The following is a 104,868-nucleotide window of genomic DNA, read 5'->3' as shown; positions in this document are numbered from 1 at the left end:
ACAACTTGGCAAACACCTCCAGGGCAACCTGGCGCCGGTGTACCTGGTCAGTGGCGATGAACCGCTGCTCTGCCAGGAAGCCTGCGACAGCATCCGCGCCGCCACCCGCCAGCAGGGTTTCACCGAGCGCCAGGTGTTCAACGCCGAAGCCAACTTCGATTGGGGCAACCTGCTGCAGGCCGGAGCCAGCCTCTCGCTGTTCGCCGAAAAACGCCTGCTGGAACTGCGCATCCCCACCGGCAAGCCCGGCGACAAGGGCGCGGCCGCGTTGCTGGAGTACATCGCCCGTCCGCCCGAAGACACGGTGCTGCTGGTCAGCCTGCCGAAGCTCGATGGCAGCACGCAGAAGACCAAGTGGGCCAAGGCCCTGATCGAAGGGCCGCACAGCCAGTTCGTGCAGATCTGGCCGGTGGACGCCGGCCAGTTGCCGCAATGGGTACGCCAGCGCATGGCACAGGCCGGGCTCAACGCGACCCAGGAAGCGGTGGAAATGATCGCGGTGCGCGTGGAAGGCAACCTGCTGGCCGCCGCCCAGGAAATCGAAAAGCTCAAGCTTCTCGCAGATGCCGGGCAGATCGATGCGTCCACCGTCCAGGCCGCCGTGGCGGACAGCGCCCGTTTCGACGTGTTCGGCCTGATCGATGCCGCGCTCAATGGTGAAGCCGCCCATGCCTTGCGCATGCTCGAAGGCCTGCGCGGGGAAGGCGTGGAACCGCCGGTGATCCTCTGGGCCCTCGCCCGCGAGCTGCGTCTGCTGGCCACCATCGCCCAGCAATACGCCCAGGGCGTGCCCCTGGAAAAAGCCTTCAGTTCGGCCCGCCCTCCCGTGTGGGACAAGCGTCGCCCGCTGGTCAGCAAGGCTCTGCAGCGTCACTCGGCCAGTCGCTGGGCCACCCTGCTGCAGGACGCCCAGCGCATCGATGCGCAGATCAAGGGCCAGGCCGCCGGCGATCCCTGGAGCGGCCTGAGCCTGCTGACCCTGGCCATCTGTGGCAAGCGCCTGGGCCTGCCCAGCGAAACCGGTTTCTGATCGCTCGACACCCCGCCCTCTCAGCGCTGGACATTTTTTGACCACAAGCGCATGATCGCCGCGCCCGCGAACCAGCGGGCCATCGACGAGGACCTGCCATGAGCAAGAAAGCCAAGCACCGGCCGAACAAGGCCAAATCCCTGGTTGCCCAACCCCTGTTCCGCTGCCGCCAGGAAACACCCCGAAAAGGCAAAGGCAGCTACCGCCGCGAAGCCTCCCAGCACAACTGGGAGGCTTCTTGCTTTATGGCGGCCTGAAAACCGCGCCACGCCCCGCATCAGAGCTCATCCGTGCTAAGGTAACCGCCTGCAAAACGTGTTGAGATCACCATGCCCAACCTGCTTTTTCGCTGCCTGAGCCACAGTGCTACCGCCTGCTTCTTCGTGCTGTTGACCGCCTGCGCTGATGCCCCCGCGCAATCACTGGCCACCGCACCGAACGTTCCCGCAGCCATCCAGCCGCCACCGCAGACCACCACCGCTCCGGTTGAAACGCTCAGCTTCGACGAGTGGCGCACCCTGCTGCGCAGCGACGCCATCGCCGCCGGTATCGACCCGGCCCTGTTCGACCGCGCCTTTGCCGGCGTCGTACCCAATCCCAAGGTCCTGGCCGCCGACAGCAGCCAGCCCGAGTTCACCCGCCCGGTCTGGGAATACCTGGACGGCGCGGTGTCCTCCACCCGCATCGCCCGTGGCCGCACCCTGATCACCCAGGAGCGCGCCAACCTCACCCGCATCGAACAGCGCTACGGCGTGAACGCGGAAACCCTGGTGGCCATTTGGGGCCTGGAAAGCAACTTCGGCAGCAACATCGGCAACCACAACGTGGTGCGCTCCCTCGCCACCCTGGCCTACGAAGGCCGGCGCCAGGCGTTCTGGCGCAGCCAGCTGCTGGCGGTCCTGCAGATCCTGCAGCACGGCGACATCGCCCCGGAAAGCCTGGTCGGCTCCTGGGCCGGTGCGATGGGCCAGACCCAGTTCATGCCCACCACCTACAACGAACATGCCGTGGATTTCGACGGTGACGGCAAGCGCGACCTGTGGAACTCCTCCACCGACGCCCTGGCCTCGGCCGCCCATTACCTGCAAAGCTCCGGCTGGCAGCAGGGCCAGCCGTGGGGCTTCGAGGTGCGCCTGCCCAATGGGTTCGATTACGCCCTGGCCGATCCCGACAACCGCCTCCCCCTCTCGCAGTGGGAAGCCCTGGGCATTCGCCCGGTGAACAGCAGCACCAACGCCGCCGCCGAGGCCAGCGCGACGCTGCTGTTGCCGGCCGGCCACAAAGGCCCGGCCTTCCTGGTCCTGTCGAACTTCCGCAGCATCCTGCGCTACAACAACTCCACCTCCTACGCCCTGGCCATCGGCCTGCTGTCCGACGCCCTGCGCGGCGGCAGCGGCATCCAGGCCAGTTGGCCACGCGGTGATCGGCAACTGGGCCGCAGCGAGCGCATCGAGCTGCAGGAACTGCTGACGGTGAACGGTTTCGACCCCGGCCCGGCGGACGGCATCATCGGCGCCAACACACGCAAGGCCATCCGTTCACTGCAGCTCCAGTTGAACCAGCCGGCGGACGGCTACCCGACCGAAGACCTGCTGAAGCAGCTGCGCGGGCGCTGAGCCGCCCGCACCGGCCTCTGTACGGGCGATCAACGGTCGATCGCCCTGTCTCGGCAAGGGTGCGAAAACACCTTCTGTGGTACACTGCGCGGCGGCCAAAAGCCCCCTGCCAATGGAGCCTCTACCGGAGCCCAGATTCCCGATGTCCGATACAGCCTCGCCAAAACCCGTTGCCAGCGGTGAAAAATTCCGCACGGTCCAAGGGATCACTGCGATCAAGGACGGCCAGAAGCGCCGGGCCTCCGCCGAACCCCAGGTCTTCGAACCCAAGCCCAGCTGGCTGCGTGTGAAAGCCCCCGGCGGCAGCCGCTTCGAGGCCGTCAAACGCAACGTGGGCGAACACCGCCTGAGCACCGTTTGCCAGGAATCGCACTGCCCGAACATGGGCGAGTGCTGGTCCAACGGCACCGCCACTATCATGCTGATGGGCTCGGTCTGCACCCGCGCCTGCCGCTTCTGCGCGGTGGACACCGGCAACCCGAACGGCTGGCTGGACCTGGAAGAGCCGCAGAACACCGCCAAGTCGGTGGAGCTGATGGCCCTGCGCTACATCGTGCTGACCTCGGTGGACCGCGACGACCTGGACGACGGTGGCGCCAGCCACTATGCGGCCTGCGTACGCGCCATCAAGGAAAATACCCCGCAGGTGGTGGTCGAGGCCCTGACCCCGGACTTCGACGGCGACCTGCACGCCATCGAGCGCGTGGTGGACTCCGGCCTGGAAGTCTTCGCGCAGAACGTCGAGACGGTCAAACGCCTGACCCACGTGGTCCGCGACCCGCGCGCCGGCTACGAGAAGACCCTGAACGTACTGGCCCATGCCAAACGCCATCGTCCGGACATCCTGACCAAGACCAGCCTGATGCTGGGTCTTGGCGAGACCGACGAGGAAGTCCTCGAAGCGATGCGTGACATGCGCGCCATCGGCGTCGACATCCTGACCCTCGGCCAGTACCTGCAGCCGACGCGCAACCACCTGAAGGTGCAGCGCTGGGTCAGCCCGGAAGAGTTCAATCGCTTCCGTGATATCGGCCTGGAAATGGGCTTCATGGAAGTGGCCGCCGGCCCGCTGGTACGTTCCAGCTACCGCGCCGACCGCGTGTTCGAAAAGAACAACCTGGGCCTGGCCGCGCCGGTACCGGTCCCCGGCCAGCAGCTCGACACCAGCCTGATTCCGGCGCTCAACCTGAATTAAGCTCGCGTCGGCAGGCCAATAAAAAAGGTGCGCAATGCGCACCTTTTTTCGTTATGGCAACCCGTTACTGCTCGTATCCCAGGCGCGCCCTCAGCGCTCGCTCGAGTCGCTGCACCACCTCGTCGAAAGCAGGCGGCGCCTCCAGCAGGTCGCGCAACTGCACCATCTTCAGGCCACTGTAGCCACAGGGGTTGATGCGCCCGAAAGGCGACATGTCCATGTCCACGTTCAGCGCCAGACCATGGAACGAACAGCCGTGGCGCACACGCAGCCCCAGCGAGGCGATCTTCTCGCCGTTGACGTACACCCCCGGTGCATCCGCCTTGGGCGCGGCCTCGATGCCGTACGTCGCTATGACATCGACCAGGCTCTGCTCCATCGCCGTCACCAGCTCGCGCACACCCAGCCCCAGGCGGCGCAGGTCCAGCATCAGGTAGGCCACCAACTGGCCTGGACCGTGATAGGTGACCTGGCCACCGCGCTCGACCTGAATCACCGGGATGTCCCCCGGCGCCAACAGGTGCTCGGGCTTACCAGCCTGGCCTTGGGTAAACACCTTGGGATGCTGCAGCAGCCAGATTTCGTCGGGAGTCTGTTGATCGCGCTCGGCGGTGAGCTGGCGCATCGCCTCCAGGGTTGGCAGGTATTCCACCACCCCGAGGTGACGCACGATGAGTTCGGCTGCAGCCACTACAGCACCATGTGCACGCGGCCGGTCGCACGCAGGTCCACGTGAATGGCCTGCAGCTGCTCCACGCTGGTGGCGGTGATCAGCACCTGAACCGACAGGTAACGGCCATTGCGGCTGTCACGTGCCACCAGGGTGCCCGCATCGAGGTCAGGGGCGTGGCGCTGGATGATCTCGATCACCAGGTCGGAGAAGCCGTCACCGGCGTCGCCGATCACCTTGATCGGATATCGCTCGCAGGGGAACTCGATTTTTGGCGCTTGAATGTCTGTATCGGTCATGGTCTCAGCGGGCTCCTGGCCCGTCCAACGAGTCGCGGAGGCGCCGCCACGCCGGGCCGGGAAACCCGCCTAGGCTGGGGCGCACGCGCACGGTACGTCGCGACTGCAAAAAAGAATGCCCCTGAACAGGGGCATCCGTGCTGGATCAGTTGAACAATCCGTAGAAGAACAGGCGGATGCTATCCCACAGCTGGCGGAAGAAGCCACCCTCCTCCACCGCATTGAGCGCGATCAGGTCGGCGCTGTGCACCACCTCGTCACCCAGCTTGACCTCCACCTTGCCGATGACATCGCCCTGGGCGATCGGAGCGGTCAGTTGCGGGTTGAGGGTCATGCCGGCCTGCAGTTTGTCCAGCTGGCCCTTCGGCAGGGTCAGGGTCAGGTCATTGGCCAGGCCGGCCTTGACCTGCGAGGTCGCGCCTTTCCAGACCTGGGCCTGGGTCAGCTCGGCACCCTTCTGGTAGAAGGTGCGGGTTTCGAAGAAGCGGAAGCCGTAGGTCATCAGCTTCTGGGTCTCGGCCGCACGGGCCTGCTCGCTGACGGTACCGAATACCGAGGTGATCATCCGGGCGCCATCACGCACGGCGGAAGCCACCAGGCAGAAGCCCGCTTCTTCGGTATGGCCAGTCTTCAGACCGTCGACGGTCTTGTCACGCCACAGCAGCAGGTTGCGGTTGGGCTGCTTGATGTTGTTCCAGAAGAACTCCTTCTGCGAGTAGATCGCATAGTGCTCCGGGTCTTCCTCGATGATCGCGCGGGCCAGGATCGCCATGTCGTGGGCACTGGAGTAGTGCTCCGGGTGCGGCAGGCCGGTGGCGTTCATGAAGTGGCTGTTGGTCATGCCCAGGCGCTCGGCCGTAGCGTTCATCATGTCGGCGAAGGCTTCCTCGCTACCGGCGATGTGCTCGGCGATGGCCACGCTGGCGTCGTTGCCGGACTGGATGATGATGCCGTGCAGCAGGTCATTGACGCTGACCTGGGTGTTGACCTGGATGAACATGCGCGAACCGCCGGTGCGCCAGGCTTTCTCGCTGATGGTGACCATGTCCTGCTCGCCGATCTGGCCCTTGCGGATTTCCAGGGTGGCGATGTACGCGGTCATCAGCTTGGTCAGGCTGGCGGGCGGCAGGCGCTGGTCGCCGTTGTTCTCGACGAGCACCTTGCCGCTGGCTGCATCCAGCAGGACATAGGATTTGGCAGCGAGCTGCGGCGCTGCGGGGATCACTTGCTGATTGGCCCAGGCAGTCGAGGCACTGAGCAGGAAAAGTGACAGGAAAATGCGCTGCGCGAAGCTGGTGATATTCATCCGTCTCTCGAGGTTGCTGGTGGTGATACAGGCCCCGGCGGGGCAACTGGTGAAGTGGCCACCGCCGGCGAAGGCGGTGGCACTGTGTGCTTAGTCAGACGCGGCCGCGATAAGTTGCCGCGTCAGTCTGCCTTGACCAGCGTGGGCTGGCCCAGGTTGGCCAGGCGCACGCTGTCGCGCACCTGTTCAGCCTCGCCCTGGCTGCTGATCGGTCCCAGACGTACGCGGTGCAGAATCTGCTGGTTGCGCACCACTGAGCTGATGAACACCGGTGCACTGACCGTCTCGCTCAGCTTGGCCTTGAGCAGTTCCGCAGCGTCCGGGTTGGCGAAGGCTCCGACTTGGAGAAACAGGCCAGACGCTCCGACTGAATCGTTTTTTTTTGCGTCGATCTGCACGGGCAGCACGGCGGCCGCGTGCTGCTGCGGCGGTGGCGAATACTGCTCGACCTGCTGCGCCACCGGCTGGGGCGAGGCCTTGACCGGCTGCGGCGACGCCAGGACCATCGGCACCGGCTGGCCCTGCTGGGCCCACCATTCGTGAGGGTCGATGCCTTCGACCTTGACCCGGGCGGTGCCGCTTTCGGCGTAGCCCAGCTTCTTCGCCGCGGCGAAGGACAGGTCGATGATGCGGTCGGAATAGAACGGCCCGCGGTCGTTGACGCGCAGGACCACGGTCTTGCCGTTTTCCAGGTTGGTCACTTTCACGTAGCTGGGCAGCGGCAGGGTCTTGTGCGCTGCGGTCATGCCGTACAGGTCATAGGTCTCGCCATTGGCGGTGGCCTGACCATGGAACTTGGTGCCGTACCAGGAGGCCGGGCCGACCGCCTGATAGCGGCGGGCGTCCTGGATCGGGTAGTACTGCTTGCCGAACACCACGTAGGGGCTGGCCTTGACCGGCCCGTAGTGCGGCATGGGAATCGCGTCCGGGATGCGCGAGACGTCGACATCCCACCAGGGCGCGCCATCCTTGTGCGGCGGGCTGTAGTTGCCCGGACCGGAAATCCCGCCACCGCTCGGTTGCGGCTGTACCGCCGGCTGCGGTGCGCGGTTGGACGAGCAGCTGGCCAGAACCAGGGCCAGTGACGCGCAGGCTGCCAGCTTGAACGGTAATCCCGGCATCAACGCGCTCCTCGTGCTTCAACCAGCAGCTCGGCCAGTTGGTTGACCGCCATCGCATACATCACGCTGCGGTTGTAGCGCGTGATGACATAGAAATTGGGGAGACCCAACCAGTACTCGGCACCCTGCGCGCCTTCCAGGCGGAACGCGGTCACCGGCATCTCCGGGTCGAGCGCATCGCCACTGGTCCAGCCCAGCGCCTGCAGCTCGCCGACATTCTTCATCGGGTCGAGGCCCTGGGTCAGGCCCTGGTCGACCTGGTCGCCTTGCACAGTGACCGCACTGACCACTGGTTCGCCCGGCAACCAGCCGTGGCGCTTGAAGTAGCTGGCGACACTGCCGATGGCGTCCACCGGGTTGGTCCAGATATTGATATGGCCGTCGCCGTCGAAGTCCACGGCGTAGGCGCGGAAGCTGCTCGGCATGAACTGCGGCAAGCCCATGGCACCGGCGTAGGAGCCCTTGAGGCCCAGCGGGTCGACCTGCTCTTCACGGGTCAGCATGAGGAACTCGCGCAATTCCTTGCGGAAGAACGGCGCACGCGGCGGGTAGTCGAAGGCCAGGGTCGACAGCGCATCGACCACGCGGTAGCTGCCGGTGTTGCCACCGTAGAAGGTTTCGACGCCGATGATCGAGACGATCACCTGGGCCGGAACGCCGTATTCCTGCTCGGCGCGGGTCAGGGCTTCTTCGTGCTCGCGCCAGAAGTCCACACCGCGGGCGATGCGCGAGTCGGTGATGAAGATCGGGCGGTAATCCTTCCAGGGTTTGACCTTCTCGGCCGGACGCGAAATGGCGTCGAGGATCGCCTGCTTGCGCTCTACCTGGCTGAACAGGCTGACCAGTTGTTCGCTGGCGAAGCCGTAGTCGCGGGTCATCTCGGTGATGAACTCGTTCACCAGCGGTGCATTGTCGTAGTCAGCGGCGAGCGCCTGCTGAGACAGCCCCAACGCGCCGGTCAACGCCAGCCAATGTGCATGCCGTACAGCCCAGCCACGCAAAATATGCATTGATCTCTTAACCCCAATCAAACCTGAGTGATCCACTTACGGTGTGTGTGGATCGACATCAAAATCCCAAAACCGGCCAGCAGTGTAATTAATGAGGTGCCGCCATAACTGATGAATGGCAACGGCACGCCGACCACGGGTAACAAACCACTTACCATCCCGATGTTGATGAACACATAGACGAAGAACGTCATGGTCAATGCCCCGGCGAGCAGCTTACCGAACAGCGTCTGCGCTTGCACGGTAATCACCAGGCCACGGGCGATCAGCAGCAGGTACAGCAACAACAGGAGGCAAACCCCCACCAGACCGAACTCTTCCGCGAGCACGGCAATGATAAAGTCCGTGTGGCTTTCCGGCAAAAAATCCAGGTGCGACTGGGTCCCCAGCAGCCACCCCTTGCCCAGCACGCCCCCCGAACCGATCGCCGCCTTCGACTGGATGATGTTCCAGCCGCTGCCCAGCGGATCGCTTTCCGGGTTGAGGAACGTCAGCACGCGCTGCTTCTGGTAGTCGTGCATGACGAAGAACCACATCCCTACCGCAATCGGCACCACCGCCGCCACCGCGCCCAGGATCCAGCGCCATTGCAGGCCGGCGATGAACAGCACGAAACCGCCCGAGGCGATGATCAGCAGCGAGGTCCCCAGGTCCGGTTGCACCAGGATCAGCCCGAACGGCACGAAGATCAGCGCCAGGCTGACGGCGATGTGCTTGAAGCGCGGCGGCAGGCTGCGCTTGGACAGGTACCAGGCAATCGTCGCCGGCATGATGATCTTCATGAACTCGGACGGTTGGAAGCGTATCACCCCGGGGATTTGAATCCAGCGGGTAGCACCCATGGCGTTGTAACCCATGATGTCCACAGCCAGCAGCAGCCCGACCCCGGCGATGTAGGCAAGCGGCACCCAGCGCGCCATGAAGCGCGGCTCGAACTGGGCGATGATCAGCATGCCGACCAGGCCGATACCGAACGAACTGGCCTGCTTCATCAGCAGGTCGATGTTTTTGCCGCTGGCCGAATACAGGATGAACAGGCTGGCGGAGGCCAGGATCAGCAGCAACAGCAACAGGATGCCGTCGATGTGCAGGCGCTGCAGCAGGCTGGCGCGGCGGCGCAGGACGTCCTCGTTGGACAGGGTACGGTCGAAACTGCTGTTCATTGACGAGTGACCTCTGCCGACAGGGGCGGCGCATACTCGGCCTTCAACTGACCGTTCTCATCGAGCAGCCAGGCATCCATCACCGCCTTGGCCACGGGCGCGGCGACGCCGGAACCGGATTCGCCGTTCTCGACCATCACCGAGACCGCGATCTGCGGGTTGTCCGCCGGCGCGTAGGCGACGAACAGGGCGTGGTCGCGGTGACGTTCCTGCACCTTGTTGCGGTCGTACTTCTCGCCCTGCTTGATCGCCACCACCTGGGCGGTACCACTCTTGCCGGCGATCCGGTACACCGAGGCATCGCCCACTTTGCGCGCCGTACCGCGCGTACCATGCATCACCTGCTCCATGCCGGAGCGGGCGAAATCCCAGAGTTTGGGGTCGCGCAGCACGATGTCCGGCAGCGGCCGCGTATCGACCGGAGGCAGGCCGTCCAGGCTCTTGGCCAGGTGCGGACGAATCCATTTGCCGCGCGTGGCCATCAGCACCGTGGCCTGGGCCAGCTGCATGGGCGTGGCCTGCATGTAGCCCTGGCCGATCCCGAGGATCAGGGTCTCGCCCGGGTACCAGGGCTGGCGATAACGAGCACGCTTCCAGTCCCGCGACGGCATCAGGCCGGCGGTTTCCTCGAACATGTCCAGCGCCACCCGCTGGCCCAGGCCGAAGCGGGTCATGTAGTCGTGCATGCGGTCGATGCCCATCTTGTGGGCCAGGTCGTAGAAGTAGGTGTCGTTGGAACGGGCGATCGCCAGTTCCATGTCCACCCAACCATCGCCGCTGCGGTTCCAGTTACGGTATTTGTGGCTGTGGTTGGGCAACTGGTAGAAGCCGGGATCGAACACCCGCGAGCTCGGCGTCACCACGCCGGCGTCCAGACCCGCCACCGCCACCATGGGCTTGATGGTCGAACCGGGCGGGTACAGGCCCCGCAATACGCGGTTGTACAGTGGACGGTCGATGGAGTCGCGCAGGTCGGCGTACGCCTTGAAGCTGATGCCGGTCACGAAGGGGTTGGGATCGAAGCTGGGCTGGCTGACCATAGCCAGCACCTCGCCGGTGGCCGGCTGGATCGCCACGATCGCCCCGCGCCGACCGGCCAGGGCCAGCTCGGCCGCTTCCTGCAGGCGCGCGTCCAGGGTCAGGATGATGTCCTTGCCGGGCAAGGGGTCGGTGCGGTTGAGCACCCGCAGCACGCGCCCGCGCGCATTGGTCTCGACCTCTTCGTAACCGACTTCGCCGTGCAGTTGTTCTTCGTAGAAGCGCTCGATACCGGTCTTGCCGATGTGGTGCGTACCGCTGTAGGCCACCGGATCGAGGTTTTTCAGTTCCTTTTCGTTGATGCGTCCGACATAGCCCACCGAATGGGCGAAGTGCTCGCCCTGGGGGTAATGCCGCACCAGCTGCGCCGCCACCTCGACGCCCGGCAGGCGGAACTGGTTGATGGCGATGCGCGCGATCTGCTCTTCGGACAGCTCGAACAGCACCGGCACCGGCTCGAACGGACGCCGCCCCTGGCGCACGCGCCGCTCGAACAGGGCTCGCTCGTCTTCGCTCAGGCCCAGCACTTCGACGATGGTGTCCAGCACCTTTTCCCAGTCACCGGCCCGCTCCCGGGTCAGGGTCAGGCTGAAGCTCGGCCGGTTGTCGGCAATGATTACCCCGTTGCGGTCGAAGATCAGCCCGCGGTTCGGCGGAATCGGCTGGACATGTACGCGGTTGTTTTCCGACAGGGTCGAGTGGTACTCGTACTGCACCACCTGCAGGTAGTACATCCGCGAAATCAGGATCGCCACCAACGCCAGTATCAGCCCGGCACCGACCATTGCACGCTTGCGAATGAGGCGGGCGTCTTTTTCGTGGTCCTTGAGGCGAATCGGCTGTGGCATCGGTGACTGCTGGTTACTTGTGGTAGGGATGGCCGGACAACACCGTCCAGGCACGGTACATCTGCTCGCCGATCAGAATCCGCACCAGCGGGTGCGGCAGGGTCAGCGGCGACAGGGACCAGCGTTGTTCACTGCGCGCCTGCACCTCCGGGGCCAGGCCTTCCGGACCACCCACCATGAGGTTGACGGTGCGGGCATCCAGCCGCCACTTGTCCAGTTCCACCGCCAGTTGCTCGGTGCTCCAGGGTCGCCCTTCGACTTCCAGGGTGACGATCCGTTCCCCAGGCTGGACCTTGGCCAGCATGGCTTCGCCTTCCTGGCGGATCATGCGGGCCACGTCGGCGTTCTTGCCGCGGGTGGTCAGGGGAATTTCCACCAGCTCGAGGGACAGCTCGGAGGGCATGCGCTTGGCATACTCCTGCCAGCCGTCCTCCACCCAGCGTGGCATCCGCGAACCCACGGCGATCAGTTTGATACGCACCGCTGGCGGTCCTTACTCCTGGCCCGACTCGGGCGCATGCTGCGCACGGCTCTGCTCGGCACCCTGCCAGAGACGCTCGAGGTCGTAGAACTGACGGGCGGTCGGCAGCATGACGTGCACGACGATGTCGCCCAGGTCGAGCAGGGCCCATTCGCCGCTGTCCAGGCCTTCGCTGCCCAGGGGGCGCACGCCCTGTTCCTTGACCTTCTCCAGCACATTGTCGACCAGCGACTTGACGTGACGGCTGGAGGTACCGCTGGCGATCACCATGTAGTCGGTGATGCTGGTCTTCTCACGCACGTCGATGGTGGTGATGTCTTGTGCCTTGAGGCCCTCAAGGGCTGCGATCGCCACCTTGACCAGGTCGTCGCTGAGCATTGCTTGGTTTTTCATAAGTAACTCGTTTGCCTCGTGTTCAAATCACCGCACGGTACAGCCCGTGCGTTTGGATGTAGGTCAGTACCGCGTCGGGTACCAGAAAACGTATCGATTGCCCGCCGGCCAGCAGGCCGCGGATCTGGGTGGCAGACACCGCCAGTGGCGTCTGCCAGATGAACGATATCTGCCCGCCGGCTCCTTGCATGGCCAGCGGATCACTCACACTGCGCGCTGCCAGCAGGTTGCGCAGCGCTTCCGGCGCCTCGCTGTCGGCATCCGGGCGTTGCAGCACCAGGATATGGCAGTGCAACAACAGCGATTCCCAGCGGTGCCAGCTTGGCAATCCGCAGAAAGCGTCCCAGCCCAGCAGCAGGAACAACTGGTCATCGGGTGCCAGTTCGCCACGCAACGACTCCAGCGTGTCGATGCTGTAGGAGGGCATGTCGCGTTGCAGCTCGCGATCGTCCACCTGCAGCGGCGGTATGCCGGCTACCGCCAGCTCGACCATCGCCAGGCGGTCGGGCGCCGACACCTGCGGCGTGTCGCGGTGCGGCGGCCGGGCGCTGGGCACCAGGCGCAGCTCGTCCAGGGCCATGAACTCCGCCACTTCCAGCGCACTGCGCAGGTGGCCGATGTGCACCGGATCGAAGGTGCCGCCGAAAATACCGACGCGTTTACTCATCAAGTACGCACATGCCCGTCGCCGAACACCACGTACTTCTCGCTGGTCAGGCCTTCCAGCCCGACCGGCCCGCGCGCGTGCAGCTTGTCGGTGGAGATGCCGATCTCCGCGCCCAGGCCGTACTCGAAGCCATCGGCGAAGCGCGTGGAGGCGTTGATCATCACCGAGGCGGAATCGACCTCGGTCAGGAAGCGCCGCGCATCGCTGAAGTTCTCGCTGACGATGGCATCGGTGTGGTGCGAACCGTATTCGTTGATGTGCTCGATGGCCTGTTCCAGGCCGTCGACGATGCGGATCGACAGGATCGGCGCCGTGTACTCGGTACGCCAGTCTTCTTCGGTCGCTTCCAGCACCCGGTCGCCGAGCAGCGCGCGGGTATGCGGGCAACCCCGCAGTTCAACGCTCTTTTCCCAGTAGATCGCGGCCAATGGCGGCAATACGCGCTCGGCGATACCTGCATGCACCAGCAGGGTTTCCATGGTGTTGCACGGTGCGTAGCGCTGGGTCTTGGCGTTGTCGGCGATGCGGATGGCCTTGTCCAGGTCCGCCGCCACGTCGATGAACACGTGGCAGATGCCGTCCAGGTGCTTGATCACCGGCACCTTGGCGTCCCGGCTGATGCGCTCGATCAGGCTCTTGCCGCCGCGCGGCACGATGACGTCGACGAACTCCGGCATGCTGATCAACGCGCCCACGGCCGCCCGGTCGGTGGTTTCCACCACCTGCACCGCCGCAGCCGGCAGACCGGCCTCGGCCAGGCCGCGCTGGATGCAGGCGGCAATGGCGCGGTTGGAGTGGATGGCCTCGGAACCGCCGCGCAGGATCGTCGCGTTGCCGGACTTCAGGCACAGGCTCGCCGCGTCGATGGTCACGTTGGGGCGCGATTCGTAGATGATACCGATGACGCCGAGCGGCACGCGCATCTTGCCGACCTGGATGCCCGAGGGCAGGTAGCGCATGTCACGGATCTCGCCGATCGGGTCCGGCAGCGTGGCGACCTGGCGCAACCCTTCGATCATCTCGTCGATACGCGCCGGGCTCAGGGCCAGGCGGTCGAGCAGTGCGGGTTCCAGGCCATTGGCACGGCCAGCGGCCAGGTCCTGCTCGTTGGCGGCGGTCAGCTCGCTGCGCGCGGCGTCCAGGGCGGCCGCAGCGGCCTCCAGGGCACGGTTCTTCTGCGCCGTCGAGGCGCGGGCAACCACGCGCGAGGCGTCGCGGGCGGCCTGCCCCAGGCGATTCATGTAGTCGAGCACGGACTCAGTCATGGGCTGCGGTCGTCTGGCAGTTGGAAAAAGTTGCTGATTATAGCCGCGCCGCCGCCTCACGCCCAGCAGCGCCGGGCGGATGGTCAACACCGGGTGTTTCAGGCGCAACACGCCCCTCTCATACCCGCCGGGCGGATGCCGGATTCGTTCAGGCACAGTTAAGACTCTGTTGCTATGATCGCGCCCAGTTCATGTCGAGCCCCATACCGCATGCCCTCCGAGTCCGCTCCCTACCTGCCCTGGCCCCAGGCCAAGCCGCTTCCCGACAGTTTTTTCGACCGTGACGCCCGCCAGGTCGCCCGCGAGCTGCTGGGCAAGGTAATCCGCCATCGCCAGGGCGATCTGTGGCTGGCGGCACGCATCATCGAAACCGAGGCCTACTACCTGAGCGACAAGGGCAGCCACGCCTCCCTGGGCTACACCGAGAAACGCCGGGCGCTGTTCCTCGACGGCGGCCACATCTATATGTACTACGCCCGGGGCGGTGACTCGCTGAACTTCAGCGCCCATGGCCCGGGCAATGCCGTGCTGATCAAGTCCGCCTACCCCTGGGTCGATGCGCACTCCAGCGCCGCCAGCCTGGCACGCATGCAGGCCAACAACCCCGATGCCCTGGGTGGTCCCCGCCCCGTGGAAAAGCTCTGCGCCGGGCAGACCCTGCTGTGCAAGGCGCTCGGGCTCAAGGTCCGGGACTGGGACGCACAACGCTTCGACACCCGCCGGCTGTTCGTCGATGACGTTGGCGAACAGCCGGCCCAGGTGATCCAGACCGTGCGCCTGGGCATTCCCCACGGTCGCGACGAACACCTGCCCTACCGTTTCATCGACGCTGCCTTTGCCCGTCATTGCACACGCAACCCATTGCGCAGAGGGCAGGTCGAAGACACTCACTATTACCGGCTCCACCCCGAGGACACCCACCGATGAGCGAATGGCTCGACAGCCTGACCACCTGGCTCGCCGCCAACCCCGAATGGCTGGGCCTGGCGATCTTCCTGATCGCCTGTATCGAATGCCTGGCGATTGCCGGGATCATCGTGCCCGGCACCATCCTGATGTTCACCGTGGCGGTGCTGGCCGGCAACGGCGCCCTGACGCTGTGGCAGACCCTGCTGCTGGCCTACTGCGGCGGCCTGCTGGGAGATGCCCTGTCCTACGGCATCGGTCGCTACTTCCACCAGGATATCCGGCGCCTGCCCGGCCTGCGTCACCACCCGGAGTGGCTGGCCGGTGCCGAGGTCTATTTCCAGCGCTACGGCGTCGCCAGCCTGCTGGTCGGCCGCTACATCGGCCCGCTGCGCCCGATGCTGCCGATGGTGGCCGGGATGCTCAACATGCCCCTGGGGCGCTTCATCGCGGTGAGCATGCTGGCCGCGGCCGGCTGGTCGGTGGCCTACCTGCTGCCGGGCTGGGCGACCGGGGCAGCGCTGCGCCTGCCGCTGCCCGAAGGCTTCTGGCCGCAGGCGGCCGCAGTGGCCGGCGGTATCGCCGTGGTGCTGCTGGTCAGCGTGCAGAGCAGCCTGCGTGAACAGCGCCGGGCCAGCCTGATCAGTGCCGGCCTGAGCCTGGCGATGCTGATCGGCCTGTTCATCGGCTGGCCCCTGCTGGTTCAGCTCGACCAGGGCCTGCTGGCCCTGGTGCAGGAGCAGCGCAACCACAGCCTGGACAACCTGATGGTGTTGATCACCCGGGTCGGCGACTTCCACACCCAGCTGGCCGCGGCCATTCTGCTGTGCCTGCTGTTGCTGCTCGTGCGGCAGTGGCGCGCGCTGCTGTTCGCCGGCGGCGCGATGCTCGGCACGGCCCTGGCCAACGGCACGCTCAAGGCGTTCTTCGGTCGCTCGCGGCCGGATGTGTTGCTGGAGCCGCTGAGCAGCTTCAGCTTCCCCAGCGGCCACAGTTCAGCGGCGTTCGCCTTTTTCCTGGTGCTCGGCATCCTGGCCGGACGCGGGCAACCGGCCCGCCTGCGCCTGACCTGGTTGCTGCTGGCCGCCCTGCCCGCCACAGCCATCGCCCTCACCCGGGTGTACCTGGGAGTTCACTGGCCCAGCGACATCATCGCCGGCGCCCTGCTGGCCAGCGGCTTCTGCGCCCTGAGCCTGGCCATCAGCCAGTGGAAGACCCCCCTGCCGGCCCTGTCGGCCAAGGTCTGGGGGCTGATTCTTCCGGCCTCCCTGGGCCTGCTGGGGGCCATCGCCACCTGGCAGTTTTCCGAGGGCGTGCTGCTGTACCGCTACTGAGGCCGCTTACGCGTTCATCTGCCCCTGCAGGTCGTCGAGCAACACCTGCAGCAGCTCAAGGCGCTCGTGGGGCGGATCGAGCGTCAGCAGCTGCACCTTCTGCTCGGCGTTCAGCGGCAGCAGGTAGGCCAGCTGGTTCGCCAGCTCCGCCTGGCCGGTGGCCACGCCGCCCATGCCCAGGCTCTCCACCAGCGGGTGCGCCGCCAAGGCGGCGAGCAGCGCGGCCAGGTCGGCGTGCTCGGCCCGCAGTGGCAGGTCATCGGCATCGTCCAGCCACTCGATGCCCGCCATGGTTAGCTGGTCGGGCAGCACTTGGGCGCGCTGCACCCGAAAGCGCCGGCCGCCCTCGACCCGAATCCCCAGCAAGCCGTTGGGCCGCTGCTGGAAATCGCGGATCAGCGCCTCACAGCCCACCGAGGCGAATTGCCCGGCCGCTTCGCCGACCTCCTCGCCGTCGATGATGCACACCACCCCGAACCCTTCGCCCTGCTTCATGCAGCGGCTGATCATGTCCAGGTAGCGCGCTTCGAAGATCTGCAGGTCCAGCATGCAACCGGGAAACAGCACGGTGTTCAGGGGAAACAGCGGCAGGTTCATCTCACATCCCTCGGTTCAGCAGGACAAACGCCAGCGGCAGCAACACCGCGGTCACCATGCCCATCAGGCTCATCGACAGCGCCGCGAAGGCACCGCATTCCTCGCTTTCCTGCATGGCACGGGCCGTGCCCACCGCATGGGCGGTCATGCCCAGGGCCATGCCCATGGCCGCGTGGTGGCGAATGCCGCACAGGCGCAGCAACGACGGGCCGAGAATCGCCCCCACCACCCCGGTGATCATGACGAACACCGCCGCCAGCGCGGCGATGCCGCCGATCTGGCTGGCCACCAGCATGGCAATGGGCGACGTCACCGATTTGGGCGCCATGCTCAGCAGCATGAAGTCTTCGGCGCCGAACCACCAGGCGAAGGCCACGCCCAACAGGGTCGCCACCGTGCCTGCCACCAGCAGGGTCAGCACGATCGGCCAGAACAACTGGCGGATGCGCCGCAGGTTGAGGAACAGCGGCACCGCCAGCGCCACGGTGGCGGGGCCGAGGAACAGGGTCAGGGCCTCGGCGCTGGTCTTGTACTCCTCAAACCCCAGCCCGCAGAGCAGCAGCACCGAAATCACGATCACCATCGACAGCAGCACCGGCTGCAAAAACACCCAGCGGGTCTTCTCGTAGGCGGCGATCGACAGCTGATACGCCCCCAGCGTCACCCCGACGCCAAACAGCGGGTGATGGGTGACCGCCTGCCAGGCGCCGTACCAGTCCAGGTTCATGCATCCTCCCGGCGGCGCTGCTGGCGCTCGATCAGGAGCTGCATCACCCAGCCGGCGAAGACCAGCGACAGCACCAGCGACAACACCAGGGCCCCGACCACCGCCCAGAAATCCGCGACGATCGCCTCGGCGTAGGCCATGACCCCGACCGCCGGCGGCACCAGCAGCAGCGGCAGGTACTTGAGCAGGCTGCTCGAGGCCAGGTGCAGGGGCTCGCCCACCTCGCCGCGCAGCAGCAGGAACACGAACAGCAGCAACATGCCGATGATCGGCCCCGGCAGGATCGGCAGGAACAGGACGTTGAGCGCAGTGCCGAGCAGCTGGCACAGCACCAGCCAGGACAGGCCGCGTAAAAGCATGGGGGGATATCTCCGGGAATCGGTCGCGGCGGGCACCTGCCGCTGTCTACTCGACGCCAGGCCCGACCGGCCCGGCAAAACGACGCCCATTATAGGCTGGCGAGGCAGCCGGCTATAACCCTCCACGAAATCCAGCCGCCCTGTGCACCAGCGCACGGACGTCGGGGTAGCGGCCTGACAAACGCCCATGGCCATGCTTTGATACGCGCCTTCGCCCCAATGGACTGGATCGTCGTCATGCCCCTACTCGCCTTGCTCGTCATCGCCTGCCAGGTCACCTGCGGCCTGCATGTGGTTCGCAGCGGCCAGGAACGCTACTGGCTCTACCTGATCATCGCCCTGCCCGGCCTGGGCTGCCTCATTTACTTCCTCGGCATCATGCTGCCCGACATGCTCGGCAGCCGTCGCGGACGCCGCGCCCTCAACCAGTTGCACGACAGCATCGACCCGCAACGCCACCTGCGCGCGCTGCGCGACGAGTTGGACATTCGCGACACCCGCGAAACCCGCATCAACCTGGCCGACGAGCTGCTGCGCATGGGCCAGCCGGAAGAGGCCGCCACGCATTATCAGATGGCCCTGCGCGGCATCCACACCGATGCCCCGGACATCCTGCTGGGCCTGGCTCGCGCACGCTTCGCCCTGGACGATTTCGCCGGCTGCCGGGACGCCCTGGAGCGCCTGATCGACAAGAACCCGGACTTCCGCTCGGCCGACGGGCACCTGCTGTATGCCCGTGCCCTCGAAGGGCTCGGCGACGACCTCAAGGCCGAAGAGGAATACCAGGCCCTGAATCGCTATTACGCCGGCCCCGAGGCGAGCTACCGCTACGCCTTGTTGCTGGCCCGCCTGGGCCGCCTGCGCGAGGCGCGGGAGCTGCACGAGCAGATCCGGACCCACGCCCGGCGCGCTGCCCGGCACTACCGCACGCTGCACAAGGAGTGGTTGGACCTGAGCCAGCAGGCGTTGCGCAACCTGCAGGCGGACTGAGGCTCGGGGCACCTGCGGTGCCCGTCACCGCGGCGGGCTATGACCCGCCATTCATCAGGGCGCGGCAGGCTTGACCCGGCGCACGGCGCGTGATGATCTTGTGGGCGGCAGAACAATAACAAACACCCGCTCCTCAAGGAGGACCTATGCCGTCAGTACCCGTCGCAGAACTGCATACCTACGTGGGCAAGGAACTTGGACGCTCCGACTGGTTGACCATCGACCAGGACCGCATCGATCGATTCGCCGAGTGCACCGGCGACCATCAGTTCATCCATGTCGATCCGGAAAAAGCCAAACTGACGCCCTTCGGCACCACCATCGCCCACGGTTTCCTCTCGCTGTCGCTGATCCCGAAACTGATGGAAGGCATCATGATCATGCCCCAGGGCCTGAAGATGGCCGTCAACTACGGCCTGGACAGCGTGCGCTTCATCCAGCCGGTCAAGGTCGGCTCCAAGGTGCGCCTGGTGGTGACCCTGACCGATGCCAACGAAAAGAACCCCGGCCAGTGGCTGCTCAAGGCCCGCGCCGTGATGGAAATCGAAGGCCAGGAAAAACCGGCCTACATCGCCGAGCCGCTGACCCTCTGCTTCGTCTGACCCCCGCCCCCGACAACGTGCCGCCCCAGAGCGGCGCGTTCGTCATCCCTGCCGTGCACTGTCACACCGCTGATCGCCTGGTTTGCGGCATACTCCCAGCAACCGTTCGACCTGGATGCCCGTCATGCCACGCTTCGCTCACCTGGCTCCCCTGAGCCTCGCCCTGCTCCTCGCTGCCTGCGGCGATGGCGAGCCCCTGCTGCCGCCCGACGCAATCCTGCCCGATGGCAGCCGCTACCGCGGCGAAGTGGTCGACGGCCTGCTGCAGGGCCCGGGGCGCCTGGACTACCGGGACGGCAGCTGGTTCGAAGGCGGTTTCAAGGATGGCCAACTGCACGGCAAGGGCGAATGGCACGACGCCAATGGCGAATACTATGCCGGCGAGTTCCAGGACGGCGTGTTTCATGGCCAGGGCCTCCTGCGCCAGCGCGACGGCAGCGAATACCGCGGCGGCTTCGCCAAGGGCCACTTCGCCGGCGAAGGCCGCCTGGAACAGCAGGGCCAGGTGCATGCCGGGCAGTTCAAGAACGACCTGCTCGACGGCCCGGGCACCCTGACCCTCAGCGACGGCAGCCGCTACCAGGGCCAGTTCCGCAAGGGCCAGCCCCACGGCCAGGGCGTGCGCACCGATGAATACGGCAACCAGTTCAGCGGCGCATTCGACAAGGGCCAACTGAACGGTCCCGGCAACTACAAGGGCGCCGACGGCGACCTGTACGACGGCGGCTTCCGCCACGGCGAGTTCCACGGCAAGGGCCGTTACCAGGACCCCGCCGGCGACGCCTGGAACGGCCAGTTCGCCGAGGGCGCACTGAACGGCGAAGGCGAGTACCAGGGCAGCGACGGCACCCATTACAAGGGCGCGTTCCGCGGCTGGAACTACCACGGCCAGGGCCGCCTGGCGCGCCCTAACGGCGATGTCTATGAGGGCCAGTTCGCCAACGGCGAATACGCCGGCAGCGGCACCCTGACCCTGGCCGATGGCAGCCAGCAACGCGGTGTCTGGCAGGGCGGCCAGCGGGTGCGTGACGAACAGGGCACGCTGCTGCCCGACCCGCTGGAAATCGGCCTGCTCACCCAGGGCCGCCTGCTCGACGAGGCCATCGCCGGGCTGCCGGCATCGACGCCGGAGATCGACCTGTACACCCTGACCCTGGCCGGCGACGGCAAGCAGAGCGTGTTCCTGCGCGAGGCCGACTACGTGGCCAACCTGCTCAAGCAGCGCTTCGCCGCCCACGGCAACATCACCCTGGTCAACCACCGCAACCACCTGGCCGACCGCCCGCTGGCCACCCGCGAGAACCTGACCCGCGCCGTGCAGGCCCTGGCCGAGCGCAGTGGCGAAGAGGACCTGATCTTCATCTACCTGACCAGCCACGGCTCGCGTCATCACGAACTGAACCTGGACCAGCCGCGCCTGCGCCTGGCCGATCTGCCGGCCAGCGAACTGGCGGCCCTGCTGGCGCCGCTCAAGGACCGGCACAAGGTGGTGGTGGTCTCGGCCTGCTATTCCGGCGGATTCATCCCGCCGCTCAAGGATGACAAGACCCTGCTCATGACCGCCGCCCGAGCGGATCGCGTGTCCTTCGGCTGCTCGGAAGAAAACGACTTCACCTACTTCGGCCGCGCGCTGTTCGCCGATGCCCTGACCCAGACCGACGACCTGCAACGCGCCTTCGAACTGGCCAAGGCCCACGTGGCCGAACGCGAAGAGGCCGATGGCTTCGAGCCTTCCGAACCCCAGATCTGGGCGCCCAAGGCCGTGCTCGCGCACTGGCAGGCGCTGCGCGAACAGCAGGCCCGGGACGCGCTGAGCGCCGCCGCCACCGACAAACCGACCGCCACACACTAGACTGACCATTATCAGCGGAGGGAATCCCGACCATGTATTTGACGCCCCAGCACATCCTTCTCGCGGGTGCCACCGGCCTGACCGGCGAACACCTGCTGGATCGCCTGCTCAACGAACCCACCGTCGAGCGCGTGCTGGCGCCGAGTCGTCGGCCGTTGTCCGAGCACCCGCACCTGGAAAACCCGGTGGGCGAGCTGCTGACACTCCTGCCCCAGCTGAACGGCCCGGTGAACACGGCCTTCTGCTGCCTCGGCAGCACCATCAGGCAGGCCGGCTCCCAGGACGCCTTCCGCGCCGTCGACCATGACATGGTGCTGGCCTTCGCCCTGCGCGCCCGGGAGCTGGGTGCGCGCCACCTGATCGTGGTCAGCGCCCTGGGCGCGGACAAGCATTCCTCGGTGTTCTACAACCGCGTCAAAGGCGAAATGGAACAGGCCCTGATCGACCAGAACTGGCCACAACTGACCCTGGCCCGGCCGTCGCTGCTGCTCGGCCCGCGCAGCGAATTCCGCCTCGGCGAACGCCTGGCCGCGCCACTGCTGCGCTGGCTGCCGGGCAAGTACCGCGGCATCGAGACCACCGTGCTGGCCCGCGCCCTGTGGCGCCTGGCCCTGGAAGAAGACAGCGGCGTACGCGTGGTGCTGTCCGACGAATTGCGCCGCCTCGGCCGCTGACCCTCTTCATTCGCGAGAACCGAATCACCATGAGCACCTCCCCCCACAGCCTGATCGAAGCGCTGGTCACCACCGACATGCTGGAAATCGACGGCCTGCACGCCTGGCAATTCTCCGTGGACAACGAGCTGCTGGCGCAGGTCAGTGCCGGCTCGGCGAACGCCGACAGCCAGAACCGCCCGCTGCTGCAGATCGAATGCATCGACGGCCGTGAACGGCGCCACTGGCAATTCAGCCTGGCCGCCGTTTCGGCGGCCCGCTTCGATGCCGCGTCCGACACCTGGCACCTGGCCGGCCAGGACGCCGAGCACCAGCTCAAATGCTTCGCCGCCATCAGCGCGGACAACAGCGACGAACCCGACGACGCCTGACCCCGCACCGGGAGACGTGGCATGCAGCTCTATGACCGCTATGTCCTGCCCCGCCTGATCGACTTCGCCTGCGGCATGGGCGAGGTCATGAAAAGCCGCTCGAAAATTGTCCCCCAGGCCCATGGCCGGGTCCTGGAGATCGGCATCGGCAGCGGCCTCAACCTGGGCTTCTACGACCCGGCCAAGGTGCGCGTGATCGTCGGTGTCGACCCGTCGGCCGACATGCAGAAGCTGGCCCGCGAGCGCGCCGCCAACATCGCCATCCCGGTGGAAATGATTGCCCTGGAACTGGGGGAGATCCAGGCGCCCGATGCCAGCTTCGACTGCATCGTCTGCACCTTCACCCTGTGCACCATTCCCGATGCAGTGGCCGCCCTTGTGGAAATGCGCCGGGTACTCAAGCCCGGCGGCCGCCTGCTGTTCTGCGAACACGGGCTGGCACCGGATGCTTCGGTGGTGCGCTGGCAGCATCGCCTGACACCCCTGTGGAAACCCCTGGCTGGGGGCTGCCACCTCAACCGTGACATCCCTGCGCTGATCCAGGCTGGCGGCTTCACCCTGGGCAGTGTGGAAACCGGCTACCTGAAAGGCCCGCGGCCGATGACCTTTATCTACCGCGGCTGGGCGCACTGAGGCCTAGGAGCTGCATGTCGCCACGCCATCATCCGAGAGGGCTCCCCTGGTGGGTTACGCAACGCGCCGAGGGCGTGGCGTTTGCAAGCGCACAGTGGGGCGTTGCTAAACCCACCCTACGGTTCTGCGCCGAGCGCAAGGGCGTCCGCGCTGGTCTTGACGCTGGAGACGGATGACGCCAAGGTGGTCGCTTCGTCCCGTGGAGCCCGCCCATGAGCCTCGAGTCCGTTCGTGCCTTTCTTGCCGAGAGGGCGCCCGACCTGCAGATCATCGAACTGCAAACCAGCACCGCCACCGTGACCATGGCCGCCGAAGCCCATGGTGTGGCGCCGGGGCAGATCGCCAAGACCCTGGCCTTTCGCATCGGCGAACAGAACCTGCTGGTGGTGGCCCGGGGCGATGCACGCATCGACAACCGCAAGATGAAAGAGGCCTTCGGCGCCAAGGGTAAGATGCTCGACGCCGACACCGTGGTGGCGCTGACCGGCCACCCGGTCGGCGGCGTCTGCCCGTTCGGTTTGGCCACGGACTTGCCGGTGTACTGCGACGTGTCGCTGCACGCCTTCGAGGAAGTGGTGCCCGCGGCCGGCTCGATCCACAGCGCCGTGCGCATCTGCCCGACACGCATGGCCGAGTTGGTGAATGCCCAATGGGTGGACGTGTGCCAGGCCCTGCCCGCCGAGACCGCCGCCGAGCCCGTCGCCTCCTGACCCTCGATCACGGGATAGCCATGAAACCGCAGCTGCTGATTCTCAACCCGCTCAGCGAAGCCAGCCTGGCGCGCATCGCCGAACGCTTCGAGGTGATCTACGCGGCCCAGGCCGACCTGCGTGACGCGGCCATCGATCGCCACGGCGCCAGCATCCAGGCGGTGCTGACCATCGGTACCATCGGCCTGACCGGCGAGGAAATCGCCCGCCTGCCGCAACTGGGGTTGATTGCCACCCTGGGCGTGGGCTACGAGAAGGTCGACCTGGAGGCCGCGCGCCAGCGCGCCATCGCCCTGTGCAATGGCGCCGGCAGCAACGCCCACTGCGTCGCCGACCACGCCATGGCCCTGTTGCTGGGGGCGATCCGCGACCTGCGCCGCCTGGACGTGGCCTGCCGCGCCGGCGTCTGGCGCGACGCCCTGCCCATGCAGGACAGCGTGTACGGCAAGCGCCTGGGCATTCTCGGCATGGGCGCCATCGGCGAGCAGATCGCCAAACGCGCCGAGGCATTCGGCATGCCGGTGGGTTACCACAACCGCTCGGCCAAGGCCGACAGCCCGCACCGCTACTTCCCCAGCGTGCAGGCGCTGGCGCAGTGGTGCGACTGCCTGGTGGTCGCCATCCCCGGCGGCGCCGCGACCCGCCACCTGGTCGATGCCGAGGTGCTGGCCGCGCTTGGTCCGCAGGGTTACCTGGTCAACGTGGCGCGCGGCAGTGTGGTGGACACCCAGGCCCTGAACGCAGCCCTGCGCGACGGGCAGATTCGCGCCGCGGCGCTGGATGTCTATGAAAGCGAACCGCTGCCGCCCACCGAGCTGCTGGACCTCGACAACCTGATCCTGACCCCGCATGTCGGCGGCAACTCGCCCCAAGCCCTGGAGCAATCACTCAGCCTGTTCCTCGACAACATCGAACGGCACTTCAACGGCCAACCGCTGCGCACCCCTATCTGACGCCCCCGTGTAGGAGCGGACTTGTCCGCGAGCTTTTCTGGTCTCAAATGATCGCGGCTAAAGCCCCTCCCACAGGGCCCGCCGCCATTCACCCACCGCCACTGACCTGCAGGCCAATCCCCAACGCCTTGGCCAGAGACAGCGGCAGTAACAGGGTATCGAGCAGGGCGCTGGCCGGCAGGTCCAGCCAGGCCAGGCGCGGCGCCTCGGCGCCGAAACGGTCCACCGGGCAGCACCCGCCCTGCAGGCTGTACCAGTCCAGCCGGGTGCCGGCGTAGACCACCGGCGCGCCCGGCTTGTTGGCATCCAGGGTGCGCACGCTGGCGCAGCCGGTCAGGCTCAGTGCCAGCAGGATCAGGCACAGGGCACGACGCATCAGCCGCGCTCGGTGCGGATTTCGACCAGCCTGCCGTCGATGAAACGCAGGTAGCGCAGCACGCCGTTGCGCGGCCCGTAGATCCATTGTTCCACCGTGGCACCGCCCCCCTGCGGGCTGCTGGGCGGCGTCACCTCGCGCTTGTCCGGCTCGCCGCAGATGCGCAGCACGTCGAGGCTGTGCTGGCCCTCGTCGATCAGTGCATTGCCGCAGCGCATGGAGGCCTGGGCCAGCGGGCTGAGCAGGGCGATCGACAGACCACCCAGCAGACAACGGATCGCAACGGACATGGTGATTCTCCCTACTCCTCGGACACCTGATGGTGCTCGCCCCAGCGCGGCAGCATGTCCTGGGGAATGCCCAGGCAGTTGAGAATCCGCGCGACGACGAAGTCGATCAGGTCATCGATGGTCTGTGGCTGGTGATAGAAGCCCGGCGCCGCCGGCAGGATCACCGCCCCCATGTTCGACAGCTTGAGCATGTTCTCCAGGTGAATGCTGGAGAACGGCGCCTCCCGGGGGACCAGGATCAGTTGCCGGCGCTCTTTCAGGGCGACGTCCGCCGCCCGTTCGATCAGGTTGTTGCAGGCGCCGGTGGCGATGGCCGACAGGGTGCCGGTCGAGCACGGCACCACCACCATCGCCCCGGGCGCGCCGGAGCCGGAGGCCACCGGCGCCATCCAGTCTTCCTTGCCGTAGACGCGGATCTGCCCGGGCGCGGCGCCAGTGTATTCGCTGAGGAAGGTCTGGATCGCCTGGGGTTTGGCCGGCAGGGTGACATCGGTCTCCGTGGCCATCACCAGTTGCGCCGCCTTGGAGATCAGGAAGTGCACCTCGCGGTCTTCCTGCACCAGGCAGTCGAGCAGGCGCAGGCCGTACTGGGCGCCCGAAGCGCCGGTCATGGCCAGGGTAACGCGCTCAGGTCCGGACATTCACGCCTCCAGCGCGGCAGCGAGCTTGCCGTGCAGCCCGCCAAAACCGCCGTTGCTCATGATCACCACCTGGGTGCCCGGCGTCGCTTCGGCCTTGACCCCATCGATGATCGCTTCCAGCGAATCGCAGACCCGGGTCGGTACCGTGGAAGTGGAAACGGTGGCCGCCAGGTCCCAGCCGAGGTTGGCCGGCGCGTACCAGTACACCGAGTCGGCCTGTTGCACCGATTCCGGCAACCCGTCGCGGTGGGCGCCGAGCTTCATGGAGTTGGAGCGCGGCTCGACGATGGCGATCAGGCGAGTATCGCCGATGCGCTTGCGCAGGCCATCCAGGGTGGTGGCGATGGCGGTCGGGTGGTGGGCGAAATCGTCATAGATGGTCACGCCCTTGACCTCGGCCACTTTCTCCATGCGCCGCTTGGCGTTCTGGAACAGGCACAGCGCCTCGATCCCCAGGGCCGGCACCACGCCCACATGGCGCGCCGCGGCCAGCACCGCCAGGGCGTTGGCCACGTTGTGCTGGCCGGTCAGTTGCCAATCCACCACGCCTTCGGCCTTGCCTTCGAAGCTCACCTCGAAGCGCGAGCCGTCTTCGCTGAGCAGCCGCGCCTGCCATTGGCCATCGGCACCGGTGGTCTGCACCGGCGTCCAGCAGCCCATGCCCACCACGCGCTTGAGCGCGGTCTCGGAGGTCGGGTGGATGACCAGGCCTTCGCTCGGAATAGTCCGCACCAGGTGGTGGAACTGCCGCTCGATCGCCGCCAGGTCAGGGAAGATGTCCGCGTGGTCGAACTCCAGGTTGTTGAGGATCGCCGTGCGCGGGCGGTAGTGAACGAACTTGCTGCGTTTGTCGAAGAAGGCGCTGTCGTACTCGTCGGCCTCGACCACGAAGAACGGCGTGCCGCCCAGGCGTGCGGAAATTCCGAAGTTCTGCGGCACGCCGCCGATCAGGAAGCCCGGGCTCATGTTCGCGTGTTCCAGCACCCAGGCCAGCATGCTGCTGCTGGTGGTCTTGCCATGGGTCCCGGCCACGGCCAGCACCCAGCGCCCCTGCAGCACATGGTCGGCCAGCCACTGCGGGCCGCTGACGTAAGGCAGGCCCTTGTTCAGCACGTACTCCACCGCCGGGTTGCCACGCGACAGCGCATTGCCGATCACCACCAGGTCCGGGGCCGGTTCCAACTGCGCCGGGTCGTAGCCCTGCATCAGCTCGATGCCCTGGGCTTGCAGCTGGGTGCTCATGGGCGGGTAGACATTGGCGTCGGAACCGGTGACGCGGTGCCCCAGTTCCTTGGCCAGCACGGCCAGCGACCCCATGAAGGTGCCGCAGATACCGAGAATATGGATGTGCATGGAGGTCCTCAAAAAGCTGGCCGCAGCGGCCTTGGGCGAGATGCCGGCAGGTTAGCACAGCCCCCGGCGGGCAAGCGCGGCAACGCTCACGCCCTGGGCGCCGGACACGCGGCCGTACCGCCTGTTCGACCGCAGGAATCGCCGCGGATTCCGGCGCCCCTGCACAGGCCGATGCGCTTCAAGACATGTCAGGACCGGGTGAAACGCCACAGGGCAACTACGCTCTAACGACACGGATGCCGTCCGGCTGCCCCCAGTGAGCAGGCACCGGCCGGCGCCCTCCCGTTCCACCCTTTTCGCACGCGCAGCCCCACAAGGGTGGCGTGCGTAACGACAGGAGAGGTCAGCACCATGATTTACGCCAAACCCGGTACCCCCGGCGCCGTCGTCGCACTCAAGCCGCGCTACGGCAACTACATCAATGGCGAGTTCGTCGCCCCCATCAAGGGCGAATACTTCACCAACACCAGCCCGGTCGACGCCTCGGTGATCGGCGAATTCCCCCGTTCCGGCAGCGACGACATCGAGCGTGCCCTGGACGCCGCCCATGCCGCGGCCGATGCCTGGGGCAAGACCGCCGTGCAGGACCGTGCGCTGATCCTGCTGAAGATCGCCGACCGCATCGAAGCCAACCTCGAACAACTGGCCATCGCCGAAACCTGGGACAACGGCAAGGCCGTGCGTGAAACCCTCAACGCCGACGTGCCCCTGGCCGCCGACCATTTCCGCTACTTCGCCGGCTGCATCCGCGCCCAGGAAGGCACCAGCGCGGAAATCAACGAACACACCGCCTCCTACCACTTCCACGAGCCACTGGGCGTGGTCGGGCAGATCATCCCCTGGAACTTCCCGCTGCTGATGGCCGCCTGGAAGCTGGCCCCGGCCCTGGCCGCCGGCAACTGCGTGGTGCTCAAGCCCGCCGAGCAGACGCCGCTGTCCATCACCCTGCTGGCCGAACTGGTCGGCGACCTGCTGCCGCCGGGCGTACTCAATATCGTCCAGGGCTACGGCCGCGAGGCTGGCCAGGCCCTGGCCACCAGCAAGCGCATCGCCAAGATCGCCTTCACCGGCTCCACCCCGGTAGGCTCGCACATCCTCAAGTGCGCCGCGGAAAACATCATCCCCAGCACCGTGGAGCTGGGCGGCAAGAGCCCGAACATCTTCTTCGAGGACATCATGCAGGCCGAGCCGGCCTTCATCGAAAAGGCCGCCGAAGGCCTGGTGCTGGCCTTCTTCAACCAGGGTGAGGTCTGCACCTGCCCGTCCCGGGCGCTGGTGCAGGAGTCGATCTTCGAGCCGTTCATGGCCGAGGTGATGAAGAAGATCAAGGTGATCAAGCGCGGCGACCCGCTGGACACCGAGACCATGGTCGGCGCCCAGGCGTCCCAGCAGCAGTACGACAAGATCCTCAGCTACCTGGACATCGCCCAGCAAGAAGGGGCCGAGCTGCTCACCGGCGGCGCCACCGAGAAACTCGAAGGCGACCTGGCCAGCGGTTATTACATCCAGCCGACGCTGCTCAAGGGCACCAACAAAATGCGCGTGTTCCAGGAGGAGATCTTCGGCCCGGTGGTCGGCGTGACGACCTTCAAGGACGAAGCCGAGGCCCTGGCTATCGCCAACGACACCGAGTTCGGCCTCGGCGCCGGGGTGTGGACCCGCGACATCAACCGCGCCTACCGCATGGGCCGCGGGATCAAGGCCGGGCGTGTCTGGACCAACTGCTACCACCTGTACCCGGCCCACGCCGCGTTCGGTGGCTACAAGAAGTCCGGGGTCGGGCGTGAAACCCACAAGATGATGCTCGACCACTACCAGCAGACCAAGAACCTGCTGATCAGCTACGACATCAACCCGCTGGGCTTCTTCTGACGCCCACCCGCGCCAAGCCGGATCACCGGCCTGGCGCGGCCTTGAGCCCCCTGCAACAGAATCAAACGCTTGCTTGGATTGCGCTTTCCAAACGCTTTAGGCAGCATCGGGCTGACGGTCTGGCATAGCGCCTGCATTGCCGAGACAGCCCATCACCAGAAGCCGAGGCCCGCCATGCGCATTGTCCAAGCCACCCTGGAACATCTGGACCTGCTGACCCCGCTGTTCGTCAAATACCGCGAGTTTTACGACGAGCTGCCCTTCCCCGACTCGTCGCGCAAATTCCTGGAAACCCGCCTCAAGCGCAAGGAGTCGGTGATCTACCTGGCCCTGGCCGATGACGAAGACAAGCTGATGGGCTTCTGCCAGCTCTACCCCAGCTTCTCCTCGCTCTCGCTCAAGCGCGTGTGGATCCTCAACGACATCTACGTGGCCGAAGACGCGCGCCGGCAACTGGTGGCCGACCGCCTGCTGCAGACCGCGAAGAAAATGGCCAGGGACACCAACGCGGTGCGCATGCGCGTCGCTACCAGCCGCGACAACGAAGTCGCGCACAAGGTGTACGAATCCATCGGTTTCGTCGAAGACAGCCAGTTCAAGAACTACGTGCTGCCCATCAACAGCGACTGAAACCGGCCACCGGCACTGCACACCGCCTCGGGTGGCAGTGCCGAACCGCGAAACTTGCCGCCTCCCCGCCCGCCGCTTATGGTGGTCTGCCCTTTCGACCGGAGCCACTGACGCATGTGGTCGTTCCGTGCCTGGCGCCGCCAGCGCATTCTTTCCCGCCACCCCGTGGACCCCGCAGCCTGGGCCACCGTGCGCCAGCGCCTGCCGATCCTCGACGGCCTGAGCGATGCCGAAGACCAGCGCCTGCGTGAGCGCGCCGTGCTGTTCCTGCACGGCAAGCACCTCAGCGCCCTGCCCGGCGTCGAGCTGGACGGCACCGACCGCCTGACCCTGGCCGCCCTGGCCGAGCTGCCCTTGCTGCACCTGGCTGACCTCAACTGGTACCAGGGCTTCCACGAGATCGTCCTGTACCCCGATGATTTCGTCAGCCCGCAGCGCCACCGCGACGCCAGCGGCATCGAACACGAATGGGACGGCGAACACAGCGGCGAAGCCTGGCAACAGGGGCCGGTGATCCTCGCCTGGCCGGGCGTCCAGTCCAGCGGTAGCTGGGACGGCTACAACCTGGTGATCCACGAGCTGGCCCACAAGCTGGACATGCTCAACGGCGACGCCAACGGCCTGCCGCCCCTGCACCGCGGCATGCGCATCGACGAATGGGCCAGCGCCATGCAGGGCGCCTTCGACCAGATGAACGCCGAACTGGATGCCGACCCGGAGACGGAAACGCCGATCGACCCGTACGCGGCCGAGAACCCGGCGGAATTTTTTGCGGTAACCAGTGAGTATTTCTTCAGCGCGCCGGATCTATTGCTCGAGACGTTCCCCCAGGTCTACGCGCAACTGGCCCTGTTCTACCGCCAGGACCCGCACCAGCGCCTGCAGCAGTTGCTCATCGACCACCCGGACTACCGCGAGCGGCCGGACGATCCGCCTGTCGCGACCAATGGCTAGGTAAACCGACGTAGCAACGCCTTGGGAATGTGCCTATAATCCCGCCACTTTTTTGGCCCACCAGGGAGTCCCCCCAATGAGCTACAGCAAGATTCCAGCCGGCAAAGAGCTGCCGAACGACATCTACGTCGCCATCGAGATCCCGGCCAACCACGCGCCGATCAAATACGAGATCGATCACGACACCGACTGCCTGATGGTCGACCGTTTCATGGCCACCCCGATGTTCTACCCGGCCAACTACGGTTTCATCCCGCACACCCTGGCCGACGACGGTGATCCGCTGGACGTCCTGGTCGTGACCCCGTACCCGGTCGCCCCAGGTTCCGTGATCCGCGCCCGTCCGGTTGGCGTGCTGCACATGACCGACGAAGCCGGCGGTGACGCCAAGCTGATCGCCGTTCCGCACGACAAGCTGAGCCAGCTGTACGTGGACGTTAAGGAATACACCGACCTGCCTGCGCTGCTCCTGGAGCAAATCAAGCACTTCTTCGAGAACTACAAGGACCTCGAAAAAGGCAAGTGGGTCAAGGTTGAAGGCTGGGGCAACGCTGACGCCGCCCGCGCCGAAATCATCAAGGCAGCTGCGGCCTACCAAAAGTAAGCCACAGCTACCCCCTGAAAGCCGGCCACAAGCCGGCTTTTTTATTGCCTGCGATTTGCCCCGGACGCCCGTCGAACCCACAGGCCGAACGCGTTCTTTGGTCGGGCTTGGCTGACCGGACGGTCAGCCCGTATGCTCGCCTCTTTTTGGTGCGAGCCTGGCCCATGTCCCTAGCTGACCTGTTGTTGCTGATCGCCGCCGGTTTCGCGGCGGGCGGCATGAATGCCCTTGCCGGGGGCGGCACGTTCTTTTCCTTCCCCGCACTGCTCGCTGCCGGCCTGCCACCGGTGACCGCCAATGCGACCAATGCCGTCGCGCTCTGGCCCGCCAGCCTGGCGGGGGCCTGGGCGGCCCGCGAATCGCTGCGCCCCCTGGGCCGCTACCTGCTTCCGCTGTTGCTCGCCGGCTTGTGCGGCGGCCTGCTCGGCGGGCTGTTGCTGCTGGCCGGTGGCGATTCGGTGTTCGCCCTGCTGATTCCCTGGTTGCTGCTGGCGGCCACCGCCCTGTTCGCCGCGAGCCCCTGGCTGAGCCGCTGGCTGGCGGCGCGTCGCGCGGAAGCCCTGCACCCGCCCCATGGTCCGCTGTCACTCGGCGCGCACGTGGTGGTGTCGATCTATGGCGGCTACTTCGGCGCGGGCATGGGCATCCTGCAACTGGCGGCGTTTTCCATCGAGGGCCACCCCCTGGCCCGGGCCAACGCCCTGAAGAACCTGATTTCCGCCGTGATCTACAGCATCGCCACCGTCACTTTCGTGGTGGCCGGGCGGGTCAGCTGGTACGAGCTGGTCATCCTGCTGATCGGCGCCACCGTCGGCGGTTATGCCGGCGGCGCCCTGGGCCAGCGCCTGCCGCCGATATTCCTGCGCACCCTGGTGATCCTGGTCGGCAGCGGCATGACCCTGTACTACTTCTGGAAGACCTACGGCGCCGTTTGAACCGGGGCCCCGAGCGGCCCGCTGATTTGCCCGCGCGGCACGGCTCTGCTAGTGTCGCGCCCGTTCCGATGCCGCCGAGACCCACCGCCATGGCCCGTAAAAAAGCCACGCTCGACTTCGAGCAGTCCCTCACCGACTTGCAGAACCTGGTCGAACGCCTGGAAAACGGCGAACTGTCATTGGAAGACTCGCTGACCGCCTTCGAACAGGGCATCCGCCTGACCCGCGACTGCCAGGCCGCCCTGGCCCAGGCCGAGCAGAAGGTGCAGATCCTGCTGGAGCGCGATGGCGAGCTGGAGGAAGCCCCCTTCGACGCGGAACCCGAGGCATGATCGCGGCCTACCAGGCCCAGTGCCAGCGCCGCGTCGACGCCGCCCTCGACACGCTCTTCACCGCCCCGACCCCAGAGGTGGAACGCCTGTACAGCGCCATGCGCTACAGCGTGATGAACGGCGGCAAACGGGTTCGCCCGCTGCTGGCCTATGCCGCCTGCGAAGCCCTGGGCGGCGAAGCCGGCCAGGCCGATGGCGCCGCCTGCGCCGTCGAACTGATCCACGCCTATTCCCTGGTCCACGACGACCTGCCGGCCATGGACGACGACGACCTGCGCCGCGGCCAGCCGACCACCCACAAGGCCTTCGACGAGGCCAGTGCCATTCTCGCCGGCGACGGTCTGCAGAGCCTGGCGTTCGAGGCCCTGGCCGACGCCCGGCTCAACCCGGTCAACACCGACCTGCGCCTGGCCATGATCAGCACCCTGGCCCGCGCCGCCGGCCCGGCGGGCATGGTCGGTGGCCAGGCCATCGACCTCGGTGCCGTGGGCCGCAAGCTCGACCAGGCCGCCCTGGAATTCATGCACCGGCACAAGACCGGCGCACTGATCGAAGCCAGCGTGCGCCTCGGTGCCCTGGCCAGCGCCCGCGCCGACGAGCGCGCGCTGAATGCCCTGCACACCTACGCCCGGGCCATTGGCCTGGCGTTCCAGGTGCAGGACGACATCCTCGACGTCGAGAGCGATACCGCGACCCTCGGCAAGACCCAGGGCAAGGACCAGGCCAACGACAAGCCGACCTACCCGGCCCTGCTCGGCCTCGACGCGGCCAAGGCCTATGCCCTGGAGCTGCGCGACCAGGCCCTGCATGCGCTGCGCCCCTTCGACCACGCCGCCGAGCCGCTGCGTGAGCTGGCGCGCTACATCGTCGAACGGCGCAGCTGACGCCATCATCCGCAGACGCAGAGAGATGAAACGACCCCTGGCATCCGCCCTGCTCCTGCTCACCGCCAGCCAGGCGTGGGGCCTGGACGGCCAGGGCAACTCGGTCGATCGCTTCACGGTCGCCAGCAGCCTCGGCACCGCCGGCACCAGCGCCTCCACCAGTCAGGCGCTGACCCCATACGAACGCGCCCATGACGATGCCCTGGCCTACGTCGCCTCCGCGGGCGACATCCACGGCGCACACCTGCAAAGCGCGCTGCGTCACTACCGGCACGCCCACCCGCACACCACGCTGAGTGACATGCAACTGGCCCGGGCCATCGCCTCGATCCGATGACCGCCGCCCCGGCGTCATCACTCCGATCTATGGCCGCATGATCGCCACGTGAGGCTTGCTTTACCCCGGCGACCAGCCTTCTAAGATGGGCTCCATAACGACAAGACGTCTGGAGCCGCCATGCCCTTCCCCGCCCTGCTGATCGCCAACCGTGGCGAGATCGCCATCCGCATTGCCCAGGCCTGCGCCGATCTCGGCATCCGTTCGGTGGCGGTGTTCGCCGAAGACGACAGCGCCTGCCTGCATGTGCGCAAGGCCGATCTCGCCGTGCCGCTCGCCGGGCGTGGCGTTGCCGCCTACCTGGACATGGACCCGTTGATCGCCATCGCCCGCGAACAAGGCTGCGCGGCCATCCACCCCGGCTACGGTTTTCTCGCCGAGAACGCCGAGTTCGCCCGCCGTTGCCAGGCCGCCGGCCTGACCTTCGTCGGCCCGACGCCCGAAACGCTGCAGCTGTTCGGTGACAAGGCCGCCGCCCGTGCCCTGGCCGAGCGCTGTGCGGTGCCGCTGGTGCGCGGGATCAACCGCGCGATCACCCTGGACGAAGCCCGGGACTTCCTGCGCAGCCTCGGACCGGGAGGCGCGGTGATGCTCAAGGCCCTGGCCGGTGGCGGCGGACGCGGCATGCGCGCGGTGTTCGACGAGGCGTCCCTCGCCGAGGCCTACACCCGTTGCCAGTCGGAAGCCCGCGCCGCCTTCGGTGCCGACGGGCTGTACGTGGAGCAACTGGTGAGCGAGGCCCGGCACATCGAAATCCAGGTGATCGGTGACGGCAGCGGCGCGGTCAGCCACCTGTGGGAGCGCGATTGCAGCCTGCAGCGGCGCCAGCAGAAGCTGGTGGAAATCGCCCCCAGCCCCGGCCTGGACCCGGCCCTTCGCGAACCGATGATCGCCGCCGCCCTGAGCCTCGCCGCCGAGGTGCGCTACCAGGGCCTGGGCACCTTCGAGTTTCTGCTGGATACGCAACAGCCGGGGCGCTTCTATTTCATGGAAGCCAACCCGCGCATCCAGGTCGAGCACACCGTCACCGAGCAGGTCACCGGCGTCGACCTGCTGCACACCCAGCTGCGCCTGGCCGCCGGCAAGACGCTGGCCGAACTGGGCCTGACCCAGCCACCCCGGCTGAACGGCTGCGCGGTGCAGGTGCGGATCAACCTGGAAGGCATGGCCAGCGACGGCAGCACCCGCCCGGTAACCGGCGTGCTCAGTGCCTACGAGCCGCCCAGCGGGCCGGGCCTGCGCGTGGACGGCTGCGGCTACGCCGGCTACCCGTACAACCCCGGCTACGACTCGCTGCTGGCCAAGCTGATCAGCCATGGCCCGGATTACTCCGCCGCCCTGCACCGGGCCTACCGTGGCCTGTGCGAGTTCCGCCTGGAGGGCGTGGCGAGCAACCTGCACCTGCTGCAGACCCTGTTGCGCCTGCCGGAAGTCGCCGACAACCAGGTCAGCACCCGCTTCGTCGAGCACCACCTTGAGCGCTTGCTGGCTGCGCAGCCCCAGGCCCATGCGCACCTGTACTTCGCCCAGGCACCCGACGCGACCCGCGATAGCGCGCACACCGTCGATGCCCCACCCGGCTGCCTGGCGCAGACCACGCCGAGCACCGGCGTGGTGGTCAGTCTGGACGTGGCGGAAGGCGACGCGATCGCCGCCGGGCAACGGGTCGCCGTGCTCGAGGCGATGAAGATGGAATTCGAGATCAAGGCCAGCCACAGCGGCATCGTCCGCGCCCTGGCCGTGCAGCCGGGCCAGGCCGTGGGCGAAGGCCAGCCGCTGCTGTTCCTCGAACCCGCCGAAGTGGCTGGCGACCTGGCCCTGAGCGAAGAGCGCGTCGACCTCGATCACCTGCGCGCCGACCTGGCCGAAGTGCTCGAGCGCCACGCCATCACCCGCGACGCGCGCCGCCCCGAGGCCGTGGCCAAGCGACGCAAGACCGGCCAGCGCACCACCCGCGAGAACCTCGACGACCTGCTCGACGCCGGCAGCTTCATCGAATACGGCGCCCTGGCCCTGGCCGCCCAACGGCGCCGACGTTCAGCAGAAGAACTGATCGCCCAGAGCCCGGCCGACGGCCTGGTGGCGGGCCTGGGCACGGTGAACGCCGAGGACTTCGGCGACCAGGCCGCTCGCTGCATGGTCATCGCCTACGACTACACGGTGTTCGCCGGCACCCAGGGGGTGATGAACCACAAGAAGACCGACCGCATGCTGCAACTGGCCGAGCAATGGCGCCTGCCCCTGGTGCTGTTCGCCGAGGGCGGTGGCGGGCGGCCGGGCGATACCGACTTCGTCGGCGTGGCCGGCCTGGACTGCCACACCTTCGTCGCCATGGCGCGCCTGTCCGGGCAGGTGCCGCTGGTGGGCGTGGTGTCCGGTCGCTGCTTCGCCGGCAATGCCGCGCTGCTCGGCTGCTGCGACCTGATCATCGCCACCGACAACGCCAGCATCGGCATGGCGGGCCCGGCAATGATCGAGGGCGGCGGCCTGGGGCGTTTCACCCCGGAACAGGTCGGCCCGGTGAACGTGCAAGGCCCCAACGGGGTGATCGACGTGCAGGTCCGCGATGAAGCCGAAGCGGTGCGCGTGGCCAAGCAGTACCTGGGGTATTTCCAGGGCGAGCTGCCGGGCTGGCACTGCGCGGATCAGCGCGAGCTGCGGCAGCTGATTCCGGAGAACCGCCTGCGGGTCTACGACATCCGCCAGGTGATCCGCACCCTGGCCGACCAGGACTCGGTGCTGGAGCTGCGCCCGGGCTTCGCCCCCGGCCTGATCACCGCACTGATCCGCATCGAAGGCAAACCCTTCGGCCTGATCGCCAACAACCCGGCCCACCTGGGCGGCGCCATCGATGCCCAGGCCGGCGACAAGGCCGCGCGCTTCATGCAGCTGTGCAATGCGTTCGACCTGCCGATGGTCTCGCTCTGCGACACCCCGGGTTTCATGGTCGGCCCGGAGGCAGAGAAACAGGCCACGGTGCGCCACGTGTCGCGGATGTTCGTGGCAGCCGCCAGCCTGACGGTGCCGTTCTTCACCGTGGTGCTGCGCAAGGGCTACGGCCTGGGCGCCCAGGCCATGGCCGCCGGCAGCTTCCATTCGCCACTGTTCACCATCGCCTGGCCCAGCGGCGAGTTCGGCGCCATGGGCCTGGAAGGCGCGGTGCGCCTGGGCTTTGCCAAGGAGCTGGCGGCCCAGGAAGACCCGGCAGCCCGCCAGGCGCTGTTCGACAAGCTGGTGGCCAAGGCCTACCAGAACGGCAAGGCCATCAACATGGCCAGCTTCCTGGAGATCGACGCGGTGATCGACCCGCAGGAAACCCGGGCCTGGCTGGTGCGCGGACTCAATGCCGCCCCCCGCCCAGGCCCGCGCACCGGCGAAAAACGCCACCTGGACACCTGGTAGCCGGGCTTCGGCGCCTCGCCCGCTCGCGGTGAGGCGCTGAACTACCGTCGCCGCCGGACTGGTCGATGGGCGTTTTACGCAACGCCATGTTTGGGCAGTTTCCGGCGCATCGGGTAAACTGCCGAATCTTCTAATGCCTATAACGATTCGCCTGATGCCGACGACTTTCCATGAGATTCCCCGTGAGCGCCCGCAGACGCCGCTGCTAGACCGCGCCAACACGCCGGACGAGCTGCGCCGCCTGGGAGAGGCCGAGCTGGAAACCCTGGCCGATGAACTGCGCCAGTACCTGCTCTACACGGTCGGCCAGACCGGCGGCCACTTCGGCGCCGGCCTGGGGGTGATCGAACTGACCATCGCCCTGCACTACGTATTCGACACCCCGGATGATCGCCTGGTCTGGGACGTCGGCCACCAGGCCTATCCGCACAAGATTCTCACCGGCCGCCGCGAGCGCATGGGCAGCCTGCGCCAGAAGGACGGCGTCGCCGCCTTCCCGCGTCGCACCGAGAGCGAGTACGACACCTTCGGCGTCGGCCACTCCAGCACCAGCATCAGTGCCGCCCTCGGCATGGCCATCGCGGCCCGCCTGAGCGGCAGCAAGCGCAAGTCGGTGGCGGTGATCGGCGACGGCGCGCTGACCGCCGGCATGGCGTTCGAGGCCCTCAACCACGCCTCGGATGTCGGTGCCAACATGCTGGTGGTGCTCAACGACAACGACATGTCGATCTCGCGCAACGTCGGCGGCCTGTCCAACTACCTGGCCAAGATCCTCTCCAGCCGCACCTACGCCAGCATGCGCGAGGGCAGCAAGAAGGTGCTGTCGCGCCTGCCCGGCGCCTGGGAAATCGCCCGCAAGACCGAAGAACACGCCAAGGGCATGCTGGTCCCCGGCACCCTGTTCGAAGAGCTGGGCTGGAACTACATCGGCCCCATCGACGGCCACGACCTGCCCACCCTGCTGGCCACCCTGCGCAACATGCGCGACCTGGACGGCCCGCAGTTCCTGCATGTGGTGACCAAGAAGGGCAAGGGCTTCGCCCCGGCCGAGATCGACCCGATCGGCTACCACGCGATCACCAAGCTGGAGCCGATCAAGGCCAGCGCCGCCCAGGCCAAGCCGGCCTCCGGTCCCAAGTATTCCAGCGTGTTCGGCCAGTGGCTGTGCGACATGGCCGCCGAAGACCCGCGCCTGGTCGGCATCACCCCGGCGATGAAGGAAGGCTCGGACCTGGTGGCCTTCAGCGAACGCTACCCCGAGCGCTACTTCGACGTCGCCATCGCCGAGCAGCACGCGGTCACCCTGGCCGCCGGCATGGCCTGCGACGGCGTGAAACCGGTGGTGGCGATCTACTCCACCTTCCTGCAGCGCGCCTACGACCAGTTGATCCATGACGTGGCGGTCCAGCACCTCGACGTGCTGTTCGCCATCGACCGCGCCGGCCTGGTGGGCGAAGACGGCCCGACCCACGCCGGCAGCTTCGACCTCTCCTACCTGCGCTGCATCCCCGGCATGCTGGTGATGACCCCCAGCGACGAGAACGAACTGCGCCGCATGCTGACCACCGGCTACCTGTTCGATGGCCCGGCGGCCGTGCGCTACCCGCGCGGCAGTGGCCCGAACGCGCCGATCGACGCCGCCCTGCAACCGCTGGAAATCGGCAAGGGCGTGGTCCGCCGCGAAGGCCAGGGCGTGGCCCTGCTGGTGTTCGGCGTGCAGCTGAGCGAGGCGCTGAAGGTCGGCGAGACCCTGGATGCCACGGTGGTCGACATGCGCTTCGTCAAGCCGCTCGACGAAGCCCTGGTTCGCGACCTGGCGGCCCGCCACGGGTTGCTGGTGACCCTCGAGGAAAACAGCATCATGGGCGGCGCCGGCAGCGCGGTGAGTGAATTCCTCGCCCGCGAAGTCCTCGCCACGCCGGTGCTGCACCTGGGCCTGCCGGACTACTACGTCGAGCACGCCAAGCCGGCACAGATGCTCGCCGAATGTGGCCTGGACGAAGCCGGCATCGAAGCCGCGGTTCGCGCCCGCCTGGAGCGCCTCGCCCCCTGATGGCCCCTGGCCGTCACCTCGGCCCGTTTTTTGCTGTTGATCGTGCCTCACGGTTGAGCATTGACGGGTCGTCGGGAGACGGCCGGGAGCTCGTATGCCGTTGCGCAGTCACACAATGGATTTCAAGGGCCGCGAGCGACGCTGGCTGGGCAAGACTGGCAACCGCCTGGGTCGTCACGACAGTTAACCCGCTGCCTTCTATCCCAGCAGCGCCCCCTCAGCTTGCACTGCAGGCCATTGCGCACTAAGGTTCGCCGCATTCCATGACATCGCCCAGGGTGCGCCGCGCAAGCGGCGTTAAACGGGAAGCCGGTGCGCTCGCCAGAGCCAACCCGGCGCTGCCCCCGCAACGGTAATCGACGGCAAGCCCAGGCTTGCCACCCTGTCCAACCGCCACTGGGTTCACCCGGGAAGGCGGACAGGGGTCGAGAGCCCGGAGACCGGCCCTGGCGATTCGACCGATGCTGCGGAGGGCGGCGTGGTCAAGCGTCGGCCTGCCCGCGTTTGCCCCCTGCCCTCCTCGAAGCCTGCGATCTTTTGAGGACCCCCTTCCATGAAACACACGCCCCTGGCCCTGGCCACCGCCCTCAGCGCCTGCTCCGCCCTGGCCGACCCGGTGCTCCACGAGGCGTCGCCCCTGGTGATCACCTCGGGCCGCATCGCCGAACCCCAGCGGCAGGCCACCGCCGCCACCACGGTGTTCGAGCGCACGGACATCGAGCGCCTGCAAGTCAGCAGCGTGCCCGAGCTGCTCAGCCGCGTGCCCGGGGTGTCCATCGTGCAGAACGGCGGGCGCGGCAGCCTGACCAGCCTGTTCCTGCGCGGCGCCAACGCCAACCAGACCCTGGTGCTGGTCGACGGCGTGCGGCTCAACGCGGCGGCCAGCGGCCTGGCCCGCCTGGAGTTCCTCAGTCCCGAGCAGATCGAGCGCGTCGAAGTGGTCCGCGGCCCGCGCTCGGCGCTGTATGGCGCCGACGCCATTGGCGGCGTGATCCAGATCTTCACCCGCCGTGGCAGCGAGGGGCTGCAGCCGCGCCTGCGTCTGGCCGCCGGCACCCAGCAGACCTTCGAGCGCAGCCTGGGCCTGTCGGGCGGCGATGAGCGCACCCGCTTCGACCTCGGTGCCAGCCTGGTGGAAGGTGCCGGCTTCGACCGCTCCCAGGACAGCCGCGGCCTCGACGCCGACCACGACGGCCTGCGGCGCAAGGCCTTCAACCTGAACCTGGAGCACCGCTTCAACGACCAACTGACGGCGGGCCTGACGCTGCTCGACCAGCGGGGCGAAAGCGAATACGACGACCTGTTCAGCTTCGCGCCGGGCAACCCCAGCGAGCGTTTCAGCGTCTCCAGCGCCGCCGCCCACCTGGAGGCCCAACTCAGCGAGCGCTGGACCAGCCGCCTGGAAATCGGCCACAGCGAGGACAAGAGCGAGAACCGCGACCCGGTCAACGCCGACAACAACTACGCGTTCAACACCTACCGTGACAGCGTCGGCTGGCTGAACACCCTGCAACTGAGCGACACCCAGCAGGTCCTGGTGGGCCTGGACTGGTACGAGGACCGCCTGGGCACCGATGCCGATTTCAGCCAGAACGAACGCTGGAACCAGGCCGCGTTCATCCAGCACCGCTACCGCGGCGACGGCTTCGCCACCGAGCTGGGCCTGCGCCACGACGACAACGAGCAGTTCGGCAGCGAGAACACCTGGAACGCGGCCCTGACCCTGGACCTGGCCGAACGCCTGGAGCTGGTGCTGAGCTACGGTGAAGGCTTCCACGCCCCCACCTTCAACGACCTCTACTACCCCACCAGCGCCTTCTACGGCGGCAACCCGGACCTCGAGGCCGAACGCTCCAGGACCTACGAAGTGCAGCTGCGCGGCGATCACCTGGACACGCGCTGGAGCCTGTCGGCCTACCGTACCGAGGTGAAGGACCTGATCAGCGTGGTCAGCGATCCGACGACCTTCTTCAGCACCCCGATGAACGTCAACCAGGCCCGCCTGCAGGGCATGGAGCTCGAACTCGAACGGGAGCTGTTCGGCTGGCAGGCGACCCTGGGCGCCAGCCTGCTCGACCCGCGCGACCGCGACAGCGGCCACACCCTGCCGCGCCGGGCCAAACGCAGCCTGAGTCTGGACCTGGATCGGCGGTTCGGTGCCTTCGGCGCGGGCCTCAGCTGGCAGGCGTTCTCCGGCCGCTACGACGACGCGGCCAACAGCCGCGAGATCGCCGGCTACGGCCTGCTCGGCGCCCGCGCCAGCTGGCAGATGAACGAGGCGCTGCAATGGCAGGTGAAGGTCGACAACCTGCTGGACAAGGATTACTCCCAGGCGCTGTACAGCCGCCCGGACGATGCGTTCTTCAGCAGTGTCGAGTACTACGGCTACCGCGAAGAGGGCCGCAGCGCCCTGCTCTCGCTGACCTGGACGCCGCAGCTCTAAGTGCGCGCCACGTAGGGTGGGTTAGCGGCGCGGCACGCCAACCTTGCAGGCGCGGGATGAACGTGGAGCGCCGCGTAACCCACCAGGCGATGGATCGCGCTGCACGGTGGTGGGTTACGCCGCATCAAGCAAAGAGAATCAACCAACCACCGCGACAAGCGGCTAACCCACCCTACAGGAGCGGTGCGCTTCCTGTGGCGCTAACGCGCCTCCACCATACGCTCACATAGCCGCTCAATGGCCTCCAGCATCTGCCGGCTGGGCCTTTCCAACCCTTTGTCCGGTACCGCCCACACCTGCCCCAGACGTACCGCGTGCAACTGCGGCCAAGCCTGCCAGACCTCCAGTTCGGCATGGCTGCCGCCGAGAATCACGTCCGGGTCACGCGCCAACACCGCTTCGACGCTGACCTGAGGCGCCGGCTGCGGCAGGTCATCGAACAGGTTGCGTGCACCGCACACCTGCAAGGCATCGCCGATCAGTTGCCGGCCCCCAATGGTGTAAAGCGGCTGATGCCAGATCTGGTAGAACACCGTGAGCGGCTGATCGCGTCGGTAGCGTTGGCGCAACCTGTCCAGATCGTTCCGAAACGCGGCGGCCAGTTGCTCGCCCCGCTCCGTGCGGCCAATTCGCTGGCCAATGCGCACGAACGCATCGCCGAGCTGCTCGAGGCGCTGCGGCTCGACAATCATCAGATCGATACCTAACCCCCGCAACTGCGCCTGTTGCGCCGGCGGCACGCTGCCCGGCGCGATCAGGATCAGATCCGGCGCCAGCTGCAGCAGACGTTCGAACTCCAGCTGGCCATAACGACCGACAGTAGGCAGGTGCGCCAGTGCCGCGGGGCGCTCATCCCCGTCGAGCACACCGACCAACTGATCGGCCGCATCCAGATCGAGCATGATTTCACTCAGCGAAGGCGCCAGGCTCACCACCCGCTCCACCGCCTGCGCCGAGCAGGACAGGAGAGCGAGCAGGCACGCGCAGAGGCGGAGCATCAGGCCAGCTGGCGAGGAATGCGGTAGAGGTAGAGCAGGACGACGCTGGACAGCGCCAGGAGAATCAGGGGGATGGCTTCCAGCCCGGCAAACACCGCGATGGCGGCGATCCAGGCCGGCAGCCCGGCGCCCAGGAAGGCCAGGCGGCGGCGATTGGCCAGTTCCAGCCAGGCTGCGGGCTCATCCGGGGTGTCGAGGGCTTTTTGGGTGTCGATCAGGGCGCGCTTGTAGCCACTGAACAGCGGCAGGCTGACGAACATCGAGGCCATGCCGGCGACGAACAGCGGCATGGCCAGGACGCCGAGCTGGCGGTTATCGCCGAACAGCAGGTTGAGCACGAACAGCGGTGCCAGGGTCAGGCCCAACTGCCGCCACCAGACGAGCGCCAGGCGGCGCCGGACCTCGTTGCGTGTCACACCTCGACCTCACCCTGGTGCAGGCTGCCGAGCATGTGCCCGAGCTTGCCGGCCTTGGTCGCCAGGTACTTCTTGTTGTGCGGGTTGTGGCCGATCTGCAGCGGCACGCGCTTGGCCACCGGGATGCCCATGTCGCCCAGCGCCTTGACCTTACGCGGGTTGTTGGTCATCAGGTTGAGGCTGCTGATGCCCAGGTGTTCGAGCATCGGCAGGCAGATCGCGTAGTCACGCTGGTCGGCACCGAAGCCCAGGCGCTCGTTGGCCTCGACGGTGTCGGCGCCGCCGTCCTGCAGTTCGTAGGCGCGGATCTTGTTCAGCAGGCCGATGCCACGGCCTTCCTGGCGCAGGTACAGCAGCACGCCGCGGCCTTCGCTGGCGATGGCACGCAGGGCTGCTTCGAGCTGGAAGCCGCAGTCGCAACGCAGGCTGAACAGCGCATCGCCGGTCAGGCATTCCGAATGCAGGCGCCCCAGGACCGGCTCACCATTGGCCACGTCGCCGTAGGTCAGCGCGACATGCTCCTTGCCCGTGGCCTTTTCGAGAAAGCCATGCATGGTGAACACGCCGAACGGCGTGGGCAGTTGGGAGGCGGCGACGAAAACGACAGGCACCGGATGCTCCTAGAAAGTGGGTAAGGGGCTGAAGATCACGAGGGCCGCATTGTAACAGCAGCCCTGGCCAACCGGTCAGACAGAATTACCGATGAAAAGGATCGAAAACGTCCTCAGTGCTTGGATTCCAGCACCAGCGCATCCTGGTCGACACGCCAGCCGACGCGGTTCAGGAAGCTCATGCCGAGCAGGGCTTCGGTGGGCGAGTTGCCTTCCAGCACCACGGCCTCGACACCCAGCAGTTCCAGGCTGCCGACCTTGACGCTGTTGAGGTTGACCCGCCAGCCACGCACGGTGCCGCTGGCGGTGCTGACCTGCAGCGGGCGGCCGGTGACGCGGTAATCGATGCCCAGGCGCCGGGCGTGGCCGTCATTCAGGGCCACGGAGGTGGCGCCGGTGTCCACCAGGAACTGCACCGGGTGGCCATTCACCGAGCCGGCCACCCAGTAGTGACCGCCAATGCCCTTGGCAATGCTCAGCTGCTGTCGGCTGGCCTCGGCGAAGCCATTGCTGTACTCGCGGCTCAGCGGGTAGCTGCGCTCCACGCCGTCCACGCGCAGCACCGCGCTGCGGCTGTCGGCACTGACCACCACCACGCCACCCGGACCGGCCTGTCCGACCCTGACCAGTTTGCGCTGGCCATCGACATTGATCACGGCAGCGCCGGGGAAGAGACCGACCACCAGCACCTGCGAGGCTGCCAGGACGCTTTCGGCAGCGACCAGCACGACACCGGCACACAACAAGGCGAATCCACGCATCGAGCTTCTCGCACCTACTCAGTCAAAGGGATACGGCTGCTGCCACTGGACGAACAGGGGACGCAGGCTGCCACGGGCGACCAGTTCATCCATACGCCGGTCGTACAGCTCCATCAGCTTCTGGCCACGGGGCGTGTCCGCGAAGCCCAGGTAGAGCGGCAGGCGCGTCAGGTCGGTGATGCGGTAGCGGCTCGGATCGGCGGCCGTTTCCAGTACATCGTCGACCTCAGTGCGCGCATCGATGTAGAAGTCCGCATGGTCGTGGTTCAGCATGCCAAGGATACCGCTACGTCGCTGAACTTCCTGGTAGCGCTTCAAATTTGGCAGATACCGCTGGTAGGCGTAGCCGCGCACCCAGACCAGGCGGTAATCCTCCAGAGAGTCCAGCCGGGGCGTCGGTTTGTCGAGCAGCCCGAGCGCGCTGATCTGGTCCGCGTCGTAGTGCCAGCGCGGATAGCGCACGCCGCTCTCGATCTCGTTGAGATAGGAGCCGACCCAGGCATCGGCCTCGCCCCGCTGCACCAGGCCGATGGCCCGGGTGTAGGGAACGCTCTGCATCTCCAGCTTGATGTCGAGGGGCTCGAACACCTCGCGCAGCAGGTCCCACGCCAGCCCGGAGCCATCGGCGTGGGTGTAGTCGGCCCAGACCTCGCTGGCCAGGCGCACTTCCTTGGGCATGGCCGACTCGGCCTGCGCGGTGTTCCCGACCAGCAGTGCAAGCAGCAAGACCCGCCACCAGACAACCATAACCACCCTCTGCACGTCTCCACAGCAGGTGCCAATCGACAACGACCTGATCGCCACGCTAGAAACCCAACCCCGAAGCCAGGCCGTTGGCCCAGCCCCACACCACCACCTGCATGGCCAGCCAGGCGAAGACACCGGCCAGCACGTCATCGATCATGATGCCGACGCCGCCGTGCACATGCCGATCGAGCCAGCGGATCGGCCATGGCTTGAGAATGTCGAACAGGCGGAACATCAGGAAGCCTAGCAGCAACCAGCCCCACCCTTCCGGCACCAGCCAGAGGGTGATCCACATGCCGACCATTTCATCCCAGACGATGCCTTCGTGGTCGTGCACCCGCAGGTCTTCGGCAACCTTGCCGCACAGCCAGAAGCCGAACAGCATGGTGATCCCGAGCATCAGCCAGTAGCCCCAGTCCGGCAGCATCTGCCACAGCGGGATGAATGGCAGCGCCACCAGCGAACCCCAGGTCCCGGGCGCCTTGGGCAAGGTACCGGAGCCGAAGCCGAAGGCTAGGAAATGCCAGGGGTTGGTCCATACCGACGGCGGTATTGGCTTCGAATCAGTCACCACGACTCCCAAAATGTTGATAGCCCCGAGCCGGCGGCTGGATGCAATGCCCATGTTCGTCGAGCAGGTCGACGCCGGCGCCGGCCTCGACACGGCCCACCACATGCACCGGCCAGCCCGCGGCCTGCAGGGGCTCGACGGCCTCCGCCGGCAGGGTATAGGCCAGGCGGTAGTCGTCGCCACCGCCCAACGCACAAGCACGGGCATGCGCCTCGCCACACAGCGCCAGTAGCGCGGTAGACAGCGGCACACGCGATTGTTCGATACACAATTTCACCCCGGAAGCCTGGGCGATATGACCACAGTCAGCCAGCAGGCCATCGGAGATGTCCAGCGCCGCAGTGGCCTTGCCGAGCAGCGCCTGTCCCAGTGCCAGCTGCGGCTGCGGCGACCAGTAACGGGCCAGCAGCGGGTCGGCGACGGCAGGATCGGCCGTCAGGGTGCCCAGCACCAGCGGCAGCGCCCCGGCGGCATCGCCCAGCTCACCGCCCACGCACAGCAGATCGCCAACGCGGGCGCCCCGACGGGTCAGGGCCTGCCCCCGCGGTACACGACCGAACACGGTGAACGTCAGGCTCAGCGGCCCGCGGGTGGTGTCCCCGCCGACCAGGCGAATCCCGCATTGCCCGGCCATGCGTTCCAGGCCGGCGGCGAACGCCTCCAGCCACGCGGCATCCGCCGTGGGCAGGGTCAGGGCCAGGGTGAAACCGATAGGGGTCGCGCCCATGGCCGCCAGGTCGCTGACCGAGACGGCCAGGCCACGCATGGCCAGCAGAAAGGGGTCGGCCCCCTGGGGAACATGCACCCCGTCGACCAGGGTGTCGGTGGAAACCGCCAGTTGCTGGTCGGCAGCCAGTTCGAGCAGGGCGCAGTCGTCGCCGATGCCGAGGGCGACGCCTTCGCCACCCCGCGCACAAGGCGCGGCAGCGAAGTACTGGCGAATCAGCTCGAACTCACCCACCGCATGTGCTCCACGAAAAGCCGGCGGCATGCGGCACGGTGCCACCGTGCGCGCCGGCGTGACGGGGAGAACCCGGGCAGGTGTTCACCGCGGCATCAGCGCTTGTGGGCGCTAACTTCTGCGGCGCGCAGCTGCGGCGCCAGTTTGTCGAGCACGCCGTTGACGAACTTGTGCCCGTCGGTGGCGCCGAAGACCTTGGCCAGTTCGATGCCCTCGTTGATGACCACGCGGTACGGGACATCGATGCGGTTTTTCAGCTCGTAGGTGGACAGGCGCAGGATGGACAGCTCGACCGGGTCGATCTCGTCCAGCGGGCGATCCAGCAGCGGCTGGAAGGCGCCGTCGATCTCGGTCTTCTGACGCGGCACGCCGTGCAGGATCTCGTGGAAATACGCACCGTCGACCTTGCTGAAATCGTTATCGACGCGGAACTGCGCTTCGATCTCGTTCAGCGGCTGACCGGCGATGTGCCACGAATACAGGGCCTGCATGGCCAGCGTACGCGCTTCGCGACGGGCCAGGGTCTTGCCGCTCGGTGCTTTGGGGCCCTTCGGCGGCTGACTGGAATTCTGGCTCACTTGGCCTCCAACTGCGCCAGCAGGCTGACCATTTCCAGGGCGGACAGGGCAGCTTCGGCACCTTTGTTGCCGGCCTTGGTGCCGGAACGCTCGATGGCTTGCTCGATGGAGTCCACGGTCAGCACGCCGAAGGAAACCGGCACGCCGAATTCCATGGACACCTGGGCCAGGCCCTTGGTGCATTCGCCAGCGACGTATTCGAAGTGCGGGGTACCGCCACGGATGACCGCACCCAGGGCGATGATGGCGTCGAACTCGCTGCGCTGTGCGACTTTCTGCGCGACCAGCGGAATTTCGAAGGCACCCGGGGCACGGATGATGGTGATGTCGCTTTCGCTCACGCCGTGGCGAACCAGGGCGTCAACGGCGCCGCTTACCAGGCTTTCGACGACGAAGCTGTTGAAGCGGCCGACCACCAGGGCAAAGCGGCCTTTGGGGGCGATGAAGGTACCTTCGATGGTCTTCAGGGTCATAACGAGTTCTCACAGGGTTTAAAGAGCCAGGGCGCGCATCGGGCGCGCCCTGAAAAGGGTTGTCGCTTGGGGCTGCGCCCACGCCCGGTCAAGCGGGCAGGTATTCTACAACTTCCAGGTCGAAACCGGATATTGCATTGAACTTCATCGGCGAGCTCATCAGGCGCATCTTGCGCACGCCGAGGTCGCGCAGAATCTGCGAGCCGGCGCCCACGGTGCTGTAGGTGGTCGGGTTGGCGACCTTCGCCTCGTTGCCCAGCTGGCGCTCCAGGTGCGCCAGCAGGTCCGGGCCGGTCAGCGGGTTGCCCAGCAGCAGCACCACGCCGCTGCCGTCCTTGGCCACTTCGGCCATGGCAGCACGCAGGCTCCAGCGCCCCGGCTGCTTGACCATGAACAGGTCGCGCAGCGGGTCCATGTTGTGCACGCGCACCAGGGTCGCCTCTTCCGGGCAGATTTCACCCAGGGTCAGGGCCATGTGCACGTCGCCTTCGACGGCGTCGCGGTAGGTCACCAGGTTGAACTGGCCCAGCTCGCTGTCCAGGACCTGCTCGCTGACGCGCTCGACCGTGCGCTCGTGGATCAGGCGGTAGTGGATCAGGTCGGCGATGGTGCCGATCTTGATGCCGTGCTCCTGGGCGAAGACTTCCAGTTCCGGGCGACGGGCCATGGTGCCGTCGTCGTTCATGATTTCGCAGATCACCCCGCTCGGCTCGAACCCGCCCATGCGCGCCAGGTCGCAGGCCGCCTCGGTGTGGCCGGCACGGGCCAGCACACCGCCGGGCTGGGCCATCAGCGGGAAGATGTGGCCCGGGCTGACGATGTCATCGGCCTTGGCGTTGCGGGCGGCGGCGGCCTGCACGGTACGGGCGCGGTCAGCGGCGGAAATGCCGGTGGTGACGCCTTCGGCCGCTTCGATGGAGACGGTGAACTTGGTGCCGAAGCCGGAACCGTTGCGCGGCGCCATCAGCGGCAGCTTGAGGGTTTCGCAGCGCTCGCGGGTCATCGGCATGCAGATCAGGCCACGGGCGAAACGCGCCATGAAGTTGATGTGTTCGGCGGTCACGCATTCCGAGGCGATGATCAGGTCGCCCTCGTTCTCGCGGTCCTCGTCATCCATGAGGATGACCATCTTGCCGGCGCGGATGTCTTCAACCAGTTCTTCGATGCTATTGAGTGCCATGCGGGCAATTCCTTAATGCTTCATGTAGCCGTGTTCGGCCAGAAAACTTTCGGTGACGCCGGAGGACTTCGGGTCGGCGGCCTTGTCGCCGAGCAGCAGGCGCTCGAGGTAGCGCGCCAGCAGGTCCACTTCGAGGTTCACCTGACGTCCAGGACGGTAGTCGGCCATGATGGTTTCGGCCAGCGTGTGCGGCACGATGGTCAGCTCGAATTCGGCGCCATTCACCGCATTGACCGTGAGGCTGGTGCCATCGACGGTGATCGAGCCCTTGTGCGCGATGTACTTGGCCAGCTCGCGGGGGGCGCGAATCCGGAATTGCACGGCGCGGGCATTGTCCTCGCGGGCAATCACTTCGCCGACGCCATCGACGTGACCGCTGACCAGGTGGCCGCCGAGGCGGGTGGTCGGGGTCAGGGCCTTCTCCAGGTTGACCGGGCTGCCGGGCTTGAGGTCGATGAAGGCGGTGCGGGCCAGCGTCTCGCGGCTCACGTCGGCCCAGAAGCCGTCGCCGGGAAGCTCTACGGCGGTGAGGCAGACACCGTTCACGGCGATGCTGTCGCCGAGCTTCACGTCAGCCAGGTCGAGCTTGCCGGTGGCGACATAGACGCGCACATCGCCGCCCTTGGGCGTCAGCGCGCGGATGGAACCGATGGATTCGATTATGCCGGTGAACATGCGCCCTCCGGTGTGCACTGCATTGAGGTGTTGAACAGCATGGATGAACTCCTGTTTTGGTCAAAACAGGGCAAATGCCGATCGATAGGGATTTCACGGGCACGCACGAGGCGCCCGAGGAGGGAATCCCGCTCTCTCTTTATCCGGACTATACCGTCGGCCTCGGAATCGCACCGAGTCTGCTGACCCTGCTGACAGCCTGTGAAACGCTGTCGACAGGCGCTCGCGGGCTAGACGCATACGCGACATTACCGCCGGTGGGGAATCGCACCCCGCCCTGAGAACGTTAGTGGCCACCGAAATGGCCGAGATGCGTTTTACCACACTTGCCCCGCGGCTGCATGCCTGCGTGACGCCCCGTGCTGCTTCCTGACCGGTTTGCCCTCGCCGCGGCTCAGGCCTTGGCGGGCACGGCAGTGATGCGCCAGTCCTCGCCGACCGCACGCATGTCGACGATCTTCAGGGCCTGGGCTTCGGCCATTCGCGCCAGGGGCAGGTCGAGCAGCGGGCGGGCGCTGGAGCCGAGGAACTTCGGCGCCACGAACAACTGGTACTCATCCACCAGGCCCAGCCTGGCGAATGCCCCGGCGAGCCGTGGACCGGCCTCGACCAGCACTTCGTTGGCACCGCGCGCGGCGAGTTCGACCAGCAGTTTGCGCAGGTCCACATGGCCGTTGCTGCCCGGCACCGCCAGCAGTTCGTGGCCGTCGCCGAGGTAGCGGTCCCGGGCCGCCGCGGCAGCGCAGGTGGCCACCAGCGCCGGGCCTTCCTGGAAGAACGGCTGGGTCAGCGGCACGCGCAAACGTCCGTCCACCAGCACCCTCAACGGCGGCCGGGTCAAGGCCAGGGCCGCCAGCTCGGCACTCAGGCCCAGCTCATCCGGGCGCACGGTCAGGCGGGCCTTGTCGGCCAGCACCGTGTCGGCGCCGGTCAGCACCACGCTGGCCCGTGCCCGCAGCCGCTGCACGGCGGCCCGCGCCTCGGGGCCGGTGATCCACTGGCTTTCGCCACTGGCCATGGCAGTGCGGCCGTCCAGGCTCATCGCCAGCTTGACGCGGACGAAGGGCAAACCGTGCTCCATGCGCTTGACGAAGCCAGCGTTCAAGGCCCTGGCTTCACCGTCGAGCACCCCGCTCTGCACCGCGATACCGGCGTTCATCAGGCGCAACAGGCCGCTGCCGGCGACCTGGGGATTGGGGTCCTGCATGGCGGCCACGACCCGGGCTACGCCGGCGTTGACCAGGGCATCGGCACAGGGCGGCGTGCGCCCGTGATGACTGCAGGGCTCCAGGGTGACATAGGCGGTTGCGCCCCGGGCCTTGTCGCCGGCCTGGCGCAGGGCGTGCACCTCGGCATGGGGCTCGCCGGCCCGGGCGTGCCAGCCCTCGCCGACGATGACGCCATCACGGACGATCACGCAGCCCACGCGGGGGTTGGGGTGAGTCGAATAGAGCCCCTTTCGGGCCAGTTCCAGGGCGCGGGCCATGAAGCCCTGATCGGACGTGATCATCAGGATTTGGCGGGGTCGCGGGACAGACGGTCGATTTCCTCACGGAACTCGTTGAGGTCCTGGAAGCGCCGGTACACCGAGGCGAAGCGCACGTAGGCCACTTCGTCGAGTTTCTGCAGCTCGGCCATGACCAGCTCGCCCAGCACCAGCGACTTGACCTCACGCTCGCCGGTGGCGCGCAGCTTGTGCTTGATGTGGGCGATGGCCCCTTCCAGCCGTTCGATGCTGACCGGGCGTTTTTCCAGGGCCCGTTGCATGCCGGCGCGCAGCTTGTCTTCATCGAATGGCTGGCGGCTGCCGTCCTGCTTGATCAGGCGGGGCATCACCAGTTCGGCGGTCTCGAAGGTGGTGAAGCGTTCACCACAGGCCAGGCACTCGCGCCGACGTCGAACCTGCTCGCCTTCGGCGACCAGGCGCGAATCGATCACTTTGGTGTCGTTGGCCGAGCAAAATGGACAATGCATGACAGAAGGGCGCCCGATGAATGGAGGCTCATAGTAGCGCAATAGGGCCTGGCGAGGACAAGACGCGGGTCACTCTGGCAGCACCGCGCCTGTCGGCTGCCCGGTCGCTTTTCTTTGCATTTGCCCTCGGCCTGCGAGGAAAATCCCGACCATGGCCCCTTATCCACAGTGGTAGCCCCATGACGTTGCGCCAGATCGCCCTGCCCACCCTCATCGCCCTCCTTGCCGGCTGCGCCTCCGAGCCTCCGGCACGCGCCCCCGCCGAGCCCGCCCGCTCGGTGACGATCCCCGAGCCCGATCCCGCCAAGGTCCTGCATGCGCTGCAGGGCACCCTGCTGGGCGTACCGGCGAATGCCGATGTCGAGCTGGCACTGCTGCAGGTCGACGCCCAGGGTCGGCCACAGCGCCTGCTGTCCAGCCTAAAGCTGCGCGGCTCGGGTGCACCCCTGCCCTTTCGCCTTGAGTTCAACCACCTGGCCTTCCCCGCCGGGCAAACGGTCGAGCTGCGCGGCCGGGCCAGCCAGTCCGGTCGGTTGATCCTGCACCTGCCATCGCGGTTGATTCAGCGGGCCGACTCGCAAGCCCTTGGCGAACTGTACCTCGTGCCCGCGCCATGACCGTACCCGCGACACTGCAGGCCAGCCTGGAAACGTTGCTTGGCGACGCCCGCCTGGTGGCCGAAACCCTGCCCGGCACCGACCTCAGGCTGTGGCTGATCGACGCCAACAACATGGACCGCGCCTTCAGCCCCGAAGAAACCCGGCGCATTCTCGAAGAGCCGCCCTACTGGTGCTTCTGCTGGGCCAGCGGCCTGGTGCTGGCGCGCTGGCTGGCCGATCACCCGGAATGGGTACGGGGCAAGCGGGTGCTGGATTTCGGCAGTGGCTCCGGCGTGGCGGCAATCGCAGCGGCCAAGGCCGGCGCCCTGGAGGTGGTGGCCTGCGACCTCGATCCGGTAGCGCTTGATGCCTGCCGGGCGAATGCGGCGCTGAACGGCGTGACACTGAGCTACTCACCGGATTTCTTCGCCGAGGCGGACCGCTTCGACCTGATCATCGTCGCGGACGTGCTCTACGACCGCGCCAACCTGCCGTTGCTCGACCACTTTCTCAGCCGCGGTCGCCAGGCGCTGGTCGCCGACTCCCGGGTGCGCGACTTCCAGCACCCGTTGTACCAGCGCCTGGACCTGCTGGAGGCCTGCACCTGGCCGGACCTGGCCGAGCCCGCTGAATTTCGCCACGTCAGCCTGTACCATGCCCGGCGTGAGTAGCGCGCGACTTGTTTCTGCCGACGCGCGCCCACATTTATAGTGCACGACATCCTGCCCCTGCGAGACCCACCATGAGCGACAGCCCTTATATCTTCGACGTATCCGGCGCAGCCAGTTTCGAGCAGCTGGTGATCGAAAACTCGTTCCACAAGCCTGTTCTCGTGGATTTCTGGGCCGAGTGGTGTGCCCCCTGCAAGGCGCTGATGCCGCTGCTGGCCCAGATTGCCGAGGGCTACCGGGGCGAGCTGCTGCTGGCCAAGGTCGATTGCGACCAGGAGCAGGAAATCGTCGCGCGTTTCGGCATTCGCAGCCTGCCCACCGTGGTGCTGTTCAAGAACGGCCAGCCGGTCGATGGCTTTGCCGGTGCCCAGCCGGAGTCGGCGATCCGCGCCATGCTCCAGCCGCATGTGGCCGAGCCGCCGGCCGCCGAAGCCGATCCGTTCGAAACCGCCAAGACCCTGTTTGCCGATGGCCGCATCGCCGATGCCGAGGCGCTGCTCAAGCAACTGCTCGGCGAAAACAGCGAACAGCCGGCAGCCCTGATTCTGTATGCCCGCTGCCTGGCGGAGCGCGGCGAACTGGGCGAGGCGGAAACCGTGCTCGGCGCGGTCAAGGGTGATGAACACAAGCAGGCGCTGGCAGGCGCCCGCGCCCAGCTGACCTTCCTGCGCCAGGCCGCCGACCTGCCTGACGCCGCCACGCTGAAAAGCCGCCTGGCGCAGAACGGCGAGGACGACGAAGCCACCTACCAACTGGCCATCCAGCAGTTGGCGCGCCAGCAGTACGAAGCGGCCCTGGACGCCCTGCTGCGCCTGTTCGTGCGCAACCGCAACTATGCCGACGGGCTGCCGCACAAGACCCTGCTGCAGGTGTTCGACCTGCTCGGCAATGACCATGCACTGGTCACCACCTACCGCCGCAAGCTGTACCAGGCCATCTACTGATCCAACCCGCGTGATCGGCCGCCGGTCCGTTCACGCGCCGTAGCGACTACGCCTGGTCGACCCAGTGATAGATCGGGGCATCTGCCCCGGTTTCCATGCGCACCTGAGCGCAATGGCGCAGGCGCACCAGCAGGCGCTTCCCGGCCTGCTCCCCACCGGCCAGCGCGGCCAGTTGCGCCAGCAACTGCGGACCTTCGATCTTCCCGGCCTTGCGCAGCAGCTCCAGCGTGGTCTGCCAGAGCGCATCGCTCTGCCCGACGACAGCGGCCGCCGCGGCGGCAGAACGCTCGCCAGCCGGCGGCAGGTGGGCCGCAAGCTGCGCCCAGTCGTCGGCATCCAGCTCCACACTCAGGTCCACCGGCCAGTCGCCGATCCGTCCACGAATACGCACCATCTCACCACCTCTCCACATCGATCCCGGCATGCTCCCATGCCGATGCCCGCGGGCCAAGTGGCTGGCCATTCGCCGCAAAAATCGTTATAACGTAACGATTCCAACCGAGACTCTGGAGATCCCCATGCGTCGCCTGCTGCTTGCCCTGCCGTTTGCCCTGCTGCCCCTGGTCGCCGCCCAGGCCAGCGACCACGATGGTCACGACCATGGCCACAGCCATAGCCACGCTCACGATCATGCGCACGACCACGACCACGACCACGACCATGATCACGACAGCCTGGGTGCCCATGAACACGGCGTTGCACAGCTCAATGCGGTACTCGACGGCCAGACCCTGGAGCTGGAGCTGGTGAGCCCGGCGATGAACCTGGTCGGCTTCGAGCACGCGGCCAGCAGCGACGCCGACAAGGCCAAGGTCGCCAGCGCCCGTGCCCTGCTGGAAAAACCCCAGGAGCTGTTCGGCCTGGCCGCCGGCAATTGCAGCACCAGCAAGCAGGAACTGGAAAGCCCGTTGTTCGAAGGTGCCAAGCACAGCCACGAAGGCGAGCACAGCGACATCCATGCGCACTACCAGCTCGACTGCAAACAGGCCAACGCGCTGAAACAATTGGACCTCGGCACTCTGTTCAAGCACTTCCCCGCCACCGAGAAAGTTCAGGTACAACTGATCGGCCCGAATGGCCAGCAAGGTGTTGAGCTGACCCCGGCCCAGCCGACACTGGGTTTTTAACGGACTGAAGCCCCCAGGGTGGGCGCTTCGCCCATCCGCCTTGGTTCACCTGAGCGTTGTTGCCGTCCGCCCGGTTGGCGCTGGGCGGCCATTCGCAGGAACAGCTGGAACACCTCCGCAGAGCACCGCCTGATTTGGCGTTGCAGGGTGTGAGTACGGATAAGCCGAACTCATGCCGGCTCGGTACCTCCAATCCATAGCGGTCGCCTGATCCTGTGTCCGGCGCTGCATCTATCGATTACTCGAGAGGGCGCGGGCGCGCGGCCCGCCATAGCCAGTGGAGGCGCTATGTTTTTTCCCACGCTGCAGGGTGTCAGCCTGTTTCAGGTGATGAAGACCACGGTGAGCGATTTCATCGAGGACGAATTGCCTACCTACGCATCGGCCCTGGCTTTCCAGATGTTCTTCTCGCTGTTTCCCTTTCTGCTGTTCCTGGTCGCGCTGATCAGCCTGCTGGATCTGCAGCCATTCTTCGACTGGTTGCGGCAGCAGGCCGAACTGGTGCTGCCACAGTCCACGGTCGAGCTGGTCAATCCGGTCATCGATCAGTTGCAGACCCAGAAGGCCGGCCTGTTCTCGATCGGTATCGTCGTGGCGCTGTGGACGGCCTCATCGGCCGTGCGCTCGACCATGGATGCGATGAACAAGGCCTACGGCGTGAAAGAAGGCCGCAAGCCCTGGAAACGCATTCCCCTGTCGCTGCTCTACACCGTCGGCATTGCCGGCGCCCTGCTGACGGCGGCGGCGCTGATGGTGCTCGGCCCCCAGGTCATGGGCTGGCTGGCACAACAGATCGGCCTCGAGCAGATCGTGGTGACGCTGTGGAGCTGGCTGCGCTGGCCGATCGCGATCTTCCTGCTGATGGTCGTGGTGGCGGTGGTGTACTTCGTGGCGCCGGATGTCGAGCAGCGCTTCCGTTTCATCACGCCGGGCTCGGTGCTGGCCGTGGTGGTGTGGATCGGCGCATCCCTCGGTTTTGCCTACTACGCGCAGAACTTCGCCAACTACAACGCCACCTATGGCAGCATCGGGGCGATCATCGTGTTCCTGCTGTACCTGCACATTTCCTGCGCGGTGCTGTTGTTCGGCGCCGAGCTCAATGCGGTCATCGAGCATTACTCGCAAGAGGGCAAGGAGCCTGGCGAAAAAGAGATCAGGCCAGAAGCCGACCCTGCCCGATAACCCGCACTTTCAGGCCAAGCGGGTGGCCAGGTCAGCGGCCCACTGCCGCTGAGGCGGCGAGTGCTGAACAGGCCATCGTTGAAAGAGCGTCTCCCACATTTATGCACCCAATGAGTTACCTATGAGTCCACCTTTGATCACCCTGTCCAACCTCGGTTTTGCCTGGCCCGGCCAACCCGAACTGCTGGACATCCCCGATTTCACCCTGGCCCGTGGCGAAACCCTTTTTCTCAAGGGTCCCAGCGGCAGCGGCAAGACCACCCTGCTCGGCCTGCTCGGCGGCGTGCAGTTGGCCCAGCGCGGTACGATCCAGCTGCTTGGCCAGGACCTGAGCGGTTTGTCCTCGAGCGCCCGGGACCGCTTTCGGGTCGACCACACCGGCTACATCTTCCAGCAGTTCAACCTGCTGCCGTTTCTTTCGGTACGCGAGAACGTAGAACTGCCCTGCCGTTTTTCCCGCCTGCGCGCAGAGCGGGCCGTGCAGCGGCATGGCAGCGTCACCGAGGCCGCCGCTCAATTGCTCGCCCACCTGGGCCTGAAAGACGCCAGCCTGCTTGAGCGGCGCGCCGACAGTCTGTCCATCGGCCAGCAGCAACGGGTCGCCGCGGCCCGGGCACTGATCGGTCAACCGGAACTGGTGATCGCCGATGAACCGACCTCGGCGCTGGACGCCGATGCCCGCGAGGCGTTTCTGCACCTGCTGTTCGCCGAATGCCGCGAAGCCGGCGCCAGCCTGCTGTTCGTCAGCCACGACCAAAGCCTTGCTTCTCTGTTCGACCGCAGCCTGTCCCTGGCCGAGTTGAATCGCGCAGCCACTCCTGCCGAGGCCTGAAATGCACCTGTTCCGTATCGCCCTGGCCAGCCTGGCCAACCGCCGCTTCACCGCCCTGCTCACTGTGTTCGCCATCGCCCTGTCGGTGTGCCTGCTGCTCGCCGTCGAGCGCGTGCGCACCGAGGCACGCGCCAGCTTCGCCAACACCATCAGCGGCACCGACCTGATCGTCGGCGCCCGCTCCGGGAGCGTGAACCTGCTGCTGTACTCGGTGTTCCGCATCGGCAATGCCACCAACAACATTCGCTGGGAAAGCTTCGAGCACTTCGCCGAGCACCGCCAGGTCAAGTGGGCCATCCCCATCTCCCTGGGCGACTCGCACCGCGGCTACCGGGTCATGGGCACCAGCCCGGCCTATTTCGAGCACTACCGCTATGCCCGTACCCAGCCCCTCAACCTCACCGACGGCCGCCCCTTCGCCGACGACCCATTCGAGGTGGTGCTCGGCGCCGAGGTGGCGCAGGCGCTGAACTACAAGCTGGGTGATGAACTGGTGCTGGCCCATGGCGTGGCCACCATCAGCCTGCTCAAGCACGACGACAAACCCTTCACCGTGGTGGGCATCCTCGGCCGCACCGGTACACCGGTGGACCGCACCCTGCATATCTCCCTGGCCGGCATGGAGGCGCTGCACATCGACTGGCAGAACGGCATGCCGGCCCGTGGCGCAGCCAAGGTCAGCGCCGACCAGGCCCGGGCCATGGACCTGCAGCCCAAGCAGATCACCGCGTTCATGCTGGGTCTGAACAGCAAGATCGCCACCTTCAGCCTGCAGCGGGAGATCAACGAATTCCGGGGCGAGCCGCTGCTGGCGATCCTGCCCGGCGTGGCCCTGCAGGAGCTGTGGAGCCTGATGGGCACGGCGGAGAAGGCACTGTTCGTGGTGTCGCTGTTCGTGGTGCTGACCGGCCTGATCGGCATGCTCACCGCGATCCTCACCAGCCTGAACGAACGCCGCCGGGAAATGGCGATCCTGCGTTCGGTGGGCGCGCGCCCCTGGCATATCGCCAGCCTGCTGATCCTGGAGGCCTTCACCCTGGCCCTGGCCGGCGTGCTGCTGGGCATCCTGCTGCTGTACCTGGGAATCGCGGTGGCTCAGGGCTACGTGCAGGCCAATTACGGCCTGTATCTGGCACTGAATGCACCAACGACCTATGAGTGGACGCTGCTGGGCGCTATTCTGGGCGCCGCACTGCTGATGGGTAGCCTGCCGGCCTGGCGTGCCTACCGGCAGTCGCTGGCCGACGGCCTGTCCATTCGTCTATGAGGTTGCCCATGCTCCGCTGTCTGCTCGCATCGCTGTTTCTCGCCCTGGCCCTGCCCGTATCGGCTGCCGAGGTGCGCGAGCTGACCTGGTCCGAGCTGATCCCACCGGATGCACCGCCCCAGGTCTCGGAGCCAACCCCGATCCACGACCTGTCGCAGTTGGCCGACGCCCTGGCCGAATCCGGCCCGGCGGCCATGCAGCAGTCGCCGGCCGCGCCAGTGGTCAAGGAGCTGGACGGCCAGGCGGTGAAGCTGCCGGGCTACATCGTGCCGCTGGATGTGACCGACGAGGGCCGCGTCACCGAGTTCCTGCTGGTGCCGTACTTCGGCGCCTGCATCCATGTGCCGCCGCCTCCGTCGAACCAGATCGTCCATGTGCGTGCCGAACTCGGCGTGCTGCTCGACGCGTTGTACCAGCCGTTCTGGATCGAGGGGCCGCTGAAGGTCGAGCACAGCAGCAGCGAGCTGGCCGAGGTCGGCTACCAGATGCAGGCCGACAAGATCTACGCCTACGAGCTGCCGGATAGCTGATCCCCTCCTGCCCCGCCCGCCAGAGAAGCCGGACCTCGCGTCCGGCTTTTTTACGCCTGGCATCCTCTTCGCCAACGCGCATTCCAGACAATGCGCCCTCTTATTGAGCTGGATCAAGAAGGCGTTTGCCCCACTCCGTAGTCTAGGAGTCACTCTCTTTTTACTTGATGACTCGATAGGAGTTCGTATGCAAAAGCCACTGATCGCTGCCTCTCTGATTGCCATGGCGCTGGCGGCGCCCATGGCACACGCGCACCAGGCCGGTGATCTGATCCTGCGCGTGGGCGCCGCCACCGTCGATCCGCACGAAGACAGCTCCAGCCTGTCGATTGGTGGCGCCAAGGCAGCGGGCACCAAGGCAACCCTGGACAGCGATACGCAGCTGGGCCTGACCGGCACCTACATGGTCACCGACCACCTAGGTATCGGCCTGCTTGCCGCCACCCCGTTCCAGCACTCGGTCGGCGTCAAGGGCCTGGGCGCCCTGGATGGCAAACTGGCGGACATCAAGCACCTGCCACCGACCCTGACCCTGCAGTACTTCCCCCTGGACAGCGCGTCCAAGGTGCAGCCGTACGTGGGCGCCGGGATCAACTACACCCTGTTCTTCGATGAAGACCTGACCGGTGCCCGCAAGGCCCAGGGCTTCAACAGCCTGGAACTGGACAACTCCGTGGGCCTGGCCCTGGAAGCGGGCATGGACTTCCAGATCACCGAGAACATCCTGTTCAACGCCTCGGTCTGGTACCTGGACATCGACACCACGGCGACCACCGACCTGGCCGGTACCAAGGTCAAGGTGGACGTGGACGTGGACCCCTGGGTCTACATGGTGGGCCTGGGCTACAAATTCTGAGGCACGCCCCAGCAAACAAAAGCCGGCATGACGCCGGCTTTTTCATGGCCGCGTCACGGGCGGCCAGGTAATGAAAAGCCGCGCATGGGCGCGGCTTTTTCGTCGACTCACTCGAGTCCGAGCAGTCGCCGCAGCCCCTCACGGATCGGCGTCGCGGTCGGCAGCCGATAACTGGCCTGCAGGCGGGCGTTGTTCGCCCGGGAGTGGCGAATGTCGCCAGGGCGCGTCGCCTGGTGGGTCACGGCCGGCAAACCGCCGAACAGCGCGCCGATCTCGGCAAGCAACTGGTTCAGGCTGGTGGTCTGGTTCCAGCCGACGTTGACCGCGCCAGACACCACCTGGGGCGCACTGACGGCCTGCACCAGCAGCTCGACCAGATCGGCCACGTAGAAGAAATCACGGGTCTGCTCGCCGTCGCCGAACACGCTGATCGGCAGCCCCTGCTGGGCGCGCTGGGTGAAGATGCTAATCACCCCCGAATACGGGGACGAAGGATCCTGGCGCGGGCCGAAAATATTGAAGAAACGGAAGATCGCAGGCTCGAGGCCATGCTGACGCTGGTAGAAATCCAGGTAGTACTCGCTGGCCAGCTTGTCCGAGGCGTAGGGCGTCAGGGGTGCCTTGGGGGTGTCCTCGCCAATCGCCTGGCCTTCGCCGTTATTGCCGTAGACCGCGGCACTGGAGGCGAATACCACACGCTTCACGCCCTGCTGACGCATCGCTTCGCAGACATTGAGCGTGCCCACGAAGTTGCTCTGGTGGGTCGCCACCGGGTCATCCACGGACGCCTGCACGGAGGCCACCGCCGCCAGGTGCACCACGGCCTGGCAGCCGGAAACGGCCTCCAGGACCAGGGCGGCATCGGCCACATCGCCTTCGATGAAGCGCAGGTTCGGGTTATCCAGCGGCAGGTTGCTGCGCTTGCCCATGGACAGGTTGTCCAGCACCCGCACCTGATGCCCCTGAGCCAGCAGCGCGTCGACCAGATGCGAACCGATAAACCCGGCACCGCCGGTTACGAGGATTTCAGACATGGCGATAGTAACGATCCAGTAGGCTCGGCAATCCGGCACGCCAGGCGCGCGGCTTGATCCCGAAGGTGTGAAGGATTTTCTTGCAGGCGAGCACGGCGTGCTGGGGTTCGTCGGCAGCATCCGGGCGGGCGGCGTGGGCCTGTGCGGCCACGTCGTCGACCAGGTTGCTGCGGAAACTGCGCGCCTCGCTGAGCACCGCCTGCCCCAGCGCCAGTGAGGTCGTCGCCTCGTGGCCACCGTAATGATAGGTGCCCCACAGCGGGGTTTCACAGTCGAGTTGCTTGAGCACGGCCAAGATCACCCGGGCAGCGTCGTCGACCGGCGTCGGGTTGCCCCGTCGGTCATCGGCCAGGAACAGCGTTTCATCGTGTTCGGCACGGGTGAGAAAACGACCGAGCAGGCCATCGGCGCTGTCATCGAGCAGCCAGCCGAAACGCACCAGCACATGCCGCGGACAGGCCGCACGCACGCTCTGCTCCAAACGCCACAGCGCCTGGCCACGCGCGCCCAGCGGGACCGGTTCTTCCTTCTCGCTGTAGGCCGTGGCACGCGAGCCATCGAAGACCCGGTAGCTGGACGGTTGCAGGAGGCGGATTTCATGGTGCTGGCAGAGCTCGGCCAGACGCTCGACGGCGCGCTCCTGGGCAGCCAGGCGCGCCTCGTTCAGCACTTCGGCCTGGAACCAGTCGAAGTAGTAGGCGAGGTTGATCAGGGCATCGGGGCGGGTGTCGTCGAGCAGTTGGGTCAGGCTGGCAGCATCCCAGCCCGACTCTGGCGGCCTGGGCGCGAGGAAGCTGATGTCTTCCTCCGCGCCAAGGCGAATCAGCGCCTGTCCCAGTGCATTACCGCCGCCTAGCAGCATCAGCCGCATACGCATGATAGAGCGCTGACCCGGTGATCAGAACGGGATGTCGTCGTCGAAGCTGTCGAAATCCTGCGCCGGCTGAGGCTTCTGCTGAGGCGCCTGGCGGGGTGCCTGCTGCTGTTCGCGCTGCGGCGCCGGGCGCTGCTGACGCGGAGCGGAATCGCCGCCTTCGTTGTTGTTGCGGCCGCCCAGCAGCTGCATGGTGCCCTGCATGTCGACGATGATTTCGGTGGTGTAACGCTTGATGCCGTCCTTTTCCCACTCGCGGGTCTGCAGCTTGCCCTCGATGTAGACCTGGGAACCCTTGCGCAGGTATTCACCGGCGATCTCGGCGACCTTGCCGAACAGCGAGACACGGTGCCACTCGGTCTTCTCGACCTTCTGGCCGGTCTGCTTGTCGGTCCACTGCTCGCTGGTGGCGAGGCTCAGGTTGGTCACGGCGTTGCCGCTCGGCAGGTAGCGTGTTTCCGGGTCCTGTCCGCAGGTGCCGACCAGAATGACTTTGTTAACCCCACGGGCCATAACGTTCTCCTAGGCTTTCAGCACGCCGCTGGCGCCGATTTGATCAGGCGTTCCAGGGACGTGCGGTCCAATTGTTGGGTATCCACTTTGATGTAGATGGCGGCCTCGTCAGCCACCACCATGGCGTCCGCCACTCCGGGCGTCGCCACAAGACGCTCGACCAATCCGACATCGGCCAGTGCCGCAGCATCGAGCGGCAGGCGCAGACTGGTCACGTAAGGTGGTTCACGCATAGTAACAGCAATGGCCAGCCAAATTGCACAGAGCACAGCGCAGCCGATGAACACGCCCGACAGACCGACGTGCTGGTACAACCAGCCGCCGAGGATGCCGCCCAGCGCCGCACCGAGGAACTGGCTGGTGGAGTAGACCCCCATGGCCGTGCCCTTGCCGCCCGCCGGCGCGACCTTGCTGATCAGCGAAGGCAGCGAGGCCTCCAGCAGGTTGAAGGCGGTGAAGAACACCACCGTCCCCAGCACCAGCGCCCGCAGGTTGTCGCCGAAGCCCCAGAAGAACAGCTCGCAGGCCAGCAGCACGCTCACCGCCCCCAGCAGCACGCGGCGCATCTGCCGACGCTTCTCGCCGTAGATGATGAACGGCACCATGCCGAAGAAGCCGATCAGCAGCGCGGTCAGGTAGACCCACCAGTGCTCGTCCTTGGGCAGCCCACCCTGCTCGACCAGCGCCAGTGGCAAGGCCACGAAACTGGCCATCAGGACGGCGTGCAGCACCAGGATGCCGGCGTCCAGGCGCAGCAGGTCCGTGTGCTTGAGGGTGGGCAGCAGCGCCTGGCGGGCAACGCCGGATTCGCGGTGCTGCAATGGCCCGGCCTCACGCGGCACGACGCCCGCGACGATCAGGATGCCCGACAGCGCCATGGCCGCCGTGGCCCAGAACAGCCCGGACAAGCCGAACGCCTTGGTCAGCAGCGGGCCGACGACCATGGCCACCGCGAACGACAGGCCGATGCTCATGCCGATCATGGCCATGGCCTTGGTGCGGTGCTGCTCGCGCGTCAGGTCGGACAGCAGCGCCATGACCGCCGCGGAGATCGCGCCGGCGCCTTGCAGCACACGCCCGGCGATCACGCCCCAGATCGAGTCGGCATTGGCCGCCAGGACGCTGCCGGCGGCGAAGATCAGCAGGCCGGCGTAGATCACCGGCCGTCGGCCGATGCGGTCGGACAGCATGCCGAAGGGAATTTGCAGGACCGCCTGGGTCAGGCCGTAGGCGCCGATGGCCAGGCCGATCAGGGCAGGCGTGCTGCCCGCCAGATCCATCCCGTAGGTCGCCAGGACCGGCAGGACCATGAACATACCGAGCATGCGGAAGGCGAAGACCAGCGCCAGGCCACCGGCGGCGCGGGTTTCCCCTGCGCTCATACGCTCGTTGTGCAGATCGTGCATTACATAGGTCCTATTCGAACAGGCCGGCGATTCTACCAGCCATCCTGCCCGTGGCACAGGCGCGCACTTTGCCGCAGGGCAGGGCCGAGCCGTATACTCGACCGTTTCCGCCCGCCAAGCGAGGCCGCTGTTTGTGGACAAGATTCTGATCCGTGGGGCACGTACCCATAACCTGAAAAACATCGACCTGACCCTGCCACGCGACAAGCTGATCGTGATTACCGGCCTGTCCGGTTCGGGCAAGTCATCCCTGGCCTTCGACACGCTGTATGCGGAAGGCCAGCGCCGTTACGTCGAATCGCTGTCGGCTTACGCCAGGCAGTTCCTTTCGATGATGGAAAAACCCGACGTCGACACCATCGAGGGCCTCTCCCCGGCCATTTCCATCGAGCAGAAATCGACCTCGCACAACCCCCGCTCGACCGTGGGCACCATCACCGAGATCTACGACTACCTGCGCCTGCTGTATGCCCGCGCCGGTACACCGCGCTGCCCGGATCACGACCTGCCACTGGAAGCGCAGACCGTCAGCCAGATGGTCGACCAGGTCCTGGCCCTGCCCGAGGGCAGCAAGCTGATGCTGCTGGCGCCGGTGATTCGCGAGCGCAAGGGCGAGCACCTCGCCGTGTTCGACGAACTGCGCGCCCAGGGTTTCGTGCGCGTACGGATCAACGGCAAGCTCCACGAACTGGACGAGCTGCCGAAGCTCGACAAACAGAAGAAGCACAGCATCGATGCCGTGGTCGACCGCTTCAAAGCCCGAGGCGACCTGCAGCAGCGCCTGGCCGAATCGTTCGAGACCGCCCTCAAGCTGGCCGATGGCCTGGCGCTGATCGCACCCATGGAAGGTGAAGAAGGCGAGGAAATCATCTTCTCCGCGCGCTTCGCCTGCCCGGTATGCGGCCACTCGATCAGCGAGCTGGAGCCCAAGCTGTTTTCCTTCAACAACCCGGCTGGCGCCTGCCCGACCTGCGACGGGCTGGGTGTGAAGCAGTTCTTCGATGCCAAGCGCCTGGTCAACGGCGAATTGACCCTGGCCGAGGGCGCGATACGTGGCTGGGACCGGCGCAACGTCTACTACTTCCAGATGCTCGGCTCACTGGCTTCGCACTATGGCTTCAGCCTGGAAGAGCCCTTCGCCGAGCTGGACGCCGAACACCAGAAGGTGATTCTCGGCGGCAGCGGCTCGCAGAACGTCGACTTCAAGTACCTCAACGACCGCGGCGACATCGTCAAGCGCTCGCACCCGTTCGAAGGCATCGTGCCCAACCTCGAGCGCCGTTACCGCGAGACCGAGTCGACCAGCGTGCGTGAAGAACTCGCCAAGTTCCTCAGCACCCAGCCCTGCCCGGACTGTCGTGGCACGCGCCTGCGCCGTGAAGCGCGCCATGTCTGGGTCGGCGAGAAAACCCTGCCGGCGGTGACCGGCATGCCGATCGGCTCGGCCAGCGATTACTTCGGCGGCCTGACCCTGGATGGCCGACGCGGCGAGATTGCCGCCAAGATCCTCAAGGAAATCTGCGAGCGCCTGCAATTCCTGGTCAACGTCGGCCTCGACTACCTGACCCTGGACCGCAGCGCCGACACCCTGTCCGGCGGCGAGGCCCAGCGCATCCGCCTGGCCAGCCAGATCGGTGCTGGCCTGGTGGGCGTCATGTACATCCTCGACGAACCCTCCATCGGGCTGCACCAGCGCGACAACGAGCGCCTGCTCGGCACCCTGCGCCACCTGCGCGACATCGGTAACACGGTGATCGTGGTCGAACACGACGAAGACGCCATCCGCATGGCGGACTACGTAGTCGACATCGGTCCTGGCGCCGGCGTGCACGGCGGGCAGATCGTCGCCGAAGGCACCGCCGAAGAAGTGATGGCCCACCCGGATTCGGTCACCGGCAAGTACCTGTCCGGGCGCACCAAGATCGTCGTGCCGGCCAAGCGCACGCCGCGTGACAAGAAGCTGTCGCTGAAGATCAAGGGCGCCCGCGGCAACAACCTGCAGAACGTCAACCTGGATATCCCGATTGGCCTGCTCACCTGCGTGACTGGCGTATCGGGCTCCGGCAAATCGACGCTGATCAACAACACCCTGTTCCCGCTCAGTGCCACCGCCCTGAACGGCGCCACCACGCTGGAGGCCGCGGCCCACGACAGCATCGATGGCCTGCAGCACCTGGACAAGGTGGTGGACATCGACCAGAGCCCCATCGGCCGCACGCCGCGCTCCAACCCTGCCACTTACACCGGGCTGTTCACGCCGATCCGTGAGCTGTTCGCCGGCGTCCCCGAGTCCCGCTCCCGCGGCTATGGCCCCGGCCGGTTCTCGTTCAACGTCAAGGGCGGCCGCTGCGAGGCGTGCCAGGGCGACGGCCTGATCAAGGTAGAGATGCACTTCCTGCCGGACATCTACGTGCCGTGTGACGTGTGCAAGAGCAAGCGTTACAACCGCGAGACCCTGGAGATCAAGTACAAGGGCAAGAGCATCCACGAAGTGCTGGAAATGACCATCGAGGACGCCCGCAGCTTCTTCGACGCGGTGCCGGCCCTGGCGCGCAAGCTGCAGACCCTGATGGACGTGGGCCTGTCGTACATCAAGCTGGGGCAGTCGGCGACCACCCTGTCCGGTGGCGAGGCGCAGCGGGTCAAACTGTCGCGCGAGCTGTCCAAGCGCGATACCGGCAAGACCCTGTACATCCTCGACGAACCGACCACCGGCCTGCACTTCGCCGATATCCAGCAGTTGCTGGACGTGCTGCACCGCCTGCGCGATCACGGCAACACCGTGGTGGTGATCGAGCACAACCTGGACGTGATCAAGACCGCCGACTGGCTGGTCGACCTGGGCCCGGAAGGCGGCTCCAAGGGTGGTCAGATCATCGCGGTGGGCACGCCGGAGGAGGTCGCCGACATGCCGCACTCGCACACCGGGCACTTCCTCAAGCCACTGCTGGAACGCGACCGGGCCTGACCACCCGCTCGGAAACGAAAAAGCCCCGCACTGCGGGGCTTTTTCTTGCAGCCAGGTTTACATCTGGCTCTGCAGGTACTTCTCCACACCGAGCTTCTCGATCAGCTGGAGCTGGGTTTCCAGCCAGTAGGCGTGATCCTCTTCGGTGTCTTTCAGTTGCAGCAGCAGGATGTCGCGGGACTGGTAGTCCTGGTGCTTTTCGCACAGCTCGATGCCTTTGCTCAGCGCGGCACGCACGGCGTACTCCAGCGCTAGGTCCAACTTCAGAGCCTCGGGCACAGTCTGGCCGAAGACGAAGGTGTCCGGCGTCATGTCCGGAACACCCTCGAGGAAGATGATCCGCTTGAGCAGCGCATCGGCGTGCTGGGTCTCTTCTTCCATCTCGTGGTTGATGCGCTCGTACAGCTTGGTAAAGCCCCAGTCCTCATAGAGACGCGAGTGGATGAAGTATTGGTCGCGCGCGGCCAGTTCACCCTTGAGCAGGTGCTTGAGGTAGTCGATGACTTCGATATGGCCTTTCATGCCTGAGTCCTTGCCTGTGCCATGGAATAGCGTGAATGCTCCGCGCCCTGCCCCGCCCGGTCAAGCAAAAAGCACAACGCCTCCCGATGGGAGGCGTTGTGCTCGGCGCAGCAGGCGTCGGGCGTGGAGCCTGCCGAGGCTGGCCCCACGCCCGAGATTCACCTTCAGGCCAGGTCGAAACGATCGAGGTTCATCACCTTGGTCCAGGCGGCCACGAAGTCGCGAATGAACTTCTCTTCGGCATCCCCGGACGCATACACCTCGGCGATGGCCCGAAGTTGCGAGTTGGAACCGAACACCAGGTCGGCCCGGGTTCCGGTCCACTTCACCTCACCGGTGACACGGTCACGCCCTTCGTACACCTCGGAGCCTTCGGATACCGCTTTCCATCCCGTGTTCATGTTGAGCAGGTTGATGAAGAAGTCGTTCGTCAGGGTTTCCGGGCGCTGGGTGAAAACGCCGTGCTGCGAACCGTCGGCATTGGTGCCGAGCATCCGCAGGCCACCCACCAGTACCGTCAACTCCGGCGCCGTCAGCGTCAGCAACTGAGCGCGATCGATCAGCAACTCCTCCGCCGACACCGAATAACGGGCCTTGAGGAAGTTGCGGAAGCCATCGGCAACCGGCTCGAGCGGCGTGAAGGAATCGACGTCGGTCTGCTCCTGCGACGCATCCATACGGCCCGGGACGAACGGCACGGTGATCTCATGGCCCGCGTTTCGCGCAGCCTGCTCGATACCCGCACTGCCGGCCAGGACGATCAGGTCGGCCAGGGATACCTTCTTGCCGCCGCTCTGCGCACCGTTGAATGCCGCCTGGATGCCTTCCAGCACCTGCAGCACCTTGGCCAGCTGCTCCGGCTGGTTGACGGCCCAGTCTTTCTGCGGCGCCAGGCGAATACGCGCACCGTTCGCACCACCGCGCATATCGGAGCCGCGGTAAGTGGATGCGGATGCCCAGGCGGTCGATACCAGCTCGGACACCGACAGACCGGACGCCAGGATCTGGCCCTTGAGTGCGGCCGCATCCTGCTCATCGATCAGGACATGGTCGACTGCCGGAATCGGGTCTTGCCAGATCAGCTCTTCGGCCGGCACATCCGGGCCGAGGTAGCGGGCGCGCGGGCCCATGTCGCGGTGCGTCAGCTTGAACCAGGCGCGGGCGAAGGCATCGGCGAACTGGTCTGGGTTTTCCATGAAACGGCGGGAAATCTTCTCGTACGCTGGATCGAAACGCAGGGACAGGTCGGTCGTCAGCATCGCCGGAGTGTTGCGCTTGTCCGGGTCGTGGGCATCCGGCACGGTGCCTTTGCCGGCGCCGTGCTTGGGCTGCCACTGGTGCGCGCCGGCCGGGCTCTTGGTCAGTTCCCACTCATAGCCGAACAGGTTCCAGAAGAAGTTGTTGCTCCACTTGGTCGGGGTGGTGGTCCAGGTGACTTCCAGGCCGCTGCCGATGGTATCGCCACCGATGCCGGTGCCGAAGGTGCTGCGCCAGCCCAGGCCCTGCTCCTCGATGCCGGAAGCCTCCGGATCGCTGCCAACCAGACCGGCATCGCCGGCACCATGGGTCTTGCCGAAGGTATGGCCACCGGCGATCAGCGCAACGGTCTCTTCGTCGTTCATGGCCATGCGCGCGAAGGTTTCGCGGATGTCCCGCGCCGCCGCGATCGGGTCCGGGTTGCCATTCGGTCCTTCCGGGTTGACGTAGATCAGGCCCATCTGCACCGCCGCCAGCGGATTGTCGAGGTCACGCTCGCCGGAGTAACGCTTGTCCTCCAGCCAGACCTTTTCCTCGCCCCAGTAGATGTCTTCTTCCGGCTCCCAGATGTCTTCACGGCCACCGGCGAAGCCGAACGTCTTGAAGCCCATCGACTCCAGCGCCACGTTACCGGTGAGGATCATCAGGTCCGCCCAGGAGATCTTGCGACCGTACTTCTGCTTGATCGGCCACAGCAGGCGACGCGCCTTGTCCAGGTTGACGTTATCGGGCCAGCTGTTGAGCGGTGCGAAACGCTGGTTGCCGGTTCCGGCGCCCCCGCGGCCGTCCCCGATACGGTACGTACCCGCGCTGTGCCAGGCCATGCGGATGAACAGCGGGCCGTAGTGGCCGAAGTCCGCAGGCCACCAAGGCTGCGAGTCGGTCATGAGTGCATGCAAGTCTTTCTTGAGGGCCTCCAGGTCGAGGCTCTTGAACGCTTCGGCGTAGTTGAAGTCTTTGTCCATGGGATCGGACAGGGAGGATTGCTGGTGCAGGGGTTTAAGATTCAGCTGGTTAGGCCACCACTCCCGGTTGGTGGTGCCGCGGCCAGTGGAGCGCTTGGGCGCGCCGCCCGAAAAGGGGCATTTGCTTTCGGTGGTCATGTCTCTCTACCTTTGGTCGTTTACTTCCTATCGCCCGAGGCTTTCCAGCACCGGGCACCGACAAGCGAAAATCAGCGGCGGCTAGTCATTGGCCGCTCGTTGCACCCGGCCTGAACAGGCCGTGAAGACATACTGTTTATCGTTGACCGGACTGCCTTTACTGCACTGTTCAACAGTTCGTAGGCTCAAATTCTTCTCTCCTTATCAGCTCGACCCCGCCAGCTAGAGCGGGCGACTGGAAAAGAGTAGTCCTGGCGCTTTGACAGAACCAATTTATTGAGCAAAACGAACCGATAGTTAATATCTCTCATCGACAGGCAGAAATCGCGCCATTGGCTCGAGCAGCGATCATTCGAAGATCGACCTTCAGCCGCAGATAGCGCGGGGGCCGGAAAGGGCGTGACGGTGTGGTGTCGCACCTGCGTACGAGGCGCTACGGAAAGCAGTCGACAAGGAAGGGAGGCGGTGACCGCCACGGATAGGCAGTGCGAGTGATTGACAGGCGAGCCGCAGAGGCATGAGCCAGAAAGCAGAATCCAGAAAGCAAAAAACCGGGCCAGAGCCCGGTTTTTCTTGCAACCTACAACTTACTCAGCAGCTTCTACTGCGCCGCCGACCGGACGGTCGACCAGCTCAACATAAGCCATCGGAGCATTGTCGCCAGCGCGGAAACCGCACTTGAGGATACGCAGGTAACCGCCCTGACGGGTGGCGTAGCGCTTGCCCAGGTCGTTGAACAGCTTGCCGACGATGGCTTTCGAACGGGTACGGTCGAAGGCCAGACGACGGTTGGCAACGCTGTCTTCTTTAGCCAGAGTGATCAGCGGCTCAGCAACGCGACGCAGTTCTTTGGCTTTCGGCAGAGTAGTTTTGATCAGCTCGTGCTCGAACAGCGAAACCGCCATGTTCTGGAACATGGCCTTGCGGTGGGCGCTGGTGCGGCTGAGGTGACGGCCACTTTTACGATGACGCATGGTTCAATTCCTTACCAAACTTGTTCGTTCGGTGATGATGACGATCAGGCAGTCGCCTTATCGTCTTTCTTCAGACTTGCCGGCGGCCAGTTGTCGAGGCGCATACCGAGGGACAGACCGCGAGAAGCCAGAACATCCTTGATTTCGGTCAGGGATTTCTTGCCCAGGTTCGGCGTTTTCAACAGTTCTACTTCGGTACGCTGAATCAGGTCGCCGATGTAGTAAATGTTTTCTGCCTTGAGGCAGTTGGCCGAACGAACGGTCAGCTCCAGGTCATCGACCGGACGCAGCAGGATCGGATCGATCTCGTCTTCCTGCTCGATTACCACTGGCTCACTGTCACCTTTGAGGTCGACGAACGCTGCCAGCTGCTGTTGCAGGATGGTAGCGGCACGACGGATGGCCTCTTCAGGGTCCAGGGTACCGTTGGTTTCCAGGTCAATAACCAGCTTGTCCAGGTTGGTACGCTGCTCGACGCGGGCGTTCTCCACCACGTAGGACACACGACGGACCGGGCTGAACGAAGCATCCAGCTGCAAGCGACCAATGCTGCGGCTTTCGTCTTCGTCGCTCTGACGGGCGTCTGCTGGCTCATAGCCGCGACCACGAGCTACGGTGAGCTTCATGTTCAGCGCGCCAGTGGAAGCCAGGTTGGCGATTACGTGGTCGCCGTTGACGATTTCGACATCGTGATCCAGCTGAATATCGGCAGCGGTAACTACGCCCGAGCCCTTCTTCGCCAGAGTCAGAGTCACTTCGTCACGACCGTGCAGTTTGACAGCCAGACCTTTCAGGTTGAGCAGGATTTCAATGACGTCTTCCTGAACACCTTCGATGGCGCTGTACTCATGGAGTACACCGTCAATCTCGGCCTCGACTACTGCACAGCCAGGCATGGAGGACAACAGGATGCGACGCAGCGCGTTGCCCAGGGTATGGCCGAAACCACGCTCGAGAGGCTCGAGAGTGATCTTGGCGCGGGTCGGACTGACCACCTGCACATCAATGTGGCGGGGGGTCAGGAACTCATTTACCGAAATCTGCATGGATGCACCTATTTTCTAGCCCTTACTTGGAGTAGAGCTCGACAATCAGGCTTTCGTTGATGTCAGCGGAGAGATCGCCACGAGCCGGAACGCTTTTGAAGACGCCGGACTTCTTCTCGATATCTACTTCTACCCATTCAACGCGGCCACGCTGGGCACACAGTTCAAGAGCCTGAACGATGCGCAGCTGATTCTTCGATTTCTCACGAACGGCAACCACGTCACCAGCTTTGACCTGGTAGGACGGCACGTTTACGGTCTTGCCGTTAACGCTGATTGCTTTGTGCGAAACGAGCTGACGGGATTCGGCACGAGTAGCGCCAAAGCCCATGCGATACACCACGTTATCCAGACGGCACTCGAGCAGTTGCAGGAGGTTTTCGCCGGTGGCGCCCTTCTGGCTGGCTGCTTGCTTGTAGTAACCGCTGAACTGACGCTCGAGTACGCCGTAGATACGACGAACTTTTTGCTTCTCACGCAGCTGAGTACCGTAGTCGGACTGACGGCTACGGCGCTGACCGTGGATACCTGGGGCTGCTTCGATGTTGCACTTCGATTCCAGAGCGCGGACGCCGCTCTTCAGGAACAGATCGGTGCCTTCACGACGAGACAGTTTGCATTTGGGACCAATGTAACGAGCCATTTCTCACTGTCTCCTGATTACACGCGACGCTTCTTCGAAGGACGGCACCCGTTGTGCGGGATTGGCGTCACATCGGTGATGCTGGCGATCTTGTAACCGCAGCCGTTCAATGCACGGACAGCGGACTCACGACCCGGGCCTGGACCCTTGACGTTCACGTCGAGGTTCTTCAGACCGTACTCCAGCGCAGCTTGACCAGCACGCTCAGCAGCCACCTGGGCAGCGAACGGGGTGCTCTTGCGCGAACCACGGAAACCCGAACCACCGGAGGTAGCCCAGGACAGGGCGTTGCCCTGGCGGTCAGTGATGGTCACGATAGTGTTGTTGAACGACGCGTGGATGTGGGCGATGCCATCAACCACCGTCTTTTTGATTTTCTTACGAGTACGAGCAGCAGGTTTTGCCATGACTAAATTCCTGTCGATTCGCGAATGCGATTACTTGCGGATCGGCTTGCGCGGGCCCTTACGGGTGCGGGCGTTGGTCTTGGTGCGCTGACCGCGGACCGGAAGGCCACGGCGATGACGCAGACCGCGGTAGCAGCCCAGGTCCATCAAACGCTTGATTTTCATGTTCACTTCGCGGCGCAGGTCACCTTCGGTGTTGACCTTGGCAACTTCGCCACGCAGCTGCTCGATCTGCTCGTCAGAGAGATCCTTGATTTTTGCTGCCGGGTTTACACCGGTAGCAGCACAGATTTTCTGTGCAGTGGTGCGACCGACACCGAAGATGTAGGTCAGCGAGATAACAGTGTGCTTGTTATCCGGAATGTTAACGCCTGCAATACGGGCCATTCAGTGGAACTCCAATTGACAGCTACCTACGCCCCGGAAGCCAAGAAATAGGGCGCGAGATACTAACGCTGTAGAAACAAATAATCAACCCGGCAGCACACTAGCTGCCGGGCTTATAACGCTTCAACCACAATCAGCCTTGGCGCTGCTTGTGACGCGGTTCCGCGCTGCAAATTACTCGCACGACACCTTCACGGCGAATAATCTTGCAGTTACGGCACAGCTTTTTCACCGATGCACGAACTTTCATCACCAACTCCTCGAACCTTATGGACACATCAGCGGAGCATGCCGCCGCCGTAGCCCTTCAGGTTGGCTTTCTTCATCAGGGATTCGTACTGGTGCGAAACGAGGTGCGATTGTACTTGCGACATAAAGTCCATCACAACCACTACCACGATCAGCAACGAGGTCCCGCCAAGGTAGAACGGTACGTTGGCCGCCACCACCAGGAACTGGGGCAACAAGCATACGGCCGTCATGTACAGAGCACCGAACATGGTCAAGCGGGTCAACACGCCATCGATATAGCGCGCGGACTGCTCACCGGGACGGATACCCGGAATAAAGGCACCGGACTTCTTCAGGTTTTCCGCTACGTCTTTCGGGTTGAACATCAGCGCTGTGTAGAAGAAGCAGAAGAAAATGATCCCTGCACTAAACAGCAAAATGTTCAACGGCTGACCAGGAGCGATAGCCTGTGAAATATCCTGCAGCCAGCCCATACCTTCAGACTGACCAAACCAGGCACCCAGCGAAGCCGGGAATAACAGAAGGCTGCTAGCGAAAATAGCCGGGATAACCCCCGCCATGTTCACCTTCAACGGCAAGTGGCTGGTCTGCGCAGCGAAGACCTTGCGGCCCTGCTGACGCTTGGCGTAATGCACAGCGATACGACGCTGGCCACGCTCGATGAACACCACGAAACCGATGATCGCTACTGCCAGCAAACCGATGGCAATCAGAGCGAAGATGTTGATATCGCCCTGACGAGCAGACTCGAAAGACTGCCCGATTGCCGACGGCAGACCGGCTACGATGCCTGCAAAAATCAGCATCGAAATACCGTTGCCAACACCGCGCTCGGTGATTTGCTCGCCCAGCCACATCATGAACATCGCGCCAGCCACGAAGGTGGTGACAGCGACGAAGTGGAAGCCGAAATCGACCGAAAACGCTACGCCCTGGCTAGCCAGGCCCACGGACATGCCGATGGCCTGAACGAACGCCAGGACAAGAGTGCCGTAGCGGGTGTACTGGCTGATCTTGCGACGGCCAGCTTCACCTTCCTTCTTCAACTGCTCCAGCTGCGGGCTGACAGCGGTCATGAGCTGCATGATGATCGATGCCGAGATGTACGGCATGATCCCCAGTGCGAAGATGCTCATGCGCTCCAGCGCACCACCGGAAAACATGTTGAACAAGCTAAGAATGGTCCCCTCGTTCTGTCGAAACAGTTCCGCCAGACGATCCGGGTTGATACCTGGAACTGGGATATGCGCACCGATCCGATAGACGATAATCGCCATGAACAGGAAGCGCAGACGAGCCCAGAGCTCGGATAACCCGCCGTTGCTGAGCGCTGAGAGAGCACCTTGCTTAGCCATTTATTCCTCGAACTTACCGCCAGCTGCTTCGATAGCCGCGCGCGCACCTTTGGTGGCGGCGATACCTTTAAGGGTGACCGCGCGAGTAATCTCACCGGACAGCATGACTTTCACACGCTGTACGTTTTGATTAATCAGGTTGGCATCCTTCAGCGCCTGCAGAGTAACTACGTCGCCTTCGATCTTGTTCAGCTCGGAAGTACGCACTTCTGCGCGATCCATAGCTTTCAGGGATACGAAACCGAACTTGGGCAGACGGCGGTGCAGAGGCTGCTGGCCGCCTTCGAAACCCGGAGCGATGGTGCCACCGGAACGGGAGGTCTGACCCTTGTGGCCGCGGCCACCGGTCTTGCCCAAACCGCTACCGATACCACGGCCCGGACGGTGCTTCTCGCGACGGGAACCCGGCGCAGGACTCAAATCGTTCAGGTACATGGATTAACCCTCCACGCGCAGCAGGTAGTAAGCCTTGTTGATCATGCCGCGGTTTTCCGGAGTATCCAGAACTTCGACGGTGTGATTGATGCGACGCAGGCCGAGACCCTTGACGCAGGCTTTATGATTGGCCAGACGGCCATTGGTGCTCTTGATCAGAGTCACTTTGACGGTATTAGCCATGGTTAGAGAATCTCCTCGACGCTCTTGCCACGCTTGGCCGCAACGGAATCCGGAGACTGCATAGCCTTCAGACCTTTGAAAGTGGCATGAACCACGTTCACAGGGTTGGTCGAGCCGTAGCACTTGGCCAGAACGTTCTGCACACCAGCCACTTCCAGCACGGCACGCATGGCGCCGCCGGCGATGATACCGGTACCTTCCGAAGCAGGCTGCATGAACACCTTGGAGGCGCCATGGGCAGACTTCATTGCGTATTGCAGAGTGGTGCCGTTCAGATCCACCTGGATCATGTTGCGACGAGCGGCTTCCATCGCTTTCTGGATGGCAGCAGGCACTTCACGGGATTTGCCACGGCCGAAACCGACGCGACCCTTACCATCACCCACCACGGTCAACGCGGTGAAAGTGAAGATACGGCCACCCTTAACGGTCTTGGCAACGCGGTTAACCTGTACCAGCTTCTCGATATAGCCTTCGTCGCGCTTTTGGTCGTTATTTGCCATAACTTAGAACTCCAGCCCGCCTTCACGAGCAGCATCAGCCAGCGCCTTGACGCGGCCGTGGTACTTGAAGCCAGAACGGTCGAATGCAACCTGGGTCACACCAGCGGCTTTCGCGCGCTCGGCAACCAGCTCACCAACTTTCTTGGCCGCGTCGACGTTGCCAGTGGCGCCATCACGCAGTGCTTTGTCCAAGGTAGAGGCGCTGGCCAGAACCTTGCTGCCGTCGGCCGAGATGACCTGGGCGTAGATGTGCTGCGAAGAGCGATACACGCAGAGACGCACGACTTCGAGTTCGTGCATTTTCAGGCGTGCTTTGCGAGCGCGACGCAGACGAGTAACTTTTTTGTCGGTCATTTCCTAGCCCCTTACTTCTTCTTGGCTTCTTTACGGCGGACGACTTCGTCAGCGTAACGAACACCTTTGCCCTTGTAAGGTTCAGGACGACGGAAGTCACGAATCTCCGCAGCGACCTGACCAACCAGTTGCTTGTCGACACCCTTGATCAGGATCTCGGTCTGGTTCGGGGTTTCGGCCACAACGCCTTCCGGCAGTTCGTAGTCGATCGGGTGGGAGAAGCCCAACGCGAGGTTCAGCACCTGGCCTTTAGCCTGGGCCTTGTAACCCACGCCAACCAGTTGCAGCTTACGCTCGAAACCTTGGCTGACACCGATGACCATGTTGTTGACCAGAGCACGGGTGGTACCGGCCATCGCACGGGTCTGCTGGTCGCCATTGCGAGCAGCGAAACGCAGTTCACCGGCTTCCTGCAGGACTTCAACGGACGAGTGAACGTTCAGTTCCAGAGTGCCCTTGGCACCCTTTACCGAAAGCTGCTGGCCGGCGAGTTTGATCTCAACACCAGCAGGCAGCTTGACGGGGTTCTTAGCAACGCGAGACATGCTTATCCCCCCTTAGAACACAGTGCAAAGCACTTCGCCGCCGACACCGGCAGCGCGCGCAGCGCGGTCCGTCATCACACCCTTGTTGGTGGAGACGATGGAGACACCGAGACCGCCACGAACTTTTGGCAGATCATCGACGGATTTGTACTGGCGAAGGCCTGGACGGCTGACGCGCTTGACTTCCTCGATGACCGGACGGCCTTCGAAGTACTTCAGCTCGATGGACAGCTGCGGCTTTGCTTCGCCGCTGATCTGATAACCCGCAATATAACCTTCGTCTTTCAGAACTTTGGCTACAGCCACCTTCAGCGTGGAAGACGGCATGCTTACGACGGACTTTTCAGCCATCTGGGCATTACGGATACGAGTTAGCATGTCCGCTAACGGGTCCTGCATACTCATGGGCTAGACGCTCCTGATACAAAAAGAATTAGCCTTGCGGCTAAAGAGTCACCAAAACGCCGGGCGCATTTAAGCCAGGCTCAGGCGAGCCGGACATTCTAGAGACTGCTCAAAAATGAATCAAGCCCCAAAGGGGCTTGATTCACACAAAGACAAAGCCGGCACTAGGCCGGCTCTGTTTTTACCAGCTGGCTTTCACCAGACCTGGTACATCACCACGCATTGCAGCTTCGCGCAGCTTGATACGGGACAGACCGAACTTGCGGAATACGCCGTGCGGACGACCAGTAACGCGGCAGCGGTTGCGCAGGCGCGAGGCGCTGGCGTCACGCGGCTGCTTCTGCAGTGCGACTTGTGCTTCCCAACGCGCTTCCGGACTGGTGTTCGGGCTGGCGATGGTAGCTTTCAGCTCGGCACGCTTCTTGGCGTACTTGGCTACCGTTTGCTGACGCTTCAGCTCGCGGTTTTTCATGCTCGTTTTAGCCATGATCCAACTCCAATCAGTTGCGGAACGGGAATTTGAAAGCACGCAGCAGAGCGCGGCCTTCGTCATCCGTACGGGCAGTGGTAGTCAGGGTGATATCCAGACCACGCAGGGCATCGATCTTGTCGTAATCGATTTCCGGGAAGATGATCTGCTCTTTAACGCCCATGCTGTAGTTGCCACGGCCATCGAAGGACTTGGCATTCAGGCCGCGGAAGTCACGCACGCGCGGCAGGGAGATGGACAGCAGACGATCCAGGAACTCGTACATACGATCGCGGCGCAGGGTTACCTTGACGCCGATCGGCCAGCCCTCACGAACCTTGAAGCCTGCAATCGACTTACGGGCATGAGTCACAACGACTTTCTGACCGGTGATCTTTTCCAGGTCGGCAACAGCGTTCTCGATGACTTTCTTGTCACCGATCGCTTCGCCCAGGCCCATGTTCAGGGTGATCTTGGTGATGCGCGGAACTTCCATCACGTTGGCGAGCTTAAGTTCTTCCTTAAGCTTCGGCGCGATTTCTTTCCGATAAATCTCTTTCAGTCGTGCCATGGTCTTCTACCTAGCAGTGTTCAAGCATCAACCGCTTTTTGGGTCGACTTGAAGACACGAATTTTTTTACCGTCTTCGATTTTGAAACCAACGCGGTCAGCCTTGTTGGTTTCGCCATTGAAAATGGCCACGTTAGAAGCGTGCAGAGGCGCTTCTTTCTCAACGATACCGCCCTGAACGCCCGACATCGGGTTCGGCTTGGTATGACGCTTCACCAGGTTGATGCCACCGACGACCAGACGGTCGTCAGCGAGAACCTTGAGCACCTTACCGCGCTTACCTTTGTCTTTGCCGGCGATCACGATGATCTCGTCGTCACGACGAATCTTTTGCATGTCGGATCTCCTTAAAGCACTTCTGGGGCGAGCGAGACGATCTTCATGAACTTCTCAGTACGAAGTTCACGGGTCACTGGCCCGAAGATACGGGTACCGATCGGCTCTTGCTTGTTGTTCAGCAGAACAGCAGCGTTGCCGTCGAAGCGGATGATCGAACCATCGGCACGGCGAACGCCGTGACGGGTACGAACGACCACTGCGGTCATGACCTGACCTTTCTTCACTTTGCCGCGCGGAATTGCTTCCTTGACGGTGACCTTGATGATGTCGCCGATGCCAGCGTAGCGGCGATGCGAGCCACCCAGCACCTTGATGCACATGACGCGGCGTGCACCACTGTTGTCGGCCACATCGAGCATGGATTGAGTCTGAATCATATAATTTCTCCGACCCTTAGCCCTTAGACTTCCACTGCGCGTTCGAGAACTTCAACCAGGGCCCAAGACTTGGTCTTGGCCAGCGGACGGGTTTCACGGATGGAAACCTTGTCGCCGATGTGGCACTGGTTGTTTTCGTCGTGCGCGTGCAGCTTGGTCGAACGCTTGACATATTTGCCGTAGATCGGGTGCTTGACGCGACGCTCGATCAATACGGTGATGGTCTTGTCCATCTTGTCGCTGACAACACGGCCGGTCAGCGTACGGACTGTTTTTTCGGCTTCAGCCATGATCACTTACCTGCCTGCTGGTTGAGCACAGTTTTCACACGAGCGATGTCGCGCTTAACTTGCGAGAGCAGGTGAGACTGCCCCAACTGGCCAGTTGCTTTCTGCATGCGCAGATTGAACTGGTCGCGCAGCAGGCCGAGCAGTTGCTCGTTCAGCTGCTGTGCTGATTTTTCACGAAGTTCATTCGCTTTCATCACATCACCGTCCGCTTAACAAAGGTGGTGGCGAGCGGCAGCTTTGCAGCAGCCAGGGCGAAAGCCTCACGCGCCAGCTCTTCGGAAACGCCTTCGATTTCATACAGGACTTTGCCTGGCTGAATCTGGGCAACCCAATATTCAACGCCACCCTTACCTTTACCCATCCGCACTTCGAGAGGCTTCTTGGTTACCGGCTTGTCAGGGAACACGCGAATCCAGATCTTCCCGCCACGTTTAACGTGACGAGTCAGAGCACGACGAGCGGACTCGATCTGGCGGGCGGTGAGACGACCGCGGGCAACAGACTTCAGCGCGAACTCGCCGAAGCTGACTTTGCTACCGCGCTGAGCCAAGCCACGGTTGTGGCCGGTCATCTGCTTACGGAACTTCGTACGCTTTGGTTGCAACATTTGGCGTACCCCTTACTTGGCAGCTTTTTTACGAGGAGCGGGCGCCTGCGGCTTCAGCTCTTCATGGCGACCACCAATAACTTCGCCTTTGAAGATCCAAACCTTGACACCGATCACACCGTAGGTGGTGTGCGCTTCGTACGTGGCATAGTCGATATCGGCACGCAGGGTGTGCAGAGGCACACGACCTTCGCGATACCATTCGGTACGTGCGATTTCAGCACCGCCGAGACGACCGCTCACTTGAATTTTGATGCCCTTGGCACCAATACGCATGGCGTTCTGTACAGCGCGCTTCATGGCGCGACGGAACATCACACGACGCTCCAGCTGCTGAGCTACGCTCTGCGCAACCAGCATACCGTCGAGCTCCGGCTTGCGGATCTCTTCGATATTGATGTGCACCGGCACACCCATTTGCTTGGTCAGGTCCTGACGCAGCTTCTCAACATCTTCACCTTTCTTGCCAATCACGATACCTGGACGGGCGGTGTGGATGGTGATGCGTGCGGTTTGAGCCGGACGAGCAATGTCGATACGGCTTACGGACGCGCTTTTTAGTTTGTCTTGGAGATACTCACGCACCTTCAGATCAGCGAACAGGTAGTCCGCATAAGTCCGACCGTCTGCGTACCAGACGGAGGTGTGCTCCTTGACGATTCCCAGGCGAATGCCAATGGGATGTACTTTCTGACCCATCTGATCGACTCCGTTACTTGTCCGCAACCTTGACAGTGATATGGCAAGACCGCTTGACGATGCGATCAGCGCGGCCTTTGGCACGCGGCATGATGCGCTTCAGCGAACGCCCTTCGTTGACGAAAACGGTGCTGACCTTCAGGTCATCAACGTCTGCGCCTTCGTTGTGCTCGGCGTTGGCCACAGCCGACTCCAGCACCTTCTTCATGATTTCCGCGGCTTTCTTACTGCTGAAAGCCAGCAGGTTGAGCGCTTCGCCCACCTTCTTCCCGCGGATTTGGTCGGCGACCAAGCGGGCTTTCTGGGCGGAGATTCGAGCGCCCGACAACTTAGCGGCTACTTCCATTTCCTTACCCCTTAACGCTTGGCTTTCTTGTCAGCCACGTGCCCACGATAAGTGCGGGTACCGGCGAACTCGCCCAGTTTGTGACCGACCATGTCTTCGTTCACGAGAACCGGGACATGTTGACGACCGTTATGTACAGCGATGGTCAGACCGACCATCTGCGGCAGGATCATCGAACGGCGCGACCAGGTTTTCACCGGCTTGCGATCGTTCTTTTCCGCCGCCACTTCGATCTTCTTCAGTAGGTGAAGATCAATAAAAGGACCTTTTTTCAGAGAACGTGGCACTGTCGTATCCCTCTATTTACTTGCGACGACGGACGATCATGTTATCGGTGCGTTTGTTACCACGAGTCTTCGCGCCCTTAGTCGGGAAGCCCCATGGAGACACCGGATGACGACCACCAGAGGTACGACCTTCACCACCACCGTGTGGGTGGTCGACCGGGTTCATGGCAACACCACGAACGGTCGGGCGAACGCCACGCCAGCGTTTGGCACCGGCTTTACCCAGCGAACGCAGGCTGTGCTCGGAGTTCGAGACTTCGCCCAGAGTCGCACGGCACTCGGCCAGCACTTTACGCATTTCACCGGAACGCAGACGCAGGGTGACGTAGACACCTTCGCGAGCGATCAGCTGAGCCGAAGCACCAGCGGAACGAGCGATCTGAGCACCTTTACCCGGCTTCAGCTCGATACCGTGAACGGTCGAACCAACAGGGATGTTGCGCAGCTGCAGGCTGTTACCGGCCTTGATCGGAGCCATCGAACCAGCAACCAGCTGATCGCCAGCACTCACGCCTTTAGGGGCGATGATGTAGCGACGCTCGCCGTCTGCGTACATCAGCAGAGCGATGTGCGCGGTACGGTTCGGATCGTATTCGATACGCTCGACAGTGGCAGGGATGCCATCTTTGTCGTTGCGACGGAAGTCGACCAGACGGTAATGCTGCTTGTGGCCACCACCGATATGACGGGTGGTGATACGACCATTGTTGTTACGACCGCCGGACTTCGACTTCTTCTCGAGCAGCGGAGCGTAAGGAGCGCCTTTGTGCAGCTCCTGATTGACCACCTTGACCACAAAACGGCGGCCAGCGGAAGTCGGTTTGCACTTAACGATTGCCATGATGCACCCCTTCCTTACTCAGCACTGCTGGCGAAATCGAGATCTTGGCCTGGCTGAAGGGAGATGATCGCCTTCTTCCAGTCGTTGCGCTTGCCCAGGCCGCGAGCGGTACGCTTGGTCTTACCCAGAACATTCTGAGTAGTCACACGCTGAACCTTCACGCTGAACAGGCTTTCAACGGCCTTCTTGATTTCCAGCTTGGTTGCATCGGTTGCAACCTTGAAAACGAACTGACTTTTCTTGTCAGCAAGAACCGTGGCCTTCTCGGAGATGTGCGGGCCAAGCAGCACTTTGAATACGCGTTCCTGGTTCATCCCAGCAGCTCCTCGAATTTCTTCACGGCAGAAACGGTGACCAGCACCTTTTCGTACGCGATCAGACTGACCGGATCGGAACCCTGCACGTCACGAACATCGACATGCGGCAGGTTGCGAGCAGCCAGGTACAGATTTTGATCGACAGCATCAGACACGATCAGAACGTCGTTCAGACCCATGCCGTTCAGCTTGCCCAGCAGTTCTTTGGTTTTCGGAGCTTCAACGGTGAAGTCCTCGACCACAACCAGGCGATCAGTGCGAACCAGCTCAGCAAGAATCGAACGGATCGCAGCGCGATACATCTTCTTATTCAGCTTCTGGTCGTGATTCTGCGGACGGGCCGCGAAAGTCACACCACCGCCACGCCAGATCGGACCACGGGAGGTACCAGCACGCGCGCGACCAGTACCCTTCTGACGCCACGGGCGCTTACCGCCACCGGACACGTCGGAACGGGTCTTCTGCTGCTTGCTGCCCTGACGGCCGCCGGCCATGTAGGCCACAACTGCTTGGTGAACCAGGGTCTCGTTGAAATCGCCACCGAAAGTCGCATCAGAAACTTCGATCGCTTGAGCGCCATTTACATTTAATTGCATGTCAGCTTCCCCTTAACCGCGAGCCTTGGCTGCCGGACGCACAACCAGGTTGCCGCCAGTCGCGCCAGGAACAGCGCCCTTGACCAGGAGCAGGTTGCGTTCAGCGTCGACGCGCACAATTTCCAGGGACTGCACAGTCACACGCTCAGCACCCATGTGACCGGACATTTTCTTGCCCTTGAAAACGCGACCCGGAGTCTGGCACTGGCCAATGGAACCCGGAACACGGTGGGACACGGAGTTACCGTGAGTGTTGTCTTGGCCGCGGAAATTCCAACGCTTGATGGTACCGGCGAAGCCTTTACCTTTGGACTGACCGGTGACATCCACCAGTTGACCAGCTTGGAAAATTTCAGCGTTGATCAGATCGCCAGCCTGGTACTCGCCTTCTTCAAGGCGGAATTCCATGACAGTACGACCTGCCGCGACGTTCGCCTTGGCGAAGTGACCGGCCTGAGCCTTGCTGACACGAGAGGCACGACGCTCACCAACAGTGACTTGCACTGCACGATAGCCATCGGACTCTTCAGTTTTGAACTGGGTGACGCGATTCGGCTCGATCTCAATGACCGTGACCGGAATGGAGACACCTTCTTCGGTGAAAATACGGGTCATACCGCATTTACGACCGACTACACCAATAGTCATGTTGTAAACCTCATGAGTGTACGGGGCTTTCACCCGCTATGGCCGCCCATTTCAGAGCGTTACACGACTAAAACCCCAAGGTTTTAGCCGAGGCTGATCTGCACTTCCACGCCAGCCGCAAGATCGAGCTTCATCAGCGCGTCAACGGTTTTATCCGTTGGCTGGACGATGTCCAGAACACGCTTGTGGGTACGAATTTCATACTGATCGCGCGCGTCTTTGTTGACGTGCGGAGAAGTCAGTACGGTGTACCGCTCTTTGCGAGTAGGCAGAGGAATCGGACCACGCACCTGAGCACCAGTACGTTTCGCGGTTTCCACGATTTCCTGGGTAGATTGATCGATCAGGCGATGGTCAAAAGCCTTCAACCGAATACGGATTTGTTGGTTTTGCATTTTGACCTCAGATTCCAAGCTGCTAATCCCCACAGACGGACTACGCCCGCTCGAGGGAGGCGCAATTGTACGGATGCCCCCTGGGGGTGTCAACTTTTAACCAGTTCAAAAGAAAAAGGGCCCCGAAGGGCCCTTTTTCATACAGCGGATCGTTGATTACTCGACGATCTTGGCAACCACGCCGGCGCCAACGGTACGACCACCTTCGCGAATTGCGAAGCGCAGGCCGTCTTCCATGGCGATCGGCTTGATCAGGGTGACAACCATTTTCACGTTGTCGCCCGGCATTACCATCTCAACGCCTTCCGGCAGTTCGCACGAACCGGTTACGTCGGTAGTACGGAAGTAGAACTGCGGACGGTAGCCTTTGAAGAACGGGGTGTGACGACCACCTTCTTCTTTGGACAGAACGTACACTTCAGCTTCGAACTTGGTGTGCGGTTTGATGGTGCCCGGCTTGGCCAGAACCTGACCACGCTCTACGTCGTCACGCTTGGTGCCGCGCAGCAGAACGCCGCAGTTCTCGCCAGCACGACCTTCGTCGAGCAGCTTGCGGAACATTTCAACGCCGGTGCAGGTGGTCTTGGTGGTAGGACGCAGACCAACGATTTCGATTTCTTCCTGGATCTTGACGATACCGCGCTCTACACGACCGGTAACTACAGTACCGCGGCCGGAGATCGAGAATACGTCTTCGATCGGCATCAGGAACGGACGGTCGATGGCACGAACCGGCTCAGGGATGTAGGTATCCAGAGTCTCGACGAGCTTCTTGACGGCACTGGTGCCCATCTCGTTGTCGTCCTGGCCGTTCAGAGCCATCAGCGCGGAGCCGATGATGATCGGAGTGTCGTCGCCCGGGAAATCGTAAGTGCTGAGCAGGTCACGCACTTCCATTTCAACCAGCTCCAGCAGCTCGGCGTCGTCAACCATGTCAGCCTTGTTCAGGAAGACAACGATGTACGGAACACCTACCTGACGGGACAGCAGGATGTGCTCGCGAGTCTGAGGCATCGGACCATCAGCGGCCGAGCAAACCAGGATCGCGCCGTCCATCTGGGCAGCACCGGTGATCATGTTCTTGACGTAGTCGGCGTGGCCCGGGCAGTCAACGTGCGCGTAGTGACGAATGTTGGAATCGTACTCTACGTGTGCAGTGTTGATGGTGATACCACGAGCTTTCTCTTCCGGAGCGCTGTCGATCTTGTCGAAATCTACGCGAGCGGAACCGAATACTTCGGAGCAAACGCGAGTCAGAGCTGCGGTCAGAGTGGTTTTACCGTGGTCAACGTGACCGATGGTGCCTACGTTGACGTGCGGTTTATTACGTTCAAATTTTTCTTTAGCCACGACAGTGAACCTCTTGCCTAAAGGGCTTTATCAGCCTTGTTTTTTAACCAGTGCTTCGACGATGTTCGACGGAGCCTCGGAGTACTTGGAGAATTCCATGGAGTAGCTTGCGCGACCCTGGGACATGGAGCGAACGTCGGTCGCATAACCGAACATCTCACCCAGCGGAACTTCTGCACGGATAACCTTACCGGAAACCGAATCTTCCATACCCTGGATCAGACCACGACGACGGTTCAGGTCACCCATCACATCGCCCATGTAGTCCTCAGGGGTTACCACTTCGACTTTCATGATCGGCTCAAGCACAACACCGCCGCCCTTCTGGGCCAGCTGCTTGGTCGCCATGGAAGCAGCCACCTTGAACGCCATCTCGTTGGAGTCGACGTCATGGTAGGAACCGTCAAACACGGTAGCCTTCAGGCCGATGAGCGGATAGCCGGCAACAACGCCGTTCTTCATCTGCTCTTCGATACCCTTCTGGATGGCCGGGATGTATTCCTTCGGAACCACACCACCAACGACTTCGTTGACGAATACCAGACCTTCCTGGCCTTCGTCTGCCGGAGCAAAGCGAATCCAGCAATGACCGAACTGACCGCGACCACCGGACTGACGAACGAACTTGCCTTCGATTTCGCAGTTCTTGGTGATCTTCTCGCGGTAGGAAACCTGAGGCTTACCAATGTTCGCCTCGACGTTGAACTCGCGCTTCATGCGGTCAACGAGGATGTCCAGGTGCAGCTCACCCATACCGGAGATAATGGTCTGGCCGGTTTCTTCGTCGGTCTTGACGCGGAACGACGGGTCTTCCTGAGCCAGCTTGCCCAGTGCGATACCCATCTTCTCCTGGTCAGCCTTGGTCTTCGGCTCAACAGCTACCGAGATAACCGGCTCCGGGAAGTCCATACGCTCAAGGATGATCGGCTTGTCGGCGTTGCACAGGGTGTCACCAGTGGTGACGTCCTTCATGCCGATCAGCGCAGCGATGTCGCCTGCACGTACTTCTTTGATCTCATCACGCTGGTTGGCGTGCATCTGCACCATACGACCAACGCGCTCTTTCTTACCCTTGACCGAGTTGATCACGGAGTCGCCGGAGGTCAGGAAGCCCGAGTAGACGCGAACGAAGGTCAGAGTACCTACGAACGGGTCGGTGGCAATCTTGAACGCCAGGGCCGAGAACGGCTCGTCGTCATCTGCATGACGCTCGTCGTAGTCAGCCTCTACCAGCTCTTCCTTCGGCTTCTCGATCAGATCAGGGTGGATACCCTTGATCGCCGGAATTTCGGTCGGAGCAGGCAGGAAGTCGATGACGGCATCGAGAACCAGAGGAACGCCCTTGTTCTTGAAGGAAGAACCGCAGACAGCCGGAACGATCTCGCTGGCCAGGGTGCGCGCGCGCAGACCGGCTTTGATTTCCTCGACGGTCAGCTCACCTTCTTCAAGGTACTTGTTCATCAGCTCTTCGCTGGCTTCGGCAGCAGCCTCAACCATGTTCGAGCGCCACTCGTTGGCCAGGTCTACCAGCTCGGCAGGAATCTCTTCCTCACGGTAGGTAGTGCCCTTGTCTTCGTCGTTCCAGTAGATAGCCTTCATCTTGATCAGATCGATCTGACCTTCGAAGTTCTCTTCTGCACCAATGGCCAGCTGGATTGGCACCGGAGTGTGACCCAGACGGTTCTTGATCTGACCGACGACGCGCAGGAAGTTGGCACCAGCACGGTCCATCTTGTTCACGTAGACAACACGCGGAACGCCGTACTTGTTGGCTTGACGCCATACGGTTTCGGACTGCGGCTCAACACCGGAGGTGCCGCAGAACACCACGACAGCGCCGTCGAGTACGCGCAGCGAACGCTCTACTTCAATAGTGAAGTCAACGTGGCCGGGGGTGTCGATGACGTTTACGCGGTAGTTGTCGTACTGACCAACGGAACCTTTCCAGAAGGTGGTAACGGCAGCCGAGGTAATGGTAATACCGCGCTCTTGCTCCTGAACCATCCAGTCGGTGGTCGCGGCGCCATCATGCACCTCGCCCATCTTGTGGCTCAGGCCTGTGTAGAACAGGATCCGCTCGGTAGTGGTGGTCTTGCCCGCGTCAACGTGAGCACAGATACCAATGTTACGGTAGCGGTTAATTGCTGTAGTACGAGCCATAAAGCCCTCGCAAAATTAATGGAGCCGAAATTAGAAGCGGTAGTGCGAGAAGGCCTTGTTGGCTTCTGCCATGCGGTGCACGTCTTCACGCTTCTTAACTGCAGCGCCTTTGCCTTCAGCAGCGTCCAGCAGCTCACCAGCCAGGCGCAGCGCCATGGACTTCTCGCCACGCTTACGGGCGAAATCTACCAGCCAGCGCATGGCAAGAGCGTTACGACGGGACGGACGAACTTCGACCGGAACCTGGTAAGTGGCACCGCCTACACGGCGCGACTTAACTTCGACCAGCGGAGCGATGGCGTCGAGAGCTTTCTCGAAGATTTCCAGGGGATCGCTGTTCTTGCGTGCTTTGACGGTATCCAGGGCACCGTAAACGATGCGCTCGGCTACGGCCTTCTTGCCGCTTTCCATCACGTGGTTCATGAACTTGGCGAGAATCTGGCTTCCGTATTTTGGATCGTCCAGAATCTCACGCTTGGCTGCTACACGACGTCTTGGCATTGATAAGCCCTCAAACGGTCTTCAGGTTAGTTCGGGACCACGCGCAATGGCGACGCCCGACCTTACTCTTATCGACTCAATAAATTAATAAACTGCAAGTGGGTAAAAGCGCCGATTACTTCGGACGCTTGGTACCGTACTTGGAACGACCCTGGTTACGGCCTTTGACGCCCGAAGTATCCAGAGAGCCGCGAACGGTGTGGTAACGAACACCTGGCAAGTCTTTTACACGACCGCCACGGATCAGCACCACGCTGTGCTCTTGCAGGTTGTGGCCTTCACCACCGATGTACGAGGAAACCTCGAAACCGTTGGTCAGACGCACGCGGCATACTTTACGCAGTGCCGAGTTAGGTTTTTTCGGCGTAGTGGTGTACACGCGGGTGCACACGCCACGACGCTGCGGGCAGTTCTGCAGCGCAGGCACGTCGGATTTCTCGACGATACGCTTACGCGGCTGACGTACCAGCTGGTTGATAGTTGCCATCTACTAGCTCCACTGTTGTCTTTCGACGCTATTTATTACAACAAAAGCAAAAAATGGCAGAGCACGCGCCCTGCCAAATTTAGGGGTGCATGAGTCTAAAGAGACTACAGCCCCCAGTCAAGGCAAAGCCCGGACGACAAGTCGCCCGGGCTCCGCACTCAATTGCTGCTCGAGTTCAGCGCTTCGGTCAGTGCGGCTTCCACCTCACTGGCGCTGACACGAACCGGCTTGTCGGCATCACGCTTGCGCTTGCGCTCGCTGTGGTAGGCCAGACCGGTACCTGCCGGGATCAGACGACCCACGACCACGTTTTCTTTCAGGCCACGCAGGAAGTCGCGCTTGCCGGTAACCGCCGCTTCGGTAAGAACGCGGGTGGTTTCCTGGAACGATGCCGCCGAGATGAAAGACTCGGTGGACAGCGATGCCTTGGTGATACCCAGCAGCACGCGGGTGTACTTGGCAATGAACTTGTCCTCTTCGGACAGACGCTCGTTCTCGCCCAGTACCTGGGTCAGCTCCATCTGGTCGCCCTTGATGAAGGAAGAATCACCGGACTCGGTCACTTCGACCTTGCGCAGCATCTGACGCAGGATGGTCTCGATGTGCTTGTCGTTGATCTTCACGCCCTGCAGGCGGTAAACGTCCTGGATCTCGTTGACGATGTACTTGGCCAGCGCGCTGACACCCAGCAGACGCAGGATATCGTGCGGATCGCTCGGGCCGTCGGAGATGACTTCACCCTTGTTGACCTGCTCACCTTCGAACACGTTCAGGTGGCGCCACTTCGGAATCAGCTCTTCGTACGGATCGCTGCCATCGGTTGGCGTGATGACCAGACGACGCTTGCCTTTGGTCTCCTTGCCGAATGCGATGGTGCCGCTGATCTCTGCCAGGATCGACGCTTCTTTCGGGCGACGAGCTTCGAACAGGTCGGCAACGCGCGGCAGACCACCGGTGATGTCGCGAGTCTTCGAGGTTTCCTGCGGGATACGGGCGATAACATCACCGACACCGATCTGCGCACCGTCCGCCACACCGACCAGGGCGTTGGCAGGCAGGAAGTATTGAGCCGGTACGTCGGTACCCGGCAGCAGCAGCTCCTTGCCATTGGCATCGACCATCTTGATCGCCGGACGGATTTCCTTGCCAGCGGCAGGACGATCCTTCGGATCCAGAACTTCGATGTTGGTCAGACCCGTCAATTCGTCAGTCTGACGCTTGATGGTGATGCCTTCTTCCATGCCCACGAAGGTCACGGTACCTTTCATCTCGGTCACGATCGGGTGGGTGTGCGGGTCCCACTTGGCGACGATGGCGCCAGCGTCGACCTTGTCACCTTCCTTCACGGAAATCACAGCACCGTACGGCAGCTTGTAGCGCTCGCGCTCGCGGCCGAACTCGTCCGCGACAGCCAGCTCACCGGAACGCGATACCGCGATCAGGTTGCCGTCAAGGCGCTCGACGTGCTTCAGGTTGTGCAGGCGGATCGCACCGCCGTTCTTCACCTGGACGCTGTCTGCAGCCGAAGTACGGCTGGCCGCACCACCGATGTGGAACGTACGCATGGTCAGCTGGGTACCCGGCTCACCGATCGACTGAGCGGCGATAACGCCGACAGCTTCACCGATGTTCACCTGGTGACCGCGAGCCAGGTCGCGACCGTAGCACTTGGCGCAGATGCCGTAGCGGGTTTCACAGCTAATCGGCGAACGCACGACGACTTCGTCGACGCTGTTCAGCTCGATGAACTCGACCCACTGCTCGTCGACCAGCGTACCGGCCGGAACGATGACGTCATCGGTACCCGGCTTGAATACATCGCGAGCGATGACACGACCCAGTACACGCTCACCCAGCGGCTCTACAACGTCACCGCCTTCGATGTGCGGTGTCATCAGCAGGCCCTGCTCGGTGCCGCAATCGATCTCGGTCACGACCAGATCCTGGGCCACGTCGACGAGGCGACGGGTCAGGTAACCGGAGTTCGCGGTCTTCAGTGCGGTATCCGCCAGACCTTTACGCGCACCGTGCGTCGAGATGAAGTACTGCAGAACGCTCAGACCTTCACGGAAGTTCGCGGTGATCGGCGTCTCGATGATGGAGCCGTCCGGCTTGGCCATCAGGCCACGCATACCGGCCAGCTGACGAATCTGCGCGGCGCTACCACGAGCACCGGAGTCCGCCATCATGTACATGGAGTTGAAGGACTCCTGGTCGACGGTCTGACCTTCGCGATCGACCACCTTCTCTTTCGAGAGGTTGGCCATCATCGCCTTGGAAACTTCGTCGTTGGCCTTCGACCAGAGGTCGATCACCTTGTTGTACTTCTCGCCCTGGGTTACCAGGCCGGAGGCGTACTGCGATTCGATTTCCTTCACTTCCTCGGTGGCGGCGTCGATGATGCGCGCCTTCTCATCCGGGATGACGAAGTCGTTCACGCCGATCGACACACCGGAGATGGTCGAATAGGCGAAACCGGTGTACATCAGCTGGTCAGCGAAGATGACGGTGTCCTTCAGACCCACCGTGCGGTAGCACTGGTTGATCAGCTTGGAGATCGCCTTCTTCTTCATCGACTGGTTGACCACGTCGTAGGACAGGCCAGCCGGCACGATCTGGAACAGCAGCGCACGGCCGACGGTGGTGTCGACGATACGGGTGTTCTTGGTGATCGAGCCGTCTTTCTCTTTGACAGTCTCGTTGATGCGCACTTTCACGCGGGCGTGCAGGGACGCTTCGCCGGCGCGGAATACGCGGTCGACTTCCTGCAGGTCGGCGAACACGCGACCTTCACCCTTGGCGTTAACGGCTTCACGGGTCATGTAGTACAGACCCAGAACCACGTCCTGCGACGGAACGATGATTGGCTCACCGTTGGCGGGCGACAGGATGTTGTTGGTCGACATCATCAGCGCGCGCGCTTCCAGCTGGGCTTCCAGCGTCAGCGGCACGTGAACGGCCATCTGGTCACCGTCGAAGTCGGCGTTGTACGCGGCGCAGACCAGCGGGTGCAGCTGGATCGCCTTACCTTCGATCAGAACCGGCTCGAACGCCTGGATACCCAGACGGTGCAGGGTCGGTGCACGGTTGAGCAGGACGGGGTGTTCGCGAATCACTTCGGCGAGAACGTCCCACACTTCCGGCAGCTCGCGCTCGACCATCTTCTTGGCGGCCTTGATGGTGGTCGCCAGACCACGCATTTCCAGCTTGCCGAAAATGAACGGCTTGAACAGCTCGAGGGCCATCTTCTTCGGCAGACCGCACTGGTGCAGACGCAGGGTCGGACCTACGGTAATTACCGAACGGCCGGAGTAGTCCACGCGCTTACCGAGCAGGTTCTGACGGAAGCGACCTTGCTTACCCTTGATCATGTCAGCCAGGGACTTCAGCGGACGCTTGTTCGAGCCAGTGATGGCACGACCGCGACGGCCGTTGTCCAGCAGGGCGTCGACCGCTTCCTGCAGCATGCGCTTTTCGTTGCGCACGATGATGTCCGGCGCGGACAGGTCGAGCAGACGCTTCAGGCGGTTGTTACGGTTGATCACCCGACGATACAGGTCGTTCAGGTCGGAGGTGGCGAAACGGCCACCGTCCAGCGGTACCAGCGGACGCAGGTCTGGCGGCAGAACCGGCAGAACGGTCAGAACCATCCACTCAGGCAGGTTGCCCGAGCCCTGGAAGGCTTCCATCAGTTTCAGGCGCTTGGACAGCTTCTTGATCTTGGTTTCCGAGTTGGTCTGCGGAATCTCTTCGCGCAGGCGGCCGATCTCGTGCTCCAGGTCGATAGCGTGCAGCAGCTCGCGGACGGCCTCGGCACCCATGCGGGCGTCGAAGTCGTCACCGAACTCTTCCAGCGCTTCGAAGTACTGCTCGTCGTTCAGCAGCTGGCCCTTCTCCAGGGTGGTCATGCCCGGGTCGATGACGACATAGCTCTCGAAATAGAGCACGCGCTCGATATCACGCAGGGTCATGTCCATCAGCAGGCCGATACGGCTCGGCAGGGACTTCAGGAACCAGATGTGGGCAACCGGGGACGCCAGTTCGATGTGCGCCATGCGCTCACGACGAACCTTGGCCAGTGCAACTTCAACGCCGCACTTCTCGCAGATCACACCGCGGTGCTTGAGGCGCTTGTACTTGCCGCACAGGCACTCGTAGTCCTTGACTGGGCCAAAGATCTTGGCGCAGAACAGGCCGTCACGTTCAGGCTTGAACGTACGGTAGTTGATGGTTTCCGGCTTTTTAACTTCACCGAACGACCACGAACGGATCATCTCAGGCGAGGCCAACCCGATACGGATGGCGTCGAACTCTTCGATCTGACCCTGGTTTTTCAGCAAATTCAGTAGGTCTTTCAAGGCCTTTCCTCCTGGCGGAGCAGGCAGCGGGCTGGGTTAGCCCCGCTGCCGATTCACGTCGTGTTATTCGGTTTCCAGATCGATGTCGATACCGAGCGAACGGATTTCTTTGATCAGTACGTTGAAGGACTCGGGCATGCCCGGCTCCATACGGTGATCACCGTCCACGATGTTTTTGTACATCTTGGTACGGCCGTTCACGTCATCCGACTTCACGGTCAGCATTTCCTGCAGGGTGTAGGCGGCGCCGTAGGCTTCCAGTGCCCAGACCTCCATCTCCCCGAAGCGCTGACCACCGAACTGCGCCTTACCGCCCAGCGGCTGCTGGGTAACCAGGCTGTAGGAACCCGTGGAACGCGCGTGCATCTTGTCGTCCACCAGGTGGTTCAGTTTCAGCATGTACATGTAGCCAACAGTGGTCGGACGCTCGAACTGGTTGCCAGTACGGCCGTCGATCAGGCGCATCTGGCCGCTTTCCGGCAGATCCGCCAGCTTCAGCATGGCCTTGATCTCGCTTTCCTTGGCACCGTCGAACACCGGGGTGGCCATCGGCACACCGCCACGCAGGTTCTTCGCCAGGTTCAGGACTTCCTGATCGCTCAGTTCATCCAGGCTTTCCTGACGGCCGCCGATCTCGTTGTAGATCTGCTGCATGAACTTGCGCAGTTCAGCGACCTTGCGCTGCTCTTCGAGCATGCGGTTGATCTTCTCGCCCAGGCCCTTGGCCGCGAGGCCCAGGTGGGTTTCGAGGATCTGACCGACGTTCATACGCGACGGTACGCCCAGCGGGTTCAGAACGATGTCGACCGGCGTACCGTTGACGTCGTGCGGCATGTCTTCGACCGGCATGATCACGGAGACCACACCCTTGTTACCGTGACGACCGGCCATCTTGTCACCCGGCTGGATGCGACGACGGATTGCCAGGTAGACCTTGACGATCTTCAGCACGCCTGGAGCCAGGTCATCGCCCTGCTGCAGCTTGCGCTTCTTGTCTTCGAACTTGTCGTCGAGCAACTGACGGCGGTCGGAGATGTAGGCCTGGGCCTTTTCCAACTGCTCGTTCAGCGCATCGTCAGCCATGCGCAGCTTGAACCACTGACCGCGCTCGAGGCCGTCGAGGAACTCGTCGGTGATTTCTGCACCCTTCTTCAGGCCAGCGCCGCCTTCGGCCTTCTTGCCAACCAGGGCGGAACGCAGACGCTCGAAGGTCGCGCCTTCGACGATGCGGAACTCTTCGTTGAGGTCCTTGCGGATCTCGTCCAGCTGCATCTTTTCGATAGCCAGGGCACGGGAGTCACGCTCTACGCCGTCACGGGTGAAGACTTGTACGTCGATGACAGTACCCTTGGTACCGGTCGGTACGCGCAGGGAGGTGTCTTTAACGTCGGACGCCTTCTCACCGAAAATCGCACGCAGCAGTTTCTCTTCCGGAGTCAGCTGGGTCTCGCCTTTCGGAGTGACCTTACCGACCAGGATGTCGCCCGGGCCGACTTCGGCGCCGACGTAGACGATACCGGCTTCGTCCAGCTTGTTCAGTGCAGCCTCACCCACGTTCGGGATGTCCGCAGAGATTTCCTCTGGGCCGAGCTTGGTGTCACGTGCCACACAGGTCAGTTCCTGGATGTGAATCGTGGTGAAACGGTCTTCCTGAACCACACGCTCCGACAGGAGAATGGAGTCTTCGAAGTTGTAGCCGTTCCACGGCATGAACGCGACGCGCATGTTCTGGCCGAGAGCCAGCTCACCCATGTCGGTGGACGGACCGTCAGCGAGGATGTCGCTGCGCTCTACCTTGTCACCCTTGCTGACCAGCGGACGCTGGTTGATGCAGGTGTTCTGGTTGGAGCGGGTGTATTTGGTCAGGTTGTAAATGTCGACACCGGCTTCGCCGGTTTCAACTTCGTCGTCATTCACACGTACCACGATACGGCTGGCGTCGACGGAGTCGATCACACCACCGCGACGGGCCACGACGCAGACACCGGAGTCACGGGCGACGTTGCGCTCCATGCCGGTACCGACCAGCGGCTTGTCCGAACGCAGGGTCGGCACGGCCTGACGCTGCATGTTCGAACCCATCAACGCACGGTTGGCGTCGTCGTGCTCAAGGAACGGAATCAGCGAGGCAGCAACCGAAACGACCTGCTTCGGCGACACGTCCATCAGGGTGACGTCTTCAGGCGCTTTTACGGTGAATTCGTTCAGGTGACGAACAGCTACCAGCTCATCGACCAGCTGACCTTTGTCGTTCATGGTCGCCGAAGCCTGGGCGATCACGTGATCGGCCTCTTCGATGGCGGACAGGAAGACGATCTCGTCGGTTACCAGGGTGTCCTTCACCACACGGTACGGGCTCTCGAGGAAGCCGTACTGGTTGGTGCGGGCATAGGCAGCCAGGGAGTTGATCAGACCGATGTTCGGACCTTCAGGGGTCTCGATCGGGCACACACGGCCGTAGTGAGTTGGGTGTACGTCACGGACTTCGAAGCCCGCGCGCTCACGGGTCAGACCGCCCGGGCCAAGAGCCGAAACACGGCGCTTGTGGGTGATCTCGGAGAGCGGGTTGTTCTGGTCCATGAACTGCGAGAGTTGGCTGGAGCCGAAGAACTCTTTCACCGCCGCCGCAACCGGCTTGGCGTTGATCAGGTCCTGCGGCATCAGGCCTTCGCTTTCAGCCATCGACAGACGCTCTTTGACCGCGCGCTCTACACGCACCAGGCCAACGCGGAACTGGTTCTCGGCCATTTCGCCTACGCAGCGAACACGGCGGTTACCCAGGTGGTCGATGTCGTCGACGATGCCTTTGCCGTTACGGATATCGACCAGGGTCTTGAGGACCTCGACGATATCTTCCTTGCTCAGCACGCCCGAACCCTCGATCTCGGTACGACCGATACGACGGTTGAACTTCATGCGGCCCACGGCCGACAGGTCGTAACGCTCGGCGCTGAAGAACAGGTTGTTGAACAGGGTCTCGGCAGCATCCTTGGTTGGCGGCTCGCCAGGACGCATCATGCGATAGATCTCGACCAGCGCTTCCAGCTGATTGGTGGTGCTGTCGATCTTCAGGGTATCGGAGATGAACGGACCGCAATCGATGTCGTTGGTGTACAGCGTTTCGATGCGGACAACCTGAGCCTTGGCAATCTTGACCAGGATCTCGGTGCTCAGCTCGGTGTTGCACTCGGCGATGATTTCGCCGGTAGCCGGGTGCACGATCGCCTTGGCAGTGGTACGGCCAATCAGGTAGTCGATCGGGACTTCCAGCTCTTTGATGCCAGCCTTGTCCAACTGGTTGATGTGGCGCGCGGTGATACGGCGGCCTTGCTCAACGATGACCTTGCCCTTCTCGTCCTTGATGTCGAGGACGGCAACTTCGCCACGCAGACGCTGCGGAACCAGCTCCAGGTTCAGGGTTTCGCCCTTCACGTGGAAAACGTTGGTTGCATAGAACGCGTCCAGCACTTCTTCAGTGCTGTAGCCCAGCGCGCGCAGCAGCACGGAAGCCGGCAGCTTGCGACGGCGGTCGATACGAACGAATACGGCGTCCTTCGGGTCGAATTCGAAGTCCAGCCAGGAACCGCGGTACGGAATGATCCGCGCGGAGTACAGCAGCTTGCCCGAGCTGTGGGTCTTGCCACGGTCGTGGTCGAAGAACACGCCCGGCGAACGGTGCAGCTGGGAAACGATGACGCGCTCGGTACCGTTGATAACGAAGGTACCGTTCTCGGTCATCAGGGGGATTTCCCCCATGTAAACTTCTTGCTCTTTAATGTCTTTGATCGCTTTGTTCGACGATTCTTTGTCGAAAATGATCAAACGAACCTTCACCCGCAGCGGCACAGCGAACGTCACGCCGCGCAGCACGCACTCCTTGACGTCAAATGCCGGCTCGCCCAGGCGATAACCGACATATTCCAGAGCAGCATTGCCGGAATAGCTGATAATCGGGAAAACGGACTTGAAGGCCGCATGCAGGCCGATGTCACGGAATTGATCCTTGGTCGCTCCCGCCTGCAGGAATTCGCGATACGAATCCAGCTGGATGGCCAGGAGATACGGCACATCCATGACATCCGGCAACTTGCTAAAGTCCTTGCGGATACGTTTTTTCTCAGTGTATGAGTAAGCCATCAGCGTTCCCCAGCTTGGTCACCTGCTTATTTGGCCTCTCCGACGGGAGCAGCCAGAAACTCTTGCAAACCCCAGGTTTGCGCCACCTCGTAGGTGGGTATTTCCCATTCAGGCCCGGCCACGAATAGCCGAGCTAGAACGGAAAAAGGCCGGTGGCAAAAGCCACCAGCCATCAGCCTTAAGCGAGTCGCTCGGGCTGTAGACGCAAGGTCGTCGCTTACTTGAGCTCGACTTTGGCGCCTGCTTCTTCCAGAGCCTTTTTAGCGGCTTCGGCTTCGTCTTTCGACACGCCTTCTTTGACCACGCCAGGAGCGCCGTCAACTACTGCTTTGGCTTCTTTCAGACCCAGGCCGGTCAGTTCGCGAACTGCCTTGATCACGTTCACTTTCTTCTCGCCAGCGTCGGCCAGAACAACGGTGAACTCGGTTTGCTCTTCAGCAGCGGCAGCAGCCGGGCCAGCAGCAGCAACGGTAGCAGCGGCAGCGGTAACGCCGAAGGTTTCTTCCATCGCTTTGATCAGCTCAACGATTTCCATAACGGATTTCTGGCCGATCGCTTCGATGATTTGCTCGTTAGTCAGAGACATGACTATCAATTCCTGTATTGGGGTGACAGCTTATGCAGCCATCAAATTAAACATGTGATTTCGAAAGGTGCTACGCGGCCTTAGGCTGCAGCAGCTTCTTTCTGGTCGCGAATGGCTGCCAGAGTGCGAGCGAGCTTGCTGGTGGCGCCTTGAATAACGCTCATCAGCTGCGCGATGCCCTCGTCGCGGGTCGGCAGGCTTGCCAGTACGTCGATCTGATTGGCTGCAAGGTACTTGCCCTCGAACGCAGCTGCTTTGATCTCGAACTTGTCCTGACCCTTGGCGAATTCCTTGAACAGACGGGCAGCAGCGCCCGGGTGCTCGTTGGAGAACGCAATCAGGGTCGGGCCTTTGAACACGTCGTTGAGCACGTCGTACTGAGTGCCTTCAACGGCGCGCTTGAGCAGGGTGTTACGTACGACACGTACGTATACGCCAGCTTCGCGGGCCTCTTTACGGAGTCCGGTCATAGCACCTACGGTCACGCCACGGGCATCAGCCACGACAGCGGACAGGGCAGCTTTGGCAGCCTCGTTGACTTCAGCGACGATGGCCTTCTTGTCTTCGAGTTTAATTGCCACGGGTTTACTCCTGGATGTTACCGTTTCGCCCAGCCGGAGCCGGACGGCGTTTTGGTGTCTGATTCGGTAAGAATCGGGAGCACCATCTGCGTAGGGTTGAAGATCGCTCTTCTGGTTTGAGACTTGCGCCCCCTACGGTCTTGGATAGCCCCCGCCAGGCAGGGACCCCAATTTTTCAGGCTGGCCGAATCGCTTCGGCCAGCCACATTCATTACGCGTCGAGCGAGCTCTGGTCGATGACCAGACCTGGGCCCATGGTAGTGCTCAGGGTTACGCGCTTGACGTAAACACCTTTGGAAGTCGAAGGCTTCAGACGCTTGAGGTCAGCAATCAGCGCCTCTACGTTCTGCTTCAGCTTCTCGGCATCGAAACCGACCTTGCCAACGGAACCGTGGATGATGCCGTTCTTGTCGGTACGGAAACGCACCTGACCAGCTTTGGCATTCTTGACGGCAGTAGCAACGTCCGGAGTAACGGTACCGACCTTCGGGTTAGGCATCAGGCCGCGAGGACCGAGAACCTGACCCAGCTGACCCACGACGCGCATGGCATCCGGGGAAGCGATCACGACGTCATAGTTCAGATCGCCAGCCTTCATTTCGGCAGCCAGATCGTCCATGCCTACGCGGTCAGCACCGGCAGCCAGAGCAGCTTCAGCGCCCGGACCCTGGGTGAAGACAGCAACGCGAACGGTCTTGCCGGAGCCGTTCGGCAGAACGGTAGCGCCACGAACAACCTGGTCGGATTTACGCGGGTCAACACCGAGGTTAACGGCAACGTCAACGGACTCGGAGAACTTGACAGCGGACAGCTCAGCCAGCAGAGCGGCAGCTTCAACGAAGTTGTAAGCCTTGCCAGCTTCAACTTTCTCGGCGATAGCCTTTTGGCGCTTGGTCAACTTAGCCATTACACACCCTCCACGTTGAGGCCCATGCTACGAGCGGAGCCCGCGATGGTGCGCACGGCTGCATCCATATCGGCAGCAGTCAGGTCAGCCTGCTTGGTCTTGGCGATTTCTTCCAGCTGAGCACGGGTAACGGTGCCCACTTTTACGCTGTTCGGGCGAGCCGAACCGCTGGTCAGGCCGGCGGCCTTTTTCAGCAGAACCGAAGCCGGGGTGCTTTTGGTTTCAAACGTGAAGCTGCGGTCGCTGTAGACAGTGATGATCACTGGAGTCGGCAGACCAGGTTCCATGCCCTGAGTCTTGGCGTTGAACGCCTTGCAGAATTCCATGATGTTCACGCCGTGCTGACCCAGAGCAGGACCAACGGGTGGCGACGGGTTGGCTTGTCCAGCCTTCACTTGCAGCTTGATATAAGCCGAGATTTTCTTAGCCATGAGCTACTCCAATTATGGGTACGAACGCCTTTCGGCTCCCCAGTTATTACCTATTTATCCCAGTGACGACAAAACCCCGCAGCCTTGGGCTGCGGGGTAAGGGATGCGGTTGTCAGTTATGCCTTTTCGACCTGACTGAACTCCAGCTCGACCGGAGTGGAACGACCGAAAATGGTCACTGCCACCTGGATTCGGCTCTTTTCATAATTCACTTCTTCAACAACACCACTGAAGTCCGCGAAAGGACCATCAATGACGCGAACCATCTCACCCGGCTCGAAGAGTGTCTTCGGCTTCGGCTTGTCACCACTGTCGGCAACGCGACGCAGAATGGCGTCAGCCTCTTTGTCCGTGATAGGCGCAGGCTTGTCGGCAGTACCACCGATGAAGCCCATGACACGAGGAGTGTCCTTGACCAAGTGCCAAGTACCTTCATTCATGTCCATCTGCACCAGGACGTAGCCCGGAAAGAACTTGCGCTCGCTTTTACGCTTCTGACCATTGCGCATCTCGACCACTTCTTCAGTGGGAACGAGAATCTCGCCAAAGCCATCTTCCATTCCGGCGAGCTTGACGCGCTCGATCAGCGAACGCATCACATGCTTCTCGTAACCCGAGTAAGCATGCACAACGTACCAACGCTTAGCCACGGGACACCTTTAGCTTACGATGAACGAAACAAGCCAACCCAGGAAGGAGTCAAGCCCCCACAACAACAGCGCCATCACCAACACCACAGCCACGACAATCAGCGTGGTCTGCGTGGTTTCCTGGCGGGTCGGCCAAACGACTTTGCGAATTTCAAGACGCGCTTCCTTTGCCAGTACGAAGAAGGCTTGACCCTTAGTCGTCTGCAGTGCAACCAGGGCTGCCACGACCGCCAGAGCGATCAGTGCCAGCACACGGTACAGAATCGGCTCGCCAGAGAAGTACTGATTACCGACAACACCCACCACTACAAGAGCAGCAACGACCAGCCATTTGAGCAGGTCAAAGCGAGAGTCTTTGGCTTCAGCCTTAGCATTCATTTACGAGGATCCTGTGAAAGACACGCCAAATTCGTTAGAAAATGGCAGGTCAGGAGGGAATCGAACCCCCAACCTGCGGTTTTGGAGACCGCCGCTCTGCCAATTGAGCTACTGACCTAAAACAAAATCAGGCCGACCATTATGCCGGCCTGAAGGGGACAGATCAACCGATTACTCGACGATCTTGGCAACCACGCCAGCACCAACGGTACGACCACCTTCGCGAATTGCGAAGCGCAGGCCGTCTTCCATGGCGATCGGCTTGATCAGGGTGACAACCATTTTCACGTTGTCGCCCGGCATTACCATCTCAACGCCTTCCGGCAGTTCGCACGAACCGGTTACGTCGGTAGTACGGAAGTAGAACTGCGGACGGTAGCCCTTGAAGAACGGGGTGTGACGACCACCTTCTTCTTTGGACAGAACGTACACTTCAGCTTCGAACTTGGTGTGCGGCTTGATGGTGCCCGGCTTGGCCAGAACCTGACCACGCTCTACGTCGTCACGCTTGGTGCCGCGCAGCAGAACGCCGCAGTTCTCGCCAGCACGACCTTCGTCGAGCAGCTTGCGGAACATTTCAACGCCGGTGCAGGTAGTCTTGGTGGTAGGACGCAGACCAACGATTTCGATTTCTTCCTGGATCTTGACGATACCGCGCTCTACACGACCGGTAACTACAGTACCGCGGCCGGAGATCGAGAATACGTCTTCGATCGGCATCAGGAACGGACGATCGATTGCACGAACCGGCTCAGGGATGTAGGTATCCAGAGTCTCGACGAGCTTCTTGACGGCACTGGTGCCCATCTCGTTGTCGTCCTGGCCGTTCAGAGCCATCAGCGCGGAACCGATGATGATCGGAGTGTCGTCGCCCGGGAAATCGTAAGTGCTGAGCAGGTCACGCACTTCCATTTCAACCAGCTCCAGCAGCTCGGCGTCGTCAACCATGTCAGCCTTGTTCAGGAAGACAACGATGTACGGAACACCTACCTGACGGGACAGCAGGATGTGCTCGCGAGTCTGAGGCATCGGACCATCAGCGGCCGAGCAAACCAGGATCGCGCCGTCCATCTGGGCAGCACCGGTGATCATGTTCTTGACGTAGTCGGCGTGGCCCGGGCAGTCAACGTGCGCGTAGTGACGAATGTTGGAATCGTACTCTACGTGTGCAGTGTTGATGGTGATACCACGAGCCTTCTCTTCCGGAGCGCTGTCGATCTTGTCGAAATCTACGCGAGCGGAACCGAATACTTCGGAGCAAACGCGAGTCAGAGCTGCGGTCAGAGTGGTTTTACCGTGGTCAACGTGACCGATGGTACCTACGTTGACGTGCGGTTTATTACGTTCAAATTTTTCTTTAGCCATTTTGACCGTCTCCGAGCGAAGAATTCAGCAAGCAATACCACCATTAAAACAAAGGCAGATACTTTCATATCTGCCTTTATTAAGTGGAGCTCATGAGCGGATTTGAACCGCTGACCTCACCCTTACCAAGGGTGTGCTCTACCAACTGAGCTACATGAGCGAAACACATTGCAACAGCAACAAACCTGGAGCGGGTAGCGGGAATCGAACCCGCATCATCAGCTTGGAAGGCTGAGGTTCTACCACTGAACTATACCCGCGGAGCCCATTGCTCTCGCTAAATCTGGTGGAGGGAGAAGGATTCGAACCTTCGAAGTCTATGACGTCAGATTTACAGTCTGATCCCTTTGGCCACTCGGGAATCCCTCCAAAAGGAGGCGGCATTCTCTTTTCCTGCCACCCTACTGTCAAGCATTTTCTCATTAAAAACCTGAGCTTAGCTACTTTGACAGCTACTTCAGCAGATTCACCTTTCAGTGCCACCCTGCGAAGCGGGCGCCATTCTATGCATTCTATCGAGGGGTTGCAACCCCCTCGCACGGCATTAATTGATGTTGTAACCCATTGAAGTCAAAAGCCAAACGCTGAAGCAGCGCATCATCGGCCAAACGCCGACTCTCCGGGGCGATACGCACCCAGTAATTGCGGTGTGCGCGAGGCAACTCTCGCAGCGAGGGTTCATATCCGGCATCACGCAAACGCTGCATGACGCTCTCGGCGGAATCCACCCGAGGAAAGATCCCCAACGAAATACCGTTGGCGAGCTCGCCCTGGGTAATGATGTAGCTGTCGATCTTTCGCGCCTGCAATTCTCTCAACTGACGAAGAGAGGCCTGCCGGGATGCCAAGGGCGGGAGATAAACCCAATAATCCACCCCAGCTGCCGCATCAACCGATTGAACACGGGAGCGAATATCGAGACTCAACAGGCGCTGCTCGACAAGCGCGGCCTGAGACTCCTGCTCGAAACCGCCCAGAAACAGGCATACCGCTTCTGGCGATTCGTCCGGCGCGCGCTCACGCCGAGTCGGCGCATCCGACTCACTGAGCAACTGAATATCACGCTTGCCCTGCTGCTGCAGCGCCAAAGGAGCAACCTCCTTGGCTTTCAAGGGCGCCTGCTGCTGATGCCAGACGTAATAGAACAGGTTCAAGACCACCAACAACAAGAACATCCAACGCATGCCAAACCTCAAGGTAACGGGCAGGCAACAGCCAGGCCAATGAACACCAGATCAGGCACAACCCTCGCATCCGCCACGAAATCAACAGCAAGCGAGGCATCCCCTCCGGTGAGGAAAACATCGAAGGAGCCCCCCAGGTACTCAGGGGCAAGATCCAGCTGGGTGCGGACGAACCCCCGCAGCATGAGCAAACAACCCCGCTCCACCGCCTCAGCGGTAGAGCGGCCTGGCGCCAGGCTTTGCTGAGCCTGCTCCGCCACCGCATCGTCATAGCGAATTCTGCGGGTGTGCGTCCGCAACTGACTGCGCATCAGCGGTGCGCCCGGGCAAATGAACCCACCCAAGTGCTCGCCGGCAGCCCCCACAAAATCGGAAGTCACCGCGGTGCCAAGATCGATAATCAGACAAGCCCTGCCCGCCAGTCGGTATGCACCGACAAGCGCAAGCCAACGATCCAGACCCAGACGCTGATACTCTTCGTATCCATTCGTCACGCCACCCAGGACCTGCGCCGGCCTTGCACAGACACAGCGAACCGAAAAAGCATCCTCAATCAGCGCGACAAGACGCGCAGTCTCGTCATCCGTGCGAACGCTGACCAAGCGGCAAGCGAGCAATGTGATGGATTGCGAGAAAATCGCATCGATCAGCTCCTGATCCGTGCCGACGACGCCGCCACACACATAGCTCGACGCATCTCGGCTGATCACCCGCCACTTGATGAAACTGTTTCCGCAATCGAGCTCAAGAATCATCGCTTAACCTCAAGCTGAGCTCACCGCCACTGAAGTGCCGCTCAACACCGTTCACCCTCAATCGTATGGCGCCCGTCTGGTCCACCCCTAGCACGACGCCCTCAATGGGTTCGCCGCCGGCGGTCAGCGCAACGCTTCGCCCCTGCCACAGATGATTGTCTTGCCACTCACCCAGCAAAGAAGAAAATCCATCTACCCGGTGCAGCTCGAGATAACGCGCAAGCTGGGCATTGAATACCGCGACAAGCTGATTTCGATCGACCAACTCACCCAATTCGGCGCGTACCGAAGTCCAAGGTTGATCAATCGCCACGCGGTGACCAGGCTGCATATTCACATTAATGCCAACCCCGATCACAACATGACAGAGGTCCGCTGGATCGCCGGACAACTCAAGGAGAATTCCCGCGATCTTACGGCCATTCACTAAAACGTCGTTGGGCCACTTCAGGCCGGCACCCTGAACACCCAACTCCTGCAACGCACGCAACAGCGCCAGACCGACGACAAGGCTCAAACCTTCCAGCTGGCGCATCCCACCATTCACGGATAAAGCCAAGCTGTAATAGAGGTTATCGCCATAGGGACTTACCCAATCACGCCCTCTTCGACCGCGCCCCGCGCGCTGACATTCGGCGAGCACCAGAAACGGTGGGACATCGCCCCGAGCCAACCGCCGGAGCACCTCAGCATTCGTCGAGTCGACAGAAGAAAGGACACTGCAGGGCCAAGCCCCCTGCAGAGTGGCCTCATCGAGCAGAATCATGGGGTTTTGCAAACGATAGCCCCGCCCCCGCACGGTATGCACAACGAGCCCAAGCTCGTCTTGCAAGGACTGAAGCTGTTTCCAGATGGCCGAGCGACTCACTCCTAGCTCGGCGCCAAGCGCCTCGCCAGAATGAAAGCGTCCATCCTGTAGAAGTTTAAGCAGGGGCAGCATGCGAGTCCCACCAAGCAATGAGGCACGCATGATAACGACGCACCCTCGGCTTGCCTACACAACGGCTATGCGGATTTCACCGGCCCTCCTCCTCAACACGACCAGGAAGTACAGCCCTGAGCCATACAGGTAATCCAGGATAGAAGGTTTCGCCTGCTGAGTGATTGCCCAAACGGGCTGGGCCGTAAGTTTCTGTCGCGGCCGGGGGGAAGGGGCGGCGGCTTGCAGCCTGATCGGCCAGACAGCAGCTTTCATCCGCCGCAGAAAAGACGAAACCCCAGA

General features: G+C 63.4%; 117 protein-coding genes, 4 tRNA genes and 2 riboswitches. Of the genes, 35 read left to right on the top strand and 86 right to left on the bottom strand.

Translation table 11 applies throughout. From position 1 onward, the window contains the following. From holA to lipA, 4 genes are all read left to right on the top strand, one after another. Nucleotides 1–1,030: DNA polymerase III subunit delta (holA, locus tag N5C28_RS21520; protein ID WP_279825370.1), on the top strand; the 1,030-nt coding region annotated here is incomplete at its 5' end. Nucleotides 1,031–1,128: 98 nt separating this feature from the next. Next, nucleotides 1,129–1,287: an alternative ribosome rescue factor ArfA gene (gene arfA / locus N5C28_RS21515; protein WP_279825368.1), complete on the top strand. Its 159-nt coding sequence runs from the start codon at nucleotides 1,129–1,131 to the stop codon at nucleotides 1,285–1,287. A 72-nt stretch (nucleotides 1,288–1,359) separates the two neighbouring features. Further along, nucleotides 1,360–2,646, top strand: coding sequence for a lytic murein transglycosylase (locus tag N5C28_RS21510; protein WP_279825367.1), 1,287 nt, complete (start codon nucleotides 1,360–1,362; stop codon nucleotides 2,644–2,646). Between the two features lie 142 nt (nucleotides 2,647–2,788). Continuing rightward, a complete protein-coding gene (lipA, locus tag N5C28_RS21505; protein WP_279825365.1) occupies nucleotides 2,789–3,841 on the top strand; it encodes a lipoyl synthase in 1,053 nt (350 codons plus the stop codon). A 64-nt stretch (nucleotides 3,842–3,905) separates the two neighbouring features. On the opposite strand, the gene lipB is transcribed toward lipA, so the two are convergent. From lipB to N5C28_RS21450, 11 genes are all read right to left on the bottom strand, one after another. Then, complete coding sequence (gene lipB, locus N5C28_RS21500; protein WP_279825363.1) at nucleotides 3,906–4,532, bottom strand: lipoyl(octanoyl) transferase LipB; 627 nt, start codon at nucleotides 4,530–4,532, stop codon at nucleotides 3,906–3,908. After that, nucleotides 4,532–4,810, bottom strand: a complete 279-nt coding sequence (locus N5C28_RS21495; protein ID WP_279825362.1) for a DUF493 domain-containing protein — start codon at nucleotides 4,808–4,810, stop codon at nucleotides 4,532–4,534. Before N5C28_RS21495 ends, lipB begins: the two co-directional genes overlap by 1 nt. 145 nt (nucleotides 4,811–4,955) lie before the next feature. Continuing rightward, on the bottom strand, nucleotides 4,956–6,116 hold the full coding sequence (locus tag N5C28_RS21490; RefSeq protein ID WP_279825361.1) for a D-alanyl-D-alanine carboxypeptidase: 1,161 nt from the start codon (nucleotides 6,114–6,116) through the stop codon (nucleotides 4,956–4,958). 122 nt (nucleotides 6,117–6,238) lie between these two features. Continuing rightward, nucleotides 6,239–7,237 carry a septal ring lytic transglycosylase RlpA family protein gene (locus N5C28_RS21485; RefSeq protein ID WP_279825360.1) on the bottom strand — a complete coding sequence of 333 codons (999 nt, stop codon included), beginning with the start codon at nucleotides 7,235–7,237 and terminating at the stop codon, nucleotides 6,239–6,241. After that, entirely contained in the window at nucleotides 7,237–8,247 is a 1,011-nt protein-coding gene (gene mltB, locus N5C28_RS21480; RefSeq protein ID WP_279825358.1) for a lytic murein transglycosylase B, read from the bottom strand. Before mltB ends, N5C28_RS21485 begins: the two co-directional genes overlap by 1 nt. Nucleotides 8,248–8,264: 17 nt before the next feature. Then, complete coding sequence (gene rodA / locus N5C28_RS21475; RefSeq protein WP_279825375.1) at nucleotides 8,265–9,368, bottom strand: rod shape-determining protein RodA; 1,104 nt, start codon at nucleotides 9,366–9,368, stop codon at nucleotides 8,265–8,267. A gap of 38 nt (nucleotides 9,369–9,406) precedes the next feature. After that, nucleotides 9,407–11,296, bottom strand: a complete 1,890-nt coding sequence (gene mrdA / locus N5C28_RS21470; protein WP_279825356.1) for a penicillin-binding protein 2 — start codon at nucleotides 11,294–11,296, stop codon at nucleotides 9,407–9,409. A 13-nt stretch (nucleotides 11,297–11,309) separates the two neighbouring features. Then, nucleotides 11,310–11,777: a 23S rRNA (pseudouridine(1915)-N(3))-methyltransferase RlmH gene (gene rlmH, locus N5C28_RS21465; RefSeq protein WP_279825355.1), complete on the bottom strand. Its 468-nt coding sequence runs from the start codon at nucleotides 11,775–11,777 to the stop codon at nucleotides 11,310–11,312. Nucleotides 11,778–11,789: 12 nt separating this feature from the next. After that, the gene (rsfS, locus tag N5C28_RS21460) at nucleotides 11,790–12,155 is read right to left on the bottom strand and encodes a ribosome silencing factor (RefSeq protein ID WP_279825374.1); all 366 of its coding nucleotides are present in this window, start codon (nucleotides 12,153–12,155) and stop codon (nucleotides 11,790–11,792) included. A gap of 37 nt (nucleotides 12,156–12,192) precedes the next feature. Next, nucleotides 12,193–12,837, bottom strand: coding sequence for a nicotinate-nucleotide adenylyltransferase (gene nadD / locus N5C28_RS21455; protein ID WP_279825354.1), 645 nt, complete (start codon nucleotides 12,835–12,837; stop codon nucleotides 12,193–12,195). Continuing rightward, complete coding sequence (locus N5C28_RS21450) at nucleotides 12,837–14,102, bottom strand: glutamate-5-semialdehyde dehydrogenase (protein WP_279825353.1); 1,266 nt, start codon at nucleotides 14,100–14,102, stop codon at nucleotides 12,837–12,839. The genes nadD and N5C28_RS21450 overlap by 1 nt, the downstream gene beginning before the upstream one ends. A 210-nt stretch (nucleotides 14,103–14,312) precedes the next feature. On the opposite strand from N5C28_RS21450, the gene N5C28_RS21445 reads away from it, so the two are divergent. Beyond that, nucleotides 14,313–15,029 carry a DNA-3-methyladenine glycosylase gene (locus tag N5C28_RS21445; RefSeq protein WP_279825352.1) on the top strand — a complete coding sequence of 239 codons (717 nt, stop codon included), beginning with the start codon at nucleotides 14,313–14,315 and terminating at the stop codon, nucleotides 15,027–15,029. Continuing rightward, a complete protein-coding gene (locus tag N5C28_RS21440; protein WP_279825351.1) occupies nucleotides 15,026–16,342 on the top strand; it encodes a bifunctional DedA family/phosphatase PAP2 family protein in 1,317 nt (438 codons plus the stop codon). The genes N5C28_RS21445 and N5C28_RS21440 overlap by 4 nt, the downstream gene beginning before the upstream one ends. A gap of 6 nt (nucleotides 16,343–16,348) precedes the next feature. Here N5C28_RS21440 and N5C28_RS21435 read toward each other — a convergent pair whose 3' ends face one another. Genes N5C28_RS21435 through N5C28_RS21425 form a run of 3 tightly spaced genes read right to left on the bottom strand, consistent with a single transcriptional unit; the run spans nucleotide 16,349 to nucleotide 18,025 of the window. Beyond that, on the bottom strand, nucleotides 16,349–16,939 hold the full coding sequence (locus tag N5C28_RS21435) for an LON peptidase substrate-binding domain-containing protein (RefSeq protein ID WP_279825349.1): 591 nt from the start codon (nucleotides 16,937–16,939) through the stop codon (nucleotides 16,349–16,351). 1 nt (nucleotide 16,940) lies between these two features. Next, on the bottom strand, nucleotides 16,941–17,660 hold the full coding sequence (locus N5C28_RS21430; protein WP_279825373.1) for an LrgB family protein: 720 nt from the start codon (nucleotides 17,658–17,660) through the stop codon (nucleotides 16,941–16,943). Nucleotides 17,661–17,662: 2 nt separating this feature from the next. Beyond that, the gene (locus tag N5C28_RS21425; RefSeq protein ID WP_279825348.1) at nucleotides 17,663–18,025 is read right to left on the bottom strand and encodes a CidA/LrgA family protein; all 363 of its coding nucleotides are present in this window, start codon (nucleotides 18,023–18,025) and stop codon (nucleotides 17,663–17,665) included. Nucleotides 18,026–18,262: 237 nt separating this feature from the next. Between N5C28_RS21425 and N5C28_RS21420 the strand changes: the two genes are divergently transcribed. From N5C28_RS21420 to N5C28_RS21385, 8 genes are all read left to right on the top strand, one after another. After that, complete coding sequence (locus tag N5C28_RS21420) at nucleotides 18,263–19,015, top strand: tetratricopeptide repeat protein (protein WP_279825347.1); 753 nt, start codon at nucleotides 18,263–18,265, stop codon at nucleotides 19,013–19,015. Nucleotides 19,016–19,161: 146 nt separating this feature from the next. Then, nucleotides 19,162–19,617, top strand: coding sequence for a MaoC family dehydratase (locus N5C28_RS21415; RefSeq protein WP_279825346.1), 456 nt, complete (start codon nucleotides 19,162–19,164; stop codon nucleotides 19,615–19,617). A 124-nt stretch (nucleotides 19,618–19,741) separates the two neighbouring features. Next, the gene (locus N5C28_RS21410; RefSeq protein ID WP_279825345.1) at nucleotides 19,742–21,469 is read left to right on the top strand and encodes a C13 family peptidase; all 1,728 of its coding nucleotides are present in this window, start codon (nucleotides 19,742–19,744) and stop codon (nucleotides 21,467–21,469) included. 32 nt (nucleotides 21,470–21,501) lie between these two features. Beyond that, complete coding sequence (locus tag N5C28_RS21405; RefSeq protein ID WP_279825343.1) at nucleotides 21,502–22,143, top strand: oxidoreductase; 642 nt, start codon at nucleotides 21,502–21,504, stop codon at nucleotides 22,141–22,143. A gap of 29 nt (nucleotides 22,144–22,172) precedes the next feature. Next, nucleotides 22,173–22,514, top strand: a complete 342-nt coding sequence (locus N5C28_RS21400) for a DUF5629 family protein (protein ID WP_279825341.1) — start codon at nucleotides 22,173–22,175, stop codon at nucleotides 22,512–22,514. 21 nt (nucleotides 22,515–22,535) lie between these two features. Next, on the top strand, nucleotides 22,536–23,147 hold the full coding sequence (locus tag N5C28_RS21395) for a class I SAM-dependent methyltransferase (protein WP_279825339.1): 612 nt from the start codon (nucleotides 22,536–22,538) through the stop codon (nucleotides 23,145–23,147). A 212-nt stretch (nucleotides 23,148–23,359) separates the two neighbouring features. Beyond that, the gene (locus N5C28_RS21390) at nucleotides 23,360–23,857 is read left to right on the top strand and encodes a YbaK/EbsC family protein (RefSeq protein WP_279825338.1); all 498 of its coding nucleotides are present in this window, start codon (nucleotides 23,360–23,362) and stop codon (nucleotides 23,855–23,857) included. A gap of 20 nt (nucleotides 23,858–23,877) precedes the next feature. Then, complete coding sequence (locus N5C28_RS21385; protein WP_279825337.1) at nucleotides 23,878–24,810, top strand: 2-hydroxyacid dehydrogenase; 933 nt, start codon at nucleotides 23,878–23,880, stop codon at nucleotides 24,808–24,810. Nucleotides 24,811–24,898: 88 nt separating this feature from the next. On the opposite strand, the gene N5C28_RS21380 is transcribed toward N5C28_RS21385, so the two are convergent. The 4 genes from N5C28_RS21380 to mpl are packed head-to-tail and all read right to left on the bottom strand — an operon-like array spanning nucleotide 24,899 to nucleotide 27,470. Then, nucleotides 24,899–25,186, bottom strand: a complete 288-nt coding sequence (locus N5C28_RS21380; protein ID WP_279825336.1) for a YceK/YidQ family lipoprotein — start codon at nucleotides 25,184–25,186, stop codon at nucleotides 24,899–24,901. Continuing rightward, entirely contained in the window at nucleotides 25,186–25,476 is a 291-nt protein-coding gene (locus N5C28_RS21375; protein WP_279825334.1) for a DUF2845 domain-containing protein, read from the bottom strand. The genes N5C28_RS21380 and N5C28_RS21375 overlap by 1 nt, the downstream gene beginning before the upstream one ends. A gap of 11 nt (nucleotides 25,477–25,487) precedes the next feature. After that, nucleotides 25,488–26,117, bottom strand: a complete 630-nt coding sequence (gene ubiX, locus N5C28_RS21370; protein WP_279825332.1) for a flavin prenyltransferase UbiX — start codon at nucleotides 26,115–26,117, stop codon at nucleotides 25,488–25,490. Beyond that, nucleotides 26,118–27,470, bottom strand: a complete 1,353-nt coding sequence (gene mpl / locus N5C28_RS21365; RefSeq protein ID WP_279825330.1) for a UDP-N-acetylmuramate:L-alanyl-gamma-D-glutamyl-meso-diaminopimelate ligase — start codon at nucleotides 27,468–27,470, stop codon at nucleotides 26,118–26,120. 351 nt (nucleotides 27,471–27,821) lie between these two features. Here mpl and N5C28_RS21360 point away from each other — a divergent pair, with 351 nt between their 5' ends. The 11 genes from N5C28_RS21360 (at nucleotide 27,822) to N5C28_RS21310 (ending at nucleotide 41,916) form a co-directional block, all read left to right on the top strand. Further along, nucleotides 27,822–29,342, top strand: coding sequence for an aldehyde dehydrogenase (locus N5C28_RS21360; protein ID WP_279825329.1), 1,521 nt, complete (start codon nucleotides 27,822–27,824; stop codon nucleotides 29,340–29,342). A gap of 174 nt (nucleotides 29,343–29,516) precedes the next feature. Next, complete coding sequence (locus N5C28_RS21355) at nucleotides 29,517–29,972, top strand: GNAT family N-acetyltransferase (protein WP_279825328.1); 456 nt, start codon at nucleotides 29,517–29,519, stop codon at nucleotides 29,970–29,972. 114 nt (nucleotides 29,973–30,086) lie between these two features. Beyond that, entirely contained in the window at nucleotides 30,087–30,926 is an 840-nt protein-coding gene (locus N5C28_RS21350; protein WP_279825327.1) for a zinc-dependent peptidase, read from the top strand. A gap of 76 nt (nucleotides 30,927–31,002) precedes the next feature. Then, nucleotides 31,003–31,530: an inorganic diphosphatase gene (gene ppa, locus N5C28_RS21345; protein WP_279825326.1), complete on the top strand. Its 528-nt coding sequence runs from the start codon at nucleotides 31,003–31,005 to the stop codon at nucleotides 31,528–31,530. A gap of 164 nt (nucleotides 31,531–31,694) precedes the next feature. Next, a complete protein-coding gene (locus N5C28_RS21340) occupies nucleotides 31,695–32,465 on the top strand; it encodes a sulfite exporter TauE/SafE family protein (RefSeq protein WP_279825325.1) in 771 nt (256 codons plus the stop codon). An 89-nt stretch (nucleotides 32,466–32,554) separates the two neighbouring features. Then, nucleotides 32,555–32,797: an exodeoxyribonuclease VII small subunit gene (locus N5C28_RS21335; RefSeq protein WP_279825323.1), complete on the top strand. Its 243-nt coding sequence runs from the start codon at nucleotides 32,555–32,557 to the stop codon at nucleotides 32,795–32,797. Continuing rightward, on the top strand, nucleotides 32,794–33,681 hold the full coding sequence (gene ispA / locus N5C28_RS21330; RefSeq protein ID WP_279825322.1) for a (2E,6E)-farnesyl diphosphate synthase: 888 nt from the start codon (nucleotides 32,794–32,796) through the stop codon (nucleotides 33,679–33,681). The genes N5C28_RS21335 and ispA overlap by 4 nt, the downstream gene beginning before the upstream one ends. Nucleotides 33,682–33,706: 25 nt before the next feature. Next, the gene (locus N5C28_RS21325; RefSeq protein ID WP_279825320.1) at nucleotides 33,707–34,018 is read left to right on the top strand and encodes a DUF2388 domain-containing protein; all 312 of its coding nucleotides are present in this window, start codon (nucleotides 33,707–33,709) and stop codon (nucleotides 34,016–34,018) included. 120 nt (nucleotides 34,019–34,138) lie between these two features. Continuing rightward, nucleotides 34,139–37,420 (top strand): carboxyl transferase domain-containing protein, encoded by a 3,282-nt coding sequence (locus N5C28_RS21320; protein WP_279825318.1) that lies wholly within the window; start codon nucleotides 34,139–34,141, stop codon nucleotides 37,418–37,420. A gap of 154 nt (nucleotides 37,421–37,574) precedes the next feature. After that, on the top strand, nucleotides 37,575–39,473 hold the full coding sequence (gene dxs, locus N5C28_RS21315; protein WP_279825317.1) for a 1-deoxy-D-xylulose-5-phosphate synthase: 1,899 nt from the start codon (nucleotides 37,575–37,577) through the stop codon (nucleotides 39,471–39,473). Nucleotides 39,474–39,732: 259 nt separating this feature from the next. Continuing rightward, nucleotides 39,733–39,937, top strand: a riboswitch (cobalamin riboswitch). Between the two features lie 89 nt (nucleotides 39,938–40,026). After that, a complete protein-coding gene (locus N5C28_RS21310) occupies nucleotides 40,027–41,916 on the top strand; it encodes a TonB-dependent receptor (RefSeq protein WP_279825315.1) in 1,890 nt (629 codons plus the stop codon). Between the two features lie 200 nt (nucleotides 41,917–42,116). Here N5C28_RS21310 and N5C28_RS21305 read toward each other — a convergent pair whose 3' ends face one another. The 13 genes from N5C28_RS21305 to nrdR all read right to left on the bottom strand — a co-directional run bounded on the left by N5C28_RS21305 (nucleotide 42,117) and on the right by nrdR (nucleotide 51,861). Then, a complete protein-coding gene (locus N5C28_RS21305; RefSeq protein ID WP_279825314.1) occupies nucleotides 42,117–42,914 on the bottom strand; it encodes a cobalamin-binding protein in 798 nt (265 codons plus the stop codon). Continuing rightward, entirely contained in the window at nucleotides 42,914–43,330 is a 417-nt protein-coding gene (locus N5C28_RS21300) for an MFS transporter (protein ID WP_279825313.1), read from the bottom strand. The genes N5C28_RS21305 and N5C28_RS21300 overlap by 1 nt, the downstream gene beginning before the upstream one ends. Then, nucleotides 43,327–43,941, bottom strand: coding sequence for a GTP cyclohydrolase II (ribA, locus tag N5C28_RS21295; RefSeq protein ID WP_279825311.1), 615 nt, complete (start codon nucleotides 43,939–43,941; stop codon nucleotides 43,327–43,329). The genes N5C28_RS21300 and ribA overlap by 4 nt, the downstream gene beginning before the upstream one ends. A gap of 113 nt (nucleotides 43,942–44,054) precedes the next feature. Further along, nucleotides 44,055–44,702: a TIGR02281 family clan AA aspartic protease gene (locus tag N5C28_RS21290; protein WP_279825310.1), complete on the bottom strand. Its 648-nt coding sequence runs from the start codon at nucleotides 44,700–44,702 to the stop codon at nucleotides 44,055–44,057. Between the two features lie 18 nt (nucleotides 44,703–44,720). Next, nucleotides 44,721–45,449 carry a transporter substrate-binding domain-containing protein gene (locus N5C28_RS21285; protein WP_279825308.1) on the bottom strand — a complete coding sequence of 243 codons (729 nt, stop codon included), beginning with the start codon at nucleotides 45,447–45,449 and terminating at the stop codon, nucleotides 44,721–44,723. 58 nt (nucleotides 45,450–45,507) lie between these two features. Next, a complete protein-coding gene (locus N5C28_RS21280; RefSeq protein WP_279825307.1) occupies nucleotides 45,508–46,020 on the bottom strand; it encodes a phosphatidylglycerophosphatase A in 513 nt (170 codons plus the stop codon). Next, nucleotides 46,013–46,981 carry a thiamine-phosphate kinase gene (gene thiL / locus N5C28_RS21275; RefSeq protein ID WP_279825305.1) on the bottom strand — a complete coding sequence of 323 codons (969 nt, stop codon included), beginning with the start codon at nucleotides 46,979–46,981 and terminating at the stop codon, nucleotides 46,013–46,015. The genes N5C28_RS21280 and thiL overlap by 8 nt, the downstream gene beginning before the upstream one ends. Before the next feature lie 95 nt (nucleotides 46,982–47,076). After that, the gene (gene nusB / locus N5C28_RS21270; protein WP_279825304.1) at nucleotides 47,077–47,559 is read right to left on the bottom strand and encodes a transcription antitermination factor NusB; all 483 of its coding nucleotides are present in this window, start codon (nucleotides 47,557–47,559) and stop codon (nucleotides 47,077–47,079) included. Beyond that, complete coding sequence (gene ribE / locus N5C28_RS21265) at nucleotides 47,556–48,032, bottom strand: 6,7-dimethyl-8-ribityllumazine synthase (protein ID WP_279825303.1); 477 nt, start codon at nucleotides 48,030–48,032, stop codon at nucleotides 47,556–47,558. Before ribE ends, nusB begins: the two co-directional genes overlap by 4 nt. An 88-nt stretch (nucleotides 48,033–48,120) precedes the next feature. Further along, nucleotides 48,121–49,212, bottom strand: a complete 1,092-nt coding sequence (gene ribBA, locus N5C28_RS21260; protein ID WP_279825302.1) for a bifunctional 3,4-dihydroxy-2-butanone-4-phosphate synthase/GTP cyclohydrolase II — start codon at nucleotides 49,210–49,212, stop codon at nucleotides 48,121–48,123. A 12-nt stretch (nucleotides 49,213–49,224) separates the two neighbouring features. Beyond that, complete coding sequence (locus N5C28_RS21255) at nucleotides 49,225–49,887, bottom strand: riboflavin synthase (RefSeq protein ID WP_279825301.1); 663 nt, start codon at nucleotides 49,885–49,887, stop codon at nucleotides 49,225–49,227. Nucleotides 49,888–50,013: 126 nt separating this feature from the next. Further along, nucleotides 50,014–50,176, bottom strand: a riboswitch (FMN riboswitch). A 105-nt stretch (nucleotides 50,177–50,281) separates the two neighbouring features. Then, on the bottom strand, nucleotides 50,282–51,397 hold the full coding sequence (gene ribD / locus N5C28_RS21250; RefSeq protein ID WP_279825300.1) for a bifunctional diaminohydroxyphosphoribosylaminopyrimidine deaminase/5-amino-6-(5-phosphoribosylamino)uracil reductase RibD: 1,116 nt from the start codon (nucleotides 51,395–51,397) through the stop codon (nucleotides 50,282–50,284). Beyond that, nucleotides 51,397–51,861, bottom strand: a complete 465-nt coding sequence (nrdR, locus tag N5C28_RS21245; RefSeq protein ID WP_279825298.1) for a transcriptional regulator NrdR — start codon at nucleotides 51,859–51,861, stop codon at nucleotides 51,397–51,399. Before nrdR ends, ribD begins: the two co-directional genes overlap by 1 nt. Nucleotides 51,862–52,040: 179 nt before the next feature. Here nrdR and N5C28_RS21240 point away from each other — a divergent pair, with 179 nt between their 5' ends. The 3 genes from N5C28_RS21240 to trxA all read left to right on the top strand — a co-directional run bounded on the left by N5C28_RS21240 (nucleotide 52,041) and on the right by trxA (nucleotide 54,075). Further along, nucleotides 52,041–52,478, top strand: coding sequence for a YbaY family lipoprotein (locus N5C28_RS21240; RefSeq protein ID WP_279825296.1), 438 nt, complete (start codon nucleotides 52,041–52,043; stop codon nucleotides 52,476–52,478). Then, nucleotides 52,475–53,131 carry a 50S ribosomal protein L11 methyltransferase gene (locus tag N5C28_RS21235; protein ID WP_279825295.1) on the top strand — a complete coding sequence of 219 codons (657 nt, stop codon included), beginning with the start codon at nucleotides 52,475–52,477 and terminating at the stop codon, nucleotides 53,129–53,131. The genes N5C28_RS21240 and N5C28_RS21235 overlap by 4 nt, the downstream gene beginning before the upstream one ends. Nucleotides 53,132–53,202: 71 nt before the next feature. Further along, nucleotides 53,203–54,075, top strand: coding sequence for a thioredoxin (gene trxA, locus N5C28_RS21230; protein WP_279825294.1), 873 nt, complete (start codon nucleotides 53,203–53,205; stop codon nucleotides 54,073–54,075). Between the two features lie 46 nt (nucleotides 54,076–54,121). On the opposite strand, the gene N5C28_RS21225 is transcribed toward trxA, so the two are convergent. Next, on the bottom strand, nucleotides 54,122–54,469 hold the full coding sequence (locus N5C28_RS21225; RefSeq protein WP_279825292.1) for a hypothetical protein: 348 nt from the start codon (nucleotides 54,467–54,469) through the stop codon (nucleotides 54,122–54,124). 124 nt (nucleotides 54,470–54,593) lie between these two features. Here N5C28_RS21225 and N5C28_RS21220 point away from each other — a divergent pair, with 124 nt between their 5' ends. The 6 genes from N5C28_RS21220 to N5C28_RS21195 all read left to right on the top strand — a co-directional run bounded on the left by N5C28_RS21220 (nucleotide 54,594) and on the right by N5C28_RS21195 (nucleotide 59,869). After that, nucleotides 54,594–55,202 (top strand): DUF2796 domain-containing protein, encoded by a 609-nt coding sequence (locus N5C28_RS21220; protein WP_279825291.1) that lies wholly within the window; start codon nucleotides 54,594–54,596, stop codon nucleotides 55,200–55,202. A 288-nt stretch (nucleotides 55,203–55,490) separates the two neighbouring features. Continuing rightward, on the top strand, nucleotides 55,491–56,384 hold the full coding sequence (locus N5C28_RS21215) for a YihY/virulence factor BrkB family protein (RefSeq protein ID WP_279825290.1): 894 nt from the start codon (nucleotides 55,491–55,493) through the stop codon (nucleotides 56,382–56,384). A 121-nt stretch (nucleotides 56,385–56,505) separates the two neighbouring features. Then, complete coding sequence (locus tag N5C28_RS21210; protein WP_279825288.1) at nucleotides 56,506–57,216, top strand: ABC transporter ATP-binding protein; 711 nt, start codon at nucleotides 56,506–56,508, stop codon at nucleotides 57,214–57,216. Between the two features lies 1 nt (nucleotide 57,217). Further along, nucleotides 57,218–58,483: an ABC transporter permease gene (locus N5C28_RS21205; RefSeq protein WP_279825286.1), complete on the top strand. Its 1,266-nt coding sequence runs from the start codon at nucleotides 57,218–57,220 to the stop codon at nucleotides 58,481–58,483. 8 nt (nucleotides 58,484–58,491) lie between these two features. Continuing rightward, nucleotides 58,492–59,013, top strand: coding sequence for a DUF3299 domain-containing protein (locus N5C28_RS21200; RefSeq protein WP_279825285.1), 522 nt, complete (start codon nucleotides 58,492–58,494; stop codon nucleotides 59,011–59,013). A 187-nt stretch (nucleotides 59,014–59,200) separates the two neighbouring features. Continuing rightward, nucleotides 59,201–59,869 (top strand): OmpW family outer membrane protein, encoded by a 669-nt coding sequence (locus N5C28_RS21195; protein WP_279825284.1) that lies wholly within the window; start codon nucleotides 59,201–59,203, stop codon nucleotides 59,867–59,869. Nucleotides 59,870–59,976: 107 nt separating this feature from the next. Here the strand turns inward: N5C28_RS21195 and N5C28_RS21190 are convergent, their stop codons facing one another. From N5C28_RS21190 to N5C28_RS21175, 4 genes are read right to left on the bottom strand one after another with little or no spacing between them, the layout of a single operon-like run. Then, a complete protein-coding gene (locus tag N5C28_RS21190; protein ID WP_279825283.1) occupies nucleotides 59,977–60,903 on the bottom strand; it encodes an NAD-dependent epimerase/dehydratase family protein in 927 nt (308 codons plus the stop codon). Beyond that, nucleotides 60,896–61,780: a sugar nucleotide-binding protein gene (locus N5C28_RS21185; protein WP_279825281.1), complete on the bottom strand. Its 885-nt coding sequence runs from the start codon at nucleotides 61,778–61,780 to the stop codon at nucleotides 60,896–60,898. Before N5C28_RS21185 ends, N5C28_RS21190 begins: the two co-directional genes overlap by 8 nt. Before the next feature lie 21 nt (nucleotides 61,781–61,801). Next, nucleotides 61,802–62,290: a single-stranded DNA-binding protein gene (locus N5C28_RS21180; RefSeq protein WP_279825280.1), complete on the bottom strand. Its 489-nt coding sequence runs from the start codon at nucleotides 62,288–62,290 to the stop codon at nucleotides 61,802–61,804. Nucleotides 62,291–62,307: 17 nt separating this feature from the next. After that, a complete protein-coding gene (locus tag N5C28_RS21175) occupies nucleotides 62,308–63,696 on the bottom strand; it encodes an MFS transporter (RefSeq protein ID WP_279825278.1) in 1,389 nt (462 codons plus the stop codon). Nucleotides 63,697–63,829: 133 nt separating this feature from the next. On the opposite strand from N5C28_RS21175, the gene uvrA reads away from it, so the two are divergent. Beyond that, the gene (gene uvrA / locus N5C28_RS21170; protein ID WP_279825277.1) at nucleotides 63,830–66,664 is read left to right on the top strand and encodes an excinuclease ABC subunit UvrA; all 2,835 of its coding nucleotides are present in this window, start codon (nucleotides 63,830–63,832) and stop codon (nucleotides 66,662–66,664) included. A gap of 57 nt (nucleotides 66,665–66,721) precedes the next feature. Here uvrA and bfr read toward each other — a convergent pair whose 3' ends face one another. The 50 genes from bfr to birA all read right to left on the bottom strand — a co-directional run bounded on the left by bfr (nucleotide 66,722) and on the right by birA (nucleotide 104,586). Next, the gene (gene bfr, locus N5C28_RS21165) at nucleotides 66,722–67,186 is read right to left on the bottom strand and encodes a bacterioferritin (protein ID WP_279825275.1); all 465 of its coding nucleotides are present in this window, start codon (nucleotides 67,184–67,186) and stop codon (nucleotides 66,722–66,724) included. Nucleotides 67,187–67,350: 164 nt separating this feature from the next. Continuing rightward, entirely contained in the window at nucleotides 67,351–69,546 is a 2,196-nt protein-coding gene (katG, locus tag N5C28_RS21160) for a catalase/peroxidase HPI (RefSeq protein ID WP_279825273.1), read from the bottom strand. Between the two features lie 587 nt (nucleotides 69,547–70,133). After that, nucleotides 70,134–70,520 carry a 50S ribosomal protein L17 gene (gene rplQ, locus N5C28_RS21155; RefSeq protein ID WP_042552930.1) on the bottom strand — a complete coding sequence of 129 codons (387 nt, stop codon included), beginning with the start codon at nucleotides 70,518–70,520 and terminating at the stop codon, nucleotides 70,134–70,136. A 44-nt stretch (nucleotides 70,521–70,564) separates the two neighbouring features. After that, entirely contained in the window at nucleotides 70,565–71,566 is a 1,002-nt protein-coding gene (gene rpoA / locus N5C28_RS21150; protein WP_279825272.1) for a DNA-directed RNA polymerase subunit alpha, read from the bottom strand. A 22-nt stretch (nucleotides 71,567–71,588) separates the two neighbouring features. After that, entirely contained in the window at nucleotides 71,589–72,209 is a 621-nt protein-coding gene (gene rpsD, locus N5C28_RS21145; RefSeq protein ID WP_279825271.1) for a 30S ribosomal protein S4, read from the bottom strand. 17 nt (nucleotides 72,210–72,226) lie between these two features. After that, complete coding sequence (rpsK, locus tag N5C28_RS21140) at nucleotides 72,227–72,616, bottom strand: 30S ribosomal protein S11 (RefSeq protein WP_262184412.1); 390 nt, start codon at nucleotides 72,614–72,616, stop codon at nucleotides 72,227–72,229. A 30-nt stretch (nucleotides 72,617–72,646) separates the two neighbouring features. Continuing rightward, nucleotides 72,647–73,003: a 30S ribosomal protein S13 gene (rpsM, locus tag N5C28_RS21135; RefSeq protein ID WP_010487012.1), complete on the bottom strand. Its 357-nt coding sequence runs from the start codon at nucleotides 73,001–73,003 to the stop codon at nucleotides 72,647–72,649. 133 nt (nucleotides 73,004–73,136) lie between these two features. Further along, on the bottom strand, nucleotides 73,137–73,253 hold the full coding sequence (rpmJ, locus tag N5C28_RS21130) for a 50S ribosomal protein L36 (RefSeq protein ID WP_002555468.1): 117 nt from the start codon (nucleotides 73,251–73,253) through the stop codon (nucleotides 73,137–73,139). Between the two features lie 28 nt (nucleotides 73,254–73,281). Further along, nucleotides 73,282–74,610 carry a preprotein translocase subunit SecY gene (gene secY / locus N5C28_RS21125; protein ID WP_279825269.1) on the bottom strand — a complete coding sequence of 443 codons (1,329 nt, stop codon included), beginning with the start codon at nucleotides 74,608–74,610 and terminating at the stop codon, nucleotides 73,282–73,284. After that, a complete protein-coding gene (gene rplO, locus N5C28_RS21120) occupies nucleotides 74,611–75,045 on the bottom strand; it encodes a 50S ribosomal protein L15 (protein ID WP_013789770.1) in 435 nt (144 codons plus the stop codon). A 3-nt stretch (nucleotides 75,046–75,048) separates the two neighbouring features. Continuing rightward, nucleotides 75,049–75,228 (bottom strand): 50S ribosomal protein L30, encoded by a 180-nt coding sequence (rpmD, locus tag N5C28_RS21115; protein ID WP_013789769.1) that lies wholly within the window; start codon nucleotides 75,226–75,228, stop codon nucleotides 75,049–75,051. 2 nt (nucleotides 75,229–75,230) lie between these two features. Continuing rightward, on the bottom strand, nucleotides 75,231–75,731 hold the full coding sequence (rpsE, locus tag N5C28_RS21110) for a 30S ribosomal protein S5 (protein WP_131175038.1): 501 nt from the start codon (nucleotides 75,729–75,731) through the stop codon (nucleotides 75,231–75,233). A gap of 3 nt (nucleotides 75,732–75,734) precedes the next feature. After that, nucleotides 75,735–76,085, bottom strand: coding sequence for a 50S ribosomal protein L18 (rplR, locus tag N5C28_RS21105; protein WP_279825268.1), 351 nt, complete (start codon nucleotides 76,083–76,085; stop codon nucleotides 75,735–75,737). An 11-nt stretch (nucleotides 76,086–76,096) separates the two neighbouring features. Beyond that, a complete protein-coding gene (gene rplF / locus N5C28_RS21100) occupies nucleotides 76,097–76,630 on the bottom strand; it encodes a 50S ribosomal protein L6 (protein WP_279825266.1) in 534 nt (177 codons plus the stop codon). Nucleotides 76,631–76,642: 12 nt separating this feature from the next. Next, nucleotides 76,643–77,035: a 30S ribosomal protein S8 gene (rpsH, locus tag N5C28_RS21095; RefSeq protein ID WP_013789766.1), complete on the bottom strand. Its 393-nt coding sequence runs from the start codon at nucleotides 77,033–77,035 to the stop codon at nucleotides 76,643–76,645. A 181-nt stretch (nucleotides 77,036–77,216) separates the two neighbouring features. Further along, the gene (gene rpsN, locus N5C28_RS21090; protein WP_279825264.1) at nucleotides 77,217–77,522 is read right to left on the bottom strand and encodes a 30S ribosomal protein S14; all 306 of its coding nucleotides are present in this window, start codon (nucleotides 77,520–77,522) and stop codon (nucleotides 77,217–77,219) included. Nucleotides 77,523–77,535: 13 nt separating this feature from the next. Beyond that, on the bottom strand, nucleotides 77,536–78,075 hold the full coding sequence (gene rplE / locus N5C28_RS21085; protein WP_279825263.1) for a 50S ribosomal protein L5: 540 nt from the start codon (nucleotides 78,073–78,075) through the stop codon (nucleotides 77,536–77,538). A 20-nt stretch (nucleotides 78,076–78,095) separates the two neighbouring features. Next, a complete protein-coding gene (rplX, locus tag N5C28_RS21080) occupies nucleotides 78,096–78,410 on the bottom strand; it encodes a 50S ribosomal protein L24 (protein ID WP_131175042.1) in 315 nt (104 codons plus the stop codon). Nucleotides 78,411–78,421: 11 nt separating this feature from the next. Beyond that, entirely contained in the window at nucleotides 78,422–78,790 is a 369-nt protein-coding gene (rplN, locus tag N5C28_RS21075; protein ID WP_002555479.1) for a 50S ribosomal protein L14, read from the bottom strand. Nucleotides 78,791–78,813: 23 nt separating this feature from the next. Then, nucleotides 78,814–79,080: a 30S ribosomal protein S17 gene (gene rpsQ, locus N5C28_RS21070; RefSeq protein WP_031303185.1), complete on the bottom strand. Its 267-nt coding sequence runs from the start codon at nucleotides 79,078–79,080 to the stop codon at nucleotides 78,814–78,816. Nucleotides 79,081–79,082: 2 nt separating this feature from the next. Next, nucleotides 79,083–79,274, bottom strand: a complete 192-nt coding sequence (rpmC, locus tag N5C28_RS21065; protein ID WP_002555481.1) for a 50S ribosomal protein L29 — start codon at nucleotides 79,272–79,274, stop codon at nucleotides 79,083–79,085. Next, nucleotides 79,274–79,687 (bottom strand): 50S ribosomal protein L16, encoded by a 414-nt coding sequence (gene rplP, locus N5C28_RS21060; protein WP_003243901.1) that lies wholly within the window; start codon nucleotides 79,685–79,687, stop codon nucleotides 79,274–79,276. Before rplP ends, rpmC begins: the two co-directional genes overlap by 1 nt. Nucleotides 79,688–79,699: 12 nt before the next feature. Beyond that, on the bottom strand, nucleotides 79,700–80,386 hold the full coding sequence (rpsC, locus tag N5C28_RS21055) for a 30S ribosomal protein S3 (protein ID WP_010486985.1): 687 nt from the start codon (nucleotides 80,384–80,386) through the stop codon (nucleotides 79,700–79,702). A 13-nt stretch (nucleotides 80,387–80,399) separates the two neighbouring features. Beyond that, a complete protein-coding gene (gene rplV / locus N5C28_RS21050; protein ID WP_003103908.1) occupies nucleotides 80,400–80,732 on the bottom strand; it encodes a 50S ribosomal protein L22 in 333 nt (110 codons plus the stop codon). Nucleotides 80,733–80,743: 11 nt separating this feature from the next. Beyond that, on the bottom strand, nucleotides 80,744–81,019 hold the full coding sequence (rpsS, locus tag N5C28_RS21045; RefSeq protein WP_002555486.1) for a 30S ribosomal protein S19: 276 nt from the start codon (nucleotides 81,017–81,019) through the stop codon (nucleotides 80,744–80,746). Nucleotides 81,020–81,035: 16 nt separating this feature from the next. Then, a complete protein-coding gene (gene rplB, locus N5C28_RS21040) occupies nucleotides 81,036–81,860 on the bottom strand; it encodes a 50S ribosomal protein L2 (RefSeq protein WP_279825257.1) in 825 nt (274 codons plus the stop codon). 14 nt (nucleotides 81,861–81,874) lie between these two features. Beyond that, nucleotides 81,875–82,174 (bottom strand): 50S ribosomal protein L23, encoded by a 300-nt coding sequence (gene rplW, locus N5C28_RS21035; RefSeq protein WP_279825256.1) that lies wholly within the window; start codon nucleotides 82,172–82,174, stop codon nucleotides 81,875–81,877. Beyond that, entirely contained in the window at nucleotides 82,171–82,773 is a 603-nt protein-coding gene (gene rplD / locus N5C28_RS21030) for a 50S ribosomal protein L4 (RefSeq protein ID WP_279825255.1), read from the bottom strand. The genes rplW and rplD overlap by 4 nt, the downstream gene beginning before the upstream one ends. A gap of 12 nt (nucleotides 82,774–82,785) precedes the next feature. Continuing rightward, nucleotides 82,786–83,421: a 50S ribosomal protein L3 gene (gene rplC / locus N5C28_RS21025; RefSeq protein WP_279825253.1), complete on the bottom strand. Its 636-nt coding sequence runs from the start codon at nucleotides 83,419–83,421 to the stop codon at nucleotides 82,786–82,788. An 83-nt stretch (nucleotides 83,422–83,504) separates the two neighbouring features. Further along, nucleotides 83,505–83,816, bottom strand: a complete 312-nt coding sequence (rpsJ, locus tag N5C28_RS21020; RefSeq protein ID WP_213641498.1) for a 30S ribosomal protein S10 — start codon at nucleotides 83,814–83,816, stop codon at nucleotides 83,505–83,507. A gap of 156 nt (nucleotides 83,817–83,972) precedes the next feature. After that, complete coding sequence (tuf, locus tag N5C28_RS21015) at nucleotides 83,973–85,166, bottom strand: elongation factor Tu (RefSeq protein ID WP_279825242.1); 1,194 nt, start codon at nucleotides 85,164–85,166, stop codon at nucleotides 83,973–83,975. A 30-nt stretch (nucleotides 85,167–85,196) separates the two neighbouring features. Next, entirely contained in the window at nucleotides 85,197–87,326 is a 2,130-nt protein-coding gene (gene fusA, locus N5C28_RS21010; RefSeq protein ID WP_279825252.1) for an elongation factor G, read from the bottom strand. Nucleotides 87,327–87,356: 30 nt separating this feature from the next. Further along, nucleotides 87,357–87,827, bottom strand: coding sequence for a 30S ribosomal protein S7 (gene rpsG, locus N5C28_RS21005; RefSeq protein WP_009397350.1), 471 nt, complete (start codon nucleotides 87,825–87,827; stop codon nucleotides 87,357–87,359). Nucleotides 87,828–87,942: 115 nt separating this feature from the next. Continuing rightward, on the bottom strand, nucleotides 87,943–88,314 hold the full coding sequence (rpsL, locus tag N5C28_RS21000; protein WP_003186084.1) for a 30S ribosomal protein S12: 372 nt from the start codon (nucleotides 88,312–88,314) through the stop codon (nucleotides 87,943–87,945). 158 nt (nucleotides 88,315–88,472) lie between these two features. Further along, nucleotides 88,473–92,672 carry a DNA-directed RNA polymerase subunit beta' gene (gene rpoC / locus N5C28_RS20995; RefSeq protein ID WP_279825251.1) on the bottom strand — a complete coding sequence of 1,400 codons (4,200 nt, stop codon included), beginning with the start codon at nucleotides 92,670–92,672 and terminating at the stop codon, nucleotides 88,473–88,475. A gap of 63 nt (nucleotides 92,673–92,735) precedes the next feature. After that, nucleotides 92,736–96,809, bottom strand: coding sequence for a DNA-directed RNA polymerase subunit beta (rpoB, locus tag N5C28_RS20990; RefSeq protein WP_279825250.1), 4,074 nt, complete (start codon nucleotides 96,807–96,809; stop codon nucleotides 92,736–92,738). A gap of 217 nt (nucleotides 96,810–97,026) precedes the next feature. Continuing rightward, the gene (gene rplL / locus N5C28_RS20985; protein ID WP_279825248.1) at nucleotides 97,027–97,395 is read right to left on the bottom strand and encodes a 50S ribosomal protein L7/L12; all 369 of its coding nucleotides are present in this window, start codon (nucleotides 97,393–97,395) and stop codon (nucleotides 97,027–97,029) included. Nucleotides 97,396–97,475: 80 nt separating this feature from the next. Next, a complete protein-coding gene (rplJ, locus tag N5C28_RS20980) occupies nucleotides 97,476–97,976 on the bottom strand; it encodes a 50S ribosomal protein L10 (RefSeq protein ID WP_147176962.1) in 501 nt (166 codons plus the stop codon). A gap of 211 nt (nucleotides 97,977–98,187) precedes the next feature. Then, nucleotides 98,188–98,883, bottom strand: a complete 696-nt coding sequence (gene rplA, locus N5C28_RS20975) for a 50S ribosomal protein L1 (protein ID WP_279825247.1) — start codon at nucleotides 98,881–98,883, stop codon at nucleotides 98,188–98,190. Next, entirely contained in the window at nucleotides 98,883–99,314 is a 432-nt protein-coding gene (gene rplK / locus N5C28_RS20970) for a 50S ribosomal protein L11 (protein ID WP_279825246.1), read from the bottom strand. The genes rplA and rplK overlap by 1 nt, the downstream gene beginning before the upstream one ends. Before the next feature lie 116 nt (nucleotides 99,315–99,430). After that, on the bottom strand, nucleotides 99,431–99,964 hold the full coding sequence (gene nusG / locus N5C28_RS20965; protein WP_279825245.1) for a transcription termination/antitermination protein NusG: 534 nt from the start codon (nucleotides 99,962–99,964) through the stop codon (nucleotides 99,431–99,433). 9 nt (nucleotides 99,965–99,973) lie between these two features. Continuing rightward, a complete protein-coding gene (gene secE, locus N5C28_RS20960) occupies nucleotides 99,974–100,342 on the bottom strand; it encodes a preprotein translocase subunit SecE (RefSeq protein ID WP_279825244.1) in 369 nt (122 codons plus the stop codon). A 42-nt stretch (nucleotides 100,343–100,384) separates the two neighbouring features. Further along, nucleotides 100,385–100,460 (bottom strand) — tRNA-Trp (locus tag N5C28_RS20955). Between the two features lie 53 nt (nucleotides 100,461–100,513). Beyond that, on the bottom strand, nucleotides 100,514–101,707 hold the full coding sequence (gene tuf / locus N5C28_RS20950) for an elongation factor Tu (RefSeq protein ID WP_279825242.1): 1,194 nt from the start codon (nucleotides 101,705–101,707) through the stop codon (nucleotides 100,514–100,516). 84 nt (nucleotides 101,708–101,791) lie between these two features. Beyond that, nucleotides 101,792–101,867: transfer RNA gene (locus N5C28_RS20945), tRNA-Thr, on the bottom strand. A gap of 26 nt (nucleotides 101,868–101,893) precedes the next feature. Continuing rightward, a tRNA-Gly gene (locus tag N5C28_RS20940) sits at nucleotides 101,894–101,967 on the bottom strand. Between the two features lie 24 nt (nucleotides 101,968–101,991). Beyond that, nucleotides 101,992–102,076, bottom strand: a tRNA-Tyr gene (locus tag N5C28_RS20935). Between the two features lie 143 nt (nucleotides 102,077–102,219). Beyond that, nucleotides 102,220–102,891 (bottom strand): SPOR domain-containing protein, encoded by a 672-nt coding sequence (locus N5C28_RS20930; RefSeq protein WP_279825240.1) that lies wholly within the window; start codon nucleotides 102,889–102,891, stop codon nucleotides 102,220–102,222. An 8-nt stretch (nucleotides 102,892–102,899) separates the two neighbouring features. Further along, complete coding sequence (locus N5C28_RS20925) at nucleotides 102,900–103,646, bottom strand: pantothenate kinase (protein WP_279825239.1); 747 nt, start codon at nucleotides 103,644–103,646, stop codon at nucleotides 102,900–102,902. Next, a complete protein-coding gene (gene birA / locus N5C28_RS20920; protein WP_279825238.1) occupies nucleotides 103,636–104,586 on the bottom strand; it encodes a bifunctional biotin--[acetyl-CoA-carboxylase] ligase/biotin operon repressor BirA in 951 nt (316 codons plus the stop codon). Before birA ends, N5C28_RS20925 begins: the two co-directional genes overlap by 11 nt. Between the last annotated feature and the right edge of the window lie 282 nt (nucleotides 104,587–104,868).

This window comes from Pseudomonas sp. GD03944 (assembly GCF_029839275.1).
Taxonomy (GTDB): Bacteria; Pseudomonadota; Gammaproteobacteria; order Pseudomonadales; family Pseudomonadaceae; genus Aquipseudomonas.
This window is presented reverse-complemented; position numbering and strand designations above follow the sequence as displayed.

Bases quoted from the DNA above. Each gene is read 5' to 3' on its own strand.
- arfA (WP_279825368.1), top strand. From the start codon at position 1,129: ATGAGCAAGAAAGCCAAGCACCGGCCGAACAAGGCCAAATCCCTGGTT.
- N5C28_RS21510 (WP_279825367.1), top strand. From the start codon at position 1,360: ATGCCCAACCTGCTTTTTCGCTGCCTGAGCCACAGTGCTACCGCCTGC.
- lipA (WP_279825365.1), top strand. From the start codon at position 2,789: ATGTCCGATACAGCCTCGCCAAAACCCGTTGCCAGCGGTGAAAAATTC.
- N5C28_RS21495 (WP_279825362.1), bottom strand. From the start codon at position 4,810: ATGACCGATACAGACATTCAAGCGCCAAAAATCGAGTTCCCCTGCGAG.
- N5C28_RS21490 (WP_279825361.1), bottom strand. From the start codon at position 6,116: ATGAATATCACCAGCTTCGCGCAGCGCATTTTCCTGTCACTTTTCCTG.
- N5C28_RS21485 (WP_279825360.1), bottom strand. From the start codon at position 7,237: ATGCCGGGATTACCGTTCAAGCTGGCAGCCTGCGCGTCACTGGCCCTG.
- mltB (WP_279825358.1), bottom strand. From the start codon at position 8,247: ATGCATATTTTGCGTGGCTGGGCTGTACGGCATGCACATTGGCTGGCG.
- mrdA (WP_279825356.1), bottom strand. From the start codon at position 11,296: ATGCCACAGCCGATTCGCCTCAAGGACCACGAAAAAGACGCCCGCCTC.
- rsfS (WP_279825374.1), bottom strand. From the start codon at position 12,155: ATGCTCAGCGACGACCTGGTCAAGGTGGCGATCGCAGCCCTTGAGGGC.
- nadD (WP_279825354.1), bottom strand. From the start codon at position 12,837: ATGAGTAAACGCGTCGGTATTTTCGGCGGCACCTTCGATCCGGTGCAC.
- N5C28_RS21450 (WP_279825353.1), bottom strand. From the start codon at position 14,102: ATGACTGAGTCCGTGCTCGACTACATGAATCGCCTGGGGCAGGCCGCC.
- N5C28_RS21445 (WP_279825352.1), top strand. From the start codon at position 14,313: ATGCCCTCCGAGTCCGCTCCCTACCTGCCCTGGCCCCAGGCCAAGCCG.
- N5C28_RS21440 (WP_279825351.1), top strand. From the start codon at position 15,026: ATGAGCGAATGGCTCGACAGCCTGACCACCTGGCTCGCCGCCAACCCC.
- N5C28_RS21435 (WP_279825349.1), bottom strand. From the start codon at position 16,939: ATGAACCTGCCGCTGTTTCCCCTGAACACCGTGCTGTTTCCCGGTTGC.
- N5C28_RS21425 (WP_279825348.1), bottom strand. From the start codon at position 18,025: ATGCTTTTACGCGGCCTGTCCTGGCTGGTGCTGTGCCAGCTGCTCGGC.
- N5C28_RS21420 (WP_279825347.1), top strand. From the start codon at position 18,263: ATGCCCCTACTCGCCTTGCTCGTCATCGCCTGCCAGGTCACCTGCGGC.
- N5C28_RS21415 (WP_279825346.1), top strand. From the start codon at position 19,162: ATGCCGTCAGTACCCGTCGCAGAACTGCATACCTACGTGGGCAAGGAA.
- N5C28_RS21410 (WP_279825345.1), top strand. From the start codon at position 19,742: ATGCCACGCTTCGCTCACCTGGCTCCCCTGAGCCTCGCCCTGCTCCTC.
- N5C28_RS21405 (WP_279825343.1), top strand. From the start codon at position 21,502: ATGTATTTGACGCCCCAGCACATCCTTCTCGCGGGTGCCACCGGCCTG.
- N5C28_RS21400 (WP_279825341.1), top strand. From the start codon at position 22,173: ATGAGCACCTCCCCCCACAGCCTGATCGAAGCGCTGGTCACCACCGAC.
- N5C28_RS21395 (WP_279825339.1), top strand. From the start codon at position 22,536: ATGCAGCTCTATGACCGCTATGTCCTGCCCCGCCTGATCGACTTCGCC.
- N5C28_RS21390 (WP_279825338.1), top strand. From the start codon at position 23,360: ATGAGCCTCGAGTCCGTTCGTGCCTTTCTTGCCGAGAGGGCGCCCGAC.
- N5C28_RS21385 (WP_279825337.1), top strand. From the start codon at position 23,878: ATGAAACCGCAGCTGCTGATTCTCAACCCGCTCAGCGAAGCCAGCCTG.
- N5C28_RS21380 (WP_279825336.1), bottom strand. From the start codon at position 25,186: ATGCGTCGTGCCCTGTGCCTGATCCTGCTGGCACTGAGCCTGACCGGC.
- N5C28_RS21375 (WP_279825334.1), bottom strand. From the start codon at position 25,476: ATGTCCGTTGCGATCCGTTGTCTGCTGGGTGGTCTGTCGATCGCCCTG.
- ubiX (WP_279825332.1), bottom strand. From the start codon at position 26,117: ATGTCCGGACCTGAGCGCGTTACCCTGGCCATGACCGGCGCTTCGGGC.
- mpl (WP_279825330.1), bottom strand. From the start codon at position 27,470: ATGCACATCCATATTCTCGGTATCTGCGGCACCTTCATGGGGTCGCTG.
- N5C28_RS21360 (WP_279825329.1), top strand. From the start codon at position 27,822: ATGATTTACGCCAAACCCGGTACCCCCGGCGCCGTCGTCGCACTCAAG.
- N5C28_RS21355 (WP_279825328.1), top strand. From the start codon at position 29,517: ATGCGCATTGTCCAAGCCACCCTGGAACATCTGGACCTGCTGACCCCG.
- N5C28_RS21350 (WP_279825327.1), top strand. From the start codon at position 30,087: ATGTGGTCGTTCCGTGCCTGGCGCCGCCAGCGCATTCTTTCCCGCCAC.
- ppa (WP_279825326.1), top strand. From the start codon at position 31,003: ATGAGCTACAGCAAGATTCCAGCCGGCAAAGAGCTGCCGAACGACATC.
- N5C28_RS21340 (WP_279825325.1), top strand. From the start codon at position 31,695: ATGTCCCTAGCTGACCTGTTGTTGCTGATCGCCGCCGGTTTCGCGGCG.
- N5C28_RS21335 (WP_279825323.1), top strand. From the start codon at position 32,555: ATGGCCCGTAAAAAAGCCACGCTCGACTTCGAGCAGTCCCTCACCGAC.
- ispA (WP_279825322.1), top strand. From the start codon at position 32,794: ATGATCGCGGCCTACCAGGCCCAGTGCCAGCGCCGCGTCGACGCCGCC.
- N5C28_RS21325 (WP_279825320.1), top strand. From the start codon at position 33,707: ATGAAACGACCCCTGGCATCCGCCCTGCTCCTGCTCACCGCCAGCCAG.
- N5C28_RS21320 (WP_279825318.1), top strand. From the start codon at position 34,139: ATGCCCTTCCCCGCCCTGCTGATCGCCAACCGTGGCGAGATCGCCATC.
- dxs (WP_279825317.1), top strand. From the start codon at position 37,575: ATGCCGACGACTTTCCATGAGATTCCCCGTGAGCGCCCGCAGACGCCG.
- N5C28_RS21310 (WP_279825315.1), top strand. From the start codon at position 40,027: ATGAAACACACGCCCCTGGCCCTGGCCACCGCCCTCAGCGCCTGCTCC.
- N5C28_RS21305 (WP_279825314.1), bottom strand. From the start codon at position 42,914: ATGCTCCGCCTCTGCGCGTGCCTGCTCGCTCTCCTGTCCTGCTCGGCG.
- N5C28_RS21290 (WP_279825310.1), bottom strand. From the start codon at position 44,702: ATGCGTGGATTCGCCTTGTTGTGTGCCGGTGTCGTGCTGGTCGCTGCC.
- N5C28_RS21285 (WP_279825308.1), bottom strand. From the start codon at position 45,449: ATGGTTGTCTGGTGGCGGGTCTTGCTGCTTGCACTGCTGGTCGGGAAC.
- ribE (WP_279825303.1), bottom strand. From the start codon at position 48,032: ATGACCCTGAAGACCATCGAAGGTACCTTCATCGCCCCCAAAGGCCGC.
- ribBA (WP_279825302.1), bottom strand. From the start codon at position 49,212: ATGGCACTCAATAGCATCGAAGAACTGGTTGAAGACATCCGCGCCGGC.
- N5C28_RS21255 (WP_279825301.1), bottom strand. From the start codon at position 49,887: ATGTTCACCGGCATAATCGAATCCATCGGTTCCATCCGCGCGCTGACG.
- ribD (WP_279825300.1), bottom strand. From the start codon at position 51,397: ATGATCACGTCCGATCAGGGCTTCATGGCCCGCGCCCTGGAACTGGCC.
- nrdR (WP_279825298.1), bottom strand. From the start codon at position 51,861: ATGCATTGTCCATTTTGCTCGGCCAACGACACCAAAGTGATCGATTCG.
- N5C28_RS21240 (WP_279825296.1), top strand. From the start codon at position 52,041: ATGACGTTGCGCCAGATCGCCCTGCCCACCCTCATCGCCCTCCTTGCC.
- N5C28_RS21235 (WP_279825295.1), top strand. From the start codon at position 52,475: ATGACCGTACCCGCGACACTGCAGGCCAGCCTGGAAACGTTGCTTGGC.
- trxA (WP_279825294.1), top strand. From the start codon at position 53,203: ATGAGCGACAGCCCTTATATCTTCGACGTATCCGGCGCAGCCAGTTTC.
- N5C28_RS21225 (WP_279825292.1), bottom strand. From the start codon at position 54,469: ATGGTGCGTATTCGTGGACGGATCGGCGACTGGCCGGTGGACCTGAGT.
- N5C28_RS21220 (WP_279825291.1), top strand. From the start codon at position 54,594: ATGCGTCGCCTGCTGCTTGCCCTGCCGTTTGCCCTGCTGCCCCTGGTC.
- N5C28_RS21215 (WP_279825290.1), top strand. From the start codon at position 55,491: ATGTTTTTTCCCACGCTGCAGGGTGTCAGCCTGTTTCAGGTGATGAAG.
- N5C28_RS21210 (WP_279825288.1), top strand. From the start codon at position 56,506: ATGAGTCCACCTTTGATCACCCTGTCCAACCTCGGTTTTGCCTGGCCC.
- N5C28_RS21205 (WP_279825286.1), top strand. From the start codon at position 57,218: ATGCACCTGTTCCGTATCGCCCTGGCCAGCCTGGCCAACCGCCGCTTC.
- N5C28_RS21200 (WP_279825285.1), top strand. From the start codon at position 58,492: ATGCTCCGCTGTCTGCTCGCATCGCTGTTTCTCGCCCTGGCCCTGCCC.
- N5C28_RS21195 (WP_279825284.1), top strand. From the start codon at position 59,201: ATGCAAAAGCCACTGATCGCTGCCTCTCTGATTGCCATGGCGCTGGCG.
- N5C28_RS21190 (WP_279825283.1), bottom strand. From the start codon at position 60,903: ATGTCTGAAATCCTCGTAACCGGCGGTGCCGGGTTTATCGGTTCGCAT.
- N5C28_RS21185 (WP_279825281.1), bottom strand. From the start codon at position 61,780: ATGCGTATGCGGCTGATGCTGCTAGGCGGCGGTAATGCACTGGGACAG.
- N5C28_RS21180 (WP_279825280.1), bottom strand. From the start codon at position 62,290: ATGGCCCGTGGGGTTAACAAAGTCATTCTGGTCGGCACCTGCGGACAG.
- N5C28_RS21175 (WP_279825278.1), bottom strand. From the start codon at position 63,696: ATGCACGATCTGCACAACGAGCGTATGAGCGCAGGGGAAACCCGCGCC.
- bfr (WP_279825275.1), bottom strand. From the start codon at position 67,186: ATGAAAGGCCATATCGAAGTCATCGACTACCTCAAGCACCTGCTCAAG.
- katG (WP_279825273.1), bottom strand. From the start codon at position 69,546: ATGACCACCGAAAGCAAATGCCCCTTTTCGGGCGGCGCGCCCAAGCGC.
- rplQ (WP_042552930.1), bottom strand. From the start codon at position 70,520: ATGCGTCATCGTAAAAGTGGCCGTCACCTCAGCCGCACCAGCGCCCAC.
- rpoA (WP_279825272.1), bottom strand. From the start codon at position 71,566: ATGCAGATTTCGGTAAATGAGTTCCTGACCCCCCGCCACATTGATGTG.
- rpsD (WP_279825271.1), bottom strand. From the start codon at position 72,209: ATGGCTCGTTACATTGGTCCCAAATGCAAACTGTCTCGTCGTGAAGGC.
- rpsK (WP_262184412.1), bottom strand. From the start codon at position 72,616: ATGGCAAAACCTGCTGCTCGTACTCGTAAGAAAATCAAAAAGACGGTG.
- rpsM (WP_010487012.1), bottom strand. From the start codon at position 73,003: ATGGCCCGTATTGCAGGCGTTAACATTCCGGATAACAAGCACACTGTT.
- rpmJ (WP_002555468.1), bottom strand. From the start codon at position 73,253: ATGAAAGTTCGTGCATCGGTGAAAAAGCTGTGCCGTAACTGCAAGATT.
- secY (WP_279825269.1), bottom strand. From the start codon at position 74,610: ATGGCTAAGCAAGGTGCTCTCTCAGCGCTCAGCAACGGCGGGTTATCC.
- rplO (WP_013789770.1), bottom strand. From the start codon at position 75,045: ATGTACCTGAACGATTTGAGTCCTGCGCCGGGTTCCCGTCGCGAGAAG.
- rpmD (WP_013789769.1), bottom strand. From the start codon at position 75,228: ATGGCTAATACCGTCAAAGTGACTCTGATCAAGAGCACCAATGGCCGT.
- rpsE (WP_131175038.1), bottom strand. From the start codon at position 75,731: ATGGCAAATAACGACCAAAAGCGCGACGAAGGCTATATCGAGAAGCTG.
- rplR (WP_279825268.1), bottom strand. From the start codon at position 76,085: ATGACCGACAAAAAAGTTACTCGTCTGCGTCGCGCTCGCAAAGCACGC.
- rplF (WP_279825266.1), bottom strand. From the start codon at position 76,630: ATGTCTCGCGTTGCTAAGAACCCCGTCAAGCTGCCTGCTGGTGTTGAG.
- rpsH (WP_013789766.1), bottom strand. From the start codon at position 77,035: ATGAGTATGCAGGACCCGTTAGCGGACATGCTAACTCGTATCCGTAAT.
- rpsN (WP_279825264.1), bottom strand. From the start codon at position 77,522: ATGGCTAAAACGAGCATGAAAAACCGCGAGCTGAAGCGTCAGCAAACG.
- rplE (WP_279825263.1), bottom strand. From the start codon at position 78,075: ATGGCACGACTGAAAGAGATTTATCGGAAAGAAATCGCGCCGAAGCTT.
- rplX (WP_131175042.1), bottom strand. From the start codon at position 78,410: ATGCAAAAGATTCGTCGTGACGACGAGATCATCGTGATCGCCGGCAAA.
- rplN (WP_002555479.1), bottom strand. From the start codon at position 78,790: ATGATTCAGACTCAATCCATGCTCGATGTGGCCGACAACAGTGGTGCA.
- rpsQ (WP_031303185.1), bottom strand. From the start codon at position 79,080: ATGGCTGAAGCCGAAAAAACAGTCCGTACGCTGACCGGCCGTGTTGTC.
- rpmC (WP_002555481.1), bottom strand. From the start codon at position 79,274: ATGAAAGCGAATGAACTTCGTGAAAAATCAGCACAGCAGCTGAACGAG.
- rplP (WP_003243901.1), bottom strand. From the start codon at position 79,687: ATGTTGCAACCAAAGCGTACGAAGTTCCGTAAGCAGATGACCGGCCAC.
- rpsC (WP_010486985.1), bottom strand. From the start codon at position 80,386: ATGGGTCAGAAAGTACATCCCATTGGCATTCGCCTGGGAATCGTCAAG.
- rplV (WP_003103908.1), bottom strand. From the start codon at position 80,732: ATGGAAGTAGCCGCTAAGTTGTCGGGCGCTCGAATCTCCGCCCAGAAA.
- rplB (WP_279825257.1), bottom strand. From the start codon at position 81,860: ATGGCAATCGTTAAGTGCAAACCGACTTCCGCTGGCCGCCGTTTTGTG.
- rplW (WP_279825256.1), bottom strand. From the start codon at position 82,174: ATGAACCAGGAACGCGTATTCAAAGTGCTGCTTGGCCCGCACATCTCC.
- rplD (WP_279825255.1), bottom strand. From the start codon at position 82,773: ATGCAATTAAATGTAAATGGCGCTCAAGCGATCGAAGTTTCTGATGCG.
- rplC (WP_279825253.1), bottom strand. From the start codon at position 83,421: ATGACTATTGGTGTAGTCGGTCGTAAATGCGGTATGACCCGTATTTTC.
- rpsJ (WP_213641498.1), bottom strand. From the start codon at position 83,816: ATGCAAAACCAACAAATCCGTATTCGGTTGAAGGCTTTTGACCATCGC.
- fusA (WP_279825252.1), bottom strand. From the start codon at position 87,326: ATGGCTCGTACTACAGCAATTAACCGCTACCGTAACATTGGTATCTGT.
- rpsG (WP_009397350.1), bottom strand. From the start codon at position 87,827: ATGCCAAGACGTCGTGTAGCAGCCAAGCGTGAGATTCTGGACGATCCA.
- rpsL (WP_003186084.1), bottom strand. From the start codon at position 88,314: ATGGCAACTATCAACCAGCTGGTACGTCAGCCGCGTAAGCGTATCGTC.
- rpoB (WP_279825250.1), bottom strand. From the start codon at position 96,809: ATGGCTTACTCATACACTGAGAAAAAACGTATCCGCAAGGACTTTAGC.
- rplL (WP_279825248.1), bottom strand. From the start codon at position 97,395: ATGTCTCTGACTAACGAGCAAATCATCGAAGCGATCGGCCAGAAATCC.
- rplA (WP_279825247.1), bottom strand. From the start codon at position 98,883: ATGGCTAAGTTGACCAAGCGCCAAAAGGCTATCGCCGAGAAAGTTGAA.
- rplK (WP_279825246.1), bottom strand. From the start codon at position 99,314: ATGGCTAAGAAAATCTCGGCTTATATCAAGCTGCAAGTGAAGGCTGGA.
- secE (WP_279825244.1), bottom strand. From the start codon at position 100,342: ATGAATGCTAAGGCTGAAGCCAAAGACTCTCGCTTTGACCTGCTCAAA.
- tuf (WP_279825242.1), bottom strand. From the start codon at position 101,707: ATGGCTAAAGAAAAATTTGAACGTAATAAACCGCACGTCAACGTAGGT.
- N5C28_RS20930 (WP_279825240.1), bottom strand. From the start codon at position 102,891: ATGCGTTGGATGTTCTTGTTGTTGGTGGTCTTGAACCTGTTCTATTAC.
- N5C28_RS20925 (WP_279825239.1), bottom strand. From the start codon at position 103,646: ATGATTCTTGAGCTCGATTGCGGAAACAGTTTCATCAAGTGGCGGGTG.
- birA (WP_279825238.1), bottom strand. From the start codon at position 104,586: ATGCTGCCCCTGCTTAAACTTCTACAGGATGGACGCTTTCATTCTGGC.